At 36.2% G+C, this 115,343-nt stretch carries 72 protein-coding genes, 1 pseudogene and 2 riboswitches (1 of these 75 running past the window's edge); of the genes and pseudogenes, 40 read left to right on the top strand and 33 right to left on the bottom strand.

Annotated elements, in window-relative coordinates; all coding sequences use genetic code 11:
- The 6 genes from QOX35_RS13035 to QOX35_RS13010 form a co-directional block, all read right to left on the bottom strand.
- On the bottom strand, positions 1–2,872 hold the 5' portion of the coding sequence (locus QOX35_RS13035; protein WP_283687298.1) for a fimbrial protein. The gene continues 17 nt to the left of window position 1, outside the view; only the first 2,872 of its 2,889 coding nucleotides appear in the window; it begins with the start codon at positions 2,870–2,872; its stop codon lies off the left edge, out of view.
- 45 nt (positions 2,873–2,917) lie between these two features.
- Positions 2,918–6,019: a fimbrial protein gene (locus QOX35_RS13030; RefSeq protein ID WP_283687297.1), complete on the bottom strand. Its 3,102-nt coding sequence runs from the start codon at positions 6,017–6,019 to the stop codon at positions 2,918–2,920.
- Between the two features lie 77 nt (positions 6,020–6,096).
- Complete coding sequence (locus QOX35_RS13025) at positions 6,097–7,035, bottom strand: FimB/Mfa2 family fimbrial subunit (RefSeq protein ID WP_283687296.1); 939 nt, start codon at positions 7,033–7,035, stop codon at positions 6,097–6,099.
- A 136-nt stretch (positions 7,036–7,171) separates the two neighbouring features.
- Positions 7,172–8,284, bottom strand: a complete 1,113-nt coding sequence (locus QOX35_RS13020) for a hypothetical protein (protein ID WP_283687295.1) — start codon at positions 8,282–8,284, stop codon at positions 7,172–7,174.
- Positions 8,285–8,354: 70 nt separating this feature from the next.
- The gene (locus QOX35_RS13015; protein WP_283687294.1) at positions 8,355–8,945 is read right to left on the bottom strand and encodes a DUF3575 domain-containing protein; all 591 of its coding nucleotides are present in this window, start codon (positions 8,943–8,945) and stop codon (positions 8,355–8,357) included.
- Between the two features lie 392 nt (positions 8,946–9,337).
- A complete protein-coding gene (locus QOX35_RS13010) occupies positions 9,338–10,012 on the bottom strand; it encodes a helix-turn-helix domain-containing protein (protein ID WP_283687293.1) in 675 nt (224 codons plus the stop codon).
- 697 nt (positions 10,013–10,709) lie between these two features.
- Here QOX35_RS13010 and QOX35_RS13005 point away from each other — a divergent pair.
- The 25 genes from QOX35_RS13005 (at position 10,710) to cbiD (ending at position 45,718) form a co-directional block, all read left to right on the top strand.
- Positions 10,710–11,252: an RNA polymerase sigma-70 factor gene (locus QOX35_RS13005; protein WP_283687292.1), complete on the top strand. Its 543-nt coding sequence runs from the start codon at positions 10,710–10,712 to the stop codon at positions 11,250–11,252.
- Between the two features lie 66 nt (positions 11,253–11,318).
- Complete coding sequence (locus tag QOX35_RS13000) at positions 11,319–12,302, top strand: FecR family protein (RefSeq protein ID WP_283687291.1); 984 nt, start codon at positions 11,319–11,321, stop codon at positions 12,300–12,302.
- Between the two features lie 35 nt (positions 12,303–12,337).
- Positions 12,338–15,607 carry a TonB-dependent receptor gene (locus QOX35_RS12995; RefSeq protein WP_283687290.1) on the top strand — a complete coding sequence of 1,090 codons (3,270 nt, stop codon included), beginning with the start codon at positions 12,338–12,340 and terminating at the stop codon, positions 15,605–15,607.
- 12 nt (positions 15,608–15,619) lie between these two features.
- Positions 15,620–17,080, top strand: a complete 1,461-nt coding sequence (locus QOX35_RS12990) for a RagB/SusD family nutrient uptake outer membrane protein (protein WP_283687289.1) — start codon at positions 15,620–15,622, stop codon at positions 17,078–17,080.
- Between the two features lie 12 nt (positions 17,081–17,092).
- Positions 17,093–18,454 (top strand): DUF5016 domain-containing protein, encoded by a 1,362-nt coding sequence (locus QOX35_RS12985; protein ID WP_283687288.1) that lies wholly within the window; start codon positions 17,093–17,095, stop codon positions 18,452–18,454.
- Positions 18,455–18,529: 75 nt separating this feature from the next.
- Entirely contained in the window at positions 18,530–19,501 is a 972-nt protein-coding gene (locus tag QOX35_RS12980) for a TolB family protein (RefSeq protein WP_283687287.1), read from the top strand.
- Between the two features lie 16 nt (positions 19,502–19,517).
- A complete protein-coding gene (locus QOX35_RS12975; protein ID WP_283687286.1) occupies positions 19,518–22,025 on the top strand; it encodes a family 20 glycosylhydrolase in 2,508 nt (835 codons plus the stop codon).
- Between the two features lies 1 nt (position 22,026).
- The gene (locus tag QOX35_RS12970) at positions 22,027–23,616 is read left to right on the top strand and encodes a beta-N-acetylhexosaminidase (protein WP_283687285.1); all 1,590 of its coding nucleotides are present in this window, start codon (positions 22,027–22,029) and stop codon (positions 23,614–23,616) included.
- Positions 23,617–23,624: 8 nt separating this feature from the next.
- The gene (locus QOX35_RS12965; protein ID WP_283687284.1) at positions 23,625–24,785 is read left to right on the top strand and encodes an acyltransferase family protein; all 1,161 of its coding nucleotides are present in this window, start codon (positions 23,625–23,627) and stop codon (positions 24,783–24,785) included.
- A gap of 180 nt (positions 24,786–24,965) precedes the next feature.
- Complete coding sequence (locus tag QOX35_RS12960) at positions 24,966–25,652, top strand: response regulator transcription factor (protein ID WP_283687283.1); 687 nt, start codon at positions 24,966–24,968, stop codon at positions 25,650–25,652.
- A complete protein-coding gene (locus tag QOX35_RS12955) occupies positions 25,649–26,995 on the top strand; it encodes a sensor histidine kinase (RefSeq protein WP_283687282.1) in 1,347 nt (448 codons plus the stop codon). The genes QOX35_RS12960 and QOX35_RS12955 overlap by 4 nt, the downstream gene beginning before the upstream one ends.
- Positions 26,996–27,069: 74 nt before the next feature.
- Positions 27,070–28,359 carry a TolC family protein gene (locus tag QOX35_RS12950; RefSeq protein WP_283687281.1) on the top strand — a complete coding sequence of 430 codons (1,290 nt, stop codon included), beginning with the start codon at positions 27,070–27,072 and terminating at the stop codon, positions 28,357–28,359.
- 5 nt (positions 28,360–28,364) lie between these two features.
- Positions 28,365–29,456, top strand: a complete 1,092-nt coding sequence (locus QOX35_RS12945) for an efflux RND transporter periplasmic adaptor subunit (protein ID WP_283687280.1) — start codon at positions 28,365–28,367, stop codon at positions 29,454–29,456.
- 2 nt (positions 29,457–29,458) lie between these two features.
- Positions 29,459–32,557, top strand: coding sequence for an efflux RND transporter permease subunit (locus tag QOX35_RS12940; RefSeq protein WP_283687279.1), 3,099 nt, complete (start codon positions 29,459–29,461; stop codon positions 32,555–32,557).
- A 126-nt stretch (positions 32,558–32,683) separates the two neighbouring features.
- Positions 32,684–33,508: a helix-turn-helix domain-containing protein gene (locus QOX35_RS12935; protein WP_283687278.1), complete on the top strand. Its 825-nt coding sequence runs from the start codon at positions 32,684–32,686 to the stop codon at positions 33,506–33,508.
- 70 nt (positions 33,509–33,578) lie between these two features.
- Positions 33,579–33,926 carry a YciI family protein gene (locus QOX35_RS12930; RefSeq protein WP_283687277.1) on the top strand — a complete coding sequence of 116 codons (348 nt, stop codon included), beginning with the start codon at positions 33,579–33,581 and terminating at the stop codon, positions 33,924–33,926.
- A gap of 253 nt (positions 33,927–34,179) precedes the next feature.
- A complete protein-coding gene (gene nhaA / locus QOX35_RS12925) occupies positions 34,180–35,508 on the top strand; it encodes a Na+/H+ antiporter NhaA (RefSeq protein ID WP_283687276.1) in 1,329 nt (442 codons plus the stop codon).
- 142 nt (positions 35,509–35,650) lie between these two features.
- The gene (locus QOX35_RS12920) at positions 35,651–38,020 is read left to right on the top strand and encodes a TonB-dependent receptor (RefSeq protein ID WP_283687275.1); all 2,370 of its coding nucleotides are present in this window, start codon (positions 35,651–35,653) and stop codon (positions 38,018–38,020) included.
- 130 nt (positions 38,021–38,150) lie between these two features.
- Positions 38,151–38,945 (top strand): DUF6597 domain-containing transcriptional factor, encoded by a 795-nt coding sequence (locus QOX35_RS12915; RefSeq protein WP_283687274.1) that lies wholly within the window; start codon positions 38,151–38,153, stop codon positions 38,943–38,945.
- Between the two features lie 171 nt (positions 38,946–39,116).
- Positions 39,117–39,521 carry a RidA family protein gene (locus QOX35_RS12910; protein ID WP_283687273.1) on the top strand — a complete coding sequence of 135 codons (405 nt, stop codon included), beginning with the start codon at positions 39,117–39,119 and terminating at the stop codon, positions 39,519–39,521.
- Positions 39,522–39,532: 11 nt separating this feature from the next.
- Positions 39,533–39,734: riboswitch (cobalamin riboswitch) on the top strand.
- A gap of 282 nt (positions 39,735–40,016) precedes the next feature.
- Positions 40,017–40,724: a precorrin-2 C(20)-methyltransferase gene (locus tag QOX35_RS12905; RefSeq protein WP_283687272.1), complete on the top strand. Its 708-nt coding sequence runs from the start codon at positions 40,017–40,019 to the stop codon at positions 40,722–40,724.
- A gap of 5 nt (positions 40,725–40,729) precedes the next feature.
- Positions 40,730–41,860 carry an ABC transporter substrate-binding protein gene (locus tag QOX35_RS12900; protein ID WP_283687271.1) on the top strand — a complete coding sequence of 377 codons (1,131 nt, stop codon included), beginning with the start codon at positions 40,730–40,732 and terminating at the stop codon, positions 41,858–41,860.
- Positions 41,861–42,892: an iron chelate uptake ABC transporter family permease subunit gene (locus QOX35_RS12895; RefSeq protein ID WP_283687270.1), complete on the top strand. Its 1,032-nt coding sequence runs from the start codon at positions 41,861–41,863 to the stop codon at positions 42,890–42,892.
- Entirely contained in the window at positions 42,879–43,898 is a 1,020-nt protein-coding gene (locus tag QOX35_RS12890) for an ABC transporter ATP-binding protein (RefSeq protein ID WP_283687269.1), read from the top strand. The genes QOX35_RS12895 and QOX35_RS12890 overlap by 14 nt, the downstream gene beginning before the upstream one ends.
- Complete coding sequence (gene cbiD / locus QOX35_RS12885) at positions 43,895–45,718, top strand: cobalt-precorrin-5B (C(1))-methyltransferase CbiD (RefSeq protein WP_283687268.1); 1,824 nt, start codon at positions 43,895–43,897, stop codon at positions 45,716–45,718. Before QOX35_RS12890 ends, cbiD begins: the two co-directional genes overlap by 4 nt.
- A 7-nt stretch (positions 45,719–45,725) precedes the next feature.
- On the opposite strand, the gene cobM is transcribed toward cbiD, so the two are convergent.
- From cobM to QOX35_RS12845, 9 genes and pseudogenes are all read right to left on the bottom strand, one after another.
- Positions 45,726–47,543 (bottom strand): precorrin-4 C(11)-methyltransferase, encoded by a 1,818-nt coding sequence (cobM, locus tag QOX35_RS12880; RefSeq protein WP_283687267.1) that lies wholly within the window; start codon positions 47,541–47,543, stop codon positions 45,726–45,728.
- Entirely contained in the window at positions 47,540–48,733 is a 1,194-nt protein-coding gene (cbiE, locus tag QOX35_RS12875) for a precorrin-6y C5,15-methyltransferase (decarboxylating) subunit CbiE (RefSeq protein ID WP_283687265.1), read from the bottom strand. Before cbiE ends, cobM begins: the two co-directional genes overlap by 4 nt.
- 10 nt (positions 48,734–48,743) lie before the next feature.
- Positions 48,744–50,153, bottom strand: a complete 1,410-nt coding sequence (cobJ, locus tag QOX35_RS12870) for a precorrin-3B C(17)-methyltransferase (protein ID WP_283687264.1) — start codon at positions 50,151–50,153, stop codon at positions 48,744–48,746.
- Between the two features lie 7 nt (positions 50,154–50,160).
- Positions 50,161–51,657 (bottom strand): PepSY domain-containing protein, encoded by a 1,497-nt coding sequence (locus tag QOX35_RS12865; RefSeq protein WP_283687262.1) that lies wholly within the window; start codon positions 51,655–51,657, stop codon positions 50,161–50,163.
- Positions 51,658–51,659: 2 nt separating this feature from the next.
- Positions 51,660–53,249 (bottom strand): TonB-dependent receptor, encoded by a 1,590-nt coding sequence (locus tag QOX35_RS12860; RefSeq protein WP_502846771.1) that lies wholly within the window; start codon positions 53,247–53,249, stop codon positions 51,660–51,662.
- A 309-nt stretch (positions 53,250–53,558) separates the two neighbouring features.
- Positions 53,559–53,834, bottom strand: a pseudogene (locus QOX35_RS16485) (TonB-dependent receptor plug domain-containing protein); the annotation flags it as partial.
- A 220-nt stretch (positions 53,835–54,054) separates the two neighbouring features.
- Positions 54,055–54,990, bottom strand: a complete 936-nt coding sequence (locus tag QOX35_RS12855) for a sirohydrochlorin cobaltochelatase (protein WP_283687260.1) — start codon at positions 54,988–54,990, stop codon at positions 54,055–54,057.
- Entirely contained in the window at positions 54,987–56,117 is a 1,131-nt protein-coding gene (locus QOX35_RS12850; protein WP_283687259.1) for an ABC transporter substrate-binding protein, read from the bottom strand. The genes QOX35_RS12855 and QOX35_RS12850 overlap by 4 nt, the downstream gene beginning before the upstream one ends.
- An 8-nt stretch (positions 56,118–56,125) precedes the next feature.
- Complete coding sequence (locus QOX35_RS12845; protein WP_283687258.1) at positions 56,126–58,321, bottom strand: TonB-dependent receptor; 2,196 nt, start codon at positions 58,319–58,321, stop codon at positions 56,126–56,128.
- 49 nt (positions 58,322–58,370) lie between these two features.
- Positions 58,371–58,566, bottom strand: a riboswitch (cobalamin riboswitch).
- Between the two features lie 68 nt (positions 58,567–58,634).
- Here QOX35_RS12845 and QOX35_RS12840 point away from each other — a divergent pair.
- From QOX35_RS12840 to QOX35_RS12830, 3 genes are all read left to right on the top strand, one after another.
- The gene (locus tag QOX35_RS12840; RefSeq protein WP_283687345.1) at positions 58,635–59,978 is read left to right on the top strand and encodes a cobyrinic acid a,c-diamide synthase CobB; all 1,344 of its coding nucleotides are present in this window, start codon (positions 58,635–58,637) and stop codon (positions 59,976–59,978) included.
- Between the two features lie 199 nt (positions 59,979–60,177).
- The gene (locus QOX35_RS12835) at positions 60,178–61,050 is read left to right on the top strand and encodes an endonuclease/exonuclease/phosphatase family protein (RefSeq protein ID WP_283687257.1); all 873 of its coding nucleotides are present in this window, start codon (positions 60,178–60,180) and stop codon (positions 61,048–61,050) included.
- Positions 61,051–61,189: 139 nt separating this feature from the next.
- Complete coding sequence (locus QOX35_RS12830; protein ID WP_283687256.1) at positions 61,190–62,413, top strand: GNAT family N-acetyltransferase; 1,224 nt, start codon at positions 61,190–61,192, stop codon at positions 62,411–62,413.
- 133 nt (positions 62,414–62,546) lie between these two features.
- On the opposite strand, the gene QOX35_RS12825 is transcribed toward QOX35_RS12830, so the two are convergent.
- Complete coding sequence (locus QOX35_RS12825; protein ID WP_283687255.1) at positions 62,547–63,092, bottom strand: NAD(P)H-dependent oxidoreductase; 546 nt, start codon at positions 63,090–63,092, stop codon at positions 62,547–62,549.
- A gap of 77 nt (positions 63,093–63,169) precedes the next feature.
- On the opposite strand from QOX35_RS12825, the gene QOX35_RS12820 reads away from it, so the two are divergent.
- On the top strand, positions 63,170–63,523 hold the full coding sequence (locus QOX35_RS12820) for a winged helix-turn-helix transcriptional regulator (protein WP_135106284.1): 354 nt from the start codon (positions 63,170–63,172) through the stop codon (positions 63,521–63,523).
- Positions 63,524–63,587: 64 nt separating this feature from the next.
- Here QOX35_RS12820 and QOX35_RS12815 read toward each other — a convergent pair whose 3' ends face one another.
- From QOX35_RS12815 to QOX35_RS12790, 6 genes are all read right to left on the bottom strand, one after another.
- The gene (locus QOX35_RS12815) at positions 63,588–64,004 is read right to left on the bottom strand and encodes an NUDIX hydrolase (protein ID WP_283687254.1); all 417 of its coding nucleotides are present in this window, start codon (positions 64,002–64,004) and stop codon (positions 63,588–63,590) included.
- A 435-nt stretch (positions 64,005–64,439) separates the two neighbouring features.
- Positions 64,440–65,642 carry an SGNH/GDSL hydrolase family protein gene (locus tag QOX35_RS12810; RefSeq protein WP_283687253.1) on the bottom strand — a complete coding sequence of 401 codons (1,203 nt, stop codon included), beginning with the start codon at positions 65,640–65,642 and terminating at the stop codon, positions 64,440–64,442.
- Positions 65,642–66,772, bottom strand: a complete 1,131-nt coding sequence (locus tag QOX35_RS12805) for a glycoside hydrolase family 43 protein (RefSeq protein WP_283687252.1) — start codon at positions 66,770–66,772, stop codon at positions 65,642–65,644. Before QOX35_RS12805 ends, QOX35_RS12810 begins: the two co-directional genes overlap by 1 nt.
- Positions 66,773–66,781: 9 nt before the next feature.
- Complete coding sequence (locus tag QOX35_RS12800) at positions 66,782–68,638, bottom strand: alpha-1,3-galactosidase-related protein (RefSeq protein ID WP_283687251.1); 1,857 nt, start codon at positions 68,636–68,638, stop codon at positions 66,782–66,784.
- Positions 68,639–68,647: 9 nt separating this feature from the next.
- Positions 68,648–70,225 carry a beta-N-acetylhexosaminidase gene (locus QOX35_RS12795; protein ID WP_283687250.1) on the bottom strand — a complete coding sequence of 526 codons (1,578 nt, stop codon included), beginning with the start codon at positions 70,223–70,225 and terminating at the stop codon, positions 68,648–68,650.
- A gap of 5 nt (positions 70,226–70,230) precedes the next feature.
- Positions 70,231–72,081: a right-handed parallel beta-helix repeat-containing protein gene (locus QOX35_RS12790; protein WP_283687249.1), complete on the bottom strand. Its 1,851-nt coding sequence runs from the start codon at positions 72,079–72,081 to the stop codon at positions 70,231–70,233.
- A gap of 330 nt (positions 72,082–72,411) precedes the next feature.
- On the opposite strand from QOX35_RS12790, the gene QOX35_RS12785 reads away from it, so the two are divergent.
- Entirely contained in the window at positions 72,412–76,362 is a 3,951-nt protein-coding gene (locus tag QOX35_RS12785) for a hybrid sensor histidine kinase/response regulator transcription factor (protein ID WP_283687248.1), read from the top strand.
- A gap of 353 nt (positions 76,363–76,715) precedes the next feature.
- On the opposite strand, the gene QOX35_RS12780 is transcribed toward QOX35_RS12785, so the two are convergent.
- From QOX35_RS12780 to QOX35_RS12760, 5 genes are read right to left on the bottom strand one after another with little or no spacing between them, the layout of a single operon-like run.
- A complete protein-coding gene (locus tag QOX35_RS12780) occupies positions 76,716–78,854 on the bottom strand; it encodes a SusE domain-containing protein (protein WP_283687247.1) in 2,139 nt (712 codons plus the stop codon).
- A gap of 12 nt (positions 78,855–78,866) precedes the next feature.
- A complete protein-coding gene (locus QOX35_RS12775; RefSeq protein ID WP_283687246.1) occupies positions 78,867–80,579 on the bottom strand; it encodes a right-handed parallel beta-helix repeat-containing protein in 1,713 nt (570 codons plus the stop codon).
- Between the two features lie 16 nt (positions 80,580–80,595).
- A complete protein-coding gene (locus QOX35_RS12770) occupies positions 80,596–81,705 on the bottom strand; it encodes an FISUMP domain-containing protein (protein WP_283687245.1) in 1,110 nt (369 codons plus the stop codon).
- A gap of 11 nt (positions 81,706–81,716) precedes the next feature.
- A complete protein-coding gene (locus QOX35_RS12765; RefSeq protein WP_283687244.1) occupies positions 81,717–83,321 on the bottom strand; it encodes a RagB/SusD family nutrient uptake outer membrane protein in 1,605 nt (534 codons plus the stop codon).
- A gap of 3 nt (positions 83,322–83,324) precedes the next feature.
- Positions 83,325–86,411 (bottom strand): SusC/RagA family TonB-linked outer membrane protein, encoded by a 3,087-nt coding sequence (locus tag QOX35_RS12760; RefSeq protein WP_283687243.1) that lies wholly within the window; start codon positions 86,409–86,411, stop codon positions 83,325–83,327.
- Positions 86,412–86,909: 498 nt separating this feature from the next.
- Between QOX35_RS12760 and QOX35_RS12755 the strand changes: the two genes are divergently transcribed.
- From QOX35_RS12755 to QOX35_RS12710, 10 genes are all read left to right on the top strand, one after another.
- Entirely contained in the window at positions 86,910–87,482 is a 573-nt protein-coding gene (locus tag QOX35_RS12755; protein ID WP_283687242.1) for an RNA polymerase sigma factor, read from the top strand.
- Positions 87,483–87,592: 110 nt separating this feature from the next.
- The gene (locus QOX35_RS12750; protein ID WP_283687241.1) at positions 87,593–88,591 is read left to right on the top strand and encodes a FecR family protein; all 999 of its coding nucleotides are present in this window, start codon (positions 87,593–87,595) and stop codon (positions 88,589–88,591) included.
- Positions 88,592–88,806: 215 nt separating this feature from the next.
- On the top strand, positions 88,807–92,133 hold the full coding sequence (locus QOX35_RS12745; RefSeq protein ID WP_283687240.1) for a TonB-dependent receptor: 3,327 nt from the start codon (positions 88,807–88,809) through the stop codon (positions 92,131–92,133).
- Positions 92,134–92,166: 33 nt separating this feature from the next.
- On the top strand, positions 92,167–93,702 hold the full coding sequence (locus QOX35_RS12740) for a RagB/SusD family nutrient uptake outer membrane protein (RefSeq protein ID WP_283687239.1): 1,536 nt from the start codon (positions 92,167–92,169) through the stop codon (positions 93,700–93,702).
- A 76-nt stretch (positions 93,703–93,778) separates the two neighbouring features.
- Positions 93,779–96,073 (top strand): GH92 family glycosyl hydrolase, encoded by a 2,295-nt coding sequence (locus QOX35_RS12735; RefSeq protein ID WP_283687238.1) that lies wholly within the window; start codon positions 93,779–93,781, stop codon positions 96,071–96,073.
- A gap of 54 nt (positions 96,074–96,127) precedes the next feature.
- Positions 96,128–99,736, top strand: a complete 3,609-nt coding sequence (locus tag QOX35_RS12730; RefSeq protein WP_283687237.1) for a glycosyl hydrolase — start codon at positions 96,128–96,130, stop codon at positions 99,734–99,736.
- 29 nt (positions 99,737–99,765) lie between these two features.
- Positions 99,766–101,841, top strand: coding sequence for a glycoside hydrolase family 20 protein (locus QOX35_RS12725; protein WP_283687236.1), 2,076 nt, complete (start codon positions 99,766–99,768; stop codon positions 101,839–101,841).
- A 33-nt stretch (positions 101,842–101,874) separates the two neighbouring features.
- The gene (locus QOX35_RS12720) at positions 101,875–103,038 is read left to right on the top strand and encodes an acyltransferase family protein (RefSeq protein ID WP_283687235.1); all 1,164 of its coding nucleotides are present in this window, start codon (positions 101,875–101,877) and stop codon (positions 103,036–103,038) included.
- Positions 103,039–103,869: 831 nt separating this feature from the next.
- Positions 103,870–104,880, top strand: coding sequence for an LLM class flavin-dependent oxidoreductase (locus tag QOX35_RS12715; protein ID WP_283687234.1), 1,011 nt, complete (start codon positions 103,870–103,872; stop codon positions 104,878–104,880).
- A gap of 299 nt (positions 104,881–105,179) precedes the next feature.
- Positions 105,180–106,175 (top strand): acyl-ACP desaturase, encoded by a 996-nt coding sequence (locus tag QOX35_RS12710; RefSeq protein WP_283687233.1) that lies wholly within the window; start codon positions 105,180–105,182, stop codon positions 106,173–106,175.
- A gap of 498 nt (positions 106,176–106,673) precedes the next feature.
- Here the strand turns inward: QOX35_RS12710 and QOX35_RS12705 are convergent, their stop codons facing one another.
- From QOX35_RS12705 to QOX35_RS12680, 6 genes are all read right to left on the bottom strand, one after another.
- Positions 106,674–107,438, bottom strand: coding sequence for a hypothetical protein (locus QOX35_RS12705; protein ID WP_283687232.1), 765 nt, complete (start codon positions 107,436–107,438; stop codon positions 106,674–106,676).
- A 21-nt stretch (positions 107,439–107,459) separates the two neighbouring features.
- Positions 107,460–107,738: a hypothetical protein gene (locus QOX35_RS12700; protein WP_283687231.1), complete on the bottom strand. Its 279-nt coding sequence runs from the start codon at positions 107,736–107,738 to the stop codon at positions 107,460–107,462.
- 258 nt (positions 107,739–107,996) lie between these two features.
- Complete coding sequence (locus QOX35_RS12695; protein WP_026626729.1) at positions 107,997–108,422, bottom strand: hypothetical protein; 426 nt, start codon at positions 108,420–108,422, stop codon at positions 107,997–107,999.
- A 553-nt stretch (positions 108,423–108,975) separates the two neighbouring features.
- Positions 108,976–112,371 carry a type VI-B CRISPR-associated RNA-guided ribonuclease Cas13b gene (gene cas13b / locus QOX35_RS12690; RefSeq protein WP_283687230.1) on the bottom strand — a complete coding sequence of 1,132 codons (3,396 nt, stop codon included), beginning with the start codon at positions 112,369–112,371 and terminating at the stop codon, positions 108,976–108,978.
- A gap of 1,802 nt (positions 112,372–114,173) precedes the next feature.
- Positions 114,174–114,332, bottom strand: a complete 159-nt coding sequence (locus tag QOX35_RS12685; RefSeq protein ID WP_283687229.1) for a hypothetical protein — start codon at positions 114,330–114,332, stop codon at positions 114,174–114,176.
- A gap of 475 nt (positions 114,333–114,807) precedes the next feature.
- Positions 114,808–115,152, bottom strand: a complete 345-nt coding sequence (locus QOX35_RS12680; protein WP_283687228.1) for a hypothetical protein — start codon at positions 115,150–115,152, stop codon at positions 114,808–114,810.
- Between the last annotated feature and the right edge of the window lie 191 nt (positions 115,153–115,343).

Genomic DNA, 115,343 nt, shown 5'->3' with positions numbered 1-115,343 from the left:
AACGCACACAAAAGCCTAAAGTACGAAAAAGTTCATAATTGGTTGTTATCAAATTGCCATTAGCAAAAGTCATGGCATAGTTATTGGGTCCGTTAGCGGATGAAGACCAATACATTCCATTTGTTCCGATTTGAACAAGACTATTATTTGTATCTCGATATCCTGATGCTGGGAAAAATGGAGAACCTGTATCTAACTTATTATATCCTCTGTCGAAAGACTGAGTTCCATCAGCTAGGGTAGAGGTATATGATACAAACGGACCTACTATTGAATAACTGGATACATCATTAAATTCGTTAGAAGTAGGCATTCGCCATTTTTTACCAGGAGGCGCCCATCCTTTTTCTGTTAAGTATCTGCAAATATCGCCAACGCCTGTCGATGCATTCGTTATTTCATAGAGGTATGCACGGTCAAGATTTGTTTTTCCCGAAGGAGGATTACTGTTTACATTGGTTATAGGATATGGAATTGCAGACCATTCTATGTTTGATGTCGTTCCGCCCAAAGGAGGATATAATACTGTTGCCAAAGAATAGGCACCTATAGGTGAAATAGCATATAAGCTACCTCCTTGAAAGTATACTCCCTGATAAGTCTTGTGTGTGGTTACACCGACATCATCGAAAGTCAAATGCCCTGAAACAAGATCGTAATATATATTACTGCCAGCCCATCCTTTATGAGCTTTAGGATAATATTCATTAGTTATATTTAATACAAGAGTTACATCATTGAACTTCTTGGGAGAGTCGGTACTTTCAAAAACTACTGTTACCTGTCCTGCCACACTTATGGCATTCCCTACTACTCTAAAATTAACAGCAGTACCTGTTCCAGTATTAGCGGAACCAACTGCTCCAACTTTTAAGTTGTCTGAAGCTTGCAGATTCAAAAGAGAACCACTACCTGTCGTTATATTTTCAGTGATGGCTTTTATACGCCAACCGGCATTACTTCTCACATTAAACGTATATGTATTTCCATTTGTCCAGTACGAACTGCTAACATTGCTGAACACAATGTTGTAAGTCGATTGCCTTAAGAATATACTCTCAGTTATATTATTAGTACCATTGGATACTGTGAAGTCTATTTTTGATATTTTCACAAGAAACGGATTATCTAAAAGCTCGGAATCAGAAATACCTGGGGGTTGTATTGTAAATAATTTCTCTCCTGAAGGATCACTTATACTAGACTGCAAACCAACGGAAGGCAAACCTGAAGAAACGTCTAACGAGAGCCCTGTACTACCTATCACATAATGAGTTGCTGTAACAGATGAAGATTCTGGAACCCACTTTATTTTAAATTGTTGGGCGTCAGGTTGAGTATTTATTGGTGCTGCAAATATCAATTCTGTGATTTTTCGAGTTCCTGCAGTATTTTTTATACTTAATGTTATAGCTGCATTTATATCTTGCGCCACTTTGATTATATAAGTAAGTCGCCCTGCTTTCAAATGGATAAAACCAATACGGACTAAGCCACTTACATTTTCCGTCAGACCAACTTTAAGGTTGGAAATTACACCCGAAGAACCAGATGAAACAGAAGTTCCTGATGTGGATAACAAACTTACCCAATTAATATTGTTGCCTTGCGCATCTACTATTTTATCTACAGTCCACCCTAAAGGATTATCAGTTGTAACTGCAAGCGTATTGTTTTCATCACTAGCTGTTTGAATATCTCTGGGAAAAGAAAATTCTCCGGCGGAAACTCCGAGCATGTATTGTCCGTCAAAAACAACGTCACTCATCAAAGCGTCATTCCATTGGATAATTTCAGCTTTAATATTAACCGGACGAGAATTGAAAGCATCTGTTGGAGTCGCCAATCCTGAACCACTAATTTCAGATATATTTACTTTATAATGATGATTTCTGAGTAAAGCAAGATAGGTGGTAACGCCTGAAGATGTTTGTGTAAAATCGATCCGATAATAAGTCGGTTGGGCATCGCCCGTATAAGTTCCACCGATAACCAGACAGGTATTATCTTGTAAAGATGATGAACTCCCGGCTAATGCTTCAAAAGTGTAGATTTCTCCTATGCTAGAAATTCCCGGTGTTGTAATGGCATCTTCATCATACACAAGTGGGTTCAGTGACGCATTTGCAGGTTTCTGTGCTGAAGTAGGAACCGAAGGAGATGTTACTTTTCCTTGTAATGCATTCCAATTTGACGATACAGGAGCAATTCCACCTTTATTATTATAGTTATAAAGGCGTATGCTTTCCAGTACAAATTTACTTGTGGCATCTACATGAGTAAGTGCTACATCTATTTTGGAAACCATACGAACCAGATTGACCGGATTATTAATGACTGTATTGCCATCTACAGAGAGTGATGTCAATTCTCCCCACATTGGTATGGGAACGTATCCTCCGGATAGAGGATCGGTGTTCCATTTTCCCGCATTCGACAATAGTAATTTTTCCATAACCGAAGATTTTTCCTCTCCTTCACTTATGTTGCTTAAAGCGTTAGCTAGGCTCTGTCGGGAATTTGCCAGAATTACCACATTATAATTTCCTTCCGGAATTTTTACAGAAAAAGTCTTAACCTTACTATCTGTAGGATTCGTATTTATAACATTACTATACAAAGGTTGATATGTGTATTTCCCGTCTAGGTCGAACAACAAAACTTCTATACTTCGCACATCATTCTCATCATCTTCATCCAAAGAAGATTTAAGACCCGATGAACCTGGAACTACTACTGAAAATAACATATCCATGACATTCTTATTTTCTGTCGATACATATTCGGTATCACTGCATGAAGGCATAGAGATGCCTAATGATAACAAAACAAGTATAGCTCCATATATAGTCAATTTGATAATTACTCTCATAATTTATTCGTGTTTATAATTTCTAAGCCGATACCTCTAGGCTATTTATTGTTCGGATACGCATCGAATACAAAAACCTCCGGCACGGTAAGTTGGTTGCCCAATCCATAAATTTGTAATATTAAATTTCATATTGAATCCGTATACACCAGTAGCTGTGGCAGCCCAATATATTCCGTTGTAACTAACGTTTGTCAAACTTCCACTTCCATCTGTCCGATAACCTGCCGCAGGATACCAGTTTCCGTAGCCAGTCCATGTCATTCCCGAGGTATTCCATGTAGTACTATTTTGTCCCATATCAAAATTACTACTGCCCCATGTTCCTTGTTGAGGTACACGCCATCCAACAGGGCATGGATCATAAACTGTTTTAGTTGCTGGTCCCCAAAGAGCATTGTTTTGTGCTGTTCCATTGGTATACCAATCAAAATTGGGTGTTGCGCCATAGTAGAAAGTTAATGGATATGCTATAGAATTGGCCAAGTTGTTGGATTCTGCGACCTGTATTTTAGATACTGATGTGGTGCCTGATGACGTATATAGAATAGGTTCATCGGTTCCTGTTAATGTTGACGAATTCGGGAACGGATCTTTACGTCCCCATTGATATAATAGACCTTTTGCTTCCACTGTGTTTGAGGTGTTCCCCAAGGCACCAAGGTTGCGATCCATAAATTTGCCGATACCTAAGGCTGACGGAGTATAGTTAGTTACCCATATATGCCATGACCAAAGTGTTTTGTTTGAAGCATTTTTAATCTCTACAACTGCATTTCCTTGGATACTCCCCGGTTTTACTAGAACATAGCCCGATGCACCTGTGCCAACAGCCTGAAGGATGCTTATATTTGAATTAGATGCTATTTTATTTGTATTATCAGTCCAAAGAAGCCCCGCCGTAAAACTATCTGAAGTACCAAGTTGAATGCCGGCAGCAGATTCGTTAGCTCTACTTACAGGGATTAGTATTCCTGTACCTCCCGGACTTACAATATAAGAATTTGATTTAGGCTGTATGATACCGGCATAGCAAGGCAAAGTAATATCTGTATCTGCGAAACGTCCTTGTGGGCTCTTAATTGTCAGCACTACATCTCTATTATAAAGTGTAGGATTCGTTATATCATTGATTATGTTGAAATATACTCTCGTCCCATTCGTATTGCCCCCTCCAGAGGTGGTTGTCAAAGTTTGTAATACATTATCAGGATTACTTTTGACCTCAACGGTGAAATTTGTATTAGACTTAATAGTAAAATACTTCTGAGTCCCATCCATCAGATAATATGTATCTTTTTCTGTAGAGATATTGTATTTTACCTGTCTAAGAAAAATACTTGCGGTTAAGAAAGTGTATGGATCACCTATTCTGAAATCGACAACAGATACTTTTTCGAGAAAAGGATTTATTGCATATTCAGCAGATGTAATAGCTGTAGGACGTACTGTAAAAGTTTTTTCGCCAGAAGCATCATTGATCAAGGTCAATGCTCCCGAACCAGGCTGATCTGATGACCCATCGAATGAAAAGCCCACATTATAAAGATCAGTACGACTTGATGAAACTGTGAATACCGAAGGATTCCATTTGAGTTTGAATTGTTGTGCTGCCGGCTGAACATCAGCCGATGAGATAAATACCAGCTCGGAAATTTCTTTTCCAGACATATCAGTAATCGTAAGTTCCAGGTTTAGTTCGGCTTTTTGAGTTATCTTTACAGTGTGAGTTAACCGCCCTGCACTAAGATGAATAAAGGCAACGCGATCTAATCCGCTAGTATTTTCTGTCATATTAAGCTTAAGATCACTTACACTGCCCGAAGTTCCTGCCGTTACCGGAGTCCCTATCATAGACACTACACTTAGCCAACTTATAGAGCTTCCTCCTGCATCGGTTATTTTTTCGATCTTCCATCCTGAAGGAAAATCTGTTGTTATAGAAAATGTATTATCTGTACTCGAAATAGTTCGTACTTTACGGGTAAAGGTCATTTCTCTTTGTGACACACCCAGCATATATTGTCCATCAAAAACTATATCACCTATTTTTGCATTATCCCACATAATGACATTAGCCTCTATATTTACCGGCAGAGAATTGAACGCATCGGTTGGGGTTGTCCAACCGCGTCCACTAACTTTCGTTATATTCACTTTATAATAATGGTTTCTGAGTAGAGGTAGGTAAGTGGTGACCGATGAAGAAGTACGGGCAAAGTCTACACGGTAATATGTTGGTTGACTATCACCGGTATATGTACCTCCTATTACCAGACAGGTCGCATCTTGCATCGATGACGAATTTGCCCTGATAGCCTCAAATGTATATATTTCACCTGATGATGCGGTCTGATCTATGTTAATAGCTGTATCATCGTATACCAAAGGTCCTTGTGTAAGAGTAGAGCCTGCAGGGATACTGGCATCTGTAACAATACTTTGAGTCTGATCCCAATTACTCGAAACCGGGGCAATATATCCTTTATTATTATAATTATAGAGACGTATACTTTCTAGGGTAAAATTATCCGTAGCATCAGTATTAGTAAGTGCCACGTCGATTTTTGATACCATACGCACCAAATTAACGGGTGTGTTATTTGATAATCCTGCATTTACCGTGATAGATGGTATTTCTCCGAACATCGGAATAGGAGTGTATCCCGTAGATACCTGATCGGTATTCCATTTCCCATTATTGGAAATAATAAGCTTGTCTAATACTGAGGTTTTGGAATCTCCTTCTTCAATGCTGCTGATAATTCCTGATATCGCCTCCCGGGCATTCGCAAAAATCAACATATTATATGTTCCTTCGGGAACTTTTATAGTGAAGGTTTTAATGTTGATGTCATCTTCATCTGTATTGATAACATTACTATATATTGGTTGATAAGTATATTCCCCGTTATTATCGAATAAAAGCACTTCAATGCTCCGAACTTCATTTTCATTATTTTCATTCAGCGATTTTGTTTTAGGTAGCGACGCTCCGGGAATCTTTACCGAAAAGGTTACTTCTTTTGTTTCCACACCAAAAATCGGTGCAAACTCATTGTCACGACACGAATTGAATAATATTCCTGCTAAAAATAATAATACAATGATGCTTTTTTGTCTCGTATCAATTTTTCTGATTCCCATATACTAATCTTATTTCTATATTATGATCTACGCAAGCTGAAAAGCGCCCTAATACTCCACTTGTGCAATAATATCTTCTATAATTCTGGTGTCACCGGTATTTGCCACCATTCTGGAACACTTATTTCAACAGAGGCTTCTTTATATTCTACCAGTATCGGTATCACAGCCTCTTCTTTACCTTCTACTGTTATATTATTTTTTTTCATAAAGTCAGTCAGACCAATTGATGTAATCATACTACCGTCTGAACTCTTTTTTATTTGTATATTAATTGGATTATCATCCTTAAAGCGAAGTGTATTAAATGTTATAGATGCGACTTTCTCTCCCGAAATATTCTCAAATACAGATGTATTAAGGTAACGTATAGGGGTACCTATAGCCTGCATCTCGAAGTTATAAGTACTGGGTACCTCTGTCATTTCTACTATCGGCGCAAGAAGATTTCCCTGAGTGTCTTTATCTACAAGCCCCTTTACATATACTTGTACTTTTATGAATGCCCGGCGAAAATCGAGTATCCGTTCTATTATCGTTTCGGATACAGTCGTAACTTTTAAAGATGGGGATAATACAGTATTATCCAATGCATAATATAATGTATCTCCATCTATAGCTGAAGTTCCATTTCGGAGGGACATATTACAAACAAAAGCATCTTTCATGAGACTGCTTGTGCTTAGTGGGCTAACAAAACTTTTACCAGAAGCGTTTCCCCAACATACTATACGATAGTTGCCTGGTTCTAAGTTCAAGCTAACTCCGGCAAAATTAGTTAATGCATCTATATCTGCATCTTGTGACATTACATACTCTCCGTTTTCCCTAAAAACAAATACATCAACTTTTTTTATCTTTTTTATAAAAAGCTCTCCGGATTCATTGCTTACATAACGGAACTTAATCACAAAATTGTTTTCGATATCAGTTGGGCAATCCTCATAGTCATCATCTATACAGCCATTGAATGCCAAGACAGAAAATAATCCAAAAAACAAATAAAACAACCTCATATATAAGACCTTTAGATTAGGTATTAAGCTACAGATTTCTATTGTAGCTTGTATTATTTTTAGCCAAAGCTTTTGTTAGATTACAAAATGATTCTTTGGAGGAAGAATATTCTTTCTCCAAAGAATACTATATCAATTAAAGTTCAGGTGTCACACCTACTACAGACCAAGTTGCCAAACTAACAGTTACTTCTACATCAATTGGGCTTAAGTTAGGTATCGATGATAAATCTGTTTCTTTAAAAGTCAGTGCTCCTGCAGCAATATTATAGATTTCACCCGATTTGATACTCGTTAGAGACGCTCCACCGGAAACAGCTTTAAAGCCTTTAATCGTAATAAACTGAGGACTAGTATATGTGGAGAGGTCATTTGTTTGTATATCACTTAAGCGGATAATTATGCGAGGGACCGTACTACCGGTAGAAGATGCAAATAAATTATATGCCCATATTGTGCCAATAACAGGCTTAGCAACCTTTGAAACAGCAGTCAGTGCCGGATCATAAAAATCATAAATAGCAGGTTTTAGTCCGGCTGGATATTCAGCGCTTTCATCTCCAAAAGGTGCTGCAAAGGCTCCATTTTCAACAAAATCGGCAACATCTACACTTCCATCTACAACAGCTTGCTTGTAATAATTATCGATGAAGATTCCATCTACCTTGAAGCTTGTAATAACACCTGAAGCTGTAATATCAGTTAATTCGACCCGAGCCACAGTTGGATTAAGATCGATTTCAGATGTATAAAATGTATTAGGCAGCACAGGAGGGGTAAGCGTGTTAGTTCCGTATAGGTTCACGTCTTCTATGTCATCCTGTGATGCCACTTGTAATAAATATTCCTTTACTGCAGAAATATTTCCCGATGAAGGAAGACCGGAAGTATTGCCTACAACATACACAGCAAAAGTGTTTCCGGGCAGGTTTGTTATTAATGCTCCACTTTCGGCATCTGTAATATTAATATTCGTCGCACTAGCAGCAGTAGTTGTCAGTGTATAATGTTTTAATATGGCTCCTGATGAATTTACAAAATATAAATTTCCTGATTGGAGGACGACATCATCCCCATTTCCAACAGGAGTACCCACAGAACGGAGAGAAGAGCCACTTTTACCTAGTTTTAGGAATACGCTTTTAGGTTGTTTATCTACATCCTCTGTATCATCACCATTGGAACAGCCGTTAAAGCTCATTAATAGAGCCAAAATTAATAAAGTTAAATAACTGATTTTCGTTTTCATACGCTCTTGAATTTTTAATTAAATTGAATGTGATTAATAGTGTGAATTGTAAAAGAATTATTTATACCTATTATTTAAGAATGTAAATAAGTGAGAGTCCTATTTTAGTAGGGCCAAAATAATTTTTATGTCCATTACCGAGTTCTTGCCCGCATGTCTCGCAATCATAGCGTGCATAATCGAAATAAATGTATCCGACTCCTATAGTTGCCTCTAAATTCCATCCTGGAAAAAGAGGCCATTGATACCCATAGGATATACCTAATCCGTACCCATCTCCCTGATAACGATAATTATTTAAGGACCCGAATGGCAGATTCCCGACATTATAATGGCTATAGAGAATATGTCCTCCTACAAAATGCTTGTTGTATGGTTTGTTGATCCAGTAACGTAATTCGGGCTGGAAAAGAATGTGCTTTAATTTTTTATTTTTAGAGAATGTCCAAGGGTTGTAGTTTATCGAAAAATCAAAACTTAGATAATCCAAAAATCGATATTCAATACCGATATTTAGAGTTGTTGTGATATCATAAACCAAATTAGATTTGAGTCCAAGAATGTCTTGAGACGATTCAGTTTTCTCTGGCATAGCCTGACTATTGCCCTGCAAAAAGTTCACACTAATAATAAGTGTGAAAAATATTATTTTCTTAGTCATCGGATGTTATTGAGTAGTTACATCATTGGTTTTGTAGAAACCAATCTGATTTTCACGTTTTTATCCTTTTTATAAAAGTTTTTGTCTCCTTTAGAGTTGATGATTGCAGGCTTATTGCCTACCAAGATGATATTACTTTCTAAGGATGAGTAATTCTCCTTAGGTCTCTATTATTTGAATTTAAAAGTTTTTAGACTATCAAAGTGTAGAATTTGTATTCTATCTTTTATTTTTAAATGTATTATATTTGCTTTTCAATTTCCGCCTATTCTCAGTTAATAGACTATTCTATTGAGTGATTTAAATTGATTTAAGTTTTGCCTTCTTAACCGTTGTTTACAAAAATAAATTATGTTTTATAAAAAAAACTCATATATTTTTTTCTTTTTTTGTTACTTTTTCACCTTTTTTATATCATCTTTCTCTATTAGTGTTTGTTTACGTATATATCCCGGAGATAATCCGAACTTTGATTTACAAAATTTGTAAAAATGAGACATAGATGAAAAGCGATAATCAAAACAAATTTGTTTAATACTTTTACGGCTTCGACGTATTTCATGATAAATATCCGCTGCCTTTCGCAATGTAATCCAATGTGAAGCAGGTACTCCAAAAATTTTACGAAAACGTTTTTCAAAACCTGAACGGCTATAACAAGAAAGACTGGCTAGCTCACTAATTGATTTTACTTCTCTATAATTTTGGTATATAAAATCAGAGAAACTATTATCTCTCGAGGCCAATGACTGAAAAAAAAGGCTTCTTTCCTGGAGGGTATAGCAAATAGACATGAGATAAAAAAGCTCTCGTATTTTTATACAGATATATAGAGCATCTCTGAAGTTCATATTAAGAAACCATTTTAAAGATTCAGCATAGACTGATATAATTGGAGTAAAGCTCAAAATTACAGGTTTATTTGATGATAGTTCCTTCGGATAAGAGAATTGGCTGTAATTTGAATAATTGTATAAATTTAAAATCAATCCCGGTTTCAGACAGATTGCAGAAGCCCCTTCTGTTGTACTTATAAGGCAGCGACTTCCTATAGATATAAATATCATTTGACCTGCTTCAATATTTTCATCAGTATATCCCGATAAAAGACATGTTAGACGGCCACTCGTTACAAGCACAATTTTATGCTCTTTCGCTATAAATTCAAGATGTTGATCTTTACTTAAGGTCCAGATTTCTAAAAATACAGATTTCTAAAGATACAGAAGCTTCTTCTACTTCTTTAACACACTTTTCATTTAAGACATCTGGTGTTTTAGTCTTCATTAGAATAAAGATATCAAGTTAATAAGAGTTTGTTAAATATATTAAATTCTATAATTCTAGGGCTTAGAGGAATGTAATCATCAATAATTCAACGAATAACTTTTTCTTATGTTCAATTTATAGTGCATTTTTTTATTAAAATATTATTCTAATAGTTTATATAATGAATATTTAAAGAATAAAAGTTAACAACTTTTTATGTGCGGAAAAGAAGAATTATAGGAGGGCCTGAAAGAGTCTTGTGATATATCCTTGTCTTAAAAAAGAGTCTATTTTTTATATATGGAAAATATATTTAAGCCATTACTTTTTCTGAATTGAAAAACGAGAAAAAGACTAACCTTAAGAACAAATATAAGTTGTTAATTTATTTTAGTTGTTATGCTGTAAACATAAAACTTACTAGCTTTGTGCCGATAGATAGTTATTGTCATTTCTATATATCCCAGATTTCGTTTTTTATCTATTCTAGATCGTATGGACATAGAAAAAGAGTATCTTTTAAATATTTCGAAAGGAAATACAAAAGCTTTCGATTCTCTTTTTATTCTTCATTATCCGCGAGTGAAAAATTTTATAATGAGCTTAGTCAAGAATGAAGAGGATGCTCAAGATTTATCTCAAGATATATTTCTTAAAATATGGAACAATAGAGAGAAACTCCCCGAAATTCAATATTTCAGAACATACTTATTCCAAATGTCCAAAAATGCGGTCTTCGATTTTTTTAAGGAGAATACACTCTTTGATGATTACGAGGGAGGCTATAAAATAAAAGATTTCGATTCATTGGAAGAGTCAATTGAGGCTCGTGATTTGGAAATGCTTATTGATACATTAGTTGAATCAATGCCTGAGCAACGAAAGAAAATATATAAAATGAGCCGTAAAGAAGGATTCACAAACGAGGAAATTTCTATAAAATTAGAAATTAGCAAAAGAACGGTAGAGACCCACATTTCCAGTGCATTAAAAGATATTAGAAAACTACTTATGAACATAGTTTTATTTTTTTACTAAAAAAAATAGAATTACCGACTACGTGTTTATTTCCTTATTACAGTCTAAGTAATAAAAGCCAAAGAAATGCATAAAAAGCACATCGATCTACTTATAAGAAGATATACAGAGAATATTCTTCCCAAGAATATCCAGTATAAATTCAGACAATGGCTGATAAATTCAGACAATGTTGAAGATAAAAATGCATCTCTTGAAAATATATGGAATAATATAAATGGGGAGGCTGATGAATCTACAATAAGAGATTTAGAGCTGTTGCATCAAAAAATGAATGCAAGACATAGAATTAAGAGAATCAATTACTCTTACATTGTGCGTATTGCCGCCATGATTATGATTCCTATACTATGTTCATATCTTACATATTTCCTTACACAGAAATATTCGGTTAAAAACATAAATATGGTAGAGTGCTTTGTTCCCTATGGCGAAAAAAAATTAATTGTTTTACCGGATAGCAGTAAGGTATGGGTAAATTCAGGATCAATAATAATATATCCCGAAAAATTTGTAGGAGATACACGCACTATTTATCTCAATGGCGAAGCTAACTTCTCCGTAACTAAAAATCCGGATAAACGTTTTATCGTAAGTACAAACAATTTGAATATTGAAGCATTGGGCACAATATTTAATGTTAGGGCTTATTTAGACTTACCAAAAATAACAGCAACATTAGAAGAGGGTAAGATAAAAGTAGAAACAAAAACGGGCCCTGTACAATCTATGATACTGAAGCCGAATGAGCAAATTATATATGATAATAAAACTCAATACTTATCGAAACAAATTGTGGATGCAAAGAGAGTAGCAATGTGGAAAGATGGATATTTAATATTTCAGGAAGCCTCCTTTGGTGATATTCTGCATGCTATAGAAAAACGCTATGATGTAGTTATACACTTTGATGCGGGTAAATATGAAGGAAGGACATTTACGGTACGTTTCTCTCCAGAAGAAACCCTGCCGGAAACATTTGACATACTAAAAGAAATTATTCGGGACTTCAATTATAAGATAAAAAGCAATACTATATATATATATTGAAAAGCAATTAATTAACCTTTAAAATTTATACTCTAATGTTGAAAAGAAAGCATGTTTATACATGGCTTACAGTACTTCTATTGTCTTGTTTGAGCCATGTTTGGGCGCAGTCCAACATTAATATTGTGAATAATAATATCACAATCAGGGCTGCATTGTATGAAATAGAAAAACAAAGTGGCTATTCTGTCGGATTTGATGAAACGGATCTTGATGTAGAAAAAAAACTCTCGATATCAATCCGTAATTTATCTTTGGAAGACGCTCTTAAACAGGTTCTGAAAAATGAGAATTGTAGCTATACAATTAAGCAGAAACATATAATCATTGTTTCGAAACAAAAAAAGGACTCTGACCTTACTCAGCATAGCATTGTGGCACACGGAAAAACAGTAGAGGGAACAGTTATTGACAATCAAGGAGAGCCTTTGATTGGAGTAAGTGTAGTGCAAGAAGGAACAAATAATGGAACAATCACAGATTTGGATGGTAGTTTCTCTATCTCGGTAAAAGACGAAAAATCTGTATTATTGATCTCTTATGTGGGATATGCATCACAACGTATTACTGTTGGTAAAAACTCACATATACAAGTCAAACTACAAGAGAATAATAAGGAGTTGGAAGAAGTAGTTGTTATAGGTTATAATACGGTAAAAAAGAAGGACTTGACGACTGCTGTTGCTGTAGTATCTACGGAAGATATTTCAGAACGTCCAATTATATCAGCAGCTCAGGCTATACAAGGAAGAGCTGCCGGAGTACAAGTTGTTCAGCCCTCAGGTCAGCCGGGGTCTGAACTATCGATCAGAGTCAGAGGTGCAACATCTATACAGGCTGGAAATGAGCCGCTATATGTAGTTGATGGCACTCCAATGACGACTATTTCTAATCTTAGTGCAAATGATATAGAAAGTATGCAAATACTTAAAGATGCTTCATCTGCTGCTATCTATGGAGCAAGAGCTGCTAATGGTGTTGTGCTTATTACTACTAAAAGAGGGAAGGCTGGCGTACGTTCTGTGAGCTTTAGTTCGTATGTTGGATTTTCGAAGCTGGGAAATAAAATAAATGCATTGAACACTGAACAGTATAAAGATTATATCAAAGATCTAAACAAGTACACAGATACACCTGTCTCTATCCCTGATGAAGAAACTCGTTATACAAATTGGACTGATGCATTTTACGGAACCGGTAGTAATCAAAACTATCAGTTGTCATTAACCAGTGGAACTGATAAACTTCAGTACTTTGCTTCTGCGGGTTATTTGGATGAACAAGGTATTGTTAAAAAGTCAAATTTTAAACGTTATAATTTCAGAACGAACATTGATAATCAGCAAACAGACTGGCTTAAAATGGGACTAAACCTTGCCTATACCAAAACAAAAGGAAGCAAGGTCTATGAAAACAGAAGTGCAATGAGAGCCGGATCAATCCTTTCGGTAATAAATACTCCTCCTTATATTCAAAAGTGGGATTCTGATAATCCCGGACAATATGATGAATTTGCGTATGGAGCACGTATATTAAGTCCATTTGCTGCTAATGCTGCAGATCAGACTTACGACAGAAGCCGTCTGATTGGGTCCCTCAACCTCGACTTTACTCTTGCAAAAAACTTGCATTACAAAACAAGTTTTGGAATAGACGAAACGAACTCTAGAGGCTTATATTTTCTAGACCCTACATCCAACTCTGACGGACGATCTACTAAAGGTCGTGTAGAGGAAGAAAGTTCTAAGGATTTTGAATGGCTATGGGAAAACCTTGTAACATACCAAAACAAATTTAAGAACAAGCACAATTTATCAATTCTTGGAGGAGCCACACTACAAAAAGCTAAATCTGAGGAAGGAAATCTTGCAGGATACGATTTACTTAGTTCTTATCCTAATATTCGCTCTTTCTCTGCCGCTAACATCATTGACAAAGATGCTACATGGAGCTATGCATCGGAGTGGACTCTTGCCTCGTTTCTTGGACGTGTGGCATACGATTTCGAAAGCAAATATCTGATCAGTGCTAATATGCGAGCCGATGGTTCCTCTAAGTTTGCACCCGGAAAGAGATGGGGTGTTTTCCCTTCATTTTCTGCCGGATGGCGTATTTCTAGTGAGTCCTTTATGGCCGGTACAGCAGATGTCATTTCAGACTTGAAGCTCAGAGCAGGGTGGGGGCTTAATGGTAATCAGGAAGGAATTGGCAATTATTCATGGCGAGCGCAATATGCAGCAGGAAGAATACCTCCTACTACTGATAATTCATTACCTGGTTTGTCTCTTTATTTGAAAACTCCTGGTAACAGAGAGCTTACATGGGAAAAAACGACCCAAACAAACGTAGGTATTGATCTCAGTATGTTTAATTCGAGACTCATCTTCACTTTTGATGCATACTATAAATATACAAAAGACATGTTGTTAACTGTTTATCTACCTAGTTATGCCAATATACCCGGAGGAATTGCTCGCAATGATGCTGAAATGAAAAATAAAGGTCTTGAAATAGCTGTATCTGCACGAAGCATAGATGCTAAGAACTTTAAATGGAATACTGATTTTAATATTTCATTCAACAAGAATGAAGTAACCAAGCTTGGTTTAAACAAAGTGTACTATTATGCAACTACTTATACTACCGAACAACCTGCTATTATATTAAAAGAAGGAAATTCATTGGGAACATTTTACGGATATGTATCAAAAGGAGTAGATCCGGAAACAGGTAATATCATCTATGAAGATAGAAATGAGAACGGAATAATAGATCCTGAAGACCGAACTAAAATAGGAGATGCACAGCCCTTATTTGTTTTTGGTCTGACAAACACTTTCTCGTATGCAAACTTTAACTTATCGGTATTCTTTCAAGGATCATACGGAAATGATATTTTCAACGCATCAAAGATTGATATGACAGGTATGATGGACTTTCGTAATCAATCTACTGATGTCTTAAAGAGGTGGAAACGTCCCGGTATGGTAACAGAAGTACCTCGTCCTGGAAATATAGAGAATATTTATAACTCTTCCCGCTTTGTTGAAGATGGCTCATATCTGCGACTGAAGAATATAACACTATCTTATGATTTTAGCCCGAAGTTCAACTTTCTGAAAAAAGCAGGAATCAGAAAACTTCAACCATATATAACAGCTCAAAATCTATGGACATGGACAAAATATAGCGGATACGATCCTGAAGTAAATGCTTATGATGCAAGTGCAGTCGAATTAGGTGTCGATTATGGAACATATCCTCAAAATAAATCCGTAATATTTGGTCTTAATGTAGAATTCTAAAAATATAAAGCAATGAAAACAAATATAAAATTATTAGCCTTTATATCATGTCTATTTATCACCTATTCCTGTGGCGATTTTTTAGACAATGAACCTTTATCTGATTTTACAGGAGATCCGCAGAGTTCTTCTAATCTGGAATCTAAATATACATCAGTAACGGATGCTGAAGCCGAACTAAACGGTGCTTATAATAAATTTAAACAAGATATTTTTCAATTTGAGAATTTCAGTTATGGGGATATCCAGTCAGACAATTGCTATGCCGGAGGTGATGGAGTTCCGGGTGAAGAAGTGGACGGTATCAGGGTAACATCTATGAACTCGAAAACCAAACTGATGTGGGCTCAATATTATGAAATGGGAGGAGCAGCAACAAGTGTAATAGAAAATACACGTTTGATGAAAACAAATATTGATGATGCTACTCGCAAACGAATTATTGCCGAAGCTAAGTTTATAAGGGCTTATGCATATTTCGATATTGTAAGAATATGGGGCGATGCCCCTCTGATGATAGAATTGATACCTGCTATTACGGCCGAGAATTTAGAAGAACTATACCCTAAACTATATCCTGCACGTACTACTTCAGACGATATCTATGCACAGATAATAAAAGATTTGGAAGAAGCTATCCCAGATTTGGGTAGTTTGTCGCAAGGTGCATTTAAAGCGACCAAAGGAGCGGCAAATGGTTTGTTGGCAAAAGTATACGCTACTCGAGGAGAAAAGTCTGGACGTAACTATTCTAAAGTTGTAGAACTATGTGATAAAGTGATTGCTGATGGTTATAAATTAGTGACAAACTATGATGATTTATGGAATCCAGCAAATAAATATACAACAGAAAGCATCTTTGAAATATATTATGATGCTACCTCACCCAACTGGGCATATTGGGTATTGTACAGTGAAGAAGATGGTTCTATTACATGGCGCCGCTACTGTACACCGACACATGATCTGATCTCTAAATTCAACCCTGATGACAAACGCTTTGCATCAACAATTGTTTATAAAGAAGTACCATATGATACCTACTTCCCGTCAAGCAATTATCCTATTGCAAATAAAATCCGCCAAAAAGATTCAGAGATTATATTAATGCGATTAGCAGACATACTTCTCCTTAAAGCTGAAGCATTAGTTGAATTAAATAAAATTAGCGAAGCTATGAATATTGTAAATACGATTCGCGATCGTGCCGGATTAAAGAAATTATCAACAACTTTATCTCAAGGAGATGCTCGTTTAGCCGTTGAACAAGAACGTCAATTTGAGCTTGCTTTGGAAGGACAACGCTGGTATGATTTGTTACGCAATGACAGAATGGTGGAAGTTATGCGTCAACATAAAGACAAAAATGGAAAATTACTTTTCCCAAACCTAGAAGAATTTCATAAACTATGGCCTGTGCCTCAGACAGAGAAAGATTCAAATTCCAACCTAACACAAAATCCGGGTTATTAAAAAATGAATATTATGAAGACATTTAAAATATTATTTTTATTGATTTTTATATCTGCCATTTTCGTATCATGTAGTGACAATGATGACAGTTCTACAATCGTAGTACCAGTTATTGAGTCGCTGGCAATAAAGGGTAACGAAAATATTAAGTTAGGAGATTCTATTTATTTTGATGCGAAAGTGAGCGATGCTGTTCGCCCTCTTTCTACTCTCGAGGTAGAATTAGTGGCCAACGATGTTGTTATCAGTAGTAAGTCTATACGAACAAAAGGTAATTCTGTATCGCTAGATAATATTTCTTTGTTTGTGCCATTTACTTCCAATATTGCTACAGGAGATGAGCTGAAAGTCAATTTCACTTTGATAAATGTGGATGGAGGTGAAACTAAAGAGCAAAAAACACTTAAAGCTATCCGGCCCGAGTTACCAGAGACTCTCTATCTTATATTAAGTGATAAATCTGTAATAGAGTTGCATGCAAAAGAAAATACTCCATACATCTATGAATCGGAAGAAGGAGGATATCCAAGTACTTTCAGTACTAAAATAGCAACATCTGAAGACCCTGCACAAGCCAATTATGTATGGAATGCAGGTATTGATGATAATGTAGCATCTATTGGAGATAGATTTGGCAGCGACATTAAATTTTCATATAGTAACTGGCTTGTTAAGAAAATTATATTCGATGCATTTTCTTTCAATTTTGATATAGAGGGCTTGAGACTGGTCATCAAGGTAAATAATGTACAGATGATGGCTTCCGGAAATTACTTGTATGCAAGTGTAGACTTTACCAAAGGACAAGAATTTTCTATATCAGGTATTGATAATATAGAACAAGCTTACAATAGAGACTTTTTCGAATATAATGCTGAAACAAAGACATACAAATTTATAGGTGAATCCGGCAAGTGGGATGTGTATTATTCATTGGATTATAACTATATATGGGTTAACAGGATGACAGATGTGGCTCCAGCTACATATTGGATCATTGGACATGGATTTTCTTCATCTCCTACTTGGAATAGTGCATTTAATTCTATAGGATGGGATCTCAATGATGTGAAACAGTTAGCTTACATGCGCCTTTTAGAACCAAATAAGTATCAGGCAACTGTTTATCTGTCAGATCAGCATGATTGGGGAGGGTTTGATATCCAAATATTTAGTAATCGTACATGGGATGCCCAATTCGCTGTTTTTTCGAATGACTTATTTACCGGAGATTCATCCGGAGTGAGCGTAGCTGGCGGAAGCATGGCAGATTTGGTCGGAGGTGAAGGTTTTATTCCGGGTTATTACCGTATTACACTAGATGTTTCTGATGGTTTGAACAAATCTAAAGTTGATTTTAAAAGACTTCCTTGATAATAATAACAGTGGCTCTGATCATGATGCAAATGAAATTCTGTCATCAGAGCCACTAAAATAAAATATAATACAATGAATACATATTGGTTAAAACTTTTGATAATATGCAGTTTAGGACTCTCTCTATTTAGCTGCAATGATAACGATGATAATAACAAAACAGAGACACCTCCTGTTATAACCGAGGCCCCAACCTTAAAAGGCAAACTAGTATATCACAATTATACAACCTATGACACTGAAGATTCTAAAATGTACATTTATGATTTTGGTACAAATGAATTGAAATGTATAAGTGAAAACTGGAAAATACGCAACGCTATGAATGCGCATTTTTCTCCCGATGGTAAACAAATCACTTTTATGGGAATAGGAGAAGACACAAATACATGGGATATCTTTTTATACGATCTTTCGGGAACAGCACAGCCTGTAAATCTTACACCATATGACGGAACAAGAGATGAAGATCCTAAATTTTCCCCTGATGGTAAACGCATAGCTTTCAAACAAGACTTTAGGGTTGCCGAACTCAATTTGGAAACAGGGAAAGTAACAAAACTTAGTCCTGTAGATTATTCGATGCCTTACTATAATGCCGATGGGACAAAGCTTATTTGTTCGAAAGGCGATGGAGCAACATCTTCTATTGCTGTAATCGATATTAAAAGTAAATCTATAAAAACACTTTATGATGCACCTAAAGTTCAGGATTATTATCCTATAAATGCGGATGAAACATCATTCTATTATTCTGTGGGATATTCCGAAACAAACCGTGTAGATCAGGTATATCGTGGATTTTGGAGCGGATTGAAAAGTAAACGCCTCCCTTTTAATAATACAGACGGTGATTATTCTGATGCTTATCCGATAAATAATGATTGGGTTATTATCTGTAGTACACGTACCGGAAGCCTTGGTGGATATGATTTATATATAGCTAATGTTGTATCGGGAGAAATTTTTCCGATGACAGACTATAATAAAAATATAAACACTGCGAAAAATGAACTGGGACCGTGTGTCTATATTCAAAAATAAAGAAAGTTTTTAAGACATGAAATACATCATTTATCTGATTACTTCTATGTTTATAATGTCGGCATGTATAAATCAGAAGAACCTAAACAAATCCCCTGTCTCATTAATGTGGGAAATGGGTAGGAATGGAATAGAGCCCGGATATTATGAAAATACATTTTATCTTATTAATCATAGCAATGATTCCTTACGGGAAAATTGGATTATCTACTATAATCAGATGCCGGCAGCTGTAAAGCCAGACCCGACATCACCTGTCATTGTGCAGCAAATCAGTTCTACTTATTACAAGATTGCTCCATCATCCTCATATCGTCCTTTAGCTTCGGGTGATACTTTAAAGATAACATTTCGTTGTGCAGGAAGTATTCTGAAAAATGCAGGAGCACCGGAAGGCGCATACATTGTTATGCTCGATGAAAAAGGAAAAGAGTCTGTACCGTATAGTGTTGCTATCAATTCCAAACCTTTTCTTCATGATTATCAATGGTCAAGAGTAGGAGAGAGTGAGTTGCCATATCCTGATGGGAAAATGGTTTATGAAAGTAATCTAATTTTTTCAGAGCAAGTACCTTTAAAGAAAACTGATATCTTCCCATCGCTGAAAAATGTGAAGGAGAATGGCGGAGAATTTTCCTTCACAAAAGATGTTAGCCTGAAATATGATCCAACGTTTGCGAATGAAGCAAATCTATTGAAAGAAAAGCTTGAAAAACTATATGGCTGTAATATTGTAGATAAGGCTGCTGTAATTATAAATCTGAGAAAAGAATCGTATGTAGGCAAAAATAAAGAATACTATCAAATGGAATTGAATAATGGTTCCATTGAAATTACCGGAAATACACCTCATGCAATTTTTAACGGGGTTCAAACACTTTTAGCATTTATACATAGTAAAGATTTACCATATAGCTTACCGAATGTAAGTATATCTGATTATCCCGATCTCGAGTATCGAGGTCAAATGTTAGACGTCGCTCGTAACTTTTCTTCTAAAGAAAATATATTGAAGCTTATAGATATTTTATCAATGTATAAAATGAGCGTTTTACATTTACATTTGACAGATGATGAAGGTTGGCGGATAGAAATTCCCGGTTTAGAGGAACTGACAACAGTTGGAGCTCGCAGAGGTCATACTCTTGACGAGAAGGAATGTCTATATCCTGCCTATGGAAGTGGATGGAATGCTAATGATGAAAATTCGATAGGAAATGGTTATTTTACTAGAAGCGACTTTATAGAAATCCTTAAATATGCACAGAAGCATCATATTAGAGTTATCCCCGAAATAGATCTACCCGGACATGCACGAGCAGCGATTAAAGCTATGAATGCTCGCTATTATAAATATATAAAATCTGATAAAAAGAAGGCAGAAGAATATTTACTTACTGATTTTACAGATACATCACGTTATATTTCGGCGCAAAGTTATACTGATAATGTTATCAATGTAGCTCTACCATCAGTATATAGCTTTGTGAAAAAGGTTGTAAACGAAGTAGATTTGATGTATAAAGATGCCGAAATGGAATTATCTGTTTTACATCTGGGGGGTGATGAAGTTCCCCATGGAGCTTGGGAAGGTTCGGATATTGCAATGACATTTATGAAGGAGAAAGGCTTCAAGGAAACGAGAGAGTTGAAGGACTATTTTATTGAACAGATCATCCCTTTCTTTAAAGAAAAGAATATACAACTCGGCGCATGGCAGGAAGTTGGTTTATTACCTGATGAAACGGTAAATAAAAAGTTTTCCGAAGATAATGTTTTAAGTTATTGCTGGAATACAGTTCCCGAGTGGAATGGAGATGAGATTCCTTACAGATTGGCTAATGCCGGTTATCCTATTATTTTATGCAATGTTTCCAATTTGTATTTTGACTTATCATATAACAAACACGAAAATGAACCCGGAGCTTATTGGGGCGGTTTTGTAAATGAGTATAATTCGTTTAATGTTGTACCATATGATATATATAAGTCTGTACGATCAGATATGAGTGGTAATCGGATAGATATAACAAAGGTATCTAACAAAAAAATAACTTTATCACCAAATGCCTATAACGAAATAAAAGGCATGCAAGGACAATTATGGGCAGAAACCATACGCAATTTTGATATGGTTGAATACTATTTGTTTCCTAAGATGTTTGGTCTTATAGAGAGAGCTTGGAATACTCATCCTGAATGCGAGAAAGAGCCGTTAAGCGATAAATATACTGATGCATTGCGCCTATATAACAGAAAGATAGGTGAGTACGAATTGCCTCGTCTTAGTCATCTGGATATTAAATTTCGTATCGCTCATCCCGGCATAGAGATGATCGATGGCAAATTACATGTAAATACATCTATTCCTAATGCTGAAATCAGGTATACAATAGATGGATCGGAACCTACAGTTAATTCTACTCTTTGGACTGAACCTATAACCTGTAATGCAAAAGAAATAAGGGCGAAAGCTTTTTATTGTGGACGAGAGAGTGTAACCACATTATACAAATACAAATAAGATGAAGTTTAGAATATTCCTCTTGTGTCTGTGTTTAATTATACAGACACAGGGCGGGTTTTCTCAGAAATTAAATTCTGAAACCCCTCAATTGATACCAAAGCCTCAAAAAGAGATATACTCTAATCTATTTCTACGTTTGCCATCGGTAATAACGATAAGCAACGATATAGATGTGAATGCCAAAAGCATACTTGAAAAAGCATTATTGGAATCTTTGAACATAGAGGTCTCTTATAACTCGAATGAAAATAGCCTAATACGTTTCTTTGTAGATAAACAACTACCTGATGAAGCATATCATATTAAGATAGACACAGTACATATTGATATCCATGCATCCGGTTCCGCCGGAAGCCTTTGGGCGATACAAACTTTGCATCAGATGATAGAATCTATTTCTCTCACATCTGCAGGTCAAATCAAACAATTACCTGTTACAGAAATAGAAGATTATCCTCGATATGGGTGGCGAGGATTTCATCTGGATGTAGCTCGACATTTCTTTACCAAAGAGTATTTATTAAAAACGATAGAACGCTTATCATTTTATAAAATAAACAAGCTGCATTTGCACTTAAACGATGATCAGGGATGGAGAATAGAAATAGATAAATATCCACTATTAACAGAAATCGGCGCATGGAGATCTTTTGATAAATATGACTCGATCTGTATACGTCAATCGGAATATAACCCGGATATGCAAATAGATAAACGTTTTATTCGAAATGACTCTAAGTATGGCGGATTTTACACTAAAGCTGATATGCGGGAAATCATCGCACATGCACAAAAGTATGGCATAGAAATTATACCAGAAATAGATATGCCGGGGCACATGTCTGCTGCGATCAGAGCATATCCGTGGCTGTCTTGCACCGGAAATACCGGCTGGGGTAAAGAGTTTTCGTATCCTATATGTCCGTGTGATCCTAAAGTTATAGATTTTGCAAAAGACATATATTCTGAAATAGCAGAACTGTTTCCTTCACCTTTTGTACATATTGGAGCAGATGAAGTAGAAAGAGATACTTGGGAATTGAATGCTGATTGTAAAAAACAAATGAAAAAGCACAAAATGAAATCATCAGCCGATTTGCAGACTTTCTTTGTAAATGAAATTCAAAAGTCGCTAAAGGAAAAAGGGAAAAAGACTATCGTATGGGACGATGCAGCTGTCGATAATATCGAAAATGAGGTACATGTGACTTTCTGGCGTGATTGGATGAATGAAAATGCGAACATGATTGTAGAGAAAGGCAATCCGATGATTTTTATGACATGGAGCCATTTTTATCTAAGTGCAAGACCTTCATTTAAACAATGGAAAGAATTATATGAATTTGATATAACAAAGGATTATCCCAACATGACAGAATCTAAAGTAATCGGTTATCAGGCTTGTGTATGGACAGAAGAAATTCCAAATGAAACAAAGCTAGAAGAACATGTGTATCCTGCTTTACAAGCTTACAGTGAGCTGATATGGAGCAATAAACGAAACTGGCAGGATTTTTTGCAACGAATGAGTTTACACAACCGTATTATGGATAGAGAAAGAATACATTATCGCTCTTATACCTATTAAAAAATACAATGGAAATAAAAATTAGCAGTCGCCTTTTATCTCTCGATGTTTTGAGGGGTATCACCATCGCCGGAATGATACTTGTGAACAACCCCGGATCATGGGGGCATATATATGCTCCGTTGAGACATGCCGAGTGGAATGGATTAACTCCCACAGACCTTATCTTTCCGTTTTTCATGTTCATTATGGGTATTTCTACCTTTATTTCGTTACGGAAATTCAACTTTGAGTTTTCTGTGCCCACCCTAAGAAAAATACTGAAACGTACATTCGTTATATTTCTTATCGGTCTGGGACTTTCTTGGTTGGGTGTTTCATTCGGTACATACCATGGCTTAGCTGCCGATAACCTGGGATTTTGGGAACGATTGAGCAGATCCGTCACCAATTTTGAACATCTGCGTATTCTCGGTGTGATGCAACGCTTAGCACTTACGTATGGAATAACATCTTTGATAGCAATATTTATAAAACATAAGTATATACCGTATATAATTGTAGTCGGGCTGATTGGTTATTTCTTGCTTTTACTTTTCGGAAATGGCTTTGCTACGGAAGGATACAATATCCTAGCAGTGACAGATCAAAGTATTCTTGGACTAAATCATATGTACACAGAGTTCGGTCTCGATCCCGAAGGTATTTTAAGCACCATTCCTGCTGTTTGTCACGTGTTGATCGGTTTCTATTGTGGGAAAATACTGATGGAAACAAAAGATAACCAACAAAGGATGCTTCATTTGTTTATTATAGGTGCAATACTTACCTTTTCTGGCTTTCTGTTGAGTTATGGCTGTCCTATAAATAAGAAGATATGGTCTCCGACATTTGTTCTGACTACATGTGGATTGGGTGCTACCTTCTTATCGCTGCTTATATGGATCATCGATGTGAAGGGGTATAAGAAGTGGTCGGTATTTTTCGAATCGTTTGGGGTAAATCCTTTGTTTATATATGTTTTAGCAGGTGTTATGGCGACTATCCTTGAAAGTATTTATTTGAATTGTCAAGAAGTAATGAGCATTAAGGATTATTTTTATACTCAGATTTTGAAATCTTTTTGTGGAGATTATTTCGGATCATTAATCTATGCCTTATGCTTCATCTCTATTCTTTGGATAATTGGTAACATATTATATAAGAAGAAAATATTCATAAAGATTTAATATAGAAGAAGTAAAAGAAAAGTTGGTTATTAGAAGAAGCCCATGAAATAAATATTTTATGGGCTTCTTTTTTAATAAATGTTCATGCTGCTATCTCTTATTTTCAAATAACTTAAGCTTAAACATACTAGAATTTTTAAACATCCTTTATATTTGTATTTAAAAGCTACCCTTTTTAAGATGAAAATACTGATTGTAGAAGACGAGCAGAATATCAGTTCGTTTATTGAGCGAGGTTTAAATATAAGCGAATTTGAAACAGAGATATGTAATGATGGATTACATGCATGGGAAAAATTACAAATCACAGATTATGATTTAATCATTATGGATATAATAATGCCTTTTATGTCAGGATTGGAGCTTTGTAAGGCTTATCGGCAAAAATTTGGCTATACCACCCCTGTAATCCTACTTACAGCATTATCTACAACCGAGGATATTGTAAGAGGCCTTAATGCCGGAGCCGATGATTATATCATCAAGCCGTTTAAGCTGGTTGAACTTGAAGCTCGGATTAATGCATTGTTAAGGCGTTCGAAAGTCAGTGCGGAAATACAAGATGACAAAATTTTACAAATTTCTAATTTAAAATTAGATACTAACACGAAGCAGGCTATTCGTGATGGAAATATAATTTATCTCACAGCTAAAGAATATTTACTGCTCGAGTATTTCATGAAAAATCCCAATAGAGTGCTTTCGCGTCAAACTCTATTAGAAAACGTATGGGATATCAATTTCGACACGAATACAAATATCGTAGATGTATATGTTAACTATATACGAAATAAGATTCAGCCTGAAGGAATGGATAAGCTAATTCATACAGTTATTGGATTAGGATATATATTAAAAGAAGAATGAAGATAAAAACAAAACTTGCCCTTTTATATACATCTATCACTGTTGTGATCTTGATGGTAGTTTTTATTTTTGTCTATCTACTTACTTCAAAAAATATTGATAGTAATTACTATACACTTCTACTTGATAAAGCACTTATTACGGCTCAAAAGCATTTTGAAAAAGATGAACTGAGTCAACAAGCCTATCAAAAAGTACTTGACGCATATCAAAGATTATTACCTGAGACTTCTGAAAGAATAATTGTAGCCAATAGTAGACAAGATGCTACTGTAGAGCTTCAGTCTTTCTTGAATGGAAGGCAAATAGACGAATTGTTCCGAACAGAACAATTAAAATTCGAGATTGATAACCTAAGCGGAGTTGGTATATATTACCCCGACAATGAAGGAAATTTTATCATTATCGTTACAGCTAAGAATATTCAAGGAGATTACCTGAAAAATCTGCTGAAGCATATCCTGTTAATAGTGTTATTCGTAAGCAGTATTATTATTTTTGGTCTACTCTGGTGGAATGCAAAAATGATAACTAAACCTCTACAGGATATGGTTTCCAGAATGCAAGAAATAACACCCAAAGACCTACACCTTAGGCTGATAGAGAGAAATGGAAATGACGAACTAGCTCAAGTTATCAGTTATTTCAACCAAATGATCGAACGCTTAGAAATAAGCTTCAACTCGCAGAAGACATTTATTGCGAATGCATCACACGAACTAAAAAACCCATTAACAGCAATTATGGGCGAGTGTGAAGTTATGCAACTAAAAGAGTTTACTCCGGATGAATACAAAGGTTCTATCAAACGGATTGAAAATGAGATCGAGCGTTTAAACATATTAGTAAATAACCTTTTTCAATTAGCTCAAACCGATTTGGAAATATCAGAATCAGATGTTGAGCAATTAGATGTAGTAGGAGAGTTGCAATTCGTTATTCATTATTTAGAGCAATCTAAATATAAAGGACGAATTTCGTTCGTAAAAAATGAGAATTCATTCTATATTCGCTCAAATAGTCATTTGTTATTTGTTGCCCTACAAAATATAATTGATAATGCTTGTAAGTATTCAAATGGTGAGGTTAAAGTTGAAATCATCAAAAACAAATTCCACTTTCATCTTTTAGTCTCGGATAAAGGTATTGGCATACCTGCAAAAGAAAAAGATAAAATATTCGACATCTTTTACCGAGCACAAAATACACATTCATATAAGGGGGCTGGAATAGGCTTATCTCTTGCACATAAAATATTAAAACTTTCAGGAGCTGATATTAGTATCTCATCTATGGAAAATAAAGGGACAACTGTTACAATTACCTGGGATATCAATTTCTAATCCTATTCTAATCTCGGTTTAATCTCTTTCTAATTTCAAGAGTCTAGTTTTGCATCTAAAATTAGATTTTGAAGATGAGAAAGTTACTGCTATCAACTCTGTCCAGTCTTATATTGACACTTTTCGCATTACCGGTCTTTGCTCAAGAGTTTCAAGTACTCAAGTATACTCCTGTTGAAATTGAGGCTTTGTTCCTAAAACAAAACCTACAGTTGTTAGCCGAAAAGATGAACATCACTCTTGCCGACGCAGAAATTGCACAATCGAGACTATGGGATAATCCACAATTATCTATCGGTTCTATGAATTTATGGAGCACCGCCAAACAAAGAGAAGAACTTGGGGCTGAAACCTTTCCCAGAAATACAGAGTTTAGTATAGAACTGAGTCAACTGATTTTAACTGCCAATAAACGAAACAAGCTTATCAACAGCCAAAAAGTTTCAAGAGAAATTACTGTTTTAAATTTTGAAGATGTACTGAGAGGTTTGAAAGCAGAGTTACGAAAATTAATTTACGAAACAGAATACCTTCAATCATACAAAGATGTCTTATCTGTTCAACAAGAGTCTCTTGAGCTACTTATTTCTGCCTACAAAAGACAAGCCGAACTAAACAATATCGCAAAAAATGAATTGCTTAGGCTTCAATCAGGCTTAATAGAACTTAAAAATGAAATAAATGAGACGGAAGCAGCTTTGAATGAACAACAAAAAAATCTGAAATCGTTACTTAATATCTCACCTTTTTATATCATAAAAGTAGAAAACACAAACTTCAATTATATTGATCCCAATCAGGTCTCACTCGTGTCTTTACTCGAAAAAGCGCACGAGTTACGTCCTGATATAAAACGTGAACAACAGCAAACTTTGTTTTATGAAAAATCATTGATCTACGAAAAATCACAACGAATTCCGGATATAACACTAAGTGCCTCTTATGATCAGTATGGAGGCGTATGGAAAGATTTTATCGGATTTGGGATCAGTTTCGATTTACCCTTTTTGAATAGGAATCAAGGGAATATTAAAGCTGCTAAAATAAATATTGAGCAAAACAAACTTATTGCTTTGCAGCTACAAAATATTGCTGAACATGAAATAACTGAGGCTTTCTACAATTATAGTCGCACGTACAAATTTTATGAAGAAATAGAGAATAATGATTTGTTAACAGAGTTGGATGAGATGCTTGGTATATATACAAAAAATTTCCTAAATAGAAATATCAGTATGCTCGAATACCTCGATTTTATGGAATCTTATAAAAGCAACAAACAAATAGTTCTTTTATCTCGAAAAAATATGTACAATTCATTTGTAGAGTTTCAATATGCAGTTGGCACTGAAATAAATAAGTAACGATTATGATAACAAGGAAAATTCTATTATTTACATTAACGATTCTTTTTTTATCGCTTGTTTCCTGTACGGGGAATGGAGAAGGTAATTCCGATAAACAAGCAAAAATTGTTCCGGCTTTCTATTCGTCAGTAAAGACTGTAAAGGCAGCATACGAAACAAGAATAGAAATGTTGACTCTTACAGGACAAGTAGAATATGATTCAGATAAAGTAATCAATTATTATCCTCTAACTGAGGGCGTAGCTGGCAGGGTTTATTTTTCATTGGGAGATAAAGTTGAAAAAGGACAAGCGCTGTTAGATATTCATAGTAAAGATTTATCTGAGCTGCAGAGTGAGCAAAGCTCTCTGCAGGCTGAAATACGTATCATAGAGCGTGAACTTAAATCTGCCAGGGAGATGTTTAAAGACAAGATGCTTTCGGAAAAAGAGTTGTTGGAAATAGAAACTAAACTCAAACAAACACAGACTTCCTTATCAAAAGTAAAAAATGATATGCAACTATTCGGCTCAGACAAGGGGAATGGAATCTTTTCTATAAAAGCTCCTATGTCCGGATATATTGTATCCAAAAACGTAACATCAGGAAGTACATTATCTTCCGACAACGGCACTCTTTTTACGATTGCCGATCTATCCACAGTGTGGGTAGTGGTTAATGTATATGCCGGTAACCTACAGCTGGTAAAGGAGGGAATGGATGTGAATTTTACAACATTGTCTTATCCTAATGAAATATTCGAAGGTAAGATCAACTTGATGTCACAAGTTTTTGATCCTGAAGATAAAGTGTTGAAGGCGAGAATTATTATATCGAATAAAGACCTGAAGTTGAAACCCGGAATGTCTACTATCGTTTATCTGAAAAATCAAGTTGGAGAGAAAAATATAGCTATCCCTTCTGATGCATTAATATTCGATAAAGACCACTATTTTGTTATAATAAAAAATACCGATGGTAATTTTCAGATAAGAGAGGTCTTTTTAAAAGGGCATAGCGGACAGGTATCTTATGTAAAATCAGGATTATCTGAAGGAGAAAAAGTTGTGACCTCAAACCATTTACTAATATATTCAGGGCTTAACAATAAATAATTATGCACAAATTTGTTGAGAATATTATTGCATTTGCACTACGTAACCACATATTAATACTTTTTCTAACATGTATACTCGCAATAGCAGGAGTTATTTGCTTCCAAAACACCCCTATAGAAGCATATCCGGATGTCACTAACACACGCGTGAAATTAATCGCTCAATGGCCAGGGCGAAGTGCCGAAGAAGTTGAGAAATTTGTCACTTTACCTATCATGCAGCAACTAAATACCATTCCTCGTAAAACAGATGTCCGTTCGACGTCCCTTTTTGGCTTGTCTGTAATTACTGTTCTATTCGAAGATGGGGTTGATGATTTCTTTGCCCAGCAATATGCGTCTAATAGGATGCAAGATCTCGACCTCCCTGAAGGTGTAGAATTATCAATAGAGCCACCTTCGGGTGCTACAGGTGAAATTTTTCGTTATGTTCTCAAGAGTGATTTGCCTGTACGCGAGGTAGCTGCTATCAACTCTTGGGTCGTAGAGCGTGAATTATTATCTATGCCGGGAGTAGCAACAATAGCCAGCTTTGGTGGAGAAGAAAAAATTCTAGAGGTAAAAGTAAATCCTGCTGAGCTTGCAAACTATAACCTTTCCCCTTTGGATGTATATGAAGCCGTTGAGCGAAGTAATATAAATGTTGGTGGCGATGTAATACAAAAAGGAAGCCAAGCATTTGTTGTTAGAGGTATAGGCTTGCTTGAAAGTATAGAAGATATTGAGAATATACTCATCGAAGTAAAAGGAAGTTCACCCATACGTGTAAAACAGATTGCCGAAGTGGGTATATCCTCTAAACCACGTTTAGGACAAGTCGGTCTAAATGACGACGACGATGTGGTACAAGGTATTGTAATTATGTTGCGAGGGCAAAACCCCAGTGAGGTGATTGTTCATCTGAAAGAAAAAATAGCAGAGCTTAACGAGCGTATCCTGCCTGATAACGTTAAGATAGAGCCCTTTCTTGACCGTACTAACCTTGTGAATGCAACCGTGCATACCGTTCTTCGCAATCTACTCGAAGGTATTTTGTTAGTATCACTCGTGGTCTTCATATTTCTTTTCAACTGGCGTACATCACTCATTGTGGCATCCGTCATCCCATTATCATTCTTATTTGCCATTATCATGCTGCGTATACAAGGTTTGCCTGCAAATCTCATATCCATGGGAGCCCTGGATTTCGGGCTGTTACTAGAAGGAACACTGGTTATTGTCGAAAGTGTGTATGTCGCAATGGAAAAGCGATCGCATGATCTTGGTAGCCGTTTTAATCCGATGCTAAAAGGTGGATTGATCCGCAAAAGCGCCGGAAGTGTAGCTTCATACATCTTTTTTGCACAGATAATATTGGTAGTGGCATTATTCCCTATATTTTCGTTTCAGAAGGTTGAAGGAAAAATGTTTCAGCCGCTGGCCTTTACCTTAGGCTATGCGCTATTAGGTTCACTAATTTTGTCATTAACGTATGTGCCGGTTATGTGTAAATTGTTGTTGACAAAATCGGTAAAAGAGAAAACCAATTTCGTAAGTCGTTTCTTTACCCGAGTTTTATACAATATGTTTGCGTTTGCAAGTAGACATCGTATACAGACTATAGTGGTATTTTTAGTGATACTAACCACTTGCGTTATTCGTTTTTCATTCTGGGGAACAGAATTCATTCCTCAGATGAACGAAGGTGCAATATATGTGCGTGCTACGCTACCCAACAGTATTAATTTGGATGAATCGGTACGCATAACAAAAGAAATGAAAAAGAAACTTCAAAGCTTTGACGAAGTTGATTTTATTTTAACGCAAACGGGACGTCCAAACGATGGAACTGATGCTACCGGATTTTTCAATATAGAATTTCACACAGAACTGAAACCTGAAAAAGAGTGGAAACACAAAATAAGTAAAGATGATCTGATAGCACAAATGCAAGACTCATTAAATATCTATCCTGGTGTTGTATTGGCATTCAGCCAACCCATACAGGACAATGTAGAAGAATATGTTGCCGGTGTAAAAAGCTCTCTGGTTATAAAAATATTCGGCTCAGACCTACATCAGCTTGAAGATTTAGCTGATCAGACAGCAGCAACGATCAAAGAGATACGAGGGATAGAAGATGTTAATGTATTTCATAGTATTGGCTTGCCCGAACTCCGCATAAAGTTAGAAGAATCGCATATGGCACGTTATGCTGTATCTATGAAAGATGTACAAACGGTTGTTGAAATGGCGATAGGTGGTAAGGCTGCGACATCTTTCTATGAGAACGAACGTACATTTGATGTGATGGTGCGTTTTCAAAAAGAGTTTAGGGACAATGAAGATAAAATAGGGAATATTCTTATCCCGACAATGGATGGCAAACAAGTCCCGCTGAAAGAAATAGCTAGTATTGATTTTATTACCGGGCCTGCATTTATCTACCGTGAAGGTAGTAGCCGCTATGTAGGAGTGGGTTTTAGTATACGAGACAGGGATTTGGGATCGACTATAGACGAAACTCAAAAAGCTGTTGGACAAAATATAAAGCTTAAATCTGAAAATAAAATGGTATGGGCTGGCGAATTTGAAAGCCAACAACGCGCCACAAAACGTTTGACATTTATTATTCCGGCTGCACTTTTGATGATTATATTTCTATTATATATGAACTTCATGACAGTAAAAGACACGCTGATAGCCGTAAGCGCTATGCCTTTTGCATTTATCGGCGGTTTTGTATCTTTATGGTTAACAGGTACAGTCTTCGGTATATCGGCAGGCATCGGATTCATTATCTTGTTCGGTATCGTTTCTATAGATAGCATCTTGTTGGTAACACTCATGAAGAAAAAAGTACAACAAACGCATAATCTTCGTACAGCAATCAATGAAGCCGTTGCTCAACGTGTACGACCAGTTCTGATGATTGCCCTAATGGGATCGATGGGGCTACTTCCGGCAGCTTTATCTACCGATATGGGTTCTGAAATTCAACGCCCGCTAGCTATAATGATTGTAGGTGGAATAATTATATGCATGATTCTTTCTTTTACAGTATTACCTCAAGTATTTTATTTTGCTTATAGAAGGGATAAAAGACTAAGAAAAGAATAGAAGTATTTAATAAAAGAAAATTGCAATAATTGTGTAAATTTGCTGCTATAGGCAGTCTATAATTAGACTCTTATAATTCATATAGTATTAAATAAACAGAGAATATTCCTGTATAAACAATCACCTATGATAAAAGAATACTCTATGGCAGATGCTCTTCCTGATAATGCCTTATCAAAATCATTTTTTATAAGGCATTTCGAATCAGGGGAGAATGTAGAGATCGAATGGCCTCATAGCCACTCTTTTTTTTCTTTTGTTTGGTTTACTCAAGGAAGTGGATTTTATGTGATTGATTCTGAAGAATACAGAATAAAACCACAGAGAGTATTTTACGTTGCTCCTAAGCAGATTCATAATTGGAGCTTCTATGATAATGTACAAGGATATATTATTTTTATAGACCAATTAGCCGGGTTAGATATGAATTTGAGCTATAGCTCTCCTTATATTGATATCGATAATATTGATGTGTCACTTCATTTATCTATTCTTGAAGATATTAATAAAGAGTTGCTTTATAAAGATGATGCATCAGAAGAAAATATAAAAGCCGGGCTCTTGTACTATTCTCGCTTATTATATAGGATAGCCAAAAGGAAGCAGGTAAAAACATATCAAAGTAATACACTAATAGAGCAATTTAAAGAATTAATTCTATCCGATTATTCGAAATTATATACAATCTCTCATTATGCAAGCAAACTAAATGTACGAGAAGAGAAATTGAATGAGACATGTAAAAAAATGCTTGGTATCTCATCCAAGCAATATCTACTTAATCTTAAAATAACCGAAGCTAAACGGCTATTGATATACTCAGACTACAATATAAGTGAAATCACTTATCAGATTGGATTTGAAGATTCTTCGTATTTTGCCCGAATTTTTAAGAAAAAAACAGGACTTTCTCCTAGTACTTTTCTTAAAAAGTACCGAAAACAGCCCTAAAAGTGCTGATATATTTCTTATTGACATCTTTATATTTGTATTTGTTTTAAATATTAATAAAATGTGTGATATGAAAGATTTTCTATTGATATTCAGATTAAATAAAGATTCGGAGATAAAACCATCTCCCGAACAAGTGAAAGAAAGAATGGAATGGTTCAGTTGTCTAATGAAGCAAAATAAAGTATCCGATAAAGGAAATACCTTATCCCCCTCAGGAGCAAAAACAATTCATTCGAATGGAAATATTGCAAATAGTGCTCATTCAGAAGGTACAGAGATTGTAACAGGATATGTAGTTATAAATGCAGAAACAATTGATGAAGCAGTAGAGATTGCCAAAGCTAATCCTATTTTCAAAATTGGCGGTAGTGTGGAAGTTCGAGAAGTTGCCAAATTCATAAAAGGGAACGATTAATTTATAATTAGATTATATAACTAACAAAGTCGTGATTTATAATATGAATCACGACTTTTTGTCTATTGGTTAGTCTTATCAGAGAAGATAAATTCATTTAGAAAAGGGAACGTAAACATTAAAGATCTTAAATGTCGATAAATGTTAAAAAATATATGAAGTAGAAAAATATTTTTATTTTTGACTTTTACTTAAGTTTACAACTAAGGTACATTTTATTGTAGATAAAACATTCTCATAAAAAACTATATCGATGACAGAAGAAAAAAAAGAACCCATAGACAAGGTTGTTCAGCCCATTCAAAAATTTATATTACAGGAAAAGGCAGGAGGGATCGTTCTTGGGCTAAGTGTTATAATTGCAATGATTCTTGCTAATTCTTCTTGGTCGGAAGATTATTTTCATTTTTTAGAACATAAATTAGGATTTGTATTTAATGGAATTCCTTTTTTTGAATATAGTATCCATCATTGGATCAACGATGGCCTGATGGCCGTATTTTTCTTTGTTGTTGGGCTAGAACTTAAACGGGAAATAGTAGGAGGGGAGCTGTCCAATCCTCGTAAAGCTCTTTTACCAATTGGAGCAGCAATAGGAGGCATGCTTGTTCCCGCACTCATCTATATAAGTCTTAATCCATCAGGAGAAGTCCATCATGGCTGGGGTATTCCGATGGCTACTGATATTGCTTTTGCCCTGGGTATTTTGTATCTGTTGGGGAACAAAATACCTATATCGTTGAAAGTCTTCCTTACGGCTCTCGCCATTGTTGATGATTTGGGAGCTGTTTTGGTTATTGCATTTTTTTATACCTCCGATATCTCTTTTATAAGCCTTGCCACAGGTTTCGGCTTTGCTTTTATCATGTTTGTTGGCAATAAAATGGGAGTCAGAAGTATTTTGTTTTATGCTATATTGGGAATTCTTGGGGTATGGACATCATTCTTGTTATCGGGTATTCATGCTACAATAGCTTCTGTTATTGCAGCTTTCATGATTCCTGCCGATGTCAAAATAAGAGAAAATCTATTTGTTGAACGAATAAAGAAATACCTGAATAAATTTAGAGAAGTCGATCCAAAAAGTGAAATTCCGACACTTACAAATGATCAGTTACATCTACTCGAAGAAATAAAAATAGATACGAATAAAGCAATTCCTCCGTTGCAACGCTTAGAGCACAGAATGCATCCTTTAGTGACTTTCGTTATAATTCCGATATTTGCTTTAGCGAATGCGGGAGTTTCCCTAAACATTGATATAGAGCAGCTATTCAGCACAAATATAGCTTTAGGTGTGGCATTAGGTCTGTTATTAGGGAAAGTGTTGGGAGTTGTAGGTTTTACGCTTTTACTTATTAAATTAAAGGTTGCTCCTTTTCCGGAAGGAATGAATGTGCATAACCTACTAGGTATAAGCCTACTCGCATCTATCGGTTTTACCATGTCATTATTTATCACATCACTCGCATTCACCCATCCTGAATATATGGTACAAGCAAAAATTGGTATTTTTGCAGCTTCTATTATAGGCGGAGTGTTAGGGTATATGACATTAAGTCGTTCCATAAAACGGAAATAATACCGTTCCGTATTATACTTATATGAATTTATCAAGAGAATGCTTGTAACAAAAGACTCTCATAGTAGTATAAATTGTGAACTAATTTCTTTATCTAAATGTTGAATTTGTGAGTTTTAATTAATTCGCTCATTAAATATTTATGAAAACGATATTATTTGTATTTATATCACTTTTTAGTATTAGTGTATTCTCTCAGCAGAAGCATTCATTAAAGGGAACAGTCATAGACAAAGGAGACAGAAGCCCCATTCCTTATGCCAGTATAATAGTAAAGGGTACGACTATTGGTACACAAACAGATGAAGAAGGGCGTTTTTCTATTGAAAATCTATTACCCGGACCTTATACCCTTCTAGTATCATTTGTTGGGTATAAAGTTGAACAAACCCCTGAATATTTATTGACAGTAAAAGATTTACAAATAATCGTTGAATTAGAAGAAAATACGAATGAGTTAGCCGATGTAAATGTTTATCCGATGCCTTTCAGGCGTTCTATTGAAAGCCCGGTTGGATTACATGTTATAAGTACACAGGAAATAGAAAAAAGCCCTGGAGCTAACCGCGATATATCTCGCATTGTACAATCTTATCCGGGGGTAGCTTTCTCGCCAGGAGGTTATCGAAACGATTTAATTGTAAGAGGTGGTGGGCCTTCCGAAAATAGTTTCTTTCTGGATGGTATAGAAATACCTAACATTAATCATTTTAGTACACAAGGTGCTTCTGGAGGGCCTGTAAGTATCATAAGTGCAGATTTGATCAAGGAAGTAAACTTCTATACAGCAGCTTTTCCTTCGTACAGTAGTGATGCATTAAGTTCTGTCGTAAGTTTCAAATTAGCTGATGGAAATCCTGAAAAGCAATCTTTCAAAGGAACTTTAGGTGCATCGGAAGCTTCTGCAACAGCCAATGGACCTTTAAGTAAAAAGACAACATATACCGTATCTATAAGGCGATCTTATCTGCAACTTCTTTTCGATCTCATAGGACTCCCTTTCTTGCCAACATACAATGATGCGCTGTTCAAGATAAAAACTCAATTGTCACCTACTAACGAGCTTACATTTATAGGTGTTGGTGCAATAGATGATATGAAGCTAAATAATAAAGCTACTACCGAAGATGCCGAATACATACTGGGTTATTTGCCGACTATAAAGCAGGAAACTTTTACCTTGGGGGCAGTTTATAAGCATTACAACAAACGTAATAGACAGACTCTTGCTCTCAGCCATAGTTACCTGAATAACCGTAATACGAAATATCAGGATAATTTGAATAACGACCCTGATATGCTAAGATTAAAATACAAATCGTTGGAACAAGAATCGAAACTTAGATTCGAAAACCTTACGCCGCTTGGTAAATGGAAAATTAATACTGGACTAAATATAGATTATGTGCAATATAGTAATAATAGTTTTCAGGTGTTTTTTAATAATGATGAAGAAACATCTCTCCAATATGATACGCAACTAAGCTTTTTCAAATGGGGTTTATTCTCGAATATAGATTATGTCTCAACAAATGAGAGATTCAAATCATCTTTTGGAATAAGGCTAGATGCTGCATCCTATTCACATAATACCAAGCAAATATTCAATCAGGTTTCGCCCCGTCTGTCTTTATCATATAGGCTTATAGCTAATTTGAATGCCAACGCTAATATCGGACGATATTTCCAGCTTCCACCTCTTACAGCAATGGGATTGAAAGATAACAATGGTATGTTTGTAAACAAGGGATTGGATTATATGCGTGTTGATCAGGTATCGGCAGGCTTCAATTATCAGTCGATAAAGAATTTCGAAATATCTTTAGAAGGTTTTTATAAATATTACAACAATATGCCTTTATCTGTGCAAGACGGCATTCCTTTGATGAGTAAGGGTGACGACTACGGAGCGATAGGGAACGAACTGCTTGTATCGGATGCAAGAGGTAAAAGCTATGGTGTGGAATTATTAGCAAGATGGCTAGTCGCTCGTAAAGTAAATGTTTTATCTTCATTTACTTTATTCAAAAGTCAATTTGCAAAAAAAGAAGGCAAGTATCTTCCTTCGGCTTGGGATAATGGATATATATTTAATCTTACAGGAACCTATTATTTTAATTCAAATTGGAGTCTAGGAGCAAAGATAAAGTCGATAGGTGGAGCACCTTTTACTCCTTACGATAAAGACAAATCCTCGCTGGTTTTGGCTTGGAATGCTTCGGGAAAACCTTATCTCGACTATACTCAATACAATACTTTGCGTAACCCTTCATATACTCAGCTAGACTTGAGAGTAGATAAAACTTTTTATCTGAACAAGTATATGCTTGGTCTTTACCTCGATTTACAGAATGTAACACGAAGTTCGTTCAGAAGACAAGATGTAATTGTAAGTACGGGAAACATCATAAATCCACAAGCACCGATAGAAGAACAACGTTACGAGATGAAAAACTTGAAACGTTCGAGTGCATCTATAATCCCTACCATTGGAGTGACATTTGAATTCTAAAAATTAGTAAGATTAATTCATTTTAAAAGATTTATCTTTGTAATATAAAATAGCCTTCACTTAGCATTGATATGTATTGAGCAACATTCACTCATATTTTAGATTATCTATTTTACATATATAAAGATAAATGTTTTATAAAAAAATTATTCCAATAAAGGCTCTACAAGATTACATCCGATATTTTTGGATATTGGAGGACTTTAAGAATAATTCTAGTGATAAATGTTTTAAGATTATCCCGGATGGACTACCGGCATTAATATTCCAACAAGAACCAAACTTGTTTTTTGATAAAAAGGGACATGCGTTACCTCAATTGTATTTATATGGGCAATATTCTAAATATACGGAGCATACAGTTAGTGGATACTTTAGCGTTATTGGCGTATATTTGCAACCAACGGCTTTAAAAACAATTTTTGGATTAGATGCTTTTGAGTTAAATCATCAAAATATTTCACTTGAAGACATTGTGAGGGATGCTATTCTTGAGCAACTTGTTAACGCAATTTCTTTAGAAGAAAAAATAAGCCTAATCTCTTCTTTCTTCCTTAAGCAAATAGAAAGAGTCAAAAATAATCATAAAAAGTTGGTGCATGCTTCGACATTATTACAAAATGGAAAAACTCTTAAAGAAATCCAATTAGGAATGAATTTGTCGGAGCGAACATTAGAAAGAATTATAAAACAGTCTGTTGGATTATCACCAAAGATATTTTCACGGATTATGCGTTTTCAAGACGGTTTAAATTGTTTGCGTCAGACAAATTTTGAAAATTTTACAGAACTTGCTTATCAATATGATTATTTTGATCAATCGCACTATAACAGAGAATTTAAAGAATTTACAGGAACTAATCCTAGAAATTTCATACTAAATTCAAAAGAGTATTTAGCTAACTTTCCTCAATGGCTTATCTAGCATTTGCTAGCGATGTATTATTTCTACAATTCAATTTACGAGAACTATTGTATTTCTTTTTCTGAGAGTTGTCGGTTTTATCCAATTTCAAATAATACACTACCTATACTTTTGCATTACAAAAGAAATACCGCTTTGGTATTTGGATTGCTTATTTAAAGAAAAATTGAAATGAATAGTGATAAAATCAAAAGAATCGTCAGATTAAATCCCGAGAATATATCAAAGCCTGTTGGAAAATATTCACATGTGACTATAATTCGTAAAAATTCAACTCTATACACTTTCTCCGGACAGATTGGAACTGATAATTATGGAGTTATTCCAGATAGTATGAATGAACAGTTATACAATACATTTAGGAATATTGAACAAATTCTGGAAAGTCAGGATTTAACTTCCGACGATGTTATAAAAGTCAATATCTGGGCTACAGAAGATATTGATTGGGATTTTTTGGACGCAAGATGGGAAAATCTATTTGGTACAATATACCCATCTATGACTATTGCTTATGTGAAGGCATTGGGTTTACCAGAGCTTAAAATTGAAGTTGAAATTTGGGCTTCAAAATAAAAAATATTAATACCTTTGCACTCAGATTTCGGTATTACAATTTCAAAATAGTGAAGTTGTAATAAAAGGGAACCCGGTGTGAATCCGGGGCTGTACCTGCAGCTGTAATTTCTCATAAAATCGGTTGAAAATCCCATGCCACTGTTTCGAAAGAAATGGGAAGGCTTTTAACCGGAGGATAGCCAGAAGACCTGCCAGATCTGACAAATAAACACCAAGCTTCCAGGGATAGGAGTGGTTGTGCAATACATCTTGTATTCATTGCTATTTTATTAATTTTCAGGAAACTCGTTGTTTTATTTTATTAGTTTTTTACAATAATAAAATAAGATATGAGGCATTACATATTTTTGAAGGCAGTATTGGTATGCTGCGGAATATACGAACATACAAAATCCGTATCTCTAAACATATTTATTGTAACTACTACAGGTATTCAGTTGCTTACTTTTTGTTGAATTAAGCAGATTGTAACTATAATAATTTTAAATAAATATGTCTGATTTCGTTACATTTGTATCTCTTGGGCCAGGTGATGCCGAACTTATAAGCCTAAAAGCCTTAAACGCTTTGCAACAAGCAGATATTATTCTCTGCCCCTCGACTGTTTCACCAGTCGGAAATATGTTATCTCGTAGCCGTGATATTTTATTGGAACTGAATATTAATGATTCTGTTATTTCTCTTTTTGATGTACCGATGAGTAAAGACCGATCACAGGCTATACTCTGTTATAAGGAAGTTGCTGGACTTATAGAAAAGCATTATGAGAAAAGATTAAAAATAGTTGTAGTAGCAGAAGGAGATGCAGGATTTTACTCTTCAACTCATTATATATCAGATAATCTTATATCAAAAAATATTCCTACAGAACGTATTGCCGGCATTCCAGCGTTTGTTGCCTGTGCAGCTCTTGCCAATATCCATATAGCCAAACAAGAAGAAGAATTGCATATCATTCCCGGGATAATATCATCGAATGATTTAACGAAAAGAATAGCAACAGGAAACTCTATCGTGATAATGAAACCTTCTCAATCGGAACAGGCTATAAAGCAGGCTATGTCTTCAATAGATAAAGTGGAAATACATTATTTTGAGAATGTAGGAATTAAAGAAAAAGAATTCTATACGCAGGATATACATAAAATAATAGATCGCAAGTTTCCTTATTTCTCACTATTAATAATTACAAAAGAATAATCTGGATGAAAAAACTACTTTTTACCTTATTTACTCTGGTTATTGCATTTTCGGGCTGTAATCAAAATAAGAATGCAAAAACTATCGGAGATCGAAACACTGCAGATTCTATGAATATTAAATATGCCAAAGGTTTCAAAGTGATTAGCTTCGCAAACTATAAATTAGTTGATATAACCGATCCATCCGGGGAGAGCGATATGCATTACAAATACGCTCTGGTCAATAGAGGGAGTAACAAAGAAGGCATACCTGCTGATTATCAGATTATAGAAATACCTGTCCGCAGTGTAATTTGTATGACCACACTGCAACTATCGAACTTTATTAAGCTCAAAGCATTGGATAAGGTTGTGGGGATAACCAGCACTCGCTTTCTTTTTAATGAACAGATAAATAGACAACTCAAAGAAGGCAAGACCAGTAAAATTGGTATAGAAGGTGAATTTGACAATGAGGCAATTCTCGCCCTAAATCCGGATATTATACTTGTTTCACCATTCAAAAAAGGGGGATACGATGCGATTCGAAACCTGGATATACCATTAATTAGTTTTTTAGGATATAAAGAAAGTTCTCCTTTGGGACAGGCTGAATGGATTAAGTTCATTGCTATGCTATTAGGAATAGAAGAACAAGCCAATAAACAGTTTGATGATATAGAAAACAAGTATAATAAATTAAAAGTATTGTCTGCTTCTGTTTCAGAACGTCCCACAGTGTTGAGCGGTGAATTACATTCGGGGAACTGGTATGTAGTTGGAGGAAACAGCTATCTGGCACAACTATTCAGAGATGCAGGAGCCAATTATTTTATGAAAAATGATAACGAATCCGGAGGTTTTTATGTTGATTTCGAAACTGTTTATTCGCAGGGGGCAAATACTGACTATTGGCGGATGGTGAATAGCCACGATGGAACATTCACTTACGATGCTTTGAAACAAAGTGATACTCGATATGCAGATTTTAAAGCTTTTAAGGATAAAAAGCTTATATATTGTAATCTGCGAGAGAAACCTTTCTATGAAAATACTCCTGTAGAGCCCGAAGTAGTTTTAGCCGATTTGATAAAAATATTTCATCCGTCATTGTTACCCGAATATGTTCCTGGTTATTACGAATTACTTAAATAAATGAAACGTCCCCTGATAGTTTTTGCACTGATTTCTACCTCTATACTCGTTTTCTTCATTCTGAATCTGGTATTGGGCACAATTTCCATACCGGTAGGTTCAGTTTGGAATATTCTATTCGGAATAAAGGAAGAGTCTATAATCTGGGAGAATATTATCTGGAAATCTCGTTTTCCTCAAACTATTACAGCCTTAGTAGCTGGCGCGGGACTATCTATTAGTGGATTACAGATGCAGACACTATTTCGAAATCCATTAGCCGGACCTTCCGAACTTGGAATTAGCTCAGGTGCAAGTCTGGGTGTAGCTTTTATTATCCTACTTTCAGGTAGTGTTGGAGGAACAGCACTGATCAAGATGGGATTGTTTGGCGAGATAGCAATATCTATAGCGGCAGTAGCAGGTGCTTTGGCTATAATGATTATCATTATAACTATTTCTCGGTTTGTAAGAGGAAACGTTATCCTGCTTATTATCGGCGTTATGATAGGGTATATTGCAACAGCTATCATTGGAGTACTGAAATTCTTTAGTAACGATGATGATGTAAGAGCTTATGTAATCTGGGGTTTGGGTAGTTTTTCTAAAGTTTCAGGTAATCAAGTGTATACTTTTGTGGGCATTATGATTGTATTAATACCTCTTTCATTCCTATTGATAAAGACTCTCAATCTGATGCTTTTAGGCGACGGTTATGCACGTAACCTTGGATTGAATGTAAAACGAGCCCGGCTCTATGTTATTGTTTGTTCGTGCATCATTACTGCTATTGTAACAGCTTACTGCGGGCCTATCGTTTTTTTGGGGCTGGCTGTACCTCACTTATGCAGAACTATTTTTGTTTCATCCGACCATCGGATACTCATGCCTGCTGTAACCCTTACTGGTGCTTCTCTGGCTCTTTTTTGTAATTTGGTGGCCCGTATGCCGGGATTCGAAGGGGCATTACCTATCAATTCGGTAACAGCATTGATTGGCGCACCTATTGTAATTTCTGTCTTATTCGGTAAACGCAAAAATGAAGTCAGTTAAAGCTATGCATAAGAAAGAAAAGACAATAGAGTTAAAAGAGCTTGCTATAGGTTATTCATCCAAAAAGAATGTAAAAGTGATAGCCGAACATATCACTTCTGATATATGCAGCGGAGAGCTTACCTGTTTGCTGGGTGCAAATGGTATTGGCAAATCTACTTTGTTAAGGACATTAACCGCCTTTCAGCCGAAATTGTCTGGAGATATCGTTATTCATGGAAAAAAAATAGAGAAGTATCCAGAAAAAGAGCTAGCTACGTTAATTGGAGTCGTATTGACTGAAAAGTTCGAAATAAAAAATATGACATCCTATCAGCTAATTGGCTTAGGACGCAGTCCATATACCGGGTTTTGGGGAAAGTTAACACTAGAAGATAAAGAGAAAATAGAAGAGGCCATTTCACTCGTAAAAATAGAAAATCTATCTGAGCGAATGGTTGACACACTAAGTGACGGAGAGCGCCAAAAAGTGATGATTGCTAAAGCTCTGGCACAGGAGACTCCGATTATCCTTTTGGATGAGCCTACTGCATTTCTGGATTTTCCGAGCAAAGTAGAACTGATGCAATTATTACATCAGTTATCTCGCAAAACAAATAAAACAATCTTCTTATCTACCCACGATCTTGATCAGGCTTTGCAGATAGCAGACAAAATATGGTTGATGGATAGTGAACACGGGATTCAGATAGGTACTCCCGAAGACTTATCTTTAGATGGAAATCTGAGCAACTTCTTTGCTCGAAAAGGCATTGTCTTTGACCAATATACAGGTTTGTTTAGAGTCGAGAATGATTTTAATAAGCAAATAAAAGTTATAGGACATGGACAAATATATGCTATGATTCGTAAAGCCTTTTTACGCAATGGGATTTTAGCTTCACGCGATATTGAATCTGATTTCTCTGTCGAAATTAAGGCAAACAACATTCTATTGTACAAGCCGGAACAATTACCTATAGCAATTAAAAGTATAGAAGAACTCTTAAACCATATCATGATATGATACTTATATTTGGAGGAACGACAGAAGGCCGTAAAGTGGTCGCCGTTTGTGAAAGTGCAGCCAAGCATTTCTATTATTCAACCAAAACCAAATCACAGAAAATAGAAACGGCACATGGCACTCATATTACCGGAGGTTTAGATGAGAAAGGCATAATAGATTTTTGCAAAGAGAAAGGTATAAAGCTAATTGTAGATGCAGCCCATCCTTTTGCAGAAGTATTGCATCAGAATATAGTACAAGCATCTCGTGAATTAAATATCCCGGTTATCAGATATGAACGCAACTATGCCAAACATGAAAAAGATTTGCTTTGGTTTGGGTCTTATAATGAAGCTATTGAACATCTAGAAAAAAACAATATAGATAATTTGCTTGCCCTAACCGGCGTAAATACTGTTGCTAAACTAAAACCTTACTGGCAGAAGCATAATTGCTGGTTCAGAATATTAGATAGAGACGAATCACGCTCTATCATACAACAAGAGAATTTCCCAATAGAACAGGTTTTATATTATCAACAAGGTGAAGATGAAACCTTACTCTTTGAGAAGTTTAAACCTCAGGCAATCATAACAAAAGAGAGCGGCGAATCCGGTGGCTTCAATGAGAAGGTTATCGCAGCCCGGAAACTGAATATTCCCGTTCTTGTCGTGAAACGTCCGACTCTATCTCCTGATTTTATATCAGTCTATGGAGAGAATGGATTAAGGAAGCAGATAGAAAAACTTCTGCCTGATTTTTTCGATCTTAAAACCGGATACACCACCGGGACTTGTGCTACGGCCGCAACTAAAGCTGCTTTAACAGCATTATTGACCAGGGAAAATCAAACCGAAATTAGCATAACTCTTCCAAATGGAGAATGGATAAAACTTCCCATTCATTCGACTATATTAGAAGGTAACTTTGCGAGTTGCTCTGTGATAAAGGATGCCGGAGATGACCCGGATGTAACTAACGGACACGAGATAGTATCTACTGTACAATTAATTCATGAACACAAAGGAGTTCGCTTTCTGCAAGGAAAAGGAGTTGGAGTAGTTACTTTACCGGGTTTAGGTCTTGAAATAGGAGGGCCTGCCATTAATAAAACTCCCCGAATGATGATGAAGCGCGAGCTCTTCAAAGTTATGCGTCATTATCAGGATAAATTGCCGGAACAAAATTTAAAGACAGGAATAGACGTCTCTATATCTGTACCGAAAGGTGAAGAAATTGCATTAAAGACTTTTAATCCGAAACTCGGAATAACGGGAGGTATATCCATTATCGGAACATCGGGTATTGTAAAACCCTTTTCTTCGGAAGCATTTATAGCCTCAATCCGTCGCGAAATGCAGGTTGCCAAAGCATTAGGATGTAAGAATGTGGTTGTCAATTCAGGTGCTAAAAGCGAACGATTTGTGAAACAACAATATCCCAATTTGCCTCCACAGGCTTTTATTCATTATGGTAACTTTATAGGTGAAACTATTATTGCAGCTTCAGAATTAGGCTTCGAGCGTCTTACAATGGGAATAATGATAGGTAAAGCCGTGAAATTAGCTGAAGGTTCATTAGATACCCATAGTAAAAAGGTGATTATGAATAAGGAGTTTATTTCGACATTAGCGAAAGAAGCCCGTTGTTCAGAGACTACAATAGACGCTATACAACAAATAACCATGGCACGACAGTTATGGGATGTTATTCCCGAAACAAAAGCTACATTCTTTTCATTGATAGTAAGAAGATGCCATCAGGTATGTATTCCTTTATTTCCCAATGGCACATTAGATATCTTATTAATTGATGAGTTCGGTAATATCAGGCAATGAGCTTTATCTAAGACCGAAACAAGTGTTTGAACTGATGTGAATAAAGTTTAGACAATCCCTGGCGATTTCCGATAGCTTCTCCTACAACTATCATTGTTGTCAAGGTTAGTTCATTTTCTTTGACAATTTTAGCTAAGTCTTTTAATTCTCCACGGTATATCTTTTCGTCTTTCCATGTCAGCTTATAACAAGCCGCAACAGGGGTTTCGGGTGGATAATGTTCCATAAGTTCCTGCTGAACCTGATCTACAACTGACGCACTCAAGAAAATACACATTGTACTTTGTGAACGTGCCAGCAAATGTAACTTTTCTTTTTCCGGCATAGGAGTTCGTCCTTCTCCTCTTGTCAGAATGATTGTCTGTACTTTTTCCGGTATAGTAAATTGAGATTCTAAGGCAGCGGCAGCAGCTAGAAAAGAAGATATGCCGGGTGTAATATGGTAGGACATATTATACTTATCGAAGAAAGCCATTTGCTCTTGAATAGCACCATAAATACACGGATCTCCCGTATGTAAACGGACAATGAGTTTACCTTTATCATAAAACTTTTTCATTATCTCAAACTGCTCTTCTAAATCCATAGAAGCAGAACTCCGCACTGTCGCTCCCTGCTTAGCACAATAAGTCAGTTCTACAGGTACAAGGCTTCCCGCATATAGAATCAAGTCGGCTGCTTCCAGGAAATGACGTCCTTTTACTGAAATTAAATCAGGATCACCCGGACCTGCTCCAACAATTTCAATATGTCCCTGACAAATTGCCTTTCTATCTATTGCTATAGCAAATGTGAAGTCATTTCCATCGCTTAGTTTTCCCTTTTGTTTTTCTAATATAAGAGAGCCTCCGCCTGCACTTTTTATAGCCGAAGATTCAGCAACACCTGCCACAGTTGTTACTTCTTTAACCTTTTCGGATGGATTGGCAACTTCAATATCCCTCAATTCATTTGCTGTGTAAATATTTACAGGAATACTCTTAAAATGAGATTGAACTACTTTCAGCAAAGGCTCATCTTTCTTTATATCTATCGATGAAATATCTTTAATAGAAGCTATAGCTATATTGTTTTTATTTAAGGCTTCAGCTATATATTCACCGATACCGATAGGATTACATTCCTTACGGCAACCTACACCGAGGTGTAAAACTTTCGGATGATAATAAATTGTCTGAATATCTGTTTGCGGGTAGAGATAAGGTGTAACGGCGATTAGAAGCTTATATTCAGATAGATTAATATCCTTGTAATTGTAATATAACTTTACATGTTCAGGGACTCTGCGTTCAAGATATTGAGTTCCTTCATCATTTATATCTAGTAGAAGAGCTGTCGTTTTTTTATTTACAAAAGTAATCAGTGGCTCATTGAAATCAGCGGTATTTGATGTAGTTGTCCATTCATATTTTTCTCCAAGGGTATCTAATGCCCACAAGTTGGTATTATCGCTTTGAGTAGTAATAATAGCCTCAGCCCCCAATATGTGAGCAATACGTTGAGTCAGATCATTTGCTCCTCCCACATGACCTGAAAGAACAGAGATAACATATTTCCCGGTACTATCTATATTTACAATGGCAGGGTCGGTATGCTTATCTTTTATATATGGAGCAATACTCCGCACACAGATTCCCATTGCTCCAATAAAAAGAATTGATCCTACTTTATCAAAAATATCACTTATACAATCACTTATAGATGATATCTGAATTGTTCCTTCAATGTCGGCCTTGGTGAATATTACAGTTTTTTCTAGTTCGTTTTGAATAGTTCTAGCTATTTGCAAACTACTTTCTGATGTTAATATTATAGCATTCTTCATTTTGATATTTTTTTAGCTTTCATTACTTCTATCGTATTAAAGTCGTCAACTTTGATAGCAATACATTGTTCCAATTGCAGATTGTTATTTTCTATAGCTTGAAGAAACATCTCTTTACTATCTACCGATACGGAATTAAAAACAATCACTCCTTCAGGATTGAGAACAGTAGATACCCCTCTCATTATCTCGTTCATCTTACCTCCATGCCCTCCTATAAATACCGCATCGGGTGTTGGCAGAGCTGTAATATCTATATCCGTAAAGTCTCCTATAAAAGATTGAATACCAGGAGTACCAAATTTGTAGGAGTTACTTTCTATCAACTCTTTGCCTTCCTCCCTCTTCTCAAAAGCTAATACTTTAAGGTGTGGAAACTGTATCTTTGCTTCGATAGAGACAGAACCTGTACAAAATCCGATATCCCAAAAGACAGATTTATCTCTCAAGTCCAACAGACTAAGAGACAACAACCGTATAGGCATTTTAGTTATCATTTTTGCACGTCCATCCAAAAGATAGAAATCATTTTCAGGAATACCCAAAGGACGGTAACGGCTGGTTGTCTTTTGTAGAATAAGATTGTTAGGAAATGAAAATTTTTTATCTAAAATATCTTTTAGTTCCGATGTTGTAACCTTCTCTTTTTCTTTATTTCCCAACAATTCCCCAATACTTACCTTATAATTATTATATCCATAGTCAAGCATTCGTTGAATAATCGCAGATGGAGTATGTTCTTTATTATCTGTCAGTACACCTATCTTATCGCATCCCAGAATTAGGGCTTCATCGAATTTATCCCATGCTCGACCTGTTAGTGAGACAATATGCATATCCTGATAAGGTATCAGTAAACGGTGTGCCAACAATTGCAAGGAGTTGAAAAACGGATAAAGAACAATTTCTGCATCCGGTATCTCTCGTTGAATTGTATTTGCAAAGCCAAAAAACAATGGGTCACCTGAAGCAAAAACTACAATTTCTTTATATTTACTGTATTGTTCAAAAACAGTAGATAAAGGTATTGTTATATTTATCCAGGATGAGTCTTCAGGCAAAAGAGACTTAACAATCTCATAATGTCTTGCCCCTCCTGAAAAAACAGAATGGTTATTAATAATGTCCAGTATATCAAGATTGAAATATTGGCTTTGATTATCATCTATACCTATTACATAGAATTTCATAACTATCTCTTTATACGTCTCTTCCTGGTTTTAATTGTTCCGCATCATCAAAAGTAAGAATGGAGTTTATCAATGTTGCAGCCAGATTACTTCCTCCTTTACGCCCTTCAATTATTAGCTTGGGCACATCAATAAAAGGCTTGACCATATGCTTTGATTCACATACATTGACGAAGCCAACTGGAGCAGCTATTATTCCCGCAGGTTTTGCCTTATCTTTTCGTATTAGTTCGCATAGTTCCATCAGCGCAGTCGGTGCATTTCCGAATACAAAGAGAGCATTAGGATATTCTTCCACAGCCAAACGAATACCTGCTTGTGTACGAGTTATACCTTTCAGCTTAGCCAATTCAGCCACTCGTTCGTCATGCAGATAACATTTTACATCTATACTCAATCGCTCCAAAGCCCCTCTGCGAATCCCCGAGGCAACCATCGTAACATCAGTAATAATAGTCTTTACGTTGCCATTTACAAATTCAGAATGAAGCCTTTCAACCGCTCTTGCATCCGTATATAGGATATTTTCCATATCAAAATCAGCTGTCGTATGAATAGCATGAAGTAAAGCCCATTTCTTATCTAATGAGATGTTCTTATTCTTCAATTCACTTTCGATAGTACGGAAACTGCGTATCATTATATCCTGTCCGATGCCTACATCTTCGTTCTTTTCTTCTCTGTAATATCCACGGGGTGTTACAATATGATTTTCACCGAAAATATAAGACTGAGAATTACCGATAATGACAATGGTAAACATATCTATTTCTTGGGGATCAAACTCACTCAGAGTTGTCACATTAATCTGCTGTTCGTCACGTCCGGCCTGACGGATATAGCCAATTGGTGTTTCGAGCGAACGCTCCTTTCTGAATAATTCTATCAGGCGGTTTATCTGCCAGTAGCGTCCATTACTCTTAGGATTATAGATTGCTGTAACAAAGTCAGCAGAAGCTGCGGCTATAATTCTTTTTTCTATCCTATCCCAGGGCGTCATTAGGTCGGATAGTGAAATGATGCAGAAATCGTGTCCTATAGGAGCTCCTAATAAAGCGGCGGCTTTTTGGAAAGCACTAATACCCGGCAAGACTTCAATCTCTATCGAGCTTTGTTTCTCCTTCTTCATCTCATAAACAAGCGGAGCCATTCCGTAAATGCCTGCATCTCCCGAACTGATTACACTGACCGTTTTACCTTGCTCTGCATATCGGAAAGCTTCTTTAGCCCGTTCCCTTTCTTTTTTCATACCTGTATCGATACAGAGGCTGTCGGGCTTAATAATATCTTCTATAAACTGAAAATAGTATTTATAACCTACAATCACATCCGATATACGAATGGCATCCAATACAGCCGGAGTTATATCTTCCTTCGATCCCGGACCTATCCCTGCAACTATTATTTTTCCTGTCGACATATTAAAATTATTTATCTTCTTTTTCTTTGATACAAAGAGATTTCTTCAACTTCCTTACTTTTTTTATAATATATTTTATTCCCAGCCATACCCCCGTAATAGAAACGAATGTACCGCCTATCAATGTTATCCACATTGTAATGTTCCACAGAATAGGATGTTTTGCGAAGAATCCGGTTTTGTAACTATGCAATGCCTGATAAGTCCATTTGTGAACCTTACTGTTGGTATTAAAATATCGAATATTCCCATTTTTAGGATTAATATAATAAGTACTGTTGTCAGCATCAGCCACCTCTACTTTATATACAGGTAATGGTAGATGGTCTGTTAAGCCGACGTAATAGTTATCATATTTGCTCATTAATGATATTTTCATCGGCTCAATGTGAACCTCAGCCAGATTAGCCTTTATATCAGGTTCTTTCAGGTTTAAAAGTTTAAGACTATCTTCCGAAGCATCTATTGTTAACAGTTTCTTTCCTACGATAATCTTGTATAATGGTTTTTGTCCGAAATACGCCCATTCTACACTCTTTATCTCTTCCGAATAAGCCTCTACAACTTTTTGAACATTCAGTTTGTAGTCCTGAAGAATAACAGGGTGGGGTAGAAGCATATTTTCCTCAATAGATGGATTGTGCACTTTCGCAATCCAATCTGGAACATCGTTTAAAGACATCATTCCACTAAATGTAAACGTGAAAACAAATATCCCGAAAATAAAGCCCATGATATGATGCCATTTATATGCAAATTTTCGATATGGGCTTTCCCATTTATTTTTTTTACGATGCTTTATGATGTACGAACGTATACCGATGATGATACCTGCAATGCAGACCAAACAGCCTATGCCGGATAAACAAGTTATAACATTAGTCCAGAGTTTTGTATTTTGCCTTAATGAAGTAAAGTATACCCAATGTGGGATTGCACCCAGCCATGACCAGAAACGATTATCTTTATTCGTAAATTGCAATGCGTCTCCTGTTTGCGAAGAGATATAAAGTTGATGTTTATCCTGATCTCCAAAATAGAACTTATAAATAGGAAAATCTTTTTTTAGATAGCTAAAAGGAATCCATTGTTCAAGTTCGCGAAGAGTATCTACTTTTACAATATCTGCATTACACCATTTTTTAGCATACTCTTCTATCTGAGGAAAAGATGGTGTTATTTTTATCTTATTCGATACTGCTGCACTATCCGCAGATATTTCGGCAGTGCCTTCTTTCGATATGCTTTCAAAAAAAGCTTTTCCGGCATACGATCTTAGCGATAGTTTGGTGAATGTTGTTCCTTCAGGTAAACATTTTACAAGTGAATCTGGAGATAGAATATTCCGGGGTAGGATATCCATATGTGCATATCTATCAATATTGGATACACGAGGAAATGTATGATAAATCATGACAAATCCAGACAGGAACCAAACAACGAACAGAATACTGAGAATAGTCCCCAGTATTCTGTGTGTAGAGTATAATATTCTTTTCAACATAATTATCTAAGGCTATATGCCAATGATAGCATAAAATTACGAGGCATGCCCGGAACACGTTGTGTACCATAGACAGCCTGATTACTATACTTCTTATCAAATACATTATTTACATTTCCCGAAAGTCTTATACCGTTTTTTAAAGGATAAGAAATACCCATATCTGTCAGCCAGTACGATGAGAAAGACATACTTTTAGCATAATTCGTATATACCTTATCCATAAAAGATACGCTCAGGTTGTATGACAAACCTCTGAAAATTCCTTTCGGAACAACAATATTTCCGTATGCATAAAATGTATTATGAGGAACCAATGTTATATTCTGGCTATCGATGCTTACATACTTGTTGGGTTGTATATCAAGAGTTTTTGTATCTGTATAAGAATATCCCAAATTGAAAGAAGAAAAATGAGTTGGCGTAATAGCCACTTCAATATCGAATCCCTTAGATTCTTCACTTCCTACCTGTCCAATGATTGACTTCATTACAGGAGTTCCGTTTGCATCTGAGCCGACACTTAACCGTCCGAAACTTCTTACAACATCATTCTTACGAATGTAGAAAACACTGGCTGATACCTGTAAAATGCTTTTATAAGTATATCGGGTACCTGCTTCAAACTGATAACCTTTTTCCGGATCGAAGATCCCTTTCCCGCTTTCAATATCTATTTCACTACCATTTTGGTTCAGATAAATTGTATTTGCAGCAGAGAATGTACGAGAAGGACGAAAATACGATGCTACCGATGTATAAATAGAAAGCTCAGATATAGGTAGAAATACCATTCCGGCACGGTATGTAAATGCAGAATTGGTCGCAATACTATATGGAGTTTGCTCTGATTTGTGATATTCACGTATGCCATCATAAGTATTTGCCCCTGTACGCATATATTTGTACATATCATATCTTGCAGCCAGCAATAATTTGAATTTTTCGTGAAACTCTATTAAATCCTGAAAATAGATTCCGTGTGTATAATCTTTGGTTATAATTGCTTTACTAAACTTTGATTTCATATACCCCATGCTCTGAGGGTTGTTTACAGCTATAATAGAGTATATTCCGGGGCCATAGATATCGTATTCGCGATTGAATTTATCGTTTTCTGGAGCATTATTGTATCCTGTATATGAATTGCGAAACATTTGAGAAAATGAATAGCCTCCAATGAAATTGTGTTTGATATTCCCTGTATAAAAATCGCCGGATAATTCTAGTTGATTACCTAAAGTTTTAGCTATATGAGAAAAACGCAAAGGATATGTAAGCTGAACAGAGTCGAGATTTATATACATCTTGTAAGTCCCCTTATCTATATAATGTTTATATACAGGATCCATACTATACAGATAGCTGAGCTCTTCTGTTCCCAGATAATTTATGTCATCGTACTTGTATGATAAATAATTTGTTAGTTTCATAGACTTGCTAAATTTTTTCTCATACTTTCCTGATATATCCCATCCGTTGTTTTTAAGAAAATCTGATTCATTATTATATCTCTTCTTTTCATTTAATCTGGGGATTTCTTGCCCTGCCTTCAAGTAAAGAGTACCATCAGCATTATATACATCGGCCATCATTACAGGAGGAAGTCCTGTTTCAGTACCATACCAGTCGCGATGAAAACTACCTCTTACATCAATCCTGCTTGTCGCATCAATATCTGCACCAAGAGCTAAATATCCGGAGAGCCGCTTGTTACCTGTAGCACGCCATCCATCCTGATCGCTATAATTAAAATTTGCACGGTAATTCAGAGGACCGGCAAGGTTACCTCCAAAATCCATATTTGCCTGCTTGTTGTTCCAACTGCCATACGACATTTTCATATTAACTACAGTTTGGGGTGTAGGAGATTTCCTTACAATATTCAATACTCCTCCCAATACAGAGTGCCCATACAATACAGAAGCTGGCCCTTTCAAAAGTTCCATAGATTCTACATTGGTAAGATCTGAAAAGGGATACGAATTTATCATAGTACGCTCATCTCTTACTCCGTCAATCATAATGGGCGTATAAGTCATACCTCGCACATAGAGCGTCTGAAAGGCTCCATAGCTGGTGTTCATTCTTACACCGGGTAAAAATTTCACAGCATCTTCAATATTTGAGATTCCTCTTATTTCGAGATCTTTGTAAGAAACTGTACTTACTGACATTGGTAGATATTGTAAAGGAACATTCAGTTTTCCTATCTCTACTTTCTTTTTGGATGCTCCGAATATCTCAACTTCCTGGATAGAATATACAGTATCGGTCATACTTTTGTTCTGTGCAAAAGTATTCACGGAAACTATTATGATAATTATTATATAAAGTATACGTTTCATAAATATTAGTAAAAAATATTAGCTTTTTAAGTGTTCTATAGATAAACCATTAGTATTCAAGTGTTATCTTTTCTCCCGTTTTTTCATATATGGATTTTTTCTCCATTATATCGACTTTACGATGAGTAGTTATAAATTGTAGATGAGATAAATATATTTCCCTGATTTTAGGGTTTTCTCCTAGCCCCTGAAGGTTTTCGGTTACAGATAAACCTTCTTTTTTAAGATTTTCGACCCAATCTCCGGCAATATCATTCTTTGCATGTTCTCCCGCTACAAACATAAATGGCATAAGAACAACCTCTTTCAAGCCCGAAGCCTTTAATTGTGCTAAAACATCATCAAATTCGGGATAGCCTTCTACAGTTCCTACAAAGCAGTTTGTATATCCCTTCGCTTTAAGCATATAATCGAGCATCGCATATTGGGCTGTTGTAGCATCATAAGTTCCATGTCCGACCCATATATATGCCACATCTTTTTTATTTTCTGCGGTTAAAACCTTTATAACATCTTCGTAGTCTTGTGGAGAATAAAGCAATGGCATACCTATACGTACATCCTTAAACAGTCTGCTCACTTCTTCTACATTCTTGTACAAAGATTCCATTTCCACTCCATCGATAACAGTGGAAGATTGTATTAATATATGTGTGTATCCATCAGCATGAAGTAGTTTTAAAGCTTCTAATGGATTCACTTTATAGATACCACGTTCCGAAAGCCTTTTGATAACAATACGTGAAGAATATGCTTCTCTTACTTCAATAGAAGGGAAAACTTGTTTCACCTGATTATTTAATGCTTCTATTGTCAGTTCGCGAGTATCGTCATGAGTAGTACCAAAGTGAACTATCAGAATAGCAGCTTTATCGTCTGCCTGCATACTTTTAAAAATATCAGAATGCTCGTAACTACCTCCACTATGTGCAAATGTTGCAACAGTGGTAAATAGTATCATAATATATAGTAAAATCCTTTTCATAATATCTCTTCATCTAATGATTTGAAATAGCTTAATTTATTATCTGTGAATAAATTCGGATGAAATATTTTTGCCATGTCTTTCAATATAGAATCGGGATGGATCGGCAAATCCTCAAAATAATGGACTTTGCCGGTATTACATCCCCATATCTGTTTTTTATTAAAAGCACCAAACTGGGCATATATTTTATCTTCTTGTTTCAGCCTGTTATATGTGAAATCTTCTTCTCGATTGTACTTCAACAGCCAGATCTCAGCCAATCCTGCTTTGTCGAGTACCATTTCGGCAGACAAGCGTGTCGATCCGGTTGAATTATCATCATTCCAAACATATTCGCCTCCGGCATCACGTATCAGATTTGCCAGATAACTTTTTCCTCCAGCAATCCGCCATGTTTTACTAAATTTCAGGTCGTTGAATACTGTTGGTTTATTAGATGCATCCTTTACCCTATCTTTTATTTCATTGTATCTGCGTTCTGTTTCTTGGAAAAGCGAGTCGGCTAGCGCTTCTTTTCCGTAAAACAATGCATGGTAGCGTATCCATTCGGCACGACCGAGAGCAGTATCTTCCATATAGTCAGTAGTAGCAATGATAGGAATTCTTAACTTATCCAAATAGCCCATGCCGGTTTCCATCGCTGATACAATAAGTGCAGATGGCATCAGATTGATTAATTGTTCAACATCGGGTTTGTGCATACTGCCCAAATCTATAATCTTTCGGACTTTCAATCGTTCTTGAATATAAGGCAGGTCTATATATTTGGCCTGACAGACCCCTGTTATACGATGCTGCTCATCTATTTCTTGCAACATACTACATTGAATCGTAGAAAAAGCGATCACAGTTTGCAATGGTACTTTTACGATAGTTCCTTCAGGCAGGTTCTTCGGAATTTCTTTATCACGATCAATTAATATATATCGATAGAGAGTACGCACTGTATCCCAAGGGTCACGTACGGTTACCAATTTGTAATCTTCATATTTTTCTACATTGAATCCACGAGCATGTCTTAGCTGATATTTTTCAATATTTTCATTCTCCTTATTCCCGATCGAAGAACAGGAATAAAGAGTTGAGCAGAAAACAAAGAGGTATAATAAGTTTGAAGATTTCATAAACAGTCTTACTTACTAAACTTAATTTTCAGGCTGGCATAAAATGTACGTCCGGGTGATAAAGTCGCATAATTGCGGTTGAAAGGTTTATCATCTACAAAGTCAAAGATATTTTCAATACCTAAACCCGGTTCAAACACAAGACCATTTATACTCTTGAATGTATGACGTGTAGCAAAGTTCCATAATTGATAAGCACGTGCATCATCACCATCGTCATAATATCTACGGCTTTGCAAGCGTCCGTTTAAATTAAAATTTGACTTGAATAACCCGAAATCTTTAAACCAATTCAGGTTAACATTTCCTGTATGACGACTTATACGTTGAAGACGCTTACCTGTATCTAGGTCTTTGGCATTCACATAACTATACCCTCCTCCTAAGGTAAGGTTATAACCAAGGTATGAATTAAAAGTAAAGTCTACACCTTGAATACGAGATCTTCCGATATTATGATACGATGATTTCTTATTATATCCTTCAGCTATTTCTTCGGGTGTTAATTCGATTTCATAAGTATCGATTTTGTTTTTCAGATTGTTAATATAGCCAGTAACAGCCAATGAAAGGAAATCTTTTATATATTCAGCATTGACAGAGTAATAGATTGAACTTTCAGGCTTCAAATCTTTATTCCCTACACTTAAAGTAGTTTTACCTTTGCTCGTAACTTCAGTTTTCATGAATAGCTGCTTCAATTCAGGTGTTTTGAAACCTGTAGCATATGATACTCTGAAATTGAAATCATGAAGAGTATACATTGCGCTGACTTTAGGTGTGACCCTATTTTTGAAGGTTTCATTGTATATATATCTGACCCCGGGAACAATATTCAGCTTTCCGAAAAGATTTATTTCATCCTGAGCATAAAAAGCCAATGTATAAACATTTCTGGAACCTCCGATGCTATCTGCCGGAGCATATAGGTTGTCTATCTTGTACTCTGAACCTACAGTTACTTTATTGAACTTTCCGGCGTTGAATGTACCTTTCAGATTTATATTATTGTACTTCTGCCTTCTCACAAATTCTTCATCTCCGGGCATAAATGTGACACCGTTTTTGTCTTTGGTTTCTTTCAGGTAAGCTTTAAAGTATTCGAAACGGTCAGTATTCCAGTCTAATGCAATCAAGCCATTATTTTTCAGTAAATACTTTGCACCGGCACCAAATGAATAGTCGACGTATTTCATATCGAACCCATAAGCACTTACGGGGCGTTTAAATTTTTTGTCGAAAAGACTTCCCTCTACATACATGCTCAATTCTTTTGTCGCCTTATAACCAAAACGTTGGCTAAAAACATCGGAATAGAAGCGTAACATAGCTTGTTTATCCGTATCTACTTCTTTATCGTTTATTATTTCCTTTTTATTTAGTTGCCATCCGTCAGCCTGATTCCGCTGAAAAGAAGTAGACGAAGAGAAGCCCCCAACATTCAGATATAGATTAGCATTTTGAGTAAATTGTCCATACTCTGAGAAGCGTGTCTCTGTAGAAAAATTTACTAAGTCTTTTGGTTTATTGGTTATAATATTAATAACTCCCGCTATTGCATCCGAACCATACAAAGAAGAAGCAGCTCCTTTCAGAACTTCTATCCGCTTGATATTTCCCATATCAATGCGATTCAAGTCTACGTTACCTCCGACATCGCCACCAAGTTTTTTACCATCAACTAACACTAGTATATATCTATTGCTTAATCCATTTAGTTGCATGTACGATCCCATTGCATTAGGAGTAAATGACATGGAAGGATTCAGAGCAATCATAGCGTTTTCGAATGTAGGAATATTCGTGTTTTGGAGTTCCCTCTGAGAAATAACATCTATTGCAACGGGTGAGTTTTTAAGTTTGTTGATTGTGCCGGTACCTGTTACTACTACTTCATTCAGTTTAAGAGGTGAATGTTTCATCCGAATAAGGATGTTGTCATTAGATCTGTTTATTGTCTCACGAGCTCCATTATAATCCAGTGCACTAATTCTTAGAAGATTATTACCTTCCGGGATTTTTTCAAGACTAAACTCTCCCTTCAAATCTGTGGATGTTCCAATGGTTGTGTACTCAATCCATACGCTGGCACCAGCGATCGGCTTTTCATTTTCATCAACGACTCTTCCGCGCAAGCTCAACTGAGCGAACGAAATACTTGCAATACAGCATAGCAATGCTGTTAGCATAATTCTTAGTTTCATTAAAAAAGAAGTATAATGTTAGTTAATTATATTCCTGACCCCGGGAATATCTATTAATTTATGCTAGGCAGGTTTCCTGACTTGTTCCATTTTGAGAGGCCTTCCCATCATTGTGACAGTGGCAGTGGTGATACTCAAAATTTTATGGAATTCACAGTAGCGGGCACTGTTTCGGATTCTGACCGAATTCCCTTTTATGCAACAGACGAATGTCTGAATACATCACCTAAGCGGCTTCAAAGGTAATTGAAAAAAAATAGGATTAAAAAGAATTCTTAAAAAATATATTTTCTTGGTAAAATTCATTTCATTGATGGCTTTTTATACTTTTGCTGAAAATAAAACCAGATTACTCATGAAAGTGATTTCCAGTTTTCTCATAGCTGCGCCAAGCTCAGGTTCAGGAAAAACAACAGTTACTTTAGGCTTATTAAGAGCATTAAAGAATAGAGGTCTTAAGGTACAACCATTTAAGTGCGGACCTGATTATATAGATACGAAATATCACGATATGGCTTCTGGCAATAAATCTGTCAATCTGGATTTATTCTTATCATCAGAGAATCACGTCAGATATCTGTACTCAAAATACGCATCAGGAAGTGATGCTTGCATTACTGAAGGAGTGATGGGGCTATTTGACGGATATAACAAAATGAAAGGAAGTAGTGCCGAAATTGCAGGATTATTGGATATCCCTGTTGTTATGGTTATAAATGCCAAATCTATGGCATATTCAGCAGCTCCATTATTGTATGGATTCAAAAAGTTTTATGAAAAGATAAATGTTATAGGAGTAATTTTTAACTATGTAGGATCCGAAAGCCATTATAAATTTCTCTCGGATGCTTGCCACGATGTTGGTATAGTTCCACTAGGTTATCTGCCTAAAAATGAAAATCTCAGTGTGCCTTCACGTCATTTAGGATTAAGTATCGATCAAGATTTTCTTTTAGATGACTTTGCTAATATTGCCGCATCAATTGTAGAAAAACATATTGATATTGATAAATTGTTATCATATACGCAAGTTGAGTTAGGAAATTCAGAACCGCAGCGAATTAACGAACATGCTTCTCGGAGTCTGAAAATAGCAGTTGCAGCCGACGAAGTTTTCAATTTTATGTATCATGAAAATATAGAATATTTAAGAAAAATAGGAGAGGTGACCTTCTTTAGTCCTTTAACAGACAAATATTTGCCAAAGTCAGATTTTGTTTATTTCCCGGGAGGATATCCTGAATTATATGCAAAACAGCTAAGCGAAAATAAACTGCTACATAAGGCTATTAAGGATTATGCGGAAAATGGAGGTAATATTCTTGCAGAATGTGGTGGAATGATGTATCTGTCTTCATCTATCGCAGATAAAGATGGTATAGAATATCCAATGGTAGATATTTTCAAGCAAAAGGCTTCAATGGAAAACATGAAGCTTAAATTAGGATACCGTCAATTTGAATATAATAGTATAACTATTAGAGGACACGAATTTCATTATTCACATATTGAAAATAACATGGAAAGTATAACACAGCAGTATAATGCAAAGGAGGTTCCCGTAGATACAAAGCTATTACGCTACAAAAATGTAATTGCAGGATATACTCATATATATTGGGCTGAGATGGAGAATTTGTTACATTTATTTAAGTGATAAAAGTGTAGTTTGTATCAAGTGCACCAACTCTGATGATTGGTTACAACTCATAATAACATAGTTTATCATATGTATCGATATATAAGTTTTTTTATCAGTTCTATTGCATAAACCGTTATAGAAAGTTATAATCTGAGAATATATCATCAAGAAATTATATTTACTTATTACCTTTAATTCTCAAATTAATTTAATAATGAAACAAATTTTTATTAGTGCAGTATTATTCATGACTGCCCTTACTCTAAATGCACAAAAATTTAATGTCGGAACGTATAATGTTAGAAATGACAATTCATCCGATGTGGGTAATATGTGGAAAGATCGCTTTCCGTATATTGCAAAGTTAGTACAGTATCACGATTTTGATTTCTTTGGAACTCAGGAAGCTTTACCGAATCAATTAAAGGATATGAAAGTTGCTCTACCCGGTTATGATTATTACGGGGAGGGAAGAGATGGTAACGGACAAGGGGAGCATTCCGCAATATTTTACAAAACAGACAAATACAGATTACTGAGTAATGGAGACTTCTGGTTGTCTGCAACCCCTGATGTACCTTCTAAAAGTTGGGATGCTCCTTGTTGTAATCGTATTTGTACATGGGTTGAATTACAGGATATCAAATCAGGTAAGAGCTTCTTCGTTTTGAGTGCTCATTATGATTATGAAAAAGATTATGCACGCAACGAAAGTAGTAAATTGATATTAACAAAAATCAAAGAAATAGTAGGGGATAATCCCGTGATATTTATGGGAGACCTAAATGGAGGAATGGATAGTTCTTGGGCTCAGCTTCTTAATAACTCGGGAGTCTTAAGAGATACCTATTATGATGTTGAACAACCGTATGCCAATAACTCTTCATATAATGCTTGGGGAAAGCCTCTTGAAGAATTAGACAATTTAGATAGAGCTATTATAAGCAACAACGAAATATTAGATCATATCTATTTCAGTAAGCACTTTAAGACAAAAAGATGGGGAATGTTAACTGATACTTATAATATCGGTAAATTTCCATCAGATCATTTTCCGATATTAGTAAATGCAGAATGGGCTAATTAGGCTAAGTTTAAAGGAAAGAGATCGGAATATTTATTTATTTTTGTCCTCTTACAGTGTAGATATAATGTAAACATTTTTTTTCTGTATCCTGTTAAATAAGAAGACTTAAGATCTTTGTATAAATAACATAATTCCAGTTATGGAAAGAAACAAAATAAGGGAGCGTTTAATCTTAAAACCTTTTGGCTTAGAATATATAGACCAATTTAATGAACTGTTGCGTTATGTATTTCAGGTAACTAATAACGATATCCTGCAAAGTGGATATAAGGATGGCGAGATTGTAAAGTCTAAACGTCCCATTCTCAAGAATGCAGATGTTATTGGATGGTTTAATGATGATCAGCTAGTCTCTCAATTATGCATTTATCCCTGTCAAGTAAATATTCATGGAAAAAAATTTTCAATGGGAGGGTTAACAGGAGTAGGCACATATCCTGAATATGCAAACCTTGGTTTGATGAATGATCTCATAAAATCAGGTCTACAAATAATGAAAAATAAAGGACAATGGATCTCTTATCTGTATCCCTATTCTATCCCTTATTATCGGCGTAAAGGGTGGGAGATAATGTCCGATCATTTGACTTTTACAATAAAAGATAGCCAGATACCCAAAAACATTGCGGTAAAAGGCTTTGCTGAAAGATTATCTGTTAACCATCCGGATGTAATCTCAGTCTATGATAAATTTGCACGGAGCAACCACGGGGCTTTAATACGAGCTACACAAGAGTGGGAGGAATATTGGAGATGGGAAAATGAAGAGGAAAGAACCGCGGCTGTTTATTATGATAAAGATGACATTCCGCAAGGATATATCTTATATTGGATAGAAGAAGATATATTTCATATCAAAGATATTATATATCTAAATCAAGAAGCAAGAATAGGTCTATGGAATTTTGTCTATGCTCATTACTCAATGATAGAAGAGGTACAAGGAAATATATACAAGAATGATCCTCTTCACTTCTTTTTGGATGATGGACAGATACAAGAGACAATCGAACCTTATTATATGGCTAGAATAGTTGATGTGATTGAATTTCTTAATAATTTTCCGTTTAAAAACCTGGATGTATTTACTCCTTTCCACTTTGTAGTTTCCGATTCGATTGCAGAATGGAATAGGGGAGCGTTTGGCTTAGTTAAAAATGATAAAGACAGGCTTACTCATACAAGTGAAGCTGTAGGTAAGCCTGTATATCTCGATATTCAAACATTGACAACTATGCTTATGTCGTATCGTAGTCCTTCATATCTGCATCGGATTGAACGACTTCAGGCAGATAATGATATCGTTGAAGTCCTAGAACAAATAATACCAGATAATCAACCGTATTTTTCTGATTATTTTTAATTACTTTTTCTATAATAATTGAAGCTTTATATCTCTTACTTGACTTGCTTTCTATTACACTATGAGATATGATTTAAGTAATAGGCCTGACAAGAGTTATTCACAATTTTGCATATAGAGTTGCTAAACTTTTTTACTGCATTTCAGACAATAGAGATATTAGTTTTTCCGCATGTCTTTCAGCCCTGTTTTTTATTTCATACTCACCATAACCGGACACACCGGATGTTCCATGAAAATATACAGGGTCAATGTAATTCATTTGTGCAAAATATGCTGTCTGTTCGAGATTTTTACAAAATTCTAAAACCCGAAAATGATGCTTTTGAAGTGTTCTGTACTGGTCTTCAAATGCACCTACGGTAAAACTCGGTACAAAATTCTTTCCTTTCAATTTGTCACCTTGTGAACCGTAAGCAAACTGATGAACAAATACATAGTCAAACCACTGCTTTAAGATTGCAGGCATATTGTACCAGTAAAACGGATACTGAAACACGACTGTATTGTGCCTCAACAAAGCGTCCTGTTCGGCTTGCACATCAATACTAAAGTCAGGATAAAGAGCGTGCAAGTTTCGAATTTCTATATCCAAATTACTTTTTTGCAATCGTTCTACAATAGTTTTATTTGCTATCGATTTATTAAAATTGGGATGAGCTAAAATAAGTAATGCCATACTATAATAATTTTAGTTGCAAAACTAATTATAGTAATTTACCTTGCAATAACTATCATAATGGATAGGTTGGATATATGGCAAAGAATATTGAATTTAATGGAAAAATGTATCATTGCACAGTCAGTTTGGCAATGGATATGATTGGAGGAAAGTGGAAAGTAGTGATATTATATTACTTAAAAGATGGAGAAAAGCGTTATAGCCAATTGCGAAAGGAAATGCCGGATATAACCGAGATGACATTGAGCCTCCAATTGAAACAACTGGAAGAAGTGGGATTGATATCAAGAACTGTATATGGAGAAAAGCCTCCAATAAAAGTTATATACAAACTCACTCCATTTGGACATACCTTCGTGCCTGCTCTCGAAGCGATAAACAACTGGGGACATACCGTAGTCAGAGAGAAGTGTGAGGCTGTCGATTAGAATATATTGTATTTAGTAAATTTATCTCTTTATAAGAACAATATTTTCTGTCAGGGACCTCTCTTTAGATTACTAATCCATCAGCCTTTAGTCTTTTAAATATCTGAAGTACACCTATAACTTGTGCAGGTTCCTGTTCATAGCTATAACTATCAAAAAACTTGATAGCTCCAATCTCATTATTCGGCGATATATTTTCGTGCAGTTCGTATAAATAACAATCTTGCTCCATTATCAGATTTTCGTCTTCACCATATGCGGGCGCAGTAATATGGCAATAGTATTTTAGCAACTTAACATCTATTTTGAGATTTAGTTCTTCCCATATTTCTCTCACTAAAGATTGTTGAGGTAATTCATCAGTCTCAATTTTTCCTCCGGGCAAATACCATGCTCTTTTATTATTACTATATGCTAGGAGCAGCTTGTCATTTTTTATAACAAGAAGCCCTACAGTACGAATAAATTTTATTTTACACATATTTCTCTAACCCTTTTTGTTTTATTTCTGAGATGGAATTATAATTTATTGTCTTCAGGACTGTTTGCCTATTTCGGAACATCCGATCCCATGTACTATCCTTTGTCAATATCACCCATAACAGGATCACAGAAATAACGTATTTCGGGTTTCAATGTTTTTATTATTCTTACAAAATTAGCTATTATTTTGACTTGTTCAGCAGAGCCGATAAAACCTATGATAATGGTTGCGATCTTCTTTATTGGTACTAAAGGTGGTATGATTATGCTCGGAAAAGATTTTGAAAATATTATAGACTGCAAAACTTTAATAGCAGTAAATAATATAAAAAATAAACAATGAAGCGGTTAGATATACTTCTTCCGTTTGCCATAAACATGGTCAAAGGAGAAGAACATATTGAAGCTTTTATTAGCTAGTGATGTTTTACAATTACTTTATGCCTTTGATTGCAAGATAGTGTAACAACTCTTTTGACCATATGAGATATGCAGCCTCGGTGAGATGTGTGCCGTCTGTTGTATATTCAGCCTTTAGGCTTTGTTCTGAAGCTAAGATAGGATTCAAATTGATTACATCGATATCCTCTTTTTCGCAATAGCTAACTATCCTATTGTTGATATAATCTATCTTTTGAGCCAAAGATAGATTATTGTGTGTATAAAGCGTTAGTAGTATCACAGGTTTTATTCCGCCTTTTATTAAGTTATTAATGATCTGTATTTGATTTTGATATATAACATCGGGGGCTATATTGTTGAACAAATCATTTATGCCTGCCATCACAAAACATATTTTGGGGTGCGTATCAATAACAGTTCTATCCATATGCCATAGCATCTGTCCTGTTGTATATCCTCCTTGACCGGCATTATGAGTATCGTTTCTATTCAGTCGGGCATTCCAATTTCCTCCGCCTGCTGTAAGGGAATTTCCCAGCATCACAATTTTTATTTCTGAATGAGAGTTTTTCATTATATTGTCAATAGCACTACTGGTTAGGTTGTGTGCGGTAGAAAGAGGTACAAGCCTGTTTTCTTTCAGAGCAATAACATCATCTATAAATGCAGCTATATTATTAGCGAATAGTGAGAGACCGCTATTATTAAGCATAAATCCATCATCCGAAATTTCCGGGAGTAATTCTCCTTCATGAGCTAGCCCCTTTTCTGCCGAATAATAGTATATTTCGTTTTGTGCTGCATAAGATTCTAACTCTCTGTTCAGTTGATATATAGAGGAGTTGATAGCTACATGATTTCTTACAGGAAGCGTAGCTATTATAATTGGCTTAATATTGTTCTTTATCATCTCAGAGCATAAATATTTGTATGCTCCCGATATATCTTTCACCGAAAGCTGCAAAAGTATATCAGGCAGTCCCCCGTATAGAATACAGAATTCGGGTTTCTCTCGCAGAAGCCTTCTGTCCAATTCCCAGCCTTGTTGACTAACAAGGAAACTTTTGACGCTGGCATCAACTACATCAAATTTGGGCAAGGAGGTTGTCCAATTAATATTACTGCCTTCTCCATTGGTCAGTACACCAATCTTTATTTTGTCCTGAGCATCTATTGTTTGCGGTAATGCCAACAACAATAAGGCAACTATAAAAACTTGATATAGGTATTTCATTACTCTTCTATTTTCCATTTATCATTCCATCTGATAGTGAAACGGTCTCCGTCAAATGTAATGGGTAACCATATATATCTTCCATCTATTGCGTTTTTTGGATTCCATCTATCACCCATATAGATATAGGTGTCAGGCTTACCCTGAACAGGTAGAATATAGGTGCTTTGCGAATGGAAGGTTGTTTGTGTTGTATCTCCTATACAGGGATCTCCAAATTCCTTCCATTCTCCAAATATATTGTCCGATACGGCCGAACGTGCTTGATTGGGGTTCCAACCGGTGCATCCCGACATCATCAGATAATATTTGCCTTTGTGCTTGAACATTGCCGGAGCCTCCATGAAGCGTCCAGCAAAGAATCTTCCATATTTGCCTGTATGAGACAAATAATCATCCGAGAGTTCGGCAATATGTAAAGTGCTGTTTTCTTCCGAAGAGTAGATATGATAGGCTTTGCCGTCATCGTCAACAAATAAAGTCATATCGCGAGCCATCTGTCCTTCTTTCATATCTCTTCCTAATATATTGAGCGTATCTACATTTCCGGGTAAGCTTCCTCCATCGAAACTCAGATTGAGAGCTGGACTGTCCAATTTATGTATATCCAGAACATTCAATGGATAATGACCCGCATTAGGGCGTACAGCTTTTATATAAGTATACGGCCCTGTTACATTATCGCTTATAGCAACAACACTCAGAGCACCTTTATATCCTTTTCCTTTAGGCTCGAGATGAAACCACATTATATATTTTCCTGTCTTTTTGTTTTTTATTACTTTGGGTCTTTCGAGAATACAACCTTCCTCTATATCACTGCCCGACGAGGAAGGCATTACAGCCAAAGCTATGCCCTCGTCTGTCCAATCATACAAATCCGTAGATGAATAACAATGTACTCCTACATTAGCCAAATTGCCATTTTCTCCTTCGGTTTTATGCTCTCCAAACCAATAATATACACCATTATCGAATAGAATACCTCCTCCATGCGCATTGATATGTATATTATTGTTGTCCACCCATATTGCGCCGGGGGTGAAGTATTTGTTCGTTACAGATTTAGTTGAGCATGCCGAAAATAATATTAAAGCAGTAATTGTGATTGTATATATGGTTTTCTTCATAATTAGTTATTATTGTTGGTAAAAGAACGTATTGGGTTTATTCACAATATCTTTTTTGAAACCTTTTTGCTTCTTCAGAACAACATTTTTACATTCCGAAGCACTTACCTCTACATCTCGATTACCTTCGAATGAATTGCCTTCAATAGCTACACTATTACAGTTTTGAACGTCTATAAATGATAAACCTTCAAAGATTGGTTTGTAATCGTTAGTTTCTACAAACTTATTGTTTTTTATTATAAGTTCGTTCACACTCAGGGCATATATGACCTGAGAATCGAATGTTTTTATCAGATTGTTCTCGAATACAATTTTACCATGATAGTAGCCTTTAGATCTTTCGGACTTCGATATTTCCGGCGAAATTTGCAATACCGATTGTGGTGCTTCACCACCTTTGCCCATATTCACGAATGTGTTGTTTCGGATCACGACATCTGTTACATATCCCGATTCAAACCAAGAATTGGCATCACCCGCAATAATGATTCCTGCCATCATAGAATCAAAATAGTTGTCTTCTATCAAAACCGGTTTTGGCGTAGATATTAATATGCTCCGCGCTCTGTTATTTTTCACTGTACAGCGTTGCATCACTAAAGATGCTGTATTTGTTATATTTTCTACGGCCAGATGCATAGATTTGTCTACTGAGGGCAATGGCCTTTCAGTGTGGATTATCCAATAGTCATCATTTATAATGTTTACTTCCTTTACAACGAATCGGCTCACCGGTAATAGACTCGTACGATCCACCAATTGTAGCGTGTCGCCGATTGAAGCAAATGAGAATCCTTCTTGCTGCAAGTGTCCGAATTGTAGGGCGATGCAATCATCCGACAGAAATTCGTTTACGATCATATATGTTCCATGCACATTGGTGGCATCATCCAGCATGTTCTCGAAGATGCAATCGTCGAACCGGATGGTTCCACGGCAATTCACAAAGTGCGTAGCATCAGCCGATGCTGATATATAACGCCCCGAGCCTTCACGCAATTTTACATTGAATTTTTTCAGAGTCACATTTTCAGTATTCTCTCCAATGAGAGCCATTGCTCCTGCCATATAAATATTTATGTTGGATAAGTTGATGGCAGACGATGAATGCAATATTATGCCCGGTACTATTCTGTTTTTCTTGTATGGACCTTTATCTATGTAGATTGAACCAATCGGTGGTACTTCGACCGCTTCAAAACCAGAGAGACGGATAGTATGATTGCCTAAATCCTGGGCTATGAGTTCTCTTTTCCAGTCGAGATGTAGGTATTTAGATGTATAGTAGTAGGGAGCGTTTGTTGTTGGGTCGAAAACAATATTTTGCCCTAATGGTTGAGACCAATCGTAACCGTTGTAAAACATTCGTGTTCCTTTTACTTCATATTTGATATCTTCTCTTAATTTTATATCGATACTTTTGTTGATCGGATTGTTTGCCACAACCTTACCTTCGAGTATAAATGAAGTATTGTAATCGATATTAATACCCGATACAGACACATCAGAGCATCTATTGATGTAGAATGGCACAATTGATCCATGAAACAAAAATTCAGTGCCATTTCCTCTGATTTCGACATTTTTCATTTCATTGAGATAGAAGGCAATCTTTTTGTATCCATTGTCGTTATTCGAAACGCTGACAAACATTCCTTTTGCCTTTTCGGGATAGAAATTATACACTCCTTTTTCGAATTCAAGAAGCAGATTCCCTGTTTTATTTTGTTGCAGAACCTCTAAAACAATAGACGTGTAATCATTTCTGCCATCGAGTGGTATTTTTACAACAGTTACCCTTTGTGTACACGAAGCAGCCAGACTCGCGCAAACGCAAATTATTAACGCTAAAACCTTATTCATACCTTATATTTATTTTTTCGAATTTACTTCGGATAATGGAGCGATATTGTACCCTTTATTATGCCATCTGTTAATAAAAAAATCTAATCCTTTTTCGAACCGGTCATAGTTTTTTCTATCGTTGCTGGTCCAGCCAACTTCGGCATATGCAGCTATACGTGGATAAGTTTGATATTCCACTTCTTTTTTTGATGGAGTCCATTCTCCCCACATTTGGCAGCCTAATCCTAATATCTGCTCTTTTTGTTTGGCTGTAAAAGTATCCGGCGCTGGGTTAAAGCTGTATGCTTTGGGCAGGTCTATCAGTTCGTAGGTGTAATCCAGATATGTATATTCGTGATTAGAGTTGACCAACTGATAGCTTCTTCTGATTGCTTCATACAGATTTTCGGGAGTTCCTTTCCAGAAATGAATAATGGCTTGTGGCGATAGCTCTGTTCTGGCGTTTTCAGCTGTAGACCAATCGTGTACATTAGCTCCTAATATTTCATTCCAGCCCATCATACGTTTGCCCAACGAATCAGCTATGAAATTGGATATGTCGTTCGTAAATTTTACTTGTACATCGCTATATGTGGTTAAGTTATATTCTTTCATATATCGGGTCACTTTCGGCGAGTTTATCCATTGGTCATATTTTACTTCGTCACCTCCTATATGGATTACATCTGAGGCGAATAGGGCGGAGACCTCTTTCAAAACATCGTGTAAAAAACCGATTACTCGGCTATCAGCAGGGTTGAATACGGTTTGTACGACTCCAAATTTTTCGGGAACTTTTATCTTTTCATTCAATGTCCCCAACCAAGGGTAAGCTGCAACTGCCGCCGAAGCATGGCCGGGCATGCTGATCTCAGGGATAATAGTGATGTATAGCTTCTTCGCATAATCGACGACTTCTTTTATGTCTTCCTGAGTATAAAAGCCTTTATGAACTTTGCCATCAAAAATTTCACTAGCCCATTTTTTGCCATTGCTGTTTACTTGCGAACTATCGCGTACAGATCCTATTTCGGTCAGAAGAGGATATTTTTTTATCTCGATACGCCAACCTGAATCGTTGGTCAGATGCCAATGGAATTTGTTGAGCTTGAGTAAGGCCATTTCGTCCAGTAATTGTTTTACGGTTTCTTTTCCCTGAAAATACCTGGCTTCGTCAAGCATGTAGCAACGCCATTGGAACGCAGGCTTATCATCGATAACTAAACATGGACATTGCTTATCCTTTATCAATTGTCTTAGGGTTTGGATACCATAGAAGATACCATTTCGAGTAGAAGCTTCGATCTTGATTTTCTTTGGAGATATCGTGAGCCGATACGCCTCGTTATTCCTATCTATTTTACCACTTATCTTTAGCTCTATAGCAATTCCTCTAGTATTGGGTAATAGAGCAAAATCTGAAATGAGTACATTCTTCAGATAATCTTGATTTTGCTTTTCTCCTTTAATATTAAAGCCAAGAGCTAAATTGCAAATGCCATCTTTCATTTTTATAGATTGCGGATAGGGAATTATGTCTATATCTGTTGCCTTAGCCATCACCATGGTTAAAAGAAATAGAATTGCAAGTAATATTCTTTTCATATCATTTATTTATCTTCTGTTATTGTCAATTTAGTTCCGAATTGAGAAATATCCGTAAGACGCATGTGTTTTATCATAATATTTTTCCCGGGGAAATCATTAGAGAATCTATTGCCTCCAACCGTTACTTTGCGACAACCATCGAGGTACAAGTTTGTTTTCCGATAGAATTGAGGGTAAGTGTTTGTCTTTATTAATTCATTGTTAGTAAAGCTAAGATTATTGACCGAACGGGCAAATAGAATAGAATAGTCGTAATGTCTAAAAATATTCTTCTCGATACGTATATTATGATGATATGCAGGAAAATCATCTCCGGATGGACGAACTGAAGGAGTTATAGATATAACGGCTTCGCCCCATCCCCATGGATTGTCTTGAATATTATTACCCGATGTATAACAATCCTCGAATACATTGTTTCGGATCACCACATTCTTTACAGCACCCGATTCGAACCACAAATCTGTATCTCCTTCGATGAGAATGGCAGCTCCGGCAGAACTGAAGTAATTATTTTCGATGAGTATATTCGCCGGTGTTGTTACTAAAATCGATCGTGCACGATTCTTTTTTAGCATTTTGCAATTGCGAACAGTAAGGGTAGGGGTACGGTCTTTATTTTCCAGAAGGTCACCTGTTTTTACTTTGCCTATTATCGAGCGATCGAATGTAAGAATATAGCCTTCCAGTTTGTTCTTTTCATCATATTGAGGATGCTGTGTCATCACTCTTAGCTTATAATTACGCTGCATTGTAGCAGAATCCAAAGCCCATGCATTCGCTTTGGGGTCGAAGCCTATATATCTTCCATTAGGGGCAACCATGACAGTCTTACTGTCTAGTATTTTAGAGACTTTGGCATACATTCCGTGTATGTTCATAAAGTCGTCACCCGCACCACTCACCGAGCAATTATCGAAGAGGATATGGCCTTTACATCCGTTGAAGTGCGTTGCATCGGCTATGGTACTAAAGGCTCTGCCTTTCGTTTCATTATTTATGATGTGCACATTTAGCAGGCTGATATTTTCGCTCTTATATCCATGTACACCGCAGCTCAGAGTGTGGTATATGTTTATGTTTTCCAGCTTGGTGTCGATACTTTCTTTCACCTCTATTCCATTTGTAATATATGTGCCGTGGAAAAACACAACTATCGTTCCGTTTTTGGGCTTTATCAAGGGTTTGAAATGGAAGCGAACCACATTTTCACCTAAGCAGCTAACTTTGGCATTGTATAGATCATTTCCCAAGGGACGGTCGCGAGTTTGATAAATAATATTTTTAGTATCTTCATCATACAGATTGGTGTATTGAGGTACAATTCCGTTGCGCCATCCTTCGCCCAAGAACCAGATAGAATCATTCACTATTTCGTAAGGATATTCCTTTTTGTCAATAATCACATCCATATATTCGTCTGTAGTTTTTATTATCTTAGCTTGAGAGTTGTATGGACGGTCCCAATCTATATTGAAATTCTTTAGATGGATATTACTGGACTTATAGATATAGAAAGGCATTACTTTTCCATGAAAGATAAAATCGGCACTGTCTCCGTCTATCGTAACATTTTTCATCAGCTCCAAATCGAATGCAATTGTAGCTTTGTCATTACTCTGGTTGACTGGGTCTGCATAGAAATCGTATCGTCCCCTTTCGAATATCAATGTTAGTGATTTGTGATTTTTGTTATCTTCTAAAAGTCTTTTTAAAAGAGGGATTGAGTTTTCTTTATTATTGGGTCGAATACCATATTCCGAAACCTTTATAGTATGGCTACTTACATGGATAGATATGCCGGCTAAAAGAAAAAAAACGGTCAGGACAATCCTGTTTTTTTTGTTATTCATGATTATATCTACTCTAAGGTTTTTTATAATGTATACTTGAGTTTTCTCTAAGCTTCGGAAACAAATGTATTTACATAACGCCCTATACTCTATACCTATGAGTATAAAAAGTATATATAAAACTAAGTGTAATATAGGGGTATGTGTAAATTAAACAAATATGCACCTACTCTAAACAAATATATATAAATGTGTTTTATGTATTCCGAATCTATATTCTATCTTTAGTACCTAAGATTTTGTACATACAATATCTGTTTTTAATTCTCTTTTCCGATTTTTAGTCGGGTTATAAGTAAGAATGCATTTTTGTTCATTTAACCTACTTACATGAAGATCATAATTTTCCGAAATTGCATTACGCTCTTCTTTTTCTGTCTCACTATTTGCTTATCGGCTCAGGTAGATGACGTGATAAAGAACTATATCCATATTAGCAAAAATGATGGCATAGTCAATAATAATGTGACCACTATATCAGATGATATCTATAAGCGGATATGGATAGGAACAGCCAAAGGCTTGAATATATACGATAGTAATCATCTTACTACTATTCAGCGATATTCGGGTTCGTATATCTATTCGCTGTATGATACAGGTAAGGAAATGCTAATTGGAACCCAAGGATATGTAGAAGCATATAATTATGATTTAGGAACATTTTCGCGTATAACATGTGAAGAAAAGGATATAGAATATACATCATCTATTTTTCGGTACAACGATCAGGTTATACTTGTAGCCAATGGTTCTATTTATAGTTTCGATGAAGGGAAGCTGAGTCTGATAAAGAAGAATGTGCCATACCATATAATGAGTGTAGACAAATTTGGTAGTATGTGGGCATTACATCGCGAAATGGTTTATAAAATAGACACAAAATTCAATATTATAAAATCCTATAAACTTACGAGTTCCGACCATTCTCCATTGATAGGAATCTGCTTATACCCCGATTCGAAAGGAACGATATGGATTGGTACTGTAAAAGATGGGCTTTATCGGTATAATCGAGCTTTTGATGATTTCAGAAAAGAAAACTTGATGTCGGCCTATAATATCAACGAAGTAGAGAATATCGGCAGTATAAATGAGGATAGATACGACCGCCTGTGGATTGGGCACAATAGCGGCATAGCTGTGTATGACTATAGCAACAACTATTTCAAAAACTATATGCTTGAGAATAGCTATAATATAACCTTGACCACAACTATAACAAATATATATAAGACGAAAGATCAGAATATGGTTCTCGGAACCTTTTTTACAGGATTCTTTTATATCAAAGAACTAAACTCCAATATACAGTTCAGTAATCTTGCCGACTTCAGTAAAAAGACGGGGGTCGTCACAGCCAATGGTATCGTAAAAGATAAAAGCAATCGTCTTTGGGTAGGAACCAATTGCATGGGAATAAGTCTTCTGGATGCAAAAGGAGAACTGATAAAGCATATAAACCATAGTAATGCTGAAATAAATGACAACATTGTTTCTCTTGAATTGGATGGGATGGATAATGTTTGGGCCGGATCGCTATCCACAGGGTTATACAAAATTGGATCGGGTGGAAATATAACTCATTATATCAATCAGCAAAACGATCAGACATCGCTTGTCGGTAGCAAAGTATATGCCCTATATTCACTCAATAGCGATAGCCTGATTGTTGCCAGCAACAAAGGTGTAGACGTATATATGTATGGTAAAAATATTTTCTCCAATATAGTAGGTGCTACATCCCAAGATTATGCATTTTCGGATATTTACCAATATAGAAATTATATTTATATAACAGACCTGTACTCATTTTTTCGTTTCGACATAAAATCGGGTAAAGTCGAAAAATTCAATTATCCACAATATCAGGACAATCAGTTTCAGTGTAGCTATGTAGACCGGCAAGGTCGTTTGTGGATTGGTACGGCCAAAGGGGAAATTTTGTTATTTGACAATGACACTCTCACCACTTATATTTCAGACAAAAAGATGCTCTATAATAGTATTTCCAACATTCAAGGAGATCGTAGTCAAAATCTGTGGTTGACCTCAGGTAATGAAATATTTCGAATTACGCCAGAGAAAAAAGTAAGAAGAATAAATTTGGCATGGGGATTGGGAGAGAATGAATTTAATGTACGGTCTTCTTATATTGACAAAGATGGAGTTATCTACTTTGGCACGACAGATGGGTTAATTAATTTTCGTCCTCAAGATATAGTTATACAAGACAAACAGCCCCCCGAGCTTTATATTTCAGACTTCCGTCTATTCAAAAACTCGGTTATACCCGGAGAATCGGATATATTGGAAAAGCATATAAATAACACGAAGAAAATAACTCTCAATAACCATCAAAATTTTATTTCATTCCTCGTTTCCAGCATCGACTTCACTCCTGATCAGGGCATTCCCTACAAGTGTGTATACATGCTCAAAAATCTTGACAGTGATTGGTATGAGGTAAATCCGGCATCAAACGAAATTACTTTTACCGGTCTTTCAACAGGAAAATATATCCTTCATATAAAATTAATAACAGAAGATGGAGAAACTTTGGCTACAAAGGAAATAGAAATAAATGTAAGGCCTCCATTCCTGCTTAGTTGGCATATGATTGTATTATACATCATCCTATTATCTGGTATTTTATGGCTTATAAGTGGATTTGTTAAGAGGCAGCGGCAAACGAAAGAAATTATCAACAAAGCTAAACGCAAACAAGACGAATTGACCAGATTGAACTCTTTGAAGTTAGACTTCTTTACTTATATTTCTCATGAATTCAAAACACCGTTAGCCATTATCTCGACACTCCAAAACGAAATAATACCTATTAGTAACGAGCCGGATAGCGACAGCAATATCTTCAAGCGGAATGTAAAACGTCTCGAATATCTGATCAATCAATTGATGGATTTCCGCAATATGGAGTCTCAGCATGCTTCGATAAAGATAAAGAAATACGATATAATAACTTTTGTCGAAGGTATTTATGAGGCCTTTACTCCGCTATATAAACATAAGGAAATAGATCATCAATTTGTAACCGAAATAGACTCTCTCCCTATGATGTTTGATGCCGACAAGGTGGAAATGTTGGTCGGCAATTTGTTGAGTAATACATTCAAACATACTCAGCAAGGAGGAAGGTGCTATCTGAAAATACAAAGAGAAGAAAACGTTGTAGTTATCGATATTTTCAATAGTGGAGCTTGTCTCTCCAATGAGCAAAAATCCATCATCTTTGAGCCCTATTATCGTACAGATACTTCCAGTACTTATCCCAATAGCGGTATAGGTCTGGCTATTGTAAATAGTATTGCCAAACTGCTGAATATAGAACTGTCGGTATTGGCTGTAGAAAACGAGGGGAATATATTCAGAGTGAGGATCCCTATTAGCCAAGATGATAAAATGGAGATTAGCACGTCGTCTAACGGAAATAATATTCTGGATCAGATTATAGATAATACGATGTATATAGAGGAACAAACTAACCTGTTCAATGAAAACAGCTCTACGAAATTTCAGATACTAATAGTTGATAATGATAGCGATACACGAAAAATGCTTCGAAAGAAATTACAAGACTATTTTCATGTATTGATAGCATCCACCGCCAAAGAGGCTCTGTTGTTATTGAAATCTCAGAATATGGATCTTATTATCAGCGATATATATATGCCCGAAATGGATGGATATGACTTCTGCCGTCAGGTGAAGAGCAATCCGAAGACTCAGCATATACCAGTATTTCTAATCACATCCGAGCTATCCGGCGAGGCCAGGATGAAGGGATTTCAATCGGGAGCGGATGCATTCTTGCAAAAGCCAATTAATATTCAGGAATTGATATTGCGACTCGATAATATATTGAGAAGAAAAAATGTTCTTCGCGATTATTATTCGGGTCTTAATCAATTAACTATCGATAAGACAGAGGTTAATAATGCAGACGAGATATTTATAAAGGAGCTGACCGAATATATAAATGAAAACCTCACCGACCCCGATCTTTCGGTTCATCAACTAGTACAGCATACAAACATTAGCCGTACTCAATTATATCTGAATATCAAGCGGTTGACAGATCAGACGCCCTCTCAGTTTATACTGAATATTAAGATGACCAATGCTAAGCATCTGCTCTTGTCCACCGATCTAACCTCATCTGAAATATCATACAAACTGGGGTATTGCAATCCGAATCATTTCAGCCGTCAATTTAAGGAGTTCTACAGTGTTTCTCCTAGCGAGTTCCGTAAACAGCAGTAAACAGTTATTAGTTATTCTATTATCTGTATCCTTCTAATCGTAGCGAAGAATCTCTTTCTTTTTGTAGGAGAAAAGAATCGTTCGCCCGAAAAGTACACTTTCATGTAACCCTGATGTAGTTTAAATTACCTCCCTTATTATCAGCCAGTTTATCACTTACAAGATAACAGAACTAAAAGACGAATATAAAAAAGGTGACAAAAGTGACACTTTTCAGCATGTTTTTTATTGTTACTTTTTTTCGTATCGCTATCAAAAAAGCCTTTTAGTATAGATAAAAAAAATCCGTTTTCTTTCAATCCTTATTGCAAAAAAGATTGAAGAAAACGGATCTTCTATTATTTATAAGATCGTTAATTCGTATTCCTTACACAACGCACATTCACCATTTTCGAAGCTGTGCCATCTCCTTCGCTCCATGGACGAGACAGATAGTGCCATGGAACAATGTCATCCGAATTCCAATCAAATACCTCTACCATGTAGGCTGTCGTAGAAGAGCCTACAGTCGTTGTCCAATATCCGGATTTGCCTCCACTGTCGGCGTTGTCGGGGGCACCTACATTGCCATGCCAGAATACCCCTCCGGGAACTAAATTCAAACCGCTACTATTTGTCACTTCCCATTGATTATTCCAATACTGTGTCGATTTCACTTTCTTGGCCGGATTCGGAGACAAAGTGCTTATCAAGGCATTCCAGTCTGCAAGTGTGGATACATGCCATCCATCAGGGCACACACCTTGTATAATACTGTTCTCGCTCGAACCTGCCGACTGCCACGTACGCAGTGCTGTAGGCCATGTATAATATTGCCCAATCACATTCGCATCTGTTACAGCACCTCCCGTATAGGTTTTCGAAGCCAAATCTACAGTAGTGAAGGCTGTGCCATCGCTGTATTTGGTAGCTCGCAAGTTTGCTCCCATCCAGAAGTTATTCCCTATTTTCGTCACCGGATATGTTTGTGGAAAAGAGGCGTCTCGTTTGTCTACCAATGGTTTTATCATACCTGTCAATTTCATGTTATGTATGTCCGATGGTTCGGTCATTACAGCTACAGTTGTTACTATTCGCCAATAAACAGTTTTGGTCCAATACGAAGCTCCTAAGTCCGATAGCATATCGTCAAGCAGACTGTGAGTGAAACCGACTGTTTTGTTCGTTGTTAGTTCCTTCACTTTCGAGTGCGTCATATCAGCGTTCAAACTGTATTCTATGGCATACGTAACTCCGGTTGCCGAACAATCCCAATTAACTGTAGTAAGGTTTGTTGTCGGTGTCGATACATTGAGAGTATAGGCCGTTGCATCAGTAGGTAATGCTGTCAATTTGATTTTAGGAGCAGCCGTTACCGCCAAAAAGCGTCTTACAGTAAAAGTTCCGGTATGTTTCGAAACAGCGCGTAAAGGATCGTTTGGAATAACCTCCCAATACATTTTCTTTTTTTGTGATGCAACCATTTCAAATTTTTGTTCTAATAGTTGATCAAAATCTATTTGTGAAATTGAATATGATTTATTGCTTCCGGCATCGAATTCCACCGATACATTCAACTCTTTATCATATACTTTCACTTTGTAGCTTACTCCTGTGGTATCACATGACCATTTAAACTGGAACATATCTGAAGCACTCTCTAAAGCAAGTAATACTGTACTGCCTTCAGCAGGCGTTGTCAAAGTCACCTGAGCCGGATCGCGGGCAAAACGTCTTATCGAAATCTCTCTTTCGGCACTATTTTCAATTGGATTGTTCAAATTCCCTGTTCCTTTAACTCTCCAATAGAGCGGAATACTCTGACCTAGTGCTACTCCATGATTTTTGAGCATGTCATCGAAATATTTATTTGAGAATTCATGTGATTTTTCTGATCCATTTTCTATTTGTATCACATTATCGAAATTGCTATCGAAACTCATTTCCAGAACATAATCTTTCACTTCTGTTTGGCAAGTCCAACTAAATGTTATAAGATTCTCTGGATTAGCCTTGTCTAATGTCAGTTCAGCCAAACTGGAGGGACTATCCAACATGATTACATTTGTAGGTAAATCGCAACGGGTTATCGTCAACTTCCTGATCTCGTCACACCAGCCGGCTTCCTGATCTACAACATCTATAGACCAGTAGACTGTATGTTGTTCTCCTATACCAATATTCATCGAACTTAGTATAGAATCTACTTGCATGGTTGTGAGATAGAAGTCTGTTTTAATTCCTGCTGCTACTTCTACTTTCTGAGTACTCATATCTTCGCTCAGGCTGAATACAAGGTTGTATTCAATATAGTTTCGCTTCGACTCCCACGAAAAACGATAGAGCGAGTCGGGCTTTTGGTAATTTAATACCCATGTGGTATCCTTTGAAGGGTATTTGAGAAAAACAGGTTGTCGCCCAACTTCATAAAAATCGTTTTCGGTATTGCAGCTTACCAATACTATGAGAATACCGGTAACTGCCAAAATTGCATTTCTTATCATTTTATTCATGATATTGTCTTTTTAGTGGTTATATGCTCCCATATTTTTACTTGATCCGACAGCAACACCCCAGAAATCATTCGTTACGGGATAAAATCCTCCGTCCGAAACGGTGGTTCCGGTGGCGATAGCAGGGGAGCCGGTAGCCAATTTCAGCCCATTCAATATTTGATCTTTATCTACCAGATTGTTCGAGTTAACAAAGTCGGTAACTAGTTTAACAAAGTTAGGATCGATAGTTATATTTCCACTGTTGTAAGAGCCTGTACCCGGTATAGGTGTAGAATATCCATATACACAATTGTTCTGAAAAATGACTCCTTTATTCGAGCTCAGAGAACCTACGTTTAGTTTACAAAACTCATTGGCTATACCTGTTGTGTTGTAAAATATATTGTTGGCAAATACTAACGAATTAGGGATGTTGGTATAATTGTCGAAAGTAATGGCACTATTATCGGCATTTTGTGTTGCCGATTTTGTTTTAATTATTGTATTGTTGTAGAAATATGTACCATCTACACGTCCTACTACATCGATGGCAGACGATATGGTCAACCCATTTTCTTTTACATAGTCGCGCGTGCCGTCATTGATACTTATATTATATCGTACAATAGTACCCTTATGGGTAGCATAACCTTTATCGAAAGCACCATCGGCAGGACAAAGCAAGAAGAATCCACCCACGTTGTTGTATGAGATATTATATTCGAAAAGTGTATTCTGGCAGTTTTGGTCACAGTCGAATGCTTGTCCGTCCCATGTGGCTTTGTGGTCTTGTACTATATTGTAGCGGAACACTGTTTCGTCGCTATGGATACACCACAATCCGGCTGATGCTTCGGCTCGGAACGAAGCCCCTTCGGGTGACCATCCTCCTTCGGCACAATTGCGTACGATGTTGTTTTCTACAATTGCCTTGTCGCAACTGTTTACAATAATCTGGTCGCCGGGAATACCTTCGAATAGATTACCTCTAAAAATGAAATTCGTATTTGCTTTTCTTTTGCTACGATCACCGGTTGATACATATCCTGTCAATCCATCACGCTGACAATCTTTGATATGGCAATTTTCTATTACAATATCATTAAAGCTGCTGGGAATATTACCTTCCAATACATTGTAATAAAAAATACCTGCTCCGCCTCCTTCCAGATGGTGTGTCTTAGTACCGTATACATCCTGTACAGTACACCCTTTTATATGTATGTGATTCATTATTCCATTTGGTATATTATCGGCAACAATGCGGATACCAACGCTTTTGGCACGAGGTTGCGTCCCCTTATTGGTTATTTTCAGGTTATGCAATTCCCAGTATTGCACATTGCGTATCAGGATTGTTTCGTCTTTAGTGCCACCTCCGTTTATTTCGGGTAGAGGCAGCTTCTCGTCTCCATATGACATGATAACAATAGGAGCTTCTTGTGTTCCATTTCCTTTTAGGGTAATCGTACCATTATATACGGTTCCTCTTTTTATCAATATTGTATCTCCCGGTGTCCATGTCCGTTCGAGAATGCGGTCTACGCTTTCCCAAGGTTGCGATGGCGAATGTCCGGTATTATAATAAGCTCCGTTTTCGGGATCGATGTAGAACCGCTTTGGATAGAAGCTATTATCTATTTCCTGGGGATCAGGATTATCGACCGAAGAATCATGACACCCTGTTGCAAACAAGGGTAGTGCTAATAACCAGCATACATATATTAGTCTGTAAATATTCATCTTGCTCTTTTTTAGGTTACTTTATTTCATCCATAATACATCTTATCGGGTAGCAACGGTTTTCTACACCTGGAATAGCTGAATAGCCTTGCAGATAAATGCCTTCTACATCATCGTACATAGACATTAGCGTTGCTTTATTCTTATCCTCATCCAATGCCGCTTCACCCCATGCAAATTGCTGTCCTTTGAGGTATGGCGTAGAACTCCAGAATCCGGTGAAAGGGTTTCCATCGTCCAGCCCCTGTGTTATAAACCCGACGCCTTCGTGCCAATAGTAGCCAGATGCTATAATGTTTAGCTTTGTAATATTGGTTATGTTGGCTGTCGTTTTCCAATAAGATGGATCTTTTACCAGATTCCCTCCCGATTCGGTTCCTAAATATCTTCGTAGTTTATCAAACTCGGACAACGAAGGTACATGCCAACCATCGGGGCATACTCCTTGTATATTTTCTTTATTGAGTGTTGCTGCTTTAGCTTCATCCCACGATATGCGAACGGTTGTCGCCCACGAATAATATCCTCCGGCCTTAGCATTGTATATCGGATCGCTGGTATAAGCCCCCTTGTATGGAAGAGGAAGAGGTGTCCCATCCGAATATTTTTTTGCCCGTAGGTTTTCGGCCATGATGGTCATCAACGATCCATCGTTCAAGACGAACTGTCGGGCTTCATATTCTTCACCATCCCGTTTGTCTACAAAACTTTCTACTGCCAGTATTGCATTAAAGTATCGCCATGTGGTAAATACTTCTCCGTTGGTGTTTTGTTCTACTTTCCAAAAAAATCTTTTGATACTTGTAAAATCGGGCCATACCTCTCGTAATACATTCAGAAACTCCTGATTTGTTACTTTCAATGAATCTTTGGATCCTACGTCGAAAACATAAGGATTCTGAAAATGCATATCCGTATCGAAATATATCTTGTAAGTAGAATTGGGTCTTGTCTCCCAAGTAAAAGTCTGAAGTGCATCGGGCTTGAAAAAATCGATTTTTACAGTTGCTCCTTCGTTCGGATAGATTGCCCGTGCCCATGTAGGATTCACATTCTCTACTTTTTGTTCGCAGGCAGTAAGTAGTATCAGTGCGAATATTGCTGTATATTGTATTATCTTTTTCATATCATCACATATTAATAATTCGGATTCTGATCATTTTTGATCATAGGGTTGGCATTTATCTCTTTTTGAGGGATTGGCCAAAGGTAGTCCCTATCCTTATTAAAAGATCGTTTGTCGATAATTATAGATTCGTATTTCCAATCGGAGGTAACATTTCCATTCCAGTACCATTTTAGTTTAGACACATCTAAGCCAATGGCATCTACCATTACTTTTTCGGCAATCTTCCAACGGCGAATATCGAGCCAGCGTTGTCCTTCGTGAAAAAGTTCGACACGGCGTTCGTTTCTTATCAAAGCACGCATTGTTTCCTTAGTCAGATTTGGCAGAGACTCCGATAGCGTAATCATCCCCACACGGTTCCGCAATTCGTCTATCAACGGATATACATTGGCCGGTCCGTTTAGTTCGTTTTCGGCTTCGGCCCATGCCAATAGCACTTCGCCATATCGCATTATTATTTTGTCACAACCATCGTTTTGTGTATTAGCCAGTTTTTCGTTGGCTCCTTTCTTAGGACGGAATCCCGATATATTAGCCCAACTGGCAGGTACCCAATTTGCCTGGTAACGAGATTCGGCGTCTAATCGATATTCCGATCCGGGACAAAGAATGGACATATGCAGGCGAGGGTCACGATTGCTAAAAGGATGATCGGGATCATAAGACGCATCTTTAGGTATAGAACCGCCGCCGTCCGCTTCCAGTGTCTTGATCGGAAGTCCATTGGCGGTGAAGAAACACTCTACCATAGGCAAAGTCGTCTGAAAAGAATTCCAGTGATACCAAAGCATTGTCATATAACTGGAACGAAGGTCGGTTGCATAATTTATCTTCAAGATGATCTCTTTGTTAGATGTATCCGTTGTACCTTCTTCTAGAAATAATTTTGAGAAATTGGGATATAAAGTATACCCTAATTTCTTAATTTCTTTAGCTGCATCTATTACTGCCAGATTGTTGTTTTCATATTGAGCAATGCGTAGCTTCAGCATATAAGCTGCGCCTTTAGATGCTGATTCGCCTCCAAATGAGTGTTTTAGATTGTCGATTGCAAAATCTATATCATCGTTCATAAATGCCAATACTTTAGATATTTCCTCGCGAGGCTGATTTTCCATCGGTGAATTTTCGTCCAGAAGAGGAACTCTTCCATAAAAGCAAATCAAGTCGTAATAGAATAAGGCTCTTAGGAATCGGGATTCGGCCATAATCGAATTTTTGTCTGTTTGCGACAGTGTTTTGTTCGATGCCAGACCTCGAAGCAACGAGTTGCTGCGCGAAATAGCTTGCCAGTCCCTTGTCCATTTATATTCGGCCCACCAGCTTGTTGCTGTTTGCGTGCCTTTGGCAAATTCGGCAGAGAACTCCCATGTATTGGGATTGAATGAGTTATCCGACATATTTTCCCATGTGTAGGGCGTTATATAGCTCGGGCTTTCGTCGTATAAGCAATAATAAATACCAGCCAACAAGCTTTTAGCCTGATCTATATCTTTCAAGAATGTATCCGGAGATGCTTTGTCGGTAGGGACAGTATTCAGGTAATCGGAACAAGAACTTGCCGACAAAAGAAGCAATACTGCTACAATATATTTTAATGAGTTCTTTTTCATGACTTAGAATGTTACGTTTATACCTGCTGTAAATGTCTTAACTAAAGGGTAGGAGTAGATATTGGTTGCGTCTATCCCTGCTCTTTCGGGATCAAATCCCTTATACTTGGTGAGGGTGAACATATTTTGTCCACTGACAAACACTCTGGCTCCTGTAATGCTTATCTTATTTAGCAGAGAACTTGGTATAGTATAACCTAGTTCTATATTTTTGCAACGCAAATAAGACATATCTTCTACATAGTACGCCGACTTGATGGCCGATCGTTGGCTATCTATAAATACCCGCTGATAGGTATTGTTCGGCTTTTCGGGAGTCCATCGATTTATCATCCATCCTGCACTATTGTAGTTGTTGAAAAATGGCGAAACCAGTTCGCCTGAGCTCCAACCCTCGCCACCCAATACGCCTTGCAGGAAGATAGTGAAGTCGAATCCTTTGTATCTGGCTCCTGTAGAGAACGAGAACAAGCAGTCGGGTGATGGATCACCAAGAGCAACACGGTCGTTGTCTTTGTCTATAATGCCATCTCCATTTTGATCTTTGAAGCGGATGTCGCCCGGAGCGGCTACAAGTCCTGAGTATGAGTTGACAGGGTTTCCGTATCGGTCGAAAGTTTTCAGCTGATTATGAATCTCTTCTTCGTTCTGATAGATACCTTCCACTTCGTAACCATATAGAGTATTGATGGGTAAGCCTTCTTGTAACAAAATACCTTTTGTATCGTTGAGGATAGGGCTCATACCTTTCAGATCCAATATTTTATTTTTATTGAATGACAAAGTCGCATTTGCATTAAAATCGAACCCTTTGAATAGTTCTTTGTTATATCCCAATGTGAATTCATATCCCACATTGCGCATTTTACCTGCATTCTGCCAAGGATCTTCAGTAAATCCAAAAGTACTGGATACCGGTAATTGCATTAGAATATTGTCTGTTTGCTTAATATAGAAGTCGGCCGACACCGAAAATGAGTCGAGGATAGTGAAATCTAATCCTACATTCTTCTGTGTTGTCGTTTCCCATGTCAGGTCTTTGTTAGCAATGTATGATACTGCCGATCCTGTTACACTTTGTTTATTCCATATATAATTAGCTGTTCCTACCGATAGAATATCTATTCCGGCATAAGAACTCCATATTTTCTCATTTCCCAGTTGCCCCCATGATACACGTACTTTGAGTTCGTTTACCCAAGGTAGGCCTTTTTTGAGGAAAGGTTCTTCCGATATACGCCATCCGGCGGAAAAAGAAGGAAATAGCCCCCACTTATTATCTATTGCAAATTTGGAAGATCCGTCGTAACGCATGTTGGCTTCGAATAAGTACTTATCTTTATAATCATAGTTAAATCTCCCAAATAGAGACAACGATCTGACAGTGGAAGCCCACGCACTATTTTTCTGTGTGGCAGGATCTCCTACTTCGAGGGTTGGCAGGTTGGCTGTTAAGCGACTACGCTGTGTTTGATAATATTTGCCTTCCCACTCTGATTGCTGTGCTCCTCCCAATAACTTGAAGTGGTGGTCGTCGTTTACATTCAGCCAGTAAGAAAGGGTTGCATAGCTCGATGTTGTGCCATATCGATAGGTACTCTCTCTTATCATCGATTCGCGCGATGAATTTTTACCGATTGTCTGCTCGCCATTCGATCCGGTCTCTATTGTATACAAGCTAATATTTGGAGCATAAGTTTGTCCGAATTCCATATTGTAGTCGTAACTAACAGCTCCTTCCAGTTTCAGTTGTTTAGTTATTTGAAGTATTGCATTCAGATTTCCGGTAAAGCTTTTTTTATCCAATCCTTTCTTACCTCCGGCTTCGCGCACGGCATCATTATAAAACCATGAAGTCCATCCATATCCTTCCATTTTGGCTACAACGGTAGGGTGCATTTGAACCACACGAGCCAATGTCGATTCTGTTCCATCGACCAAATCGGTTTGATCGCCTACATAACCTGATATGTTAGCGGCTATTTTTAACTTATCGTTTAGGAAGGATGTGTTTACATTCGACCTGAAAGAATATTTTTTGTAATCTGTTCCCTGTAATATTCCGTTCTGATCTAAATAACCAAGCGATAGGGTGTATGTCAATTTTTCTGTTCCGCCATTTAGTTTCAAATAGTGATTTTGTTGAGCAGCAGGTTTGAAATAAAAATCAGCCCAATTGCGATCAGGATATGCAGCCAAATCATCACCTCGTCGGAAATTGTTTATATACTCGTCGCTATATAATTTTTGCATTCCCGAATTGATTCGGGCTTCATTATATAATTCCAGAAAATCGACAGAGCCGAGCAGGGAAGGGTAGCGGGTAACATCCTGAACAGCAAGGTAGCCATTGTATTCGATCGACATTGCTCCGCTTTTACCTTTTTTTGTAGTAATAAGGATAACACCGTTTGCAGCCTTGTTTCCATAGATGGCTGCCGAAGCGGCATCTTTTAGTACCGTCATAGACTCAATATCTTTAGGGTCTACTTTATCGAATGAAGATTCGAATCCATCGATGATGACTAATGGCGAAGAATTGTTTAGAGTACCTATGCCTCGGATTGTGATTGTACCACCATCCGAACCCGGCTGTCCCGAATTTTGTGTTACTTGTACTCCTGTAACTTTGCCCTGAAGAGCTAATGATACATCTGTTATAGGCCGATTTTTGAAGTCGGCGGTAGATACATTGGCAACTGCACCTGTCAATTTTTCTTTGCTTGTTGTTCCGTATCCAACGACTACAACATTGCCCAGTTCGATGCTGTTTTCTTCTAAAACAATAGTTAGTGGTTGAGATGATGTGACTTTGACTATCTGTTTTTTGTAGCCCATAAATGATATCTCCAAAGTTTCGCCTATATGGGCATTTATGGAGAATTTTCCTTTTTCATCCGTAGTTGTGCCTATTTGTCTGTTCTGAATTTTGACAACGGCTCCAATAATCTCTATATTCTCTACATCCAAAACCTTTCCTTGTACAAGGATTGTAGATCCCGTTTGGGCTGATGCTAATTGTGCATGGAACAGTCCTATAAACAATAGAATCCACCAAATCTGTAAATGCCTGTTGATGTGAATTTTCATTTGTCCATCGTTTTAAATTTATAGTTAACAAATCATTTCGAGTGATTTCAACTGCTAAAGTAGGTATTACGTGAAATATTATTTTATATGGTTGTTTTTATTTTATACATTACAAATCTGCAAATAGACATTGGTGGGGAAAAGAACAAATGTATATGTAGTGTAAACATATATATATCCTATGATAGATTTAAGCGATAACGATTTTTATATTGTTAATATTTCGATTATTTAATTTATTAATGCGAATCAGTAGTTGAATTCATCCGCCAATTTATTTAAATATATTACCAACAATATATACTCTTTATAAGCCAAACAGTACCTCATATAATAAAAGCTCTAATTTTTTATATTTTTCGGATCACTCCATACTTCGTTTTAATGAAATTAGATGAATAAAAGAAATTTTGAAGTTCTTCTATCGTAATTAATCAATTTTATGCAAAAAAATTTATACGTTTGACTTTTCTTTTGTGAGGCTTAAACAATTTTAGCATGAATAACTCTAATGAACTCAATGCTATTCTGGAAAAGATATCTGAGAATGACCCTTATGCCTTTCGTTTATTCTATGATAAGTTCTATATTCAGATATATCGTTTTGCCAGTTATTTTATAAAAAATAATGAAACTAAAGAGGAAATCATTTCTGATGTTTTTTTTAGTATATGGCAAAACAGATTAGAATTATTGAATATAGAGAATATTGTCGCATATCTTTTTACTATAACCCGCAATAGAGCTCTCTATTATATCAACAAATCAAAGAATATCGAATCCTTAATTATCGATGATATCCCTTTGGGGATGGCCTCGAGTGATTTGACTCCCGAAGAGATTTATATTAATGAAGAACTCGTTTTGGCTATACAGAGTGCAATAAATGAATTACCCGAACGATGTAAACTGATATTTCTGATGGCCAAAGAAGAAGGCTTGAAATACCGAGAAATAGCTGAGATTTTATCCATTTCGGAAAAAACCGTAAATGCACAAATCGTAATAGCTATTAAAAAACTTGCTTATATCTTGAAGAAAAAACTGATTGTTTTTCTAGCTATTATATAAGTAATTTCTCCCTTTTATATATTTTTTCTATAAAAAGATACTTTTTTCAAGGAAAGGCTTAGATGTCTTTCTTTTTTTTTTACTCTATATTAATATAAACCCACGATACAATGATAAAAGACAATCCTGAAATATTGCCTGCGATAGTGGCTGTAATAAATAAGACGGCAACTAATCAAGAAAAGATGTTAGTTGATAACTGGCTTTCAGAAGACGAAAGAAACTATGCTATTTTTGAAAAATTACAAAAGATAAGATATAACGGATCATTTGAGCATGCTCATGATTCTAAAGAAAGAATATTTAATATTATTCAGAACAGAGTTTCTAAATATTCATATAAGAGAAAGACAAAAATATGGCAATATATATCTGCCGCTTCAATTGCACTTCTTATCATCATTGGTGGTCTAAGTTTATTTTCAACAATAAAATCTACAGATGAAAATATATCCTATGTAGAAACTAAATGTGAATATGGCTCAAAATCAAAAATAACGCTCAGTGATGGCAGCATTGTAGAATTGAACTCCGGATCGGTCTTGAGATATCCAAACTCCTTTTCAGGAAAAGAACGAGTGGTGGTATTAGAGGGTGAGGCATATTTTGATGTAGCAAAAAACAAACAACAACCTTTCGTAGTAAAAACTAATAGTATTAATGTAAAAGTGCTGGGTACTCATTTCAATGTTAAGGCATATTCTGATGATAATAAGATAATCACAACTTTATTGGAAGGTTTAGTGAAAGTTGAGAAAACAGATTCTTTACTAAACGAACAGTCTATAATATTGTCTCCGAATCAGCAATATATATTTGATAGACTATCCGGATCGGTCAATATAAATGAAGTTGATGCTTCTATGTATGCCACATGGCGGAATGGTAGTTACTACTTTGATGCCGAAACGTTTTCCGATATTGTAAAAAAACTTGAAAGAGGCTTTAATATTAGGATTGACATAAAATCATCCGAACTCCAAAAGGAGCTGTTCTCGGGAGTCTTCGACAGAGGTGAGAGTATTCAACAAATTCTCGATTTATTCAAAAAACATCGGAAATTCGATTATAGACAAGCTGGAAATGTAATAGAAATATACGAAATCTAAGATCTAATAACTAATAATAAAAACACTAAAGAGCATGAATACCTCATAAATGTAAAAAAGAATCGGAAAATGTTAGCTCCATTTCCCGATTCAGTAAGTTTTCGCAATAAAGTTATCTCAAAATTATTAACTAAAACTAATGCTAAAGTATGAAAAATTATTTTAGAAAAACATTTTTTGCACCTCTTTTTTACCACAAAAGACTTTTTAGAATTATGAAACTGACTCTATTTCTTACAGTTGCAATTGTGTTTTCATTATCAGCATCAAACAGCTATTCTCAAAATATGAGAATGAGTTTAAAACTTGAGAATGTCAAACTGAAGAATCTTTTCTATGAGATTAAAAAGCAGAGCGACTTCTCTTTTTTATACAATAACAATGAACTTGATAATGAGAGTCGAGTAACGCTTTCAGTTAAAGATCGTACTATAAGTGATATTTTAGACATTGCCCTTAAAGGCAAGGGTTTGGCGTATGAAATAGATGGAAAATTTATTCTGATTTATCCAGCTGATTCTAACAAGAAAGAAGAGTTGAAACAGCAGATTCAACAACAACAAAAGAAATCCATCAGCGGAACTGTAAGAGATGCTAAAGGAGAACCGATTATTGGTGCTAGTGTTGTTGTCGAAGGTACAACGAATGGGGTTGCTACTGATGAAAACGGAGCGTTTAACCTATCTGTTACAACTGGTAATTCTATAAAAGTTAACTTTCTGGGTTTTACAGAAAAAGTACTTCCGATAAATGATCAAACCAAATTTGATATTATTTTGCATGAAGACACAAAGTATCTGGATGAAGTAGTTGTGGTAACATATGGAACCCAAAAGAAAAGAGACATAACAGGTGCCATCAATACGATAAAAGGAGATGCCTTGACTGATATACCGGTAGCCCAAATAGGACAAAAACTTCAAGGTCAGGTAGCCGGTGTGCAAATTAATCAAACATCCGGAGCTCCCGGACAAGGTATGGCATTTCGTATACGTGGCGCTGCATCTATCAGTAATGCAAGTGAACCATTATTTGTTGTAGATGGAATTCCAATATCAACAGGATTAAATAATATAAACCCCGATGAAATAGAAACTTTCTCGGTACTCAAAGATGCTTCTGCTACGGCTTTATATGGATCTCGAGCAGCAAATGGAGTAATACTCATTACTACTAAAAAAGGGAAGAAGGGAAAAACACAAGTTACTCTACACGCAAATTACGGCGTTCAATCTGTTAATGGATTACAGGAAATAAATGTCATGAATGCCCGAGAGTTTGCCCAGTTCAAGAAGGAGTTTTATGAAGATCAAATTAAATACGAAGGATCAACAGACCCTGTGCCTGAAATGTATCAGCATCCCGAGCAGTACGGAGAAGGTACCAATTGGTATAAGTTATTATTAAGATCGGCTCCTATTCAGAGTTATAGTTTAAGTGTATCCGGCGGAAATGATTTTATGACCACAGCTGTAATAGGTGGATACTTCAAGCAAGAAGGAGTAGTGAGAAACTCTAATTTCGAACGCTACAACCTACGTGTCAACAATGAATTCACATTGCACGAAAAAGTTAAACTAGGCTTTAATGTAGCCCCTGTATTTCAAATATACAATAACCAAAACACTGATGGATACCGCGAGATTCTAAGTGCTTCTTTGATAGCTGACCCATGCCAAAGTCCTTATAATAAAGATGGAAGTCTGAAGGTATCACTCGAATCGCCGGGAATGTTTGGACAGCCAAACTGGCTTCGCTATCTGGACGGACGATTAAACAATACGAGAACCATAACCTTGATAAGCAACGCTTATGCGAACATTGATATATGGAACGGATTGAAATACAAATTTCAGGCTGGAACCGATATAGGCTACTCTCGAAATCGCCAATGGGCATCATCTCTTGTTGGTGGTGGGTTGTTTACACCACCTCCAGTAAAGGCTGAAGGCTCTTATGATACTGGAACATACTATAACTGGACAATAGAGAATATGCTGTCTTACGACAAAACATTCGGAAATCATGCGATTAGTCTCTTGCTCGGATATTCCGCCCAAAAAGTAAATTCGGAATTCAGCACTATCACCGGAACTGATTTTGCTGACGATGAGGTACCTTGGCTCGATGCCGCAGCCACAACAAAAGGTTCGAGTTCGACCACCGAATGGACTGTGGCCTCACTTATCGGACGTGCCAATTATACATATAAAGACCGTTACCTACTTCAAGCTACAATTCGTAAGGATGGCTGTTCCAGATTCGGAGAAGGGAACAAATATGCTACATTCCCTTCAGTTTCGGGAGGATGGATTGCCTCGGAAGAATCCTTTATGAAACCGGTGACCAAAGTAATGAACTATCTGAAGTTAAGAGCTAGCTATGGTGTCACAGGTAATAACAATATTGGAGACTACAGTTATATAGCTACATTGAATAAAAATAACTATGTACTCGGTGGAACACTAGCACCCGGAAAATCATTAGGCAACATAGGCAACAATGACCTTACATGGGAAGAAACAAAACAATTAGATTTGGGTGTTGATGTCGGATTTCTCAATGACCGTATTTTCTTCATGTACGATTATTATAGCAAGATTACAGACGGATTGCTATATCAGATAGATATCCCTTGGTCGTCCGGGTTCAGCGATATTTCGGCTAACGTTGGCCGATTCGATACATGGGGACATGAGTTTACGCTAGAATCTAGAAATATAGTAGGAGATTTCAACTGGAAAACAAACCTCAATATAACAATACCCCGTAATAAAGTTGTAAAATTAAGTACCAACAATACACCTATAGGAGGGGACGAACGTTATGCCGACTGGAATAGATTACAAGTAGGACAACCGATCGGTGTATTCTACGGATATGTTTTCGACGGAGTTTATATGACTCAAGAAGAATTTGATACTCAACCTAAACACTGGTCATCGGAGGTTGGTACTGCCCGAATGAAGGATGTTGACAAAAATGGTTATATAGACGAAAATGACAGAACAATCATAGGTAATCCAAATCCGGATGTTCTGTATGGTATTACAAATGAGTTTTCGTGGAAAAATTTTGATTTAAGTGTATTGATCAGCGGTCAACTTGGGGGTGATGTGTTTTTAGGTTCTTCCGACAATTCGTTCAATCTTGATGGTGTATTCAACGTAGATCGTGAAGTTAAAAATCGTTGGCGTTCGCTCGAAAACCCAGGAAATGGTAAAGTGCCTAGAACACTAACTGGTACAACTGAGATATTCCGTCTAAAGCATAGTGGATGGGTGTATGATGCATCGTATATGACCTTACGAAATGTTACATTAGGATATACAATTCCGTTTAAACCGAACAAATATATATCAAAGGCTCGTATATACTTCTCAGGACAACAATTATTCACTGTAACCGGTTATCCTGGACTAAACCCCGAAATAAACAATAATGAGGCCGGAAAGGGTCTTAGCTGGAGTGGAATGGGTGTTGATATGACTACATATCCTATTCCAAGAACATTTACTATCGGCTTAGATATTACTTTTTAATAATATACAAATTAGTATTCAAAATTATTGATTATGAATAAAATATATATAGCATGCCTATCTGTAATGTTGTTATTCTACTCATGCAATGAGAGTTTTTTGAACCTCAATCCCGAAAGTAGTTCTACAGAAGCATCGTTTTATAAAACAGAAGACCACTTCAATCAGGCTATAAATGCTGCATATGCAAGCATGCGCACAATTATAAACATTGGATACATTGTTGGCGAAATGCGATCTGACAATACCCATTATACACGCAACAACAATGAACGAATGGATAGCAATTCATTCCGTGAAGATGTTGCTAACTTTTTAGTTACAAGTCAGAATTATACGGTTTCGGAACTATGGAGCGGATGTTACAATACAATAGCCCAAGCAAATACAATATTAACACGTTTAGACGCCACCGATTTGTCCGATACTTTCAAGAACCGAATAATCGGACAAGCCAAATTTATGCGAGCTTGGGCTTACTTCGAACTGGTTCAGTGTTATGCTCGCATACCAATACAATTAACTGAAGTAAAAACTGCTGATCAGGCTTTTCCCGTACAATCTACACCGGAGGAAGTTTATGCGGTTATTATCGATGATGTAAAAGACGCAATAGACAAACTCGAAACAGTTGAATTTCCACAAGACGGTTCTGCAACAAAAGGGGCGGCCAAAATGCTATATGCATATGTATTAATGACCAAACCAAGCCCGGATTACTCAACTGCTGAAAGTCAATTAGATGATGTCATAAACAAAATGGGATACGACTTATTGCCTCATTATGCAGATGTGTTCGATACATCAAAGAAAAATAGCGTTGAGCACATATTTTCTGTACAGTATCAGATGGGAAATCAAGGACAGGAAAGTAACTGGCTTTATCTCTTTATGCCTCGCACAAAAGAAGGCGAACTCATTACTGGTGTGGAGTTCAGCAATACAACATCCACCGGAGGATGGAATGTACCTACAAAAGCCATGATCGATTCATACGAACCAAATGACTTGCGTCTCGACCCATCTGTGGCCATCGCAGTAGGGACAATAGAGAACGATGCATTGGTAGTTGCAAATGTATTCAAAGTAGGAGACCCACGTATAAATAATTATGAAACTGCACTTCCTTTTGTAAACAAATATCGTCACACACATACCAATATTTTCAATACTGACGATAACTGGCCGGTTTATCGCTATTCGGATGCATTATTGTTGATGGCAGAATGCCTTGTCGATCAAAATCGCGGAGCGGAAGCTGTTCCATTTGTAAACAGAGTACGGACACGTGCCGGATTACCTTCTGTATCGGTTGTTACAGCAGATGTTGTAGCCAATGAACGTAAGCATGAATTGGCTTTTGAAAATCATCGTTGGTTCGATTTGGTACGTACAGGCAAAGCAATAGAGGTTATGACAGCGGATGGAGCATATATCAAATCGATAGATAAGGATGTTTCGTCAAGAGCATATAATGTCAAAAAAGAGAATCTTATATTACCTATACCATATAGGGAATTAAGAATAAATAAAAATCTTACACAAAACCCAGGCTCCGAACCTCAGTAAGAGTTATAGGATTATACTCAAAACAGGAGGGCTTCTATAAGAGAACCCTCCTGTTTAAAATCAAAAACAATATTCCATGAAGTCAGATATATGTATTTATACCAAGATATTGGTATTGATATGCTTTTTATTTATAATGGAGGCCTCTTGTAAAAGTCAAAACACTTATACCGAAGAGTATAACCTCACGAAATATGTTGATCCATATATAGGAACAGGTGCTCATGGACATGTTTTTATGGGGGCTAATGTCCCATTTGGCGCTGTTCAGTTAGGCCCTACAAATATTTCTCATGGTTGGGATTGGTGTTCAGGCTACCATATTTCCGATTCCACAATTCTCGGTTTTGCTCATATGCATCTTAGTGGAGTTGGTACAGGAGATCTGGGAGATATTGTATTGATGCCGGTTACAGGATATGTAAAATTAAGAGAAGGGATACATGGCGATCAATCTTCGGGCATGTATTCTTTATTTAACAGAAGTACAGAAACGGCAACTCCGGGATATTATGCTGTACATCTCAATAGATACGATATTGATGTTGAACTCACAGCGACGAGAAGAGTTGGTTTTCATAAATATATATTTAAGAACAAGGCTGCATCAGATCCTCGTGTTATCATAAATCTCGAAGCGGGTATAGACTGGGATAGCGCCACTGAAGGGTATTTAATACAAGAAAACGATACGGTTGTTTCAGGCTATCGTCTTTCTACAGGGTGGGCAAAAGATCAACGAGTTTATTTTACCGCTGTGTTTTCAGAGCCAATCAACAAATTCTCCGTATCAGACTCTGTTTCTGTAAAAGATGGAATCTCTTTAACCGCAAGGAAAGTGTATGGACAAGTATTTTTTGCCTCCTCTACGAAAAAGAAAGAAATATTAGTGAAAGTTGCTATTTCTCCGGTCAGTATAGAAGGTGCTAAAAGAAACTTACAGGCAGAACTACCCGGATGGGATTTCGAGAAGGTTAAAGATGAAGCCAATAGAGCATGGAATAAAGAGTTGAATAAAATAAATATAAATACGAACGATTCGACCGTCATACGCAATTTTTATACCGGACTTTATCATACTATGATAGCTCCATCTGTTTTTTGTGATGTTGATGGGGGCTACTTTGGAGCCGACCTCAAAAATCATTATTCAACAAGTTTTACCAACTATACAACTTTCTCTCTCTGGGATACCTACCGTACTGCTCATCCGTTGATGACAATTATTCACCCCGAAATGATGCCGGATATAATTAATACCATGCTTCAGATTTATAAAGAACAGGGGAAACTGCCTGTTTGGCATTTGGTAGGAAACGAAACTGATGCTATGGTTGGCAATCCAGCCATTCCGGTTATAGCAGATGCATATCTCAAAGGTGTAGTAGGGTTTGACAAAAACCTAGCCTATAATGCTATGAAAACATCGGCTCTATTAGACGAAAGAGGATTGAAAGAATACAAGGAATTAGGCTATTTACCTTGCGACAAGATGAGAGAATCTGTTGCAAAAGGTTTGGAATATGCTCTTGCAGACTGGGCATTGGCCCAAGTTGCAAAAGAAAGGGATATGAAAGACGACTATGATTATTTTTTGAAAAGGAGTAATTCTTTTGCTCGATATTTCGACAAAAAAATAGGATTTATGAGAGGCATTATGTCTGATGGTAAATTTAGAGAAGAGCCGTTAAATCCGTTTTTATCGGCGCATAAAGAGAACGATTATACCGAAGGCAACGCATGGCAGTATACATGGTTAGTTCCCCAAAATGTAGAAGGGCTAGTTAACTTATTCGGAGGCGAAAATGAATTTATACAAAAGCTTGATTCATTATTTGTCATCGAGGGAGATATGGGACCCAGTGCTTCAATGGATATAACCGGACTTATAGGACAATACGCACACGGGAACGAACCAAGCCATCACATTCCATATCTGTTCTCGTATGTAGGTCAGCCATGGAAAACAGCAGAAAAAGTCCGTAAAATAATGACAGCTCTCTACCACGATCGTCCTGATGGTATTTGTGGAAATGAAGATATTGGACAAATGTCGGCATGGTACATTATGTCTGCTTTAGGATTTTATCCCCTTGCTCCGGCCGGAGGCACCTATGTATTCGGAAGTCCGCTAATAGAAAGAGCTACCATTGATCTGGGAAATGGGAAAACATTTGTCATTAAGGCGAATAATAATAGCCCTCAGAATATATATATACAGAATGTTTCACTTAATGGAAAGGCTTATACGAAGTCATACATTAATCATGCGGATATTATTGCAGGCGGTGAGCTTATATTTGAAATGGGAAGCATTCCATCTGAAATATTTGGTGTAAAAACAACCGATAGGCCTCAGTCAATACAATGAATTTTGCTCTATAAAATGATATTTCATTCTTTTAGTATTAAGAATATTATGACCATGAAGACTCGAATAATATTACTTCTTTTTGCTTCAATCTGTATTCTTCAGATCAAATCACAAACACAGAAGTATAAAGGATACCCTTCGCAGAGACCTGATATTGATGTGCTTGGGGAATTCAAGTCTCCACCAAAAGGATATGGAAATGTTCCTTTCTATTGGTGGAATGGCGACGTATTGAATACAGAAAGACTCAAAGACCAGCTCGATATACTCTCTTCGGCTGCTATAGACGGGTTTGCTGTAAGTTATATCCATCAAGATCCTGAAGTAGACATTAAGGCTCATAAGAATGGTTTCGGCTTGTTCGGCAAAACCGAACCGGGAGAGCCTAAGATCTTTTCGGAAAAATGGTGGCAAATATGGAAATGGTTTACCCAAGAATGTGCCAAAAAAGGTCTCGGCGTGGGACTAGACGACTATACAATAGGGTGGATCGGCAACGGATATTATCCTGATAAACTAGTAGAAGATTCCAAATTTAAAAATTATAAAGGGAAACTCGAAATACAATCCATAGCGATAAAAGAGGATAGTACCCTTAATTGTAAAATTCCACCAAATATACTCGCAGTTGTTGCCTATCCGGGAAAAATAGATTTGAGTAAATATATTAACGAGGGCAGATTGCTGTGGAGAACTCCGAACGGAAAGTCCTGTAAAGTATATATTATAACTACAAGTAACAGTTATGCATTACACCCCGATTATGGGAAAGAACTCGTTGATGTATACTTTGCTGATTTTGAGAAGAAAGTGGGAGATGCGGCAAAGGCAGGAATGAATTATTTCTTTCAGGACGAATTGTCGTATCCTATCGAAATTGGTTCGTGGTCGGAAGATTTCAGAAACGAGTTTGAGAAAAGAAAAGGATATGATATTCTGCTCTATCTGCCGGCTTTAAAAGAAAATATAGGCGATATAACACCTAAGGTACGTATCGATTATTGCGACGTTTTAATGGATTTGGCAGAAGACCGATACTTCAAACCAATATATAACTGGCATGCCGAAAGAGGATTAATATACGGTTGCGATAACTTGGAAAGAGGTATAAACCCTTTAGCATATGTTGATTATTTCAGAGCAAACAGTTGGTATACAGCACCGGGTAACGATGCTCCGGCAAGGGGGTCGAGTTTTATGTCTACAAAGGTCTCGAGTTCGATAGCTCATCTTAACAAACGTCCTCGCACCTGGCTCGAAGCATTCCATAGTATGGGGTGGGGGAGTTCGGGCTCATGGCTTACCCATCAGATTGATCATCACTTTATGGCAGGTGGCAATCTTGTATGCATGCATGGTCTTTATTATTCTACCCATGGAGGCTGGTGGGAGTGGGCGCCGCCCTGTTTTCATTTCAGGATGCCTTATTGGCCTCATATGAAAAAATGGCTCGAATACACCCAACGGTTGAGTTATCTTATGAGTCAAGGACACCATGTGTGTGATATAGCACTCATGTACCCTACCGAATCGATGCAAGCATATTCGACCTCGACTCCTAAGCAAGTATTTGATTTAGCTCAAAAAATGAGTGACGGAGGACTCGATTACGATTTTGTCAACTATTCGTTTTTGCAGAAAGCTACTATCGAAAAACAATCTATATCTATTGCCGATGAAAAATATAAAGTAATAATATTGGCGGATATGGAGGCAATACATCACAGTTCACTCTTGAAGATATTAGAGCATTACCGTGCCGGAGGTATTGTGTTAGCTACAGGAAAACTGCCTAAAGCAAGCACTCTGTCTGGAGAAAACAGCAACGAAGTTGATGCTATTGTAAAAGAGATATTCGGTCTTACATCGGCTCAAGCATATGATGGAAAAACTGCTCGTAAACAGACAAATTCAGCGAATGGAGTAGGTTTGTATCTGTCTGATATGGACTCTTTAAATTCTGTTGTGCAGTCATTGATTGTTCCGGATTTCAAACCAAATGGAAATAGAGGAAAAGTACTTCATCGCAAAGTTGGAGACCGTGATATATACATGGTAATGGATGTCCCTAAAGATACAGAATGTTTTTTTCGAACAACAGGGAAAGTTGAGCTTTGGGATACCCACACTGGCAATATGCAAGATTATCCCGTTGTTCGTCAAACAAAAGATGGAACCTATTTATTGCTAGAAAAAGAATCTGAAAATTCATACTTATTCGTCTTCTCTCATGGAGAACCTATACTTGCCAATAAAGTGCAGAAACAAGAACAATTAACCTCTGAGATTTTATTGGATGGAAAATGGGAGGTAGAACTGTTACCTACTATGAATAATAAGTGGGGTGATTTTCGCTTACCTGCATCAGAAGAGTTGATTGGTGCTGAAGCTAGGTCTTTTCGTAATAGTCCGGCTACAAATACAAAGGCCGATTGGGTCAAATCGGATTTTGACGACTCCCGCTGGCCGGAAGATATCTATGGTTATGGTCCACAGGCTTTTCTCGACACTGTGTCAAAAGATATTTCTATAACAGATGCGATTCATCAGACAAAAGAAAAAGAGAGCGTCCTTTATAATTTCTCATGGCAATATGGAGTTTGGGATAACCCCGGTTCGCAGGGTATGCACGGGCTGAAAGGGAAAGTTGACGACCGCTTTTTTATATTAAACAGCGGAGGTCATCAGATTTACCAGACGTACATTTATGCACCCAACAATGGCATATATAAAATTCAAATAGACGGAACAAGACCATATACGATTTTGATAGATGAGAAAAAGGTGGATGATCGCTCCATACTTGCAAAAGGTTGGCATAAATTATTGATTGCATATGCTGATACGAAGCAAATAAATTACACAATGGAAAGAGGTGCCCTCCACGACTTTAGAGATAGAAGTGCTGTGGTATTATTTCCGGATACAGCTGTCAAGCCAACGAAAGATTCATCTTATTTATCTTCCGTTTCTATGCGCTGGCTGAACACAAAGCATTTGATATATGATCCTTATAGAGGTAAATATAAGCGTTGGAATTACCGTTTTCGTTCTGTTCCCGGTCTCTATGAAATGGAATTTAAGATAGCTGGTTGCGGTCTGAAAGTATGGATTGATGGAGTAACTATCCCTAAAGAGTATATCCGGTTACTTAAAGAAGACATGCAAGGAAGTAATATTTATCGGGTTACCTTACCTCATATACAAAAGGAAGTAGGGTGTGTTGCCTTTTCGGTCGAACGGAAAACAGGATATCAAGGGACAGCTGTGTTGTGCGAACCAATTAAATTACGAACTGCAAAGGGACTTATGAAAATAGGAGATTGGTCTAAAACCGGAGCTTTGAAATATTATTCGGGGGGAATGTATTACAGAACGGATTTTTCACTAGACTCTTTGTCTGGGAATATGAAAGCTATGCTAGATCTCACAGATGTGATTGCGACTTGTGAAGTTAAGATAAATAGTCAGTCGGCTGGAATATTGATGAGTCCTCCTTATCAAGTGGATATTACACCTTACTTGTTACCGGGTATTAATAAAGTTGAGATATTGGTCTATAGTACCTTGGCTAATCATTACCAAACTATACCGACTCCATATCGCAGTACTCCCGAAGCCGGACTAATAGGCCCCGTAAAAATAAAGATATATAACTAGTTGTATATTACTATAAAAAACAATTAATCATGAATAAATATAAATTGTTCTTTTTTATTTTCGCACTGATGAATATTAGTCTTTATACTTGTTATGGAGCTGAAATAGAAGATACAGGCTCTATTAAGATTATACCCTTCCCTCAGGAAATTGTTCTTCATAAAGGGAAATTTTGTATGACATCAGCTACGCCCATTTATACAAATCTTGAAGGAAAAGAGAAAAAGCTGATTCTCGATTTTGTGAAGCAATCTCCTCTTCGGTTAAGTAATGAGACCAATAATACAAAACAGGGAGGTCTACAATTGATTATTACAGAGAATAAAGGGAATATTCCTGAGGCTTACCATTTGACAGTCAGTCCTTCAAGTGTCAAAATTGAGGCGTCAGCAAGCGTAGGAATCTTCTATGGTTTGCAATCTCTACTTCAGCTTGCGGAACAATACGGAGCTCAGAATATTCCGGCACTAACAATCCACGATACACCGTATCTCAACCATCGCGGATTAATGATAGATGTATCTCGTCATTTCTTCTCTAAAGATTTTCTGAAGAAACAATTGGATCTGATGGCTTATTACAAGATGAATCGTTTTCATTGGCATTTGGTCGATGGTGCGGGGTGGCGTGTAGAGATAAAAAAATATCCTCAACTTACACAGCAGGCTGCATGGCGCCCATACGAAAATCTTGTGGAGTGGTCTGATAAAGGACGGCAATATTGTGAAAAAAGCTCAAACGCCTACGGAGGTTATTATACTCAGGAAGATGTAAAAGAAATTGTAGCATATGCTTCGAGCAAATATATTACAGTGATTCCCGAAATAGAGATGCCGGGGCACAGTGAAGAAGTATTGGCTGTATTTCCTCAACTATCATGTGCCGGAAAAGCTTATGTCAATAGCGATTTTTGTATAGGTAATCCAGAAACATTTATCTTTTTAGAAGATGTATTGACCGAAATAATGGCTTTGTTTCCTTCCGAATACATTCATATAGGAGGAGATGAAGCAGAGAAAAAGGGTTGGCAATCCTGTTCTAAATGCGCAGATTTAATGGAAAAAAAAGGTTTGAAAGATGTGGATGAATTGCAAAGCTATATGATTCATCATATCGAAAACTTCTTAAACAAAAACGGGCGCAGACTTTTGGGATGGGACGAAATAATGCAGGGAGGATTAGCCCCAAATGCAACAGTGATGTCATGGCGTGGCGAAGAATATGGTATAAAAGCTGTACAAGCGGGGCATGATGCCATTATGACCCCTATAAAATATTGCTATTTCAACTTCTATCAGGATGCCCCTGAATCGCATGTGCTATCTTGGGCAGGATATACACCCATTGAGAAGGTTTACTCTTACAATCCTGTACCAGACTCTGTGAATGTCGAAGAGAAGAAACATATATTTGGTGTACAAGCGAATGTGTGGACGGAATATATACCAACAGAAAATATCGCCGAAATGATGATCTGGCCGAGAACATTAGCTATCGCTGAAACTGGCTGGACACAACCGGATAGAAAATCGTTCAGCCGATTTAAAAAAAATGCATTGAATGCTGTCGAGTACCTGAAAAACAAGGGCTATACTCCCTTTGATCTGAAGCATGAAGTAGGTGAGCGTAAAGAATATTCTGATACTCTGAAACATTTGGCCATAGGAAAGCCTGTTGAATATAAACAGCCATTTTCGGATGAGTATCCGGCAGGAGGAAAAAATGCATTAGTAAATGGTTTACAAGGGGGATGGTCGTGTGATAATAACCGATGGCAAGGTTTTATAAACAATGGGATGGATGTTGTTATCGATTTGCAAACTACGCAGACCGTTCATTCAATACAAGCTACTTTCATGCAAGATGCCTTTGGTTGGTGTTGGATGCCCAAAGATGTGGAAATATACACTTCGGCAGACAGCCAAAACTTCACATTACTTTCTACTGTCACAAATGATATTCCATTTACACAGGTAGGTTTCTTTCTGAAAGAATTTGCATGGAAAGGAAATGTAGAGGCTCGATATATACGGTATGTTGCTAATCCGGACAAAAGCAATACAAAGGTAGGATTTATCTTTACCGATGAAATCGTTGTAAGATAATCTATTTCAATAACTAAATCAAGTTGTAAATCAATGTCAACAAAACTTGTAAACTTAAATAATCGACTTTTATCCTTAGATGTAATGAGGGGGATAACCATTGCCGGTATGATTATGGTAAACAATCCCGGATCATGGGAATACGTTTATGCTCCATTGAGGCATGCAGAGTGGAATGGGCTAACGCCAACCGATCTGGTTTTCCCTTTTTTTATGTTTATAATGGGAATATCTTGTTATGCCTCGCTACGTAAATTCGATTTTGAACCTACTAAACAGGTTATTAGCAAAATATTGAAACGAACATTTCTTATTTTCTTTGTCGGATTATTTCTAGCATGGCTTGGGTTATCGGTTTCCACTTTTTTTCAATTGAAAAGCACAGGTTTGCCATTCTTTCATCTTCTGGAACTTTCAGTAACGAACTTTGAACATCTTCGCATATTGGGGGTAATGCAACGATTAGCTCTTTGCTATGGAGTGGCATCTTTGATTATTATATTCGTTAAGCATAGGTACATTCCATATATAATTGCCATAGGCCTTGTCTGCTATTTCTTGATTCTTATTTTTGGGAATGGATTTCAGCCCGACGAAAGTAATATTTTGGGAATAATAGATCGCTATATTTTGGGTGAACAACACATGTATACAGAGCACGGAGTAGAACCCGAAGGTATTTTGAGTACTATTCCATCTGTTTGCCATGTATTGATCGGTTTCTTATGTGGTAAAATGTTGATAACAATCAAAGACAATAAAGACCGCATGTTAAATCTGTTTTTATGTGGAACTATACTTCTGTTTTTGGGCTTTTTGTTAAACTATGGTTGTCCGATTAATAAAAAAATCTGGTCACCTACCTTTGTCCTTACTACATGCGGATCGGGAGCATTGTTGCTATCATTGTTGATCTGGATTATTGATGTGAAAGGATATAAATCGTGGAGTCTTTTCTTTCAATCCTTCGGAGTTAATCCTCTTGCAATCTATGTATTTGCGGGTATAGTCTCTGTTTTAGTTGATTCTATTCCTTTGAATAATACTGGATTTGGTTTTAAAAGTTGGTTATATGCAATTCTAGCAAGGAATATAGACCCTTATCTAGCTTCATTTTCTTTGGCTTTACTATTCATTGCGGTTTGTTGGGGATTGGCACATTTTTTTTACAAAAAGAATATATATATAAAGCTCTGATATTTGATATTAATATTAAAGACAAAGAAGCTGTCACAAAATTTGAGTCTCAGCTTCTTTGTCCATGATTTTTTGTTTATACTTGAGTCCTAGTACAGCTGCATGGGCATCTAACAACTTCTACTTTCTAAGCAGAAGTTTACATTGACAAAACTACTACTGAAAGCCAATTTATTATATGTAAAATATTGAATTATAGAGAATAAGCTACGATAAAAGTGGGGTCGGATAAGCCTTTTTGACCGCTTTTTAATGGTATTTTTTGCTAAGGTCTGAAAACAAAAAAGTCCTGAATTCTGTTGAATTCCAGGACTTTTCTTCGATTTGTAAATCTTCTTGGCGATATGGACGGGATCCATTATTTTTTAGTTAAATAGCTACATTTCAAATATTTGCGTCACTCGTTTTTTCTAAGGTGAACACTTTAGGATATTTCAAAATATCACATTTTGTCTTAGTATTGAACACACTTGTCCGTACATTAATTACTCATTACAAATATAATATATTTTAATTGCATACTAAAGCTTAAAGAATTAATAAGTATTATCTTTTCAATCTATGTACTCGTATAGCCTACAATATCAATTGGTATTCTTATCTTAAATGCTATTTTCTCTAGCCTTTGTTTAAAACTGTTTTACATTATGAACTGTTATATACAAACACAAAGGCTTGGGTATAGTTTACTACGACCAAGTTAGGACCTAAAGTTGTTGGGCTAAAACAGTACATATTCTGTAAACCACATGAAGTAAAGGATCCCTTTAATGTAATAAATCCCTGATATAATAAGATAACAGGCTTTATAAAGATTTAATAGCAGAAAAAATGAACAATAGTATTAGTATTTCTTTATTAGATTTGGGTATAGTAGTAGAAGGGCAGGATATTCCGGATGCACTTAAAGAAATTGTATACAATGCACAACATATTGAATCGCTCGGATATAAAAGAATTTGGATAGCTGAACATCATAATACGGCAAGTGCTTCTACTGCTGCCACTGCAGTTTTAATAGGCCATATTGCTGAAAGAACAACGACATTGAGAGTAGGTTCCGGAGGAATTATGCTTCCTAATCATACACCTCTAGCTGTTTCTGAACAGTTTGGTACACTGGATATTTTATATCCCGACAGGATTGATTTGGGGTTAGGACGGGCACCGGGAACAGACCAATTGACAGCCGCTGCTTTGAGGCGTAATAACTTATCTACAACATATCATTTTCCGGAAGATGTTAAAGATTTACAACAATATTTCAGCAAAGAGAACAGCAGCTCAAAAGTCCGGGCTTTTCCGGGAGAAGGACGGAATGTTCCCATTTGGATATTGGGATCCAGTACAGACAGCGCTTACCTTGCTGCCGAATTAGGACTACCCTATGTATTTGCTTCACACTTTGCTCCGGCACTTTTATTGACGGCAATAGACATCTATAAGAACAATTTCAAACCCTCGGTATATCATGACAAACCTTACCTGATGGTTGGTGCGAATGTAATTGTGGCCGATACAAACGAAGAAGCTACCTTTCTGGGAACGAGCTTACAACAACTTATATTTGGTCTTATTACAGGAAACCCCACTAAGTTACTGCCACCTGTCAAAAAATTACCTTTGGCTTTTTTTCGTTCGGATGTGAAACAGTCCTTATATAATATGTTGGCCTGTACATTTTGTGGCGATAAAGAAAAAGTAAGGATTCAGATAAGAGATTTTATGAAAAAGACAGGTGCGGATGAATTATTTATTACCAATTACATATATGATAAAGCTGCCCGTTTTAGATCATTTGAATTATTGGCGCAAGCTATGGAACTAAAATCGTCGACATAATGCAGGATATAGATTAAACGATTTAATATCTCTACCCAACAGAAAATTTTATCATAAATCTGTTATAAAGAATCGGATGTAATCAAATTTATGGAAAGCCATATGAGCCGCTTACATGATAGATGTTTAACTATTAATTACTTGTAGAAAATGATAAAATAAAGTAATTTAATATTAGGGCTTAAAAATAATTTTACCTTTACAGCACACCAGCCTTTTACTGTAAAAGATGCCCCTTCTCGAAAGTTTCTGAGAAAAAGAAAAGATCAGTAGTAGAAGGCATTAATTAATATAATACAATGTCAATTACAAATATTCGATTAGAAGTCATGCACTTCTTAGAAAAAAATGTCGATCATTTTATTACTCAGTTTCTGGTTCCTGTTGAAAAAATATGGCAACCGACTGATTATCTTCCTGACTCAGAGAAAGAAACTTTCTTCGAAGATGTAAAAGAATTACGCGAACTGGCCAAAGAGCTTCCTTACGATTTCTGGGTCGTATTGGTCGGAGACACCATCACAGAAGAGGCTTTACCCACTTATGAATCATGGTTAATGGAAGTAGAAGGTATAGACAATGTAGACGGCGAAAAGCGTAACGGTTGGTCAAAATGGATCAAACATTGGACAGGTGAAGAAAACCGTCACGGCGATTTATTAAACAAATACCTTTATTTATCCGGCAGAGTGAATATGAGAGAGATTGAGCAGACCACACAACATCTCATCAATGACGGTTTTGATATTGGTACAGGAAGAGATCCGTACAAAAATTTTGTATACACTAGTTTTCAAGAATTGGCAACCTTCATTTCACACAATCGTGTAGCAGAAATAGCTAAAAAAATGAGTAATGAGAAATTGTCTAGAATGTGTAAACGCATTGCAAGTGACGAAATGAGGCATCACCATGCTTACAGTGAATTTGTAAGGCGCATATTTGAGGTAGACCCGAGTGAAATGATGCTCGCTTTCCAGTATATGATGAAACAAAAGATAGTTATGCCTGCTCACTTCCTTAGAGAGTCGAAAGAGAAAATAAGTACCGCCTTCGAACAGTTTTCAAATGCTGCACAGCGCATCGGGGTATATACAGCCGCCGATTATGTAGATATTATGCAAAAATTGATAGACAAATGGCAGATAGATAAGATTTCAGGATTAACAGATGAGGCAGAACGTGCCCGCGATTTTCTGATGAAACTTCCCGCACGTATGTCTAAGATATCAGAACGGTTGGTTATTCCAGTTGATTCTTATATTTTCAAATGGGTACAACCTGCTGTGAAATAATATACTTATTACTAGTATAATAGGAAATTTCTGTAAAGAGGTTTCCTGTTTTATTTCTGGGTAATTTCTATTTTAGCTTGTAACTATATTCTTCTCTTTGAATGATGGACAGACGAATGTAAACACTTGGAACATATCAACGCAAAATATATGGGTGAACTCAAATATTATACAAGAACACATCTGCAAAAGCTACTCGAGGTAAAACATCCTATATCTGATTTTCCAAATAAAGGTTAACTCTATGATTAAAAAGAAACGGATGATAAATAATTTAATTTATTTACCCTCTGGAAATTAGATTATTTCTGTAACGAAATTTGCTTAGGCAAGACGTATTGACTATAATCATCGTCATAGGACGAGAAAAAGGTGCTACCAAGTTCTTGGGAACACCTTTCGTTCAGGACAACATTCATAGGCTTCCGTAATCAGCTATGATGTTGTGCCGGAGGGGGCAGAAATGCTCCCCTTATCTTTTTCCTAATTAATACAGTTTTATTCATGCACTGCACATTTATAAATATTTAAAATATTACTAAGGCTATTTTTAAGTAATATAAATTCATCTCTAACTTCATCAATCATTGGGTTATTTCTATCTTCTGCTTCTTCTGCTTCTTCTGCTCCTGCATTAATTACTGGATAATCAGGAGGGTCTATTTCTGCCATAGTCGGAATAATCTCTATGACATTTCGTATCCTCAAATCATAAAAGAATAATATCTGTTCTGCATACGCTTTCCCAAAATTATAAAATTCTGCTTTTTCATCTTCATCTAAATCAGAACGAAAATTAAGTTTTATAAATTGGCGTATTGAATAATCTAACACTTTTATATTCATAATAATAGCATCAAAAGACACGCTTGGAATAGAGGTGTTATATATTTCACTATAAAGATTATTTAATTCAAATACTCCTTTACCCTCATTTATGCCAATTGCACTGTTAAAGCGAAACCTGAATGCACTATTATTATTCAATATAATAGTCTGTAGATTTAGAAGTTTATTGTAATTATTTTCTTTTTTCTGATTATCATTTATTCTTATTTGTTCTTTGAGAGTAAGATACAACAGAATTATACTAATTAATCCTACAAATGGAGCAGTAATTCCTCCAACTGTATCTCCAATATTTCCCGTTTCAGTGAAATCTAACTTATCAAATAATGTTTCTCTGGTTAGTAGAAAAGGCATCACAAAAATCAAAAGTATTGCAATAGAAAGTTTCCAATTTTCTTTTATAAATTTCATCATAGCATTGTTTTATTACCCTGTTTATTCTTCTTTTTGTGGTTTAATATGAATTGTTCCTTGTCCGCAATACCAATAAGTTATTAAGATAAAATATTTATTCGAAATATTTTGTAGTTTTTGTAATTCTTCTTTACCCAATGGGTATAAATCCCGACTACATTCATATATAGATACTGCCTTTTTAAGATAATCGTCATAGTTTCTATCTACACCATCATATTCTTTTGATGCTTTTTTTGCAGTATCTTCATCTTCGCTCCAAAAAGTAATATAATGCCAATCCTTCTCATCCCAACTCATAATTAAGTTATTTATGGTTTAAATTAGCAAATTAAGTTATGAATTAATAAGTTTCAATCTATTGCCTCTATAAAACATCGTAGGATTAATAAAATACACCCTATTTTGGTAAACAGTAGCCCAACTGTGATGCATTGTATTAGTTGTCATTTTCTTTAATCCCTCATTCTTGCATATCTCCTTTAATCCCTTGTTTACATTCTCGTAAAACCCTTTCGGGTCACGATATCTGTTTCTGAAATTGAACAGAAAACCATCTTACCCTTTGTATTTCTCAAACAAATCCAATATTTCAGGTCTGAGAGTAACTTCGGTATAGGCATCGTCTCTGACTGTGCGTATTTTATGTCTGTAATAGCATAGTTTACCATTCTTTAAGCGGTAATTCGCCATGTCATATAAATCAATGGTATTGATCCTGACCATAAAAAGCATCAATTTAGCTACGTCCTGTGCTATTTCCTCCTTTTTGCCTTTAGGCTCTGCTGCGAATAATATTCTGATTGAATCTATATCGGAAGCTTTCTTTTGTGGTTTGTCGCATTTAGGTATCTCCAGTTTATAAAAAGGATTATTGGCAGTAGCGATAATATTAATCTCATAATCGTTGTACTTATCACGTCCCGCCTCAAAAATAGCCTTCATGTTCGTTGGATATTTCTGTTTTGCTCTGGCTGTTCCCATCAGAGTTTGAATTCAAGCTTTTAGCTCTTTTTGCCTTATATCCTGAAAAGTAAGGTTCTTATCTGTAAAATGTTTTTTGAAAGATGTCAGGGGCATCGGAATAACCTTCGGCAGTCTTTTCTCTATTGTCCTTTATGAGCTTCTTTATATATTCCTCACAAAACGGATAGAGAGGGGGGTGAACATCCCTCCTACAATCGTTTACCAATCTATATTTCAAGTATATTAAGATCTCTTGGGTGAACACTTTGGGATCAAGAAAAAGTCTTCTATTTTCTAACTTTTGTCTGTCTCTTTTGGAGTCTAAATTCCTATTACAAATATAGGAAATTTTATAATAAACTCCTCCTTTTACGTCATTTTCCTACTAGCAAGAAAACAAGTGATATAGACGGGACTAGAACTAAAGTCAACTAACCTACTATATAATAGATTTTCACAAAGCATATGGAATAGATCATGGATAAGCCCTGAAACGATTGCTTTCTTGGATATACATTCCGTCTTAGAGATGTCCATTTGCCTATCTTTTAACAAAAAGAATCAAAAAATACTACAGACTAATCAAAGAATTATTAAAAGAATTAAATACACGCAACAAGTAATCACCAATTAGTTCAGTCTCATTTCGGGGTAATTGAGCGTTTATTATATTATATTCCGGTAATCCCGGTAATTGATTATGAGAAAGCCTATCACGGATAATAGTTAAAGGATCTTTATTGTCTTTTTCAAAATCTATCCTCTTCTGTGAATAATAATATTCTATATATTTTTTGAAGTGAGGATTTCCTTCTTTTAGTAATTTATCAGTTTCATTATTTTCTTTTGCAATCGCATAAATGGTATCTTCCAGCTTGTGTATAGCTTTAAATAGCTCATGCTTACGCATATACTCATAATTGTCGACTTCCTCTATAAGCTCCTCTATTCTTGAATAATTCCGATCAGAGTAACTTAACAGTTTTCTTACACGTTCATCTTTTTCTAATGCTCTATATTTACCAACATCTTTGAGTCTGATATTCGTCACCGGAATTTCCCCACCAAATAATTTAATGTCAATTCTTCTTTCCAATAAATTAGATATTCTATATATATTTTCGGAGCAATCACCCTTATCTCTCTGACTCTGGCTGTATGAAATCTGGATATTTTTCTGAATATTATCACGTTCAAGAAAAGCATCGGATAGTGTTACATCTTCAGTAAATTTTATCCCTAATTCTTCAAACAGGAATTTTACTATCTGTAATAAATAATAATCTTGCCTGGCTATTTTGCGAATACGCTTTTCATTCGTAACGATACGTTTTTTCAGTTCGGTGTCAAAATCAGCTTTGTCATTAATGTTTTCAGATATATTGAACTCCTTCATCTCTACTACATTTTCATCTATATTTTTAATGCGATAAGCTCTCGGATATCTATAGAATACTTGCTTCGGAGCATCTTCTGCCAAGGCAAACCATGTCTGACGCCCTTCCTTGTTTCCTTTTGATGAAAATTCTTTTTTATCATCGAACAAACCTCGTGGTAAATTGACCGGCTTTTGAAGTAAATTGCTGTGATAAGCAGTGTCTATGTAGGAATACTTGCTTCTATCGAAATGATCAAATATTTTGTTTATCTCTTTGCGAATAGCCTTCTGTTGATAGTTTCCTGTATTATTTTTAATTAGTAGAACATAGCTGCTGAGAAGCTCCTTTTTTTTCTTCAAATAAGAATTGTAAGCGTCAATAAAAATTGTTTTTTGAAAGATTGCTTCTAAAGGAGGGTATTGAGATATGCTAATTCCCATCTCATCTTTGAGAAAGCTTTCTATATCTAGTTTTTTCTTATCATAAAAAGCCAGCAATGCTTGTAATTCCGCTTGATGGCGACCTTTCCAATTTTTACGGTCAGCTTTAGAGACATATCTCTTTATGTCCTTTGCCAACCAGTTTGCAATTTCCCCAATTTCTTTAGAGTTCAGAATAAAAGAACTTTTTGAAGTATTCAGATTTTTTTTCTCTCTCTTCTTTTGTTCTTCTTTTTTTGAATTGAGCCAAATAAGTCTTTGATCACAATCTTCAATTTGTCTCTTGATGGCATTTTCCAACTTGAGATAATCTATTTCACCATTGGTCTTATTCTCTTTAAGACTTCTTATAAAACGTTTTGGGGCATTCTTATCAGAAAGTGGACTATTACATTCAACCGTTTGGATAAATTTATATTGACTTTGTACCTTTCCCAATATCCTGTTCTCTATTCCAACGCCGATGGGATTTGCAACTAATTCTTTCTCCGAATTAGGATGCTTCTTTTTCTTAGAAGCTTCTTGCATAAACAGGTATATACAAGCTGCAAGTTCATTGATGCTTAGAAACGCATGGGGAGCATCCGGGCGAATTATTTCATTAACTTTTAATTCATTTAGAATTTCAGTTTTTCGAGTTCTATCAATCGGGAAGTTCTGTTTCTCGGTAAATTTATCCAAATAGATAGGTATATTATTATTGTCAAGTACATAACTTACATTGGGGTATTGTAACCATCCTTTTATTGGTTTTTCATCAAGTTCAGACTTAGTTGCAAAATATTCTTGTTTTGCTTTATGAACCTCCGATAATTTCCCAAATACTTTTATTTCTTCTTTAATACTGCGTTCTGTTGTAGTTTCTATACCTCTAAATGTTTTTGTACGTGTATCATGGTTATATTTACCGAGTCTTAACTGAAAACGCAAGGACGGGAAGCATGCAAACTCATCTAAGAAACGGATAGCAAAATAAGGGAATCTGTCCTGATAACGTTTTCGAATAATTAAGTGACTTACACGAGATTCTTCAGGCGTATTGCCGTCTTCGTCATTATCTTTGAAATATTCATTTCTATCCATGACAAATTCTTGTTGCTTATCTTCCGGAAGAACATCGAACAACTCGGCAGGGCATTGACTTAATTCATCCACTATCTGTAAAAGGAGAGCTTCTTTGCTAAATTCACTCCGTAACGTATAACGAATACCTACATAACAAAAAACGGTATAAGTCCAGCGTTTAACTAAGTATCGTAATTGGTAGCTAGCCTTAAAATTAGTAGTGTGATCCAAAAGATCTTCGGCATCTTTCCTTGATAAGAAGAGGCATAGAAAAAAAATAAAACCATTCTGACTGAATTTGCCGTCTTTTTCCGATCTTTCTGATCTTTGGCTGACCTTGAGAGAAAAGCCTCCGGTGTCTTTATCCTTGTCTAAAATCTCCGATACTGCCCGGTTTAAATAAATACTATGAAAATCTTCTTTCTTATATGTGGAATGTTTCTTTTTAAACTGCTTAATATCGAAACCATCCTTTAATTTCTCAGCCTGGCGTAATGCCTCAACCTCTTGATTATGCTTAATGAATTTTTTTTCAGCTTCTTTGTAATCTTCTTCAAATTGTTTGGGGAAAGCCGGTTTATAGATTGCATTTCTCAATCTACGATTACGCACAGTATTAGCTGCTTGTAACATTAAATAATCCAGTACAGGGAAAACCTTTTTATCTAAATCTTTTTCATCATGGAGCATGTGCGTGTAATAATGTCTCAATATCATTAGGCTTTCATATAGCAAGATAAGCTCACTCCGAAAAATATCCCGGGTTACAGGTACATTTTCTTTATAAGATATTTCTCTTACAAAAGGTAAGAAGTTGGACAATAATGAGGTGCGATAGTTCCAATCTGTTTGGCTTAGTTTATCATTGAAACTGTCATTAATCCAAGAGATGGTTTCATCTTCATCATTTTTGCCTTCGTTAGCTCTATTCACACCGTGTCCTATTCCACTTCGTTTGGCTAATTCTACCAATGCCGTTCTAAAGTTGAGATCTGCCTGATTCAAAAATCCCGCAAAATAATGTTTATCTGTTTTATTCGTATAATCGTATGTCACAGATACTCTTTCGGTGTGTCTCTCCATGATTATTTCAGTATTAGGTTACTTCTATAATGATCTATTAAAGAAATAAAATTACTGATATTTCTTTAACTTCTAAGAAGTTTCACATCTTTTTTATAAACGAAAAAGGCTATCTCTTCAATGATTTAAGAAATAAAAATTAGTATGGTGTAACTACCTTTCAAATATAAGGCTTTAAGACCTCTCGTACTTGACTATTTAATAGAGAAAGATGTAGTTTCCTTTCAAGTATAAGGGTTCAACATCAAGAGGCAATTATTAAAGGAGAATTTGATTGGTCTAATTATCCTTCAAATATAAGATTTTAACACCCAACCAGCATGGATAAACTACATGACAAATGGTGTATCAACCATTCAAATAAAAAGTTTCAACACATCCAATAAGACTATACCAAGCATAACTACAAGTGTAACGACCTTCCATATACAGCTTTAACACCAACCAAAACCTTAATAGAATGAGAATGATGGTGTATTTACCTATCAAGTATAAGGCTTCAATACCACGTCGACGACGATGTTGACATCGATGATCGGTGTAACTACCGTTCAAATAGAGATCTTTAACACCTATCAGCAAACAAATACCAAACCTATAATGGTGTATCTACCTTTCAAATCTAAGGTTTTAACACCAATAGGAAACGATTTAAAGATAGAGGTATGGGTGTATTCACCTTTCAAATATCAGGCTTTAAAACCCGCTGAAAAAAAAAGCGTCTCAAAGAAGAAGGTGTAACTATCTTTCAAATACAAAGCTTTAACACCAATCCAAGTTATTGAGGGTAGCATAGTTCTAGGTGTAACTATCTTTCAAATAGAGGGTTTCAATACCTAAAGCTATCCGATTTTATTAAACCATATAGGTGTATTTCTCTTTCAAATATAAAGCTTCAATACCCTAACCTTTAATCCTTACCACAATGAAAATGGTGTAATTACCTCTCAAATATAAGACTTCAACACCCAATCAATTGGGGCGATTGCAATAGATTAAGGTGTAACTACCTTTCAAATTAAGGTTTCAGCACCAAATATGAATATACTAAACGCATACGCAAGTGTACTTACCTTTCAAATACAAGGCTTCAACACCCGAATGCGGGTTCCGGTTCCCGCCTTGCTTAATGTAACTACCTTTCAAATATAAATCTACAATACTGAATATGCCTTATATCTTTTTTCAAAGGTAAAACTTAAAAATTATTCTTAGTAATATTTCTCTACTTTTGAAAAAATTCTGTTGTTAAAGTTTTCGTCTACAATACTCGGTCAATAGTTTTCAAATTTACGAAAACTTGCTGTCTTGCAATTCGGTATATCAGATAAAGACATATAAATTGTAATAGTAGCAAGTTAAGATAGTATTTCGAATCTGGTGAAACTAAAAAGCAAAACACACTAAATCGACTACGGATAACCAACTATTGTTGTGAGACAAGAAAAGGTATTACAAAGAAATTGTGACGACTTCTACTAGGGCAACACTCATTGGCTTGTAATCAACTATGATGTTGTGCTGGAGGGGAACAGAAATGCACCCCTTATTTTATACAATTTTGTAATTCACCAATGTTTGATCTAATTCTCTTTTCCTCTCCATTAAAGGGTTCTCTTCTCCTACAAAAAGATTTTCTGGGTCAATTTCATGCATCCTTCGCCTGATATCAATCTTACCATTAATTCCCATATCGTAAATAAAGATTATTTGGTTAGTATAAGATTCACAAAAAGTATAGAATTGCGTTTTATTTATAATATCTAACTCTGATTGTTTGCCTTTAATAAATGTCTTAATGATCAATCTAATAATCGGATTTCTGGCATGACACGGCTAGCTATATCCTTTCTGTCGGGGAAAACCTCAAATGGAATACTTTTTACATAGATATTCCATTTTTGGCTATCTCTGAATTTCCCTTTATCACTGTCCGTTAGGAACAGTTTATAATTCTGCATAGTTTGTGTATAAATAGAAAAAGCCCGAAATGGATTTCTCCATTTCGGGCTTTGTGCCTCTGTTATCTATACAAACAAATATAGAAAAATTATTTAATTTCAAATTGAACAGTATTACTTTTAACAGTTTGTTTTGGAGTATCTTTTGTTGCTAAATTTGTTAGTTCTAGTGTGGCTGTATATTTTCCATCAAATACTAATTCATCTATAAACATATCATTAAGATCGCTTACTAGCCGTACATTCTCTTTTTTATGCTTTTTAAATATAATGAATATAATGAAAAATAGGACGTAGAATTGTTCTACGTCCTATTTAATATTAATACATATTTCTTAATATCATTAATAAGTTTGTTTTCAAATGTAATGCAAAATAGGAAGCATATACCTCTGCTTCCTATTTTATAACGAATAAATTCTTTACATCCTAAATAGGTTGTCTATTTATGAATCTCAAGTATATGTATACTGTTTTATTTTATTTCAAACTGTATTCTATTACTTGTAAAGAATTTCTCTTGCTCTTTATCTTCTTTGAATGGACTAGCAAATTGAAGTTCTGCTTCGAAAGGTCCGGAAAGTTGGTTTACATCCAAAAATGTCAACATAGCTTTAAAAATCTCATTTATGCTTTTTTGAGCTTTCAACTTTGAATCTTCTTCAAAATTATCCATAAGCAATGTCCGATTCCAATTACATAATTTTCCATCTTTATAGATATTTAGAGTCCAACCTCTGTAAGAGTATGGGATCGGTGGATGTGGTTCGTATTCTATTATTTCAGAACTATTGTTTAGTATTGTTAAATATATTTGCAAATCAAAACTTTTAAATGTTTCGTTAGCGATAACTGAAATAGAATCTATTTGTATAGATATTGAAGTGTAAATAATACTTGAAAAGTATACCACCAGAATAATTCAAAAGTATACCACCTATGGGAGTAAAATAGGATGATTTAACATTCATTTGGTTGTTAAGATTCTTTATTTTATTAACAAATACTAAC

It is taken from the genome of Dysgonomonas sp. Marseille-Q5470 (assembly GCF_951230145.1).
GTDB lineage: Bacteria > Bacteroidota > Bacteroidia > Bacteroidales > Dysgonomonadaceae > Dysgonomonas.
Note: the sequence above shows the minus strand (reverse complement) of the source record. Positions and strands in the feature narration are given on the sequence as shown.

Bases quoted from the DNA above. Each gene is read 5' to 3' on its own strand.
- QOX35_RS13030 (WP_283687297.1), bottom strand. From the start codon at position 6,019: ATGGGAATCAGAAAAATTGATACGAGACAAAAAAGCATCATTGTATTA.
- QOX35_RS13025 (WP_283687296.1), bottom strand. From the start codon at position 7,035: ATGAGGTTGTTTTATTTGTTTTTTGGATTATTTTCTGTCTTGGCATTC.
- QOX35_RS13020 (WP_283687295.1), bottom strand. From the start codon at position 8,284: ATGAAAACGAAAATCAGTTATTTAACTTTATTAATTTTGGCTCTATTA.
- QOX35_RS13015 (WP_283687294.1), bottom strand. From the start codon at position 8,945: ATGACTAAGAAAATAATATTTTTCACACTTATTATTAGTGTGAACTTT.
- QOX35_RS13010 (WP_283687293.1), bottom strand. From the start codon at position 10,012: ATGATATTTATATCTATAGGAAGTCGCTGCCTTATAAGTACAACAGAA.
- QOX35_RS13005 (WP_283687292.1), top strand. From the start codon at position 10,710: ATGGACATAGAAAAAGAGTATCTTTTAAATATTTCGAAAGGAAATACA.
- QOX35_RS13000 (WP_283687291.1), top strand. From the start codon at position 11,319: ATGCATAAAAAGCACATCGATCTACTTATAAGAAGATATACAGAGAAT.
- QOX35_RS12995 (WP_283687290.1), top strand. From the start codon at position 12,338: ATGTTGAAAAGAAAGCATGTTTATACATGGCTTACAGTACTTCTATTG.
- QOX35_RS12990 (WP_283687289.1), top strand. From the start codon at position 15,620: ATGAAAACAAATATAAAATTATTAGCCTTTATATCATGTCTATTTATC.
- QOX35_RS12985 (WP_283687288.1), top strand. From the start codon at position 17,093: ATGAAGACATTTAAAATATTATTTTTATTGATTTTTATATCTGCCATT.
- QOX35_RS12980 (WP_283687287.1), top strand. From the start codon at position 18,530: ATGAATACATATTGGTTAAAACTTTTGATAATATGCAGTTTAGGACTC.
- QOX35_RS12975 (WP_283687286.1), top strand. From the start codon at position 19,518: ATGAAATACATCATTTATCTGATTACTTCTATGTTTATAATGTCGGCA.
- QOX35_RS12970 (WP_283687285.1), top strand. From the start codon at position 22,027: ATGAAGTTTAGAATATTCCTCTTGTGTCTGTGTTTAATTATACAGACA.
- QOX35_RS12965 (WP_283687284.1), top strand. From the start codon at position 23,625: ATGGAAATAAAAATTAGCAGTCGCCTTTTATCTCTCGATGTTTTGAGG.
- QOX35_RS12960 (WP_283687283.1), top strand. From the start codon at position 24,966: ATGAAAATACTGATTGTAGAAGACGAGCAGAATATCAGTTCGTTTATT.
- QOX35_RS12955 (WP_283687282.1), top strand. From the start codon at position 25,649: ATGAAGATAAAAACAAAACTTGCCCTTTTATATACATCTATCACTGTT.
- QOX35_RS12950 (WP_283687281.1), top strand. From the start codon at position 27,070: ATGAGAAAGTTACTGCTATCAACTCTGTCCAGTCTTATATTGACACTT.
- QOX35_RS12945 (WP_283687280.1), top strand. From the start codon at position 28,365: ATGATAACAAGGAAAATTCTATTATTTACATTAACGATTCTTTTTTTA.
- QOX35_RS12940 (WP_283687279.1), top strand. From the start codon at position 29,459: ATGCACAAATTTGTTGAGAATATTATTGCATTTGCACTACGTAACCAC.
- QOX35_RS12935 (WP_283687278.1), top strand. From the start codon at position 32,684: ATGATAAAAGAATACTCTATGGCAGATGCTCTTCCTGATAATGCCTTA.
- QOX35_RS12930 (WP_283687277.1), top strand. From the start codon at position 33,579: ATGAAAGATTTTCTATTGATATTCAGATTAAATAAAGATTCGGAGATA.
- nhaA (WP_283687276.1), top strand. From the start codon at position 34,180: ATGACAGAAGAAAAAAAAGAACCCATAGACAAGGTTGTTCAGCCCATT.
- QOX35_RS12920 (WP_283687275.1), top strand. From the start codon at position 35,651: ATGAAAACGATATTATTTGTATTTATATCACTTTTTAGTATTAGTGTA.
- QOX35_RS12915 (WP_283687274.1), top strand. From the start codon at position 38,151: ATGTTTTATAAAAAAATTATTCCAATAAAGGCTCTACAAGATTACATC.
- QOX35_RS12910 (WP_283687273.1), top strand. From the start codon at position 39,117: ATGAATAGTGATAAAATCAAAAGAATCGTCAGATTAAATCCCGAGAAT.
- QOX35_RS12905 (WP_283687272.1), top strand. From the start codon at position 40,017: ATGTCTGATTTCGTTACATTTGTATCTCTTGGGCCAGGTGATGCCGAA.
- QOX35_RS12900 (WP_283687271.1), top strand. From the start codon at position 40,730: ATGAAAAAACTACTTTTTACCTTATTTACTCTGGTTATTGCATTTTCG.
- QOX35_RS12895 (WP_283687270.1), top strand. From the start codon at position 41,861: ATGAAACGTCCCCTGATAGTTTTTGCACTGATTTCTACCTCTATACTC.
- QOX35_RS12890 (WP_283687269.1), top strand. From the start codon at position 42,879: ATGAAGTCAGTTAAAGCTATGCATAAGAAAGAAAAGACAATAGAGTTA.
- cbiD (WP_283687268.1), top strand. From the start codon at position 43,895: ATGATACTTATATTTGGAGGAACGACAGAAGGCCGTAAAGTGGTCGCC.
- cobM (WP_283687267.1), bottom strand. From the start codon at position 47,543: ATGAAGAATGCTATAATATTAACATCAGAAAGTAGTTTGCAAATAGCT.
- cbiE (WP_283687265.1), bottom strand. From the start codon at position 48,733: ATGAAATTCTATGTAATAGGTATAGATGATAATCAAAGCCAATATTTC.
- cobJ (WP_283687264.1), bottom strand. From the start codon at position 50,153: ATGTCGACAGGAAAAATAATAGTTGCAGGGATAGGTCCGGGATCGAAG.
- QOX35_RS12865 (WP_283687262.1), bottom strand. From the start codon at position 51,657: ATGTTGAAAAGAATATTATACTCTACACACAGAATACTGGGGACTATT.
- QOX35_RS12860 (WP_502846771.1), bottom strand. From the start codon at position 53,249: ATGGCCGATGTATATAATGCTGATGGTACTCTTTACTTGAAGGCAGGG.
- QOX35_RS12855 (WP_283687260.1), bottom strand. From the start codon at position 54,990: ATGAAAAGGATTTTACTATATATTATGATACTATTTACCACTGTTGCA.
- QOX35_RS12850 (WP_283687259.1), bottom strand. From the start codon at position 56,117: ATGAAATCTTCAAACTTATTATACCTCTTTGTTTTCTGCTCAACTCTT.
- QOX35_RS12845 (WP_283687258.1), bottom strand. From the start codon at position 58,321: ATGAAACTAAGAATTATGCTAACAGCATTGCTATGCTGTATTGCAAGT.
- QOX35_RS12840 (WP_283687345.1), top strand. From the start codon at position 58,635: ATGGCTTTTTATACTTTTGCTGAAAATAAAACCAGATTACTCATGAAA.
- QOX35_RS12835 (WP_283687257.1), top strand. From the start codon at position 60,178: ATGAAACAAATTTTTATTAGTGCAGTATTATTCATGACTGCCCTTACT.
- QOX35_RS12830 (WP_283687256.1), top strand. From the start codon at position 61,190: ATGGAAAGAAACAAAATAAGGGAGCGTTTAATCTTAAAACCTTTTGGC.
- QOX35_RS12825 (WP_283687255.1), bottom strand. From the start codon at position 63,092: ATGGCATTACTTATTTTAGCTCATCCCAATTTTAATAAATCGATAGCA.
- QOX35_RS12820 (WP_135106284.1), top strand. From the start codon at position 63,170: ATGGCAAAGAATATTGAATTTAATGGAAAAATGTATCATTGCACAGTC.
- QOX35_RS12815 (WP_283687254.1), bottom strand. From the start codon at position 64,004: ATGTGTAAAATAAAATTTATTCGTACTGTAGGGCTTCTTGTTATAAAA.
- QOX35_RS12810 (WP_283687253.1), bottom strand. From the start codon at position 65,642: ATGAAATACCTATATCAAGTTTTTATAGTTGCCTTATTGTTGTTGGCA.
- QOX35_RS12805 (WP_283687252.1), bottom strand. From the start codon at position 66,772: ATGAAGAAAACCATATATACAATCACAATTACTGCTTTAATATTATTT.
- QOX35_RS12800 (WP_283687251.1), bottom strand. From the start codon at position 68,638: ATGAATAAGGTTTTAGCGTTAATAATTTGCGTTTGCGCGAGTCTGGCT.
- QOX35_RS12795 (WP_283687250.1), bottom strand. From the start codon at position 70,225: ATGAAAAGAATATTACTTGCAATTCTATTTCTTTTAACCATGGTGATG.
- QOX35_RS12790 (WP_283687249.1), bottom strand. From the start codon at position 72,081: ATGAATAACAAAAAAAACAGGATTGTCCTGACCGTTTTTTTTCTTTTA.
- QOX35_RS12785 (WP_283687248.1), top strand. From the start codon at position 72,412: ATGAAGATCATAATTTTCCGAAATTGCATTACGCTCTTCTTTTTCTGT.
- QOX35_RS12780 (WP_283687247.1), bottom strand. From the start codon at position 78,854: ATGAATAAAATGATAAGAAATGCAATTTTGGCAGTTACCGGTATTCTC.
- QOX35_RS12775 (WP_283687246.1), bottom strand. From the start codon at position 80,579: ATGAATATTTACAGACTAATATATGTATGCTGGTTATTAGCACTACCC.
- QOX35_RS12770 (WP_283687245.1), bottom strand. From the start codon at position 81,705: ATGAAAAAGATAATACAATATACAGCAATATTCGCACTGATACTACTT.
- QOX35_RS12765 (WP_283687244.1), bottom strand. From the start codon at position 83,321: ATGAAAAAGAACTCATTAAAATATATTGTAGCAGTATTGCTTCTTTTG.
- QOX35_RS12760 (WP_283687243.1), bottom strand. From the start codon at position 86,411: ATGAAAATTCACATCAACAGGCATTTACAGATTTGGTGGATTCTATTG.
- QOX35_RS12755 (WP_283687242.1), top strand. From the start codon at position 86,910: ATGAATAACTCTAATGAACTCAATGCTATTCTGGAAAAGATATCTGAG.
- QOX35_RS12750 (WP_283687241.1), top strand. From the start codon at position 87,593: ATGATAAAAGACAATCCTGAAATATTGCCTGCGATAGTGGCTGTAATA.
- QOX35_RS12745 (WP_283687240.1), top strand. From the start codon at position 88,807: ATGAAACTGACTCTATTTCTTACAGTTGCAATTGTGTTTTCATTATCA.
- QOX35_RS12740 (WP_283687239.1), top strand. From the start codon at position 92,167: ATGAATAAAATATATATAGCATGCCTATCTGTAATGTTGTTATTCTAC.
- QOX35_RS12735 (WP_283687238.1), top strand. From the start codon at position 93,779: ATGAAGTCAGATATATGTATTTATACCAAGATATTGGTATTGATATGC.
- QOX35_RS12730 (WP_283687237.1), top strand. From the start codon at position 96,128: ATGAAGACTCGAATAATATTACTTCTTTTTGCTTCAATCTGTATTCTT.
- QOX35_RS12725 (WP_283687236.1), top strand. From the start codon at position 99,766: ATGAATAAATATAAATTGTTCTTTTTTATTTTCGCACTGATGAATATT.
- QOX35_RS12720 (WP_283687235.1), top strand. From the start codon at position 101,875: ATGTCAACAAAACTTGTAAACTTAAATAATCGACTTTTATCCTTAGAT.
- QOX35_RS12715 (WP_283687234.1), top strand. From the start codon at position 103,870: ATGAACAATAGTATTAGTATTTCTTTATTAGATTTGGGTATAGTAGTA.
- QOX35_RS12710 (WP_283687233.1), top strand. From the start codon at position 105,180: ATGTCAATTACAAATATTCGATTAGAAGTCATGCACTTCTTAGAAAAA.
- QOX35_RS12705 (WP_283687232.1), bottom strand. From the start codon at position 107,438: ATGATGAAATTTATAAAAGAAAATTGGAAACTTTCTATTGCAATACTT.
- QOX35_RS12700 (WP_283687231.1), bottom strand. From the start codon at position 107,738: ATGAGTTGGGATGAGAAGGATTGGCATTATATTACTTTTTGGAGCGAA.
- QOX35_RS12695 (WP_026626729.1), bottom strand. From the start codon at position 108,422: ATGGGAACAGCCAGAGCAAAACAGAAATATCCAACGAACATGAAGGCT.
- cas13b (WP_283687230.1), bottom strand. From the start codon at position 112,371: ATGGAGAGACACACCGAAAGAGTATCTGTGACATACGATTATACGAAT.
- QOX35_RS12685 (WP_283687229.1), bottom strand. From the start codon at position 114,332: ATGCAGAATTATAAACTGTTCCTAACGGACAGTGATAAAGGGAAATTC.